Source organism: Umezawaea endophytica, from assembly GCF_025061645.1.
Taxonomy (GTDB): Bacteria; Actinomycetota; Actinomycetes; order Mycobacteriales; family Pseudonocardiaceae; genus Umezawaea; species Umezawaea endophytica.
The window spans coordinates 1-89,487 of record NZ_JANYMP010000026.1; the positions used below are offsets into that span (position 1 = coordinate 1).

Below are 89,487 nucleotides of genomic sequence, written 5' to 3' on the forward strand. Positions count from 1 at the left end.
GTTCGTGAGGACCCCCCGATTCATAACCTACTCGAGGGGTCCGACAGTTTTTGAAGGCTGTCTGTCAGGTCAGGTGAGTGGCCAGGGTTTTGCCGAGTGTGGTGCCGGAGAGCCAGGCGGTTTCGACGCGGGGGTTGCCCCAGGCGTCGCCTGCGATGCCGATGTGGTCCTGGCCCAGGTAGAACGATTCCCGGCCTGGTTTGGTGGGGCGGGCGTAGGTCCAGCGGTGTACGTGGGTGGTGCTGGCGTGCGTGGTCAGGCCCAGGACGGTGCGGACGGCGGTTTCTACCTCGTTGGCCGCGGCTGAGGGGTCGGCGACGTAGTGCTCGGTGAAGTCGGCTGTGGTGTGGGCTACCAGTACCGGGGCGTTGTCGCCGCGGCGTTCGCCGTCGTCGAACACGGTTTGCAGGATCGGGTGGTCGTTGACGAAAGCGCCGTGGAAGTCTGACCAGTCGCGCGTGGGGTAGACGAGGGTGACTGCCAGGGACGGCAGCCAGTGCTGGTCCTCCACCGCGGCGCGGGCGTTGGTCAGGTCCGGGTGCAGGATGCGGAGAGCCTGGGGGCCAGGCATGGCCAGGACTACCGCTTCCGCGTCCACTCCGTCGATGCGGAGGCCCGGTTCGACCCACTCGACCGCGTGGTCGGTGGTGACGTCCAAGCCGTTCGCCAGGTCCTCCGCCAGTGAGCGGAGGCCGTTCGGGGCGGCCCAGCGCATCGGGCCGGTGGTCTTGTGGTCGCCGTCGGGGTCGAGCACGGACAGGGTGTCCGTCCACTCGCGGACCAATCCCGTGTCGCGCCAGCGGGAAACCAGCGCGGTGAAGTCGTCGTCCTGCGCGGTGAAGTAGGCGGCGCCGATGTCGGTGCGCCTGTCGTCGTAGCGCTTCGTCGCCAACCGGCCGCCCACGACGCGGCCGCGTTCCAGCACCCGCACGGCCACACCCGCCTCGGTCAACGACCTGGCGCAGGCAAGCCCCGCGATTCCCGCTCCCACCACTACTACGGCCACGTCCACCAGCCTATGAGTGGCGCTCAGTCACGGCTGACCGGGCCGGTGAGGCCGACCGGGCAACGAGTCTGCTGCGAGCGGGTGAAGTCCGGGAGCAGGGCGGCCCGCGCTGCCTAACGTGATCACCATGAACGTCGACCTGGAGGTCCCGGTGCGGTGGCGCGGTGTGCGGAAACACGTGATGCGCAAAAGAAAACGGGGCAGGCACGCTCGGGAGAGGGCACCTGCCCCGCCTACCTGGGCGGCGGCGTTCTTCGGGATCGTGCTGCTCGTGGCACTGATCCTGCTGCTGCTCACCTACGTCTAGATCAGCGCGACTGGAGCGCGTCCACGGCGACGGCCTGCGCGATGACGACCCGGCGGTCGACGTACGGGTCCTGGATCTCCAGGAGGTAGTGGTCCCGCAGCCAGGTCTTCTTGTCCACGCTGAACACCGGGGCTCCACCGCGGGCGAAGTCGAAGTGGTAGCGCATCGGGAACGGGAAGTTGTTGAGGAACGGGATGAAGTTCCACAGCCTGCGGAACACCGCCACGCCCTGGCTGCGCTCCTTGCCGGTCGCGGTGGCCGCGCCGGGCTGGTCCAGGTGCCACGTGGAGTTCAGCAGCGACTTGCCGAAGTCCTTGCGGAAGAAACCGATCGGCTGGTTGTTGCCGTCGATGACGTCGTACCCGCTCGCCAGGTCGATGACCTTGCGGGCGCGGAAGTTCGCCAGCACCGTGGACTTCGACGAGTCCGTGTAGACGGTGACGTGCTCTTTGAAGGCCATGCGCTTCTGCTCGACGAACGCGACGACGGCCCCCGGCTCGCCGTTGCCGTCATCCGCGAAGATCTCGTAGCGGTTCACCATCAGGGTGACCTTCTGGTGCATGTGGAGTCTGTTCATCGCCTGCGGGTTCAAGTTCTCCCCCTGAGATGGGCCGTGTGAGTGACAGAGCATGTCACTCGACCGGGCGAAGGTCTCCGGTGGGGAACCTCTTCTCGTTGCGTTCGATCTTCGCGAACGCCGCTTCCACCAGGTCGACGTCCAACTTGTCGGCCAACCGGACCAGGTAGTGCACCACGTCGGCCAGCTCATCGCGGACGTTCCAGGCGAGTTCCGGATCCGACATCGCCGCCGCGGCCTCCTCGGGCGTCAGCCACTGAAACAGGTCGGTCAGCTCGCCCACCTCGCCGGACAAGGCCATGACCAGGTTCTTCGGCGTGTGGTAGGTGTCCCAGTCGCGGGCGGCGGCGAACCGGCGCAGGGCGTCCCGCAGGTCTTCCAAGGTGTTCATGGTCCGCAGAGCTACCACACCGCCCGTGGACGACCGCGCACGCGGTCGGCTCCTCGCCGAGGCCGCGAGCGTTTGCGGGCCGTGGGAAACCGGCTGCCCCCGCCGGCGTTGGGGGATACCTTCAGCGGCGAGCGGCAGCCGCCGCACCCCACGTGGAGGACGCACCAGTGACCGACAACCGCACCGATCCCGACCCGGTGGCCGACGAGCGCACCACCCTCGCGGGGTTTCTCGACTACCACCGCGAGACCCTCGCGCTGAAGTGCGAGGGCCTCACCGACGAGCAACTGCGGCTCCGCGCCGTGCCGCCGTCGGGGATGTCGCTGCTGGGCCTCGTGCGGCACCTGACCGAGGTCGAGCGCGGCTGGTTCGGCCGCCGCGTCGGTGGTCGTGACCTGCCGCCGCTCTACTTCAGCGAACCGGACAACCCCGACGGCGACTTCGACGACCTCGACTCGACCGACGTCGCCACGGTGTTCGCGACCTGGCGGGCCGCGTGCGCGGAGTCGCGGGACATCGTCGCCGCCTCCTCGCTGGACGCCACCGCCCAGCGCCGGGACGGGACCGACGCGAGCGTGCGCTGGATCATGCTGCACATGCTGGAGGAGTACGCCCGGCACAACGGGCACGCCGACTTCCTGCGTGAACGCATCGACGGCGCGACGGGCGAATAGTCAACACGTTGGTGTTGGACTAGCACCCGTTCGAGATCCACTATCTTGTCGCCGTGGCGCGCACCTGGTTGTCGATACGCGTGGAACTGGTCGAAGGTCGTGGAGAGCTGTTCTGGCCGCGGCCAGGCCGTGATTTCGTTGTGGCCCGGACTCACTCGTTCGGTCAGTTGGCGCGAGCGATCGACATCGCGTTCGCCCGGTGGGACCTGGCCCACATGCACATGTTCACGCTGTTCGGCGGGGCGTGCATCAGCGCGTTGAACCACTGGGACGGGGACGAGCCCGAAGGCACGATGGACAGCGCCAAGACCAAGTTCGGCAAGCTGAAGCCCGGCGACCAGTTCGCCTACGTCTTCGACTTCGGCGACGAGTGGGCGCACGTGTGCACGGTCGGCGCGGAGCGCGTCGACCCGTTGGAGCTGCTCGGCTACATCCCGGACGGGCCGACGCCGTACTGGGGGTGGGGCACGCTGCCCGACCAGTACGGGCGCGGGTGGGACGACGACGGCGACGTGGCCCCGAAACCGCCGAAACCGGTGCTGGGCGACCTGCCGCCCATCCTGCCGCTGTGGGGGAAGCGGCGCCGGGCCGCTAGAGGACGAGCGTGAGCCTGCCCCGCCGGGTCGTGGCCTGACTCTCGCCGGGGAGCGCGGTGACGACCAGACCGAACAGGAGCGTGTTCAGTTCGGCGGGGTCGAGCAGCAGTTCGCGGGCGACCTGCTGGGGGCTGGTGCCGCGGTCGCGGAGGGTGCGGAAGACCTTGCTCAGCAGCAGCGAGCCCTCGCGGGCCGTCAACCCGTCGGGTTCGGCCAGCCGGTAGCCGCGGCGGCTGAGGTCGGCGCAGACGACGCCGTACTGGTCGGCCGTGAGCAGACCGAGGTCGCGCAGGCGGTAGGTGAGGGCCAGCGCCGACACCCGCCAGTGCGTGCGGTGGGTGAGCACCTGCTCCGTGACCGGGCCGCGCGGCACCGACGCGAGAACACCCGCGCGGGGCATGAGGAACGCCCCGGCGAACGTGTTCGCCTGGCGTTCCGCGTCCTCCGGCCGGATGTTCGCGTGCAGGACGAGGTGGCCCAGTTCGTGGGCGGCGTCGAACCGGCCGCGTTCGGCGGACGTCGTCGGGTTGAGGAACACGAACGGCGTGCCCGCGTGCCAGAAGGAGAACGCGTCCACGTCGGCGCAGTCGACCGGCAGCGAGAACACCCGCACCCCGTGCGCCTCCAGCAGGTGCACCATGGTCGGCGCCGGACCGGAACCCAGCCCCCAACGGCCGCGCACCATCGTCGCGGCGGTCTCCGGGTCGGGGTGCTCCACCGTCGGCACGTCCGGCACCGGCAGCGTGAACGTCCGCTCCAGCCACCGGTTGAACCCGATCGCCAGCCTGCCCGCCGCCACCGCCGCGTCCCGTCGCGGCACGGGAACCCTGGCGGCCGCCCGGAACGCGACGGCCTCGCACGGCAGCTCCGCCTCGTCCGGCGCTTCCAGGAACTCCACCGGGAACCCCAGCGCCTCGGCCAGCGCCGCGGTCTTCCCCGCCGCGGGCCGCCGCCTGCCGTGCTCGTAGTCGCCGATGCTGCTCGCGCTCACCCCGACGGCCCGCGCCACCTCGGCCGCGGTCAGCCCACGCCGCTTGCGCGCCAGGACGAGCCGGGAAGGTGTGAGCATGGTGGCGCCATTCTGGTACCTCCTCCCAACCCGCCGCCAGACGGGGTCAGCGCAGCGACACGGTGAAGTCGATCTCCGCCGGTCCGTCGGGCGTGATGTCCGCGACGGGCCCGAAGTCGTAGGGTGGCAACGTGATCCGGTGCGACCAGTGGTCGATCACCTGCCCCTGCGGCGTCGGCTCCGGCTGCGACACCTCCCGCAGCACCACCAACCGCCCGTTCCGCACCGTCGGGAACGTCACGAGGAACCACAGCTTCAACCCGCCGTGCCGCTCGAAATCGGCGAACAGGCTGAACTGGTCGTGGTCGTTGTCCCGCGTCATCGCCGTGATCGCGGGCCCCTTCGTGTAGTCGCTGCGCAGCTTCGCGCCGGGATCACCGGTATGCCTGTTCCCCTGCAACGCGCCGAGCACGACCGGCTTGCTCGGGTGCCGCACCAACCCGGCGTTCCACTTGTCGTACCGACTCCACCCCTGCTCGACCAACACCTCCCTCAACCGCCCCACGCGATGAATCCAGTCGAGCAACCCGGCCCCGTTGGTGGGCCCGAGCGGAGGAGCGGACGTCCGCGCGTTCAACCCCGCCCAGATCGCCTGGTCCAGGTACTCGACCTTCAGATCGAGCTCGGCCAGGCGGGCGTCAGGACCCGGCATCGGCGTCGCCGGGTGGAACAGGATCTCGGTCATGGCTTCACGGTAGCGAGGGGGTACGACAGTTTTCGGCGGTCGCGGCGGAGGGCCACCGGCTCAGCACGGCGAATCGGGTCGGCCCCACCAGGACACGCGTGGCCTCGCCGGCGACTACTTCAGCAGGTTTTGCACGACGGCCTCGGCGACCACCCGTGCTCCGTCGCACGGCTTGGGGAACTTGTCGGCGAAACCCTCGCTGACCTCGAAGCCCGTGTAGAGGTACTGGCCGTCGGCGACGTCGACGGCGATGTTGCAGAGCACCTGGTCGGTCGGCAAGGTGACCGTGATGGCGGGGAAACCGGCCACTGGTGTGATGGCGGCAGGCTGACCCTCGCGCTTTCCGCTGGTCCACGCGTCGATGCCCTCGGTCACGACCGTGGTGACGCGCCAGAACGCTCCGTCGGCGTTGAAGCTGCAATTGGGTGACTTGAACGTGTCGGTGGTGCCTGGACGAGGTGCTGTCGTCGGTGCGATGGCGGCCAGTTGCTCAGCGGTCATCAAGTCGCACGGATTCTTGCCGTCGAGGTTGATCTCGCGCGGCCTGGAGCTCGGCGAGGTCGCCTTCGACGCGGATGTCGTCGCCGAGGTGGTCGCTTCCGTGGTGGACGATCGAGGTGCCGCGGCCCCGCCTTCGGTGCTGGTGCAGGCGGTGAGCAGGGCCAGGCAGAGCGCGGGAGCCAGGTAGCGGCGCATGGGTGTCAGTGGTCCTTGGTGAGCTGCTGCATGGTGGTGGCGTGGGTCTCGTCGACCAGGTGGTAGGTCTTGGCCGCGTCTTTCAGGCCGTTGATGGTCTTGGTCAGCTCTCCGGCGAACTTCCTCGCCGCGTCGATGGCGGCACTCGCGTTCGCCTTGAAGTCCTCGGCCGCGTCCTTCGACACGTCGTCCTCGGCCAACGGCTTGCCGCGCAGCGCGTCCGCGTTGTCCTGGACGAAACCGGTCACGCTGTCCCGCACCGCTTCCAGCTTGATCATGAGGTGCACGACCTCCTTGGGCAGCACCGTCATCTTCACGGCCGGACCGCTCTGTCCCGTTGGCACCGACATGTCACTCCTGGGTGGTCTCGGCCAGCAGTTCGTTCACCGCTGTCGTCAGGCGGGCGTGGTCGGCCGGGGCGAGGGTCGCCCAGCCTCGGCGGCGGGTGAACTGCCAGCGGCCGTCCGGGGTGTCGTAGAACGACACGACGTACGGGCCTCGGCGGCGGGGGCCGGGGTGGCCGTGGCGGAGTGGGCGGTGGGCCGCGCCGAACTGGCCCATCGCGACCACGCCGCCCAGTACCGAGACGACCTGGCGGGCGTCCTGCGAGGTGAGTCCGCCCTCGCGCAGGACGGTTTCGAACCTGGTCGGTGACTCGTCCGCCGCCGTGGCCGCGCGGTCCAGGACGTCGGCGGGCAAGGTGATCGACCGGGACCGCGGGGCGGGTGCGGGCGGGAGGAGACCGACCACGGCCGTGGCCAGCCCGTCGGGATCCGCGGCGTCCAGGATCAGGTGCTCCGCGGTGAGCGTCGCGACGACGGCGTGCCGGTGGACCACCGCGCCCAGCGCCTTCGAGCGCGGGCCGGTCGGGTCGAGGCGGAGTCGTGCGTCCACTTCGACCTCCGGTCGGGCCAGGGCGCGCAGGTGGGCGACCAGATCCGGGTGGAGTTCGGTGCGGTCCACCAAACCCTGGTGGGACATGGACTTCCAGGTGTGGTGGAACAGTTCCCGGCGTTCGTCCACCGTCGCGCCGTGGGCCGCGACGGTGAGCGCCGTGGGGTGTTCGCCCAAGCGCAGGTGTTCCCAGCACAGGTCGTACTCCAGGCGGGACAGGACGAAGCGGGTCACCGGCGGTCGTCCCCGATCACCGGGGGAGCGACGAGGACGTCGTTGTCGCCCCACACGTCGTCGAGTCCTCGCAGGTATTCGGCGGACGTGTGCTCGATGTCGTCCTCGCCCTGCCCGCGTTGAGGAGCGCCGCCCGCCGCGCCAACGCCGCCCCCGGCCGCGCTTTGACGGCCGGTCAGGTGCGCGTCATCGGTGCTGGATGACGGGCCGCGGTTGACCTGGCCGCCGGGTTGGTGGCCGAGAAGTGGCGATCCGCCTGCCCTGGGGGTGCCGACGCCGGTGTGCCCGCCGCCGGCGGCGGACCTGCCGCCGCCAGTGGGGATCGCGCCGGGAACACCACGACCGCTCGAGCCGCCGCGGGACCCCGGCACGGAGAACGCGGTACCGGGTGGGACCTGGGACGGGCCGGGCGGCACGGGGGACGAGTTCGGGTTGGTGGTGGAGGAGTCGGGTCGCAGCACCGGTGGTGTGACCGCGTCGGACAGGTGCGTCGTGCCCTGGTCGCCCGAGTGCACGAGGGGAGGCGGTGTCACGGCGTTCGGGGTCGGCGGCGGGGACGGCGAGGCGCCCGTACCTCCTGTGCCTCCCGCGTCACCCTTGCCTCCCGTGTCGGTGACGCGGGAACGGCCGTTGAAGCCGCCTCCGTGCCGTGGCGGGACAGGAGGTCGCACCACCTCGGGAGGTGGGACCTCGAGGGTGACGATCGGCGGTGGGATGAACGTGCCGACGGTGGACACTGCCGCGCCCGCGTTGCCCTGGTAGCCGGTCATCATCCGCACGGCTTCGCGCTTGGCCTCGTTGGCCCGCCGCTCCTGGACGTCCTGGTCGGTCTGGCCGCCGACGAGGTGCGTGAACCCGGCGGGAATGCCCAGGAAGTCGTCGTTCGCGGTCGACGTCACCGCGACCGGTCGGGGCATCCGGCCCTTGGTGTCGCCGTAGTACGACTGCTGGGCCTGGAACGCGTTGTGGCTGGCCACCCCCGCCACGCGGGCGTTCTCGGCCCACTGCACGAGCGGCGCCATGCCACCGCTGAACGACTCGTTCGCCGCCCCGGTCCACACGGCCTTCGCGTCCCGGACGGCCCACTCGACGTCCGACTTGGCGTTGCCCATGACGGCGCGGAACGACAACCACGCGCTGTTGGTCGCGTCCACCCAACCGGCACCGGCGCTCTGGTGGATCTTGTCGTAGAGCTGCTGGTGCGACTGCGCGTCGAAGTTGTGGTTCCCCACCGGCATGTCGAAACCCCCTTGTTCCTCGTGCACCCTCTGCGATTGCTTCGTCGCTCGGAGTGCACCACTCCCGGTCGGGACAATAGCGGAGGGGTGATGGAGCGGCGACGCTATTAGGCAATTGCCAGAGCCGTGGTGGCGGTTATCACGAGTGGTGGCGTAGGGGATCGGTGATTAATCCGCAAAGATCGTGGGCACTGTCGTGAATTTGAATAGTAGGGGTCACTCTTTCGAGTGAGATCATCCCTTTGTTGAGAACATTTCACCTCCCGTCGGGCAGCGCGGTCAGCAGGCTGTCGGTCACCGTCGACGTTTCGGTGTGCCAGCCGCGCAACTCCTCCACGGTCGGGGCCTGGGCGTAGTCGGTGTGGTTGGCGACGACGCTCAAGGTGCCCCAGAGGCGGGCGGTGTGGTTGGCGAGGGGTTGGTCTACGTAGAGGGGGAGGGTGAGCAGGTCCGTTCGCATGCTGATGCTGGGTTCGCGGTGGGCGTGGTGGAGGGCTGCCACCGAGCGTTCCAGTGAGGTGCGCAGGAGCCAGGCGCAGCACTTCGGCCAGATTCCGGTGGTCAGCCTGCCGGTGGTGAGCAGGCCGTGCGCGAAGCGGAGTCGTTCGGCGATCTCGTGCTGGATCGTCGTCGTGGTGGTGGCTGTTCGAGTCGCCAAGGTCACCGTCTCCTCCGGTTGGCGCCAATGTCGAAAAACGTAGAGCGCAAATAGACCTACTGAAGAGTTGTCACACCATCGGGTGTAATTCCTCGCGTGATGAACGGCTGGGTGCGATACCGCGTGTGGCCGAACACCTCTGTCGGGTTAACCCGATTTTGGCGGACACCCAGAACCCCCCGGTCGGGCGTGACACGGGGCTGTGCCGGATCTGACACGGCCGGTGAGCAGGGTGATTCCCGTTCGACACGAAAATCGGAGGGGGAACGTCGATGGTGTGGGCTTTCGAGGCCGAGGGCCTGGTCAAGCGCTACGGGAAGACGACGGCGCTGGCGGGGATCGACCTGCGGGCCGAGCGGGGCGCGGTGCTGGGGGTGCTGGGGCCCAACGGGGCGGGGAAGACGACCGCGGTGAGGATCCTGGCGACCCTGCTGAGACCGGACGCGGGACGGGCGGCCGTCGGTGGGCTGGACGTGGTGAAGGACGCCGCCAAGGTGCGGCGGCTGATCGGGCTGACGGGGCAGTACGCGTCGGTCGACGAGGACCTGACGGGAACGCAGAACCTGGTGCTCATCGGGCAGTTGCTGGACCTGCGGACGTCCGACGCGAAGGCGCGTGCGGCCGAGCTGCTGGCCGGGTTCGGGTTGTCCGAGGCCGCGGGCAAGCAGGTGAAGACCTACTCGGGCGGGATGCGGCGGCGGTTGGACCTGGCCGCGAGCCTGGTCGGACGGCCGGACGTCATCTACCTGGACGAGCCGACGACCGGGCTCGACCCGGCGAAGCGCGAGGACGTCTGGACGATGGTCCGGGCACTGGCGAACGACGGCGTGACGGTGCTGCTGACCACGCAGTACCTGGAGGAGGCCGACGCGCTGGCCGACACCATCTCGGTGATCGACCACGGCAAGGTCATCGCGAACGGGTCGCCGGGGGAGCTCAAGCGGGTCGTGGGCGGGCAGACGGTGCTGGTTCGGCCGTCCGACCCCGCGCACCTCGACGCGGCGGGGGCGATCGTCGCCGCGGTCGCGGGCCGCAAGGTGGAGTCGCCCGCGCGAGGGGTGCTGACGGTTCCGGTCGACGGCGACGCGGCGTTCACCGAGATCGTCCAACGCCTGGCGCGCGACCGGATCCCGGTCACCGAGCTGTCGCTGCGGCTGCCGAGCCTCGACGAGGTCTTCTTCACGCTCACCGGTCACCACACCAAGGAGGACGCGGCATGACCGCACTGGCGGAAACGGGATCCGAGCCGGTGCTGACCGCGCCCGCGCGCATCGCGCCGCGACCCTTCGGGCTCGTCCGGCACAGCCTCGCGCTGGCGAAGCGCAGCGTGCTCAAGACGCTCCGCACCCCGGAGCAGCTACTCGACGTGACGCTCCAGCCGATCGTCTTCGTGCTGGTGTACGTGTACCTGCTCGGCGGCGCGATCTCCGGCAGCACCGAGGAGTACCTCCAGTTCCTGCTGCCCGCGATCATGGTGCAGACGGTCATGTTCGCCGGGATGGCGACCGGGGTGAACCTCAACACCGACATCGGCAAGGGCGTGTTCGACCGGTTCCGCAGCCTGCCGATCGGCCGGTCCGCGCCGCTGATCGGGTCGGTGGCGGGTGACCTGATCCGCTACGTCGTGGCCATCGCGTCGCTGCTGGCGTTCGGGGCGGTCATGGGGTTCCGGTTCCACACCGGCGCGGTCGAGGTCCTGGCGGCGTGCCTGCTCACGGTGTTCTTCGCGTTCTGCCTGAGCTGGGCGTTCGTCCTGATCGGGATGCTGATGCGGTCACCGGGCGCCGTGCAGGGGACGGCGTTCCTGATCCTGTTCCCGCTGACGTTCGGCACGAGCATGATCGCGCCGAAGGAGACCATGCCCGGCTGGCTCCAGTCCTGGGTGGACGTGAACCCGGTGGCGCAGCTCATGGACGCCTCGCGCGCCCTGATGCTCGGCGGTCAGCTCGGGAACGACGTCCTGTGGGTGCTGGTGTGGTCGGTCGGGTTCCTCGTGGTGTTCGCGCCGCTCGCGGTGGGCGCCTACCGCCGCCGGACCTGATCGATCGCGGCCGCGCGGTCCAGCGCGAAGCCTTCGGCGTGGGCGGCGTCGTACGCGGCGCCGCCCAGCGCCTCGCGCAGCGACGTCGTCAGCCGGACGACGTCGTGGTTCAGCGGGTCCGGGGCGCCGCGCAGCCGTTCGGCCACGCCGAGCACGAGCGCCGCCCCGGCCAGGTCGCCGCGGTGTTCCCGGACGGCCGCGACGGCCACGCCGACCTTCGCCAGCACCGGCATGTCCTTCGCGCTCAGCGCGTGGTCGGTGGCCTTCTCCAGCGACTCGCACGCGGTCGCCAGGTCGGCCTTCAGCACCGCGAGGAACACCGACGAGGCGAGCACCAGCGCCCGCAGTTGCGGCGCCATGATCGCCCACCCGTCGAGCGCCTCCGCGCTGGTGGCGTAGTGCCGTTCCGCTCCGGCGAGGTCGCCGGACAGCCGGTCCAGGTCGCCCAGCGCGAGGTGCGCGAACGCCATGCCGTGCTCCGACAGCACCCCCTTGCGCGACCTGGCGACGTCCTCGTACTCGGCCCGCGCGCCTTCCGGGTCGCCGTTGTGCGACCGGGCCCCGGCGAGCACCAGCCGGTCGTGCGAGACGTCGTCGTCGGCCTGGAGCTCCAGGCGCAGGGCTATCGCCTCCTCCAGCGCGGTGATCGCCCGCTCGTGGTCGCCGAACACCAGGTGCGCCTCGGCCAGCGACGACAGCGACTGCGACAGCCCGAAGCGGTCACCGATCGCGCGGAAACCGTCGACGGCGTTGGTCATGTCGTCCCGCGTGCCCGCCATGTCGCCGTCGTTCTCCCGCAGCATCCCGCGCACCATCCACAGCGCCGCCCTGGTCCACGGGTCCGGGTGGTCGAGCCGGGCGTCCACCACCGCGAGCCCGAGTTCGACGTCGTCGGAGAAGACCGCGAACATCGGCTCGAACAGCGCGAGCACCGGGTGTCCTCTGTGGACGTTCACGGCGGAGACGGCGTCACGGAACTCGGCCAGGAACCCCGTCCAGTCGGCGCTGCCGTTCCACAGGGCGCTGTTGATCAGGTACATCGCGGTGGCGATGGCCTTCGCGGGTTGGGGGGCCTCGCCCGGAACGTCCAGCGCGCGCCGCAGCCAGGCGTCCGCGTCGACGGTGGTGCCGAGGATCCAGCCGAACATGCCGAGCGACGCGCCCAGCCGGACGGCCGTGTCCGCGTCACCGGTGTCCGCGGCGAAGTGCAGCGCTGCGACGAGGTTGTCGCGCTCCAGGAGCAGCCGGGGCACCCAGGTGATCTGGGCGGGGCCGCGCAGGTGTGGTTCGGCGGACTCGGCGAGGTCGCGGAAGTAGGCCGCGTGCGCCTTCCGCGCCTCCGCGACGCCACCGCGCTCCGCCAGCCGTTCGAGGGCGAACTCCTTGATGGTCTCCAACATCCGGAAGTACGGCTCCGGGGCTTCGACCACCTGGAGCAGCGACTTGTCCGCCAGCGCCGTGAGCAGGTCGAGGGCCGTGCCGGGGCTCAGGTGCTCGGCGGCCTCCAGGCTGATCGCGCCGGGGAACACCGAGAGCCGCTCCACGAACGTCCGCTCCCGCTCGTCGAGCAGGTCCCAGCTCCACGCCACGACCGAGCGCAACGTCTGGTGCCGCGGCAGCGCGGTGCGGCTGCCGCCGGTGAGCAGCCGGAACCGGTCGTCGAGCCGGGCGGCCACCTGCTGCGGGGACAGCGACCGCAGCCGGGCCGCGGCCAGTTCGATCGCCAGCGGCATCCCGTCGAGCCTGCGGCAGATCTCGCCCACGGCGGCCACGTTCGCCTCGTCCACCCGGAAACCCGGTCGCACGGCGGCGGCGCGGTCGACGAGCAGCCGCACGGCCGCGCTCCCGTTCGCCCGCGCCACGGTCGCCGCGGCGTCCGGCACGGCCAGCGGCGGCACCGGGCACAGCGCTTCTCCCAGCACGCCGAGGGGTTCCCGGCTCGTGGCCAGGATCCGCAGCCTCGGGCACCGGCCCAGCAGCTCGTCGGCGAGCCGGGCCGCGGCGTCCACGACGTGCTCGCAGTTGTCCAGCACGACCAGGGAATCGCCGCGAGACAACAGGTCCACCAGTCGGCCGGTCACGTCCTGCGGGGGCGGGTCGCCGTCCTGCAGGCGCTTGTTCCGCGTCCCCAACGATCCGAGCACCGCGGCGGGCACGTCCGCCGGGTCGGTCACCGACGCCAGCTCGGCCAGCCACGCCCCGTTCGGCAACCGGCTCGCGGCCGTCGTCGCGAGCCGCGTCTTGCCCGCCCCGCCGGGGCCCACCAACGTGATCAGCCTGCTCTCGCCGAGCAGCGCCGCCACCCGCGCCACCTCGGTCTCGCGGCCGACGAAGCTCGTCAACGCGGTCCGCAGGTTCCCGCGCGGCCCACCAGAACGCAGCACGGACTGGTGGACCTCGCGCAGCTCCGGCCCCGGATCGGCGCCCAGTTCCTCGACCAGCCGCCGCCGCACGTCCTCGTAGGCGGCCAGCGCCTCGGCCTGCCTGCCCACCCCGTGCAACGCCCGCACCAGCAAGCCCTGGAGGCGTTCGCGCAACGGGTGCCGCGCCGCCAGCTCGGTCAGCTCCACGACCAGCCGCTCGTCCGCGCCCCGCGCCAGGTCGGCCTCGGCGCACGCCTCGACGGCCGTCAGCCGGGCCTCGTCCAGCCTGGCCGCGTACGCGGTGGCGAACTCCGCGTCCCGCACGTCCGCCAGCGCGGGTCCGCGCCACAGCGCCAACGCCTCCCGCGCGCCGTCGGGGGTCCGCGCCAGCCGTTCGAACTCGTAGGAGTCCACGGCCGACTCCGGCAGGTCGAGCCGGTAGCCCGCGGTCGCCGACCGCACCACGTCCGGGTTCGGCAGCACCCGCCGCAACCGCGCCACCAGCGACCGCACCGAGTTGCCCTGGTCGGCTGGCGCGTCACGGGGCCACAGCGCGTCCGCCAGCTCGTCCACGGTCACGACCCGGCCCACCCCGACCGCGAGCCGCACGACCAGCGTCCGCAGCCGCGTGCCGCCGATCGGCACCGGGACACCGTCCTCGGTCACCTCCAGCGGGCCCAGAATCCTCACCTGCACGACTCAACTGTGCCACGCGGTCCGGTCACTCCACCGGGATCGGGGTGAGTTCGCGCAGGGCGTCGCGGTCGCCGTCGAGGCGGGTGCGGGCCCAGGTGAGGACGGCGGACTCCTGGGCGAACAGGACGACCTGGCGGTGCGCGGACAGCGCGAGGAGGAGGTCGAGGATGGCGGTGGTGCGGTTGTCGTCGGCCTGGACGGTGATGTCGTCGAGCAGGAGCGGGCAGGTCTCGCCGGGGACGGTCAGGTGTTCGGCCAGTGCGAAGCGGAGCAGCAGGTAGACCTGTTCCGCGGTGCCCAGCGACAGGTTCGCGGCCGGGCGCCACTGGCCGGACGGGCCGCGGACGGTGACCTTCAGGGTGGTCGGGTCGACGGCGGCGTCGGTGTAGCGGCCGCCGGTGATCTCGCCGAGGTGGTCGCACAGGGTCGTGGCGAGGGTGGGGGCGATGTCCTGGTGGACGCTCTCCTGCGCGGCGGCGAGGAACTTCCGGGTGAGCGTGAGCGTCGTTGCCAGGCTCGTGACGTCGGCCAGCGCGGCCTGGGCGGTGGCCAGCGCTTCCTCGGCCTCCGGGACGCCGGGCAGTGCGCGGCCGCGTTCGGCGAGCGCGCCGCACAGCTCGTCGGCGGCGCTGGCCACCCGCTTGGCCTCGGTCCTGGCGGTGGCGACGACGGCCCGCGCCTCGGCGAGCAGCACCTCGACCTCCGCGGCGTCTGTGGTGAGCGGCTCGCGCCCGACGCCGTCGGCGAGTTCGTCGAGCCGGGCGGGCCTGGTGGTCGTGTCGCGCACGGCGACGGCGTCGCGATCGGCCAGCGCTGTGGCCGAGTCCCGCTCGTCCTGGTCGGCCTCCGCGACCAGCGCGGCGTGCTCCTCCCGAGCCGCGACCACGTCGGCGGCGAGGCCGTCGCGGGTGGTGTCGGTGAGCAGCGAGGTCAGCTCGGTCCAGGCGTCGCGCTCCTCGGCGACCACGCGGAGCTGGTCTTCCCAGCCGCGCTGCCACTCGTCGAGCGCGGCCAGCAGCTCGGGGGCCGTGGTCGCGGTGGAGTTCCGGTCGACCACGACCACGGCCTCGCGGATCAGGCCCAAAGCCTTGGCGCGCAGGCGTTCCACCTCGACGGTCGTCTCCTCCGCCCGCTCGCGCTCGGCGATGGCCCCCGTCAGCACGTCCTTCTGCGCGGCCATGGCGGCCTGCCTGGCCGCGACCGCGCAGGACCGCTCGTAGAGCGCCAGCAGCTCGCCCACGTCCAGCTCCGGCTCGGGATAACCCTTGGCCGCCAACGCGATCCGCAGCTCCTCCGTCTGCCGGGTCGCCTTCTCCGCGTACTGCCGCTGGTGCTCGTCCCAGACCGCGCGGGCGGAGCGCAGGCTGATCTGCCGCTCGGCCCTGGTGGCGAGTTCCTGGAGCACCAGCGGTTCCGCGGGCAGGGCCAGCGTGGCGCACCGGTCCGCGGCCTCCGCGGTGACGGGGCCCTCGCGGCGGTCGTGCTGGCCGGAGGCCGCGGACTCGGCCGTCGCGGACTCGACGAGCCGGAGGATCCCGACGAACAGCACCGGGGTCAGCAGGACCAGCCCCGGCAGCCAGCCGCCGATGAGGATCAGCAGCAGGCCCGCGACCGCCACGGCACCGGTCGCGAGGGTCAGGGCGTTGCGGCGCAGCGGTTTCGGTGGCACCGGGGGCGAGGTGTCCAGCGCGGCGGCCAGTTCCCGCACGGCGGCGGGGCCGACGGCGAGCGCCGCGGTGAGCCGGACGTCGCCGATCTGCTCGTCCACCATGGGCCGGTGGCCCTCGTGCGCCGCCACGACCGCGAGCGCGCGTTCACGGGCCAGCGCCAGCTCGCGGATCCGCGGCTTCACCTCGGTGTCACCGAGCGGCGGCTCCGGCACGGCGGCCAGTTCCTGCCGCAGTTCCGCGGCCGTCGACCCGGTCAGCTTGCGCGCCTTGGGCACCGCCCGCCACGCCGCGAGCGCCGCGTGCACGATCCGGGTCGCCTCCTCCTGCGCGACCAGACCGGCGGGCGCGACGCCGCCGAACCGCTCGTCCAGCTCGTGGACCCGCGCGAGCCGCTGCTCGGCCCTGGCGACCTCGGCGACCTGGTCGTCGGCCTTCTCCCGTGACCGCACGGCCTTGCGCACGGCGGCGGTGTGCGCACGGGTCGCGGTCAGCAGCCCGTCCAGCGCGGTGGCGGCGGCGTCCGCGCGCTCGGCGGCTTCGGCGGCCGTGTCCGCCGCGGCCCGGCGCTCCTCCGCCTCCACCACGAGGTCGAGGTACTTCTCGTGCGCGGTCACGGCGTGGGCGAGGTCCCGCTTGGCCTGCTTGAGCCGGTACTTGGCCACCTGGAGCGGTTTGGTGGAGTTCGCCAGCCCCGCCCCCACGTGGTCGCCCTGGAACGTCTCCAACCGCTCCAGCGCCGCCACGGCGGTCGCGTCGGCGCCCGCGGTGGCCGCCGCGCGCTGGAGGTGCTCCTGGAGGCCGTCGGCCGCGCCCAGCACCCCCAGCAACTCCGCCTGGTTCACGCACGCGGTGGCGGCGAACGACTTCCGGTCCAACCCGAGCCAGCGGCTCCCGTCCGGCGCGCCCTCGAACATCACCTCGGCGCTCACGTCCGCCCCCTGCCGGACGTCCACGGCGCGGCAGCCGCCCCGTCCGCCCAGGTCCTGGCACAGCTCGATCCGCCGCCCGTCGTCCAGCACCACGACGGCCGAGACCCGCCAGTCCTCGTCGTGCCACGGCTTGTGCTGCTCGGCGAACCGGCGCTCCGCCACGGTTGCCGCGCCCCGGCCGCGCCGCCGACCGCACAGCGCCGCGTGGATCGCGGCGTGCCACGAGGACTTCCCCGACTCGTTCGCCCCGGCGATCACGGTCAGGCCGGGCGCCAGCGCCAGCGTCCGTTCGGCCAGCGGACCGAACGCGTGCGCGGTCACGGACTCGATTCTCATCACTACCTCGTGGTCTTGGCTGTCTCAGTGCACGGCAAGGTCGGCGGTGCGCCCGTCCAGCGCGCGCAGGCCCGTGACCAGGACCCGCCGCCGGGTGCGGTCGTCCAGGCGCGGGTCGGCCCGCACGTCGCGGACGAAGCGGCCGCGCACCGTGGGCTCCTCGGCGAGCGCGGCGAAGTCGTAGGCCACGCCGAGGGTCCCGAACCGGGGCACCAGCGCGTCCAGGTGCTCCGCGGCGGGCACGAGGTCGGTGAGGCGCAGCTCCACGTCCGGGCCGACGTCCCCGCCGAGCGTGACCCTGGCGATCCCCGTCAGCCCGGCCACGGCGGCGGCGACCCGCTCGCGCGCCTCGTCGGCGTGCGCGACGCCCGCCAGGTCCACCGCGACGTCGTGCACCCGGCTGGTGGACACGTCGTGGCGGACCCGGTCCACCCGGCCGTCGTCGTGCACCGTGCAGAGCACCGCGCCCCTCGGACCGCGCTCGCCGAACGCCAGCGGGTCGGGGTTGCCGGGGTAGGTGTGCCGCTCGGCGTCGCACGGGGTGTGGAAGTGCCCGACGAACGCGTGGTCCAGGCCCGACGCCGCGACCTGCTCGGTGGCGAACGGCGCGTGCGGCGCCGTCCCGGACTCCTGGGTGGACAGCGCGGCGACCTCGGAACCGTGGAACAGGGCCAGGTTCACGCCACCGCGCCCGACCTCGAACCCGGTCAGGAAGCTCTCGCGGGTCGTGGGCGCGTGGTGCGCGGCCCCCCACAGCGTCACCCCGTCGGCGAGCACCTCGGGCACCAGGCGGTCCTCGGTGAACACGTGCACGTTCGACGACCACGCCACCTGCTGGTACGGGCTCCGCGGGCCGTACCGGTCGTGCTCGCCCGGCGCTAGGTGCACCGGCACGGCGGCGTCCTCGAACGCGTCGCGGAGGAACTCGGCCGTGCCGGGGGAGAACCGCTCGTGCTCGTACAGGTCGCCGCCGCACAGCAGCGCGTCCACCTCCTCCGACCGCGCGAGCGCGATGATCCGCTCCAGCGTGGTGCGCAGCGCGGCCCGGCGCTCGACGGCCACCCCCGCGGGGAGCGGTCCGGCGGCGAAGGACGCGTCCAGGTGGAGGTCGGCGAACAGCAGCAGCCTCACCCGTGCCTCCGAGAGGCGGACTCGACGCGCGGCAGCGGCAGCAGGGTGGGCTGCGCGGCGAGCAGGGCCCCGCTGAGCCACCGGGTGTCCTCGTGCCAGCCGCGCAGCTCGTCCACGGTCGGCGCGATCTCGTAGTCGTGGTGGTGCGCGGCCCGGCACAGCACGTGCCAGAGCTGTGTGGTGTCCGCCGCGACGTCGTCGCCCACGTGCTTGGGCAGGCGCAGCAGCAGCGCGTGCATGGACCTGGTGGCGTGCTCGTCGTCGGCGCACACCAGCGTCACGACCGCGCGCTCCAGCGTGGTGCGCAGCAGCCAGGCGCCGCACCGCACCCTCACCCCGTCGAGCCCGCGCGGGTCGGCGAGCATCCGGCCCACGTGGTCGAGGCGGTCGAGCACTTTCCGATCAGTCACGTCACTCATCTCGCAGCCAGTTCGTCAGTCGTTCGGTGTCCCGGATCAGGGTCAGCAGGTCGCCGTCGTACGGCGACGTCGTTCCCGCGCGGCACGCGTTCAGCACGTCGACGGCCCAGGCGCCGAGCGTGTTCGTCAAGTGGGTCAACAGGTTCCTGTTCTCGGACAGGTCGTCGAACACGGCGAGCGACATCCGCTGCCTGGTCGTCAACGCCTGTTCCAGCACCTGCTCCACCTCGGCGTGCGACTGGCCGCGGGCCAACCGGACCTGGCGGAACCTGGTGTCGCCCGCGGTCTCCAGCGCCGAGCGGCAGCACGAGGCGACCAGTTCGGCGCGGGCCTCCTCCGGCAGGTCGTCGGTGGTGCGCATGGCCCGCGCGTCGGACAGGTACCGGCCGACGGGGTCGTCGCACATCCGCACCTGCACCACGGAGTTCTCGCCCCGGCACACCTCCCACACGGTCGCCGTGAGCCGCAGCCTGCGCACCGCCTCGACGAGGCGCTCGTCGTGGGTGAAGACCACGACCTGGCGGGTGAGACCGACGTCGGCGAGCACCTGGGCGAGACCGTCGACCTTGGCCGGGTCCATCGCCTGCACCGGGTCGTCGATCACCACGAACCGGAACGGGCTCTCGTCGACCACGGCCCTCGGCAGGAACAGCGCGAGGGCCATCGCGTGCAGCTCGCCCTGGCTCATCACGGCGAGCGCCGAGTTCGGCTTCCCGTCAACGGAGACGTCCAGCTCCACCCGCCGGTTGTCCTGGCCGGTGCTCTCCAGGTGCACAGTGCCGAGGTCGATGTTGCTCTGCTGGCGGAGCCGCTGCCAGATCCGCTGCGACTCCTTGGCGAACGGCGCGATCCGCTCCGAGCGGAGCCGCGCCGCGGTTCTTCGGATCCAGCTCTCGGCCTCGGTCACGTCGGCGAGCACCTGCTGGTCGGCCAGCGCCCGCTCGGCCTGGGAGTGCCACTCGAACAGCGCGAGCGCCATCGGCCGCCACACCAGGTCGCGCTTGTCGATCTGCTCCTGCGCCGCGGCCTTGAGCGTGTCGACGGCCGCCAGCACCGCCGCGTGCCGCACGGGCAGTTCGGTGCGCAGCTTGACCGGGTCCTCGCTGGTGGAGCACTGCGCCCACGCGGCCCACGCCGTGCGCGCCGCCTCGGTGTGCAGGAGGCCGTCGACCTCCTTGAGCAGGCCGGGGACCTGGCCGCACAGCGACCGCGCCGCGGCGGTGGCGGTGTCGAGCCGGGTGCCCGCGTCGTGCAGCGCCGCCGCTGCCGCCGCCAGGGTCTCCGCGCGCTTCCTCGTCGCGGTGAACCAGCGCTGGTCCAGCACGCCGATGCCGCACACCGGGCAGGACTTGTTGCCCTTCGCCTCGTGCAGTTCCAGCGCCACGCGCAGGACCTCGCTGGTGCGCAAGCACATCTGCGCGCCGTCGGTCGCGACGGCGGTCACGCCCGAGAGCGCCGCGTCCAGCTCCTCCAGGCAGCGCGCCAGGTCCGCGGCCGACGGCAGCGGCAGCTCGATCACCTGGAGCAGCAGCGGTGTCCCGCCGCCGCCGACGTCCGTGCCCAGCGCCAGGTCCGCCAGCGCGTCCAGGTCCGGGTGGTCCTGCCCCAGCAGCTCGGCCGCGCGCTGCGCCCGGCCGTCGGGCGAGGCCGCCAGCTCCTCGCGCACCTTCGCCCGCCGGTCGTACGGCTTCGCGACCACGTCGGCCAACCGCTTGCGGTGCTCGGCGAGCCGGTTCTGCGCGTCGGTGATGGCCTCCAGCCCCAGCAGGCTGTGCACCGCGTCGTGCAGCTCGCTCGGCTTGCCCTCCAACGACTTCCCGAGTTCGCTGTAGGGCAGGAACGGCCGGTAGGTCTCCAGCGCCGACCGCCACTTGGCCTGGTCGAACACCGCCGGTTCCTGCCCGCTCCGCTGCTCGGTCCACGTGCCGCGGGTGAAGTCGTCGCCCGCCGTCCACGCCCGCCGGATGGTGGTCGCGCCCGCGGTGCCCGCGCGGACCAGCGTGATCGAGACCGAGACGTCGTCGGGGGCGTGCAGGTTCCGCCAGCCCTGCCGCCACACCTCGTTGAGCGACTTGGTCCAGCGGGTGTTGTTGCCGGTCAGCGCGAACTCGGCGGCTTCGGCGAAGCTCGACTTGCCCGACCCGTTGCGCCCGGTCACGACGGTCAGGCCCGGTCCGCTCACCAGCGGCAGATCGACCTCGGGGCCGATGCCCCGGAAGCCCCGCACCCGCACGCCAGACAGGTAGATCCCACCGCCCACCGCCTGCTGGGGGTGCGCGGTGGGCTCGTCCTCGGCGGGCACGCCGTCCAGCACCCGGTTCAAGGCCGACTCGCCACGGCAGGCCGCGATCACCAGTTCCGCCGCGCGGGGGGTCAACTCCCGATCACGTTCCACCCGGCTGAGCATCAAACCGTGCAACCCGGACTCGGCCACCGTCACCGTTGTGTCTCCTCTTCGTGCTGACGCAGCACGGCTAGGCGGGAAACGTAGGCGGAACGACGGACTTTCTTGAAGGGTGTTCACACGATCGTGTGGTCATTTCCGGGGGACGCCGATTTCGGAGAGTTACCGCTGTGACAAGGAATTCCCGTGGTCACGTACCCGGTGACCGCTCGAACCCGCCGAATTCCCCGCGAGTAATTCGATGTCCTGGGGAATCGCGTTCTGGGAGGGTTTCGCGAGTGGACGTCGAGGAGATCACCGCACGCCTGACCCGTCGATTCGGACCGTCCGTCACGGCCTGGTGCGCGGACGCGCCCGCCCGTGCGGACCGGGCCGCCGCCGAGTGGGGACTGGTGCTGGGCGACCTGATCCCGGACGGCGCCTCGTCGGTCGCGGTGCGCTGCGCGTGGCCGGACGGCACGCCCGCCGTGCTCAAGCTCAGCCCGGAGGAGCCGTTCCTGGCCGAGCAGGTCGCGATGCTGCGCCGGTTCGCCCCGTCCGGCCGGGTGCCCGCCGTGCTCGCCGCCCGCGCGGACGCCGTGGTGCTGGAGGAGGTCCGGCCGGGCACGGCCGCCGACGAGTTCGACCGGCACCCCTCGCCGGAGTCGTGGGCCGGGCTGATGACCGCGCTGCACGCCGTGGAGCCGCCCGCCGACCCGCCGCGCGACCTGCGCGACCGGTCCGGCGAGTTCTTCACCCGCGTCGGCAAGCGCTTGGCGGAACCGGCGATCGGCGCGCGGATCAGCGAACGAACCTGGGCACTGGCGATCGAGCGGTGCGCGGCGCTGCTGGACACCGAGTCGACGCGGGTGATGCTGCACGGCGACCTGCACCTGGGCAACGTGCTCGACGGCGGCCCGCGCGGGCTGGTCGCCATCGACCCGAAGGTCTGCGTCGGCGACCCGTGCTTCGACGCCTTCGACTACGTGCTGGCGGGCGCGGGCCTGGACGGGGTGGAGAACCGGTGCGCGCTGCTTGCGGACGCGGCCGGGCTCGACGGCGACCGCCTGCTGGAGTGGGCCCGCGTCGGGGCGCCGCTGCTCGCCATCGCGCTCATCCCGGCGGGTGACGCCGAGGAGGCCGTGGCCGAACTGCTCGCCCTCAGCGCTCCCACACCTGGATAGCGCGCACCACGAAAGGGGCGTCCGGCACATAGGTGCCCTTGCCCGGATAGGTGGTGAACTCGGCCTCCGTCGAGCACGTCTCGCCCTGGAAGACGCTCGCGTCCCTGGTCAGCCGGTTCACGAACGACCGCGCCACCAGCCCGCCGGGCAGCGGGATGCACTCGCCGGGGTTCGCCGACTCCAGGTCGAGCCGCTTCGCCGGACCGGTGTAGTCGACGCCGCCCCACAGGCAGAACTCACCGCGGTCGCACACCGCCTCCGCGGACTCCTGGGCGGAGGCGCTACCGCTCGCGACGAGTGCTCCCGCCGTGATGGCCAGTGCCGTCATCAGGCTTCGGGACATGGGGAACCTCCGTCGCTCGCGCACCGGTCCAGACTCGGCCGTTCGGCCCAATTCCGCGTCGGAGATGCCCGCCGTTCACCCGATTGTGTGGGCGACACGCCGAGGCGGCTACTCGACCTTTCGGATCAGGGCCATCGCGTCGCGCGGAGCCATGACCTTCACGTCGTTGTCGAAGTAGACGAACACGTCCCCTCGCGCGGCCCAGGCGCGCACCTTCGCGGCCCACTCGTCGAGCCCCTCGTCGGTGTAGCCGCTGACGTACAACTCGTCGGCGCCGTGCAGCCGGACGTAGACGAAGTCGGCGGTCACGTCCTCCAGGTGCGGGAACCTGCCCGCCGAGTCGGCGACGACCAGCGCGATCCCGTGCTCGCGCAGCAGGTCCGGGAAGCGCGGGTCGGTGAAGCTCGGGTGGCGGACCTCCAGGGCGTGCCGCAGCGGCCGGTCGGCGTCGGTCGTCGTCCACGCCGGGTCGACGCGCTCGTCGTGCCGGGTCGCCAACGCGGCTGCCGCCGTGGTCGTGCGGGGCAGGTTGCCGAAGAACTCGACCAGCAGGTCGGGCTCGAACCGGAGCGTCGGCGGGAGCTGCCAGAGGATCGGCCCGAGCTTGGGGCCGAGCGCGAGCACGCCGGAGGCGAAGAAGTTCGCGAGCGTGTCCCCGCTGTCGCGCAAGCGCTTGAGGTGCGTGATGAACCGGCCGCCCTTGACCGCGAAGACGAAGTCGTCCGGCGTCTGCCCGGCCCACCTCAGGTAGCTCGACGGCCGTTGCAGCGAGTAGAACGAGCCGTTGACCTCCACCGAGGTCACCTGCCTGGACAGGTGGTCCAGCTCCCGCTTCCGCGCGAGGCCCTGGGGGTAGAAGACGCCGCGCCACGGCGGGTACACCCAGCCCGACGTGCCGACCCTGATCTCGCCCATCGGGCCATGCTCCCCCGGAGCCCGCGCCTGCGGAACTTGACCTTGAACGGTCCGCCCCGGATGCTCGAACGGGTGATGGGACGAACGCACGCGCTCACCGGGTGGTGTGCGGGACTGGGGATCGCCCCGCTGCTGGGCCACGGCGACCTGGGCGGCGCGCTGCTCGTCGGACTGGTGACGGCGGGGTTCGCCCTGCTGCCCGACTTCGACCACCGGCACTCGACCGCGTCGCGCTACCTCGGCCCGTTGACCGGGGCCGTGTCGTTCATCCTGCGCAAGTCGTCGAGGTACATCTACGCGATCACGAAGGGACCGCGCGACGAACCGGTGACCGGCGAGCACCGGCACCTGTCGCACACCGTCCTGTTCGCCGTGCTGCTCGGCTACCTCACCGCGGGCGTCACGGAGCTGGGCGGCAAGTGGGCCGTGCTCGGCGTCGCCGTCTTCGCGGTGCTGCTGGCCGAAGCGGCGCTGGGGGACTGGGTCGCGATCGTGTTCGTCGGCGCCGCCGGGTGGTGGCTCGTCCGGTTCGGCTTCGACGCGGCCCTGGTCCAGTTGGACGACCTGTCCGGTGTGCTCGGCATCGCCGTGGCCGTCGGCTGCTTCGTGCACTGCCTCGGCGACGCCGTGACCATCTCCGGCTGCCCGTTCCTGTTCCCGCTGCCCATCGCGGGCGAGACCTGGTACGAGCTGCGCCCACCCAAGTGGCTGCGCTTCCGCACCGGCGGCCCGGTCGAGTCGATGGTCATGTTCCCCGCCGTCACCGTCGCCGCGCTGCTGCTCATCCCCGGCGCGTGGGCCGTGGTGACGTCCATCCTCCCGGCGCTGGAGAAGCTGACCCAGCCGGGTACGAGCTAGCCGCACGGGAAATCGCCTGGCGTTCGCGGTGCCGGTGGGTGACGCTCACGGCATGAAGCCGGAAGTGGTGGACGCGTACCTCGCCCGCATCGGTGCCACCCGGACGACGGCGTTGGCCGACCTCCAGGAACTGCACCTGCGCGCGATCCCGTTCGAGAACCTGAGCGTCCACCTCGGCGAGCGGATCGTGCTCGACGAGGACGCGCTGGTCGCGAAGATCGTGGAGCGGCGGCGCGGCGGGTTCTGCTACGAGCTCAACGGCGCGCTGGCGGCGCTGCTGCGCGCGCTCGGCCACGAGGTCGACCTGCTGGGCGCCAGGGTGTTCCTGGGCGAACGCCTCAGCGCACCGCTCGAACACGTCGCCCTGCGGGTCGGGTCCACGCTCGTGGACGTCGGCTTCGGCGACTTCAGCCTCCGCCCGCTGCGCCTGGACGTCCGCGACGACCAGCACGACCCCGAAGGCGTCTTCCGCGTGGTCGAGGCACCGGACGGCGACCTGGACCTGCTCCAGGACGGCGAACCCCAGTACCGCCTCGACCCCCGCCCCCGCACCCTCGCCGACTTCGGCCCCACGTGCTGGTACCAGCAGACCTCACCGGACTCGCACTTCACCAGGAAACCGCTGGCGTCGATGCCGACGGCGAAGGGGCGGGTCACGATCAGCGGGTCGACGCTGATCACCACCGAGGCGGGACGGCGGACCGAGCGGCAGCTCACCGACGCGGAAGCGCTGGACGCCTACCGCGGCCTGTTCGGCATCGGGCTGGACGCCGTGCCGTCGAAGGCTCCTCAGGTGACCTCAGACTGACCGAACAGCGCTTCGGCGAGCCGTGGGACACCATCCGCCGGGTGCTGGTCCACGGCTGTGCCGACCACGTCGATGTGAGCGAGGGGCGACAGGCGAAATTCGACGCGCTGCCGCTGGTTCACCGGAACACCACACGTCGGATGCACGATCACGGCCCGTGGAATGCCAGGGGCTCGATAGGCGGAGGCGTAGGCCAGCAACTGGTAGATGTCGTCCCGGTGCACCGCGTGCCGGTCGAACCGCTTGTACTTGGCGTCAACGGCCAACAAGCCGGATCTCGACCGCACCAGGACGTCGGGCATGAGCGTCGAAGACGAGTGGCCGGGCCGGTGCACACGGGTGGCGTTGGCGCCGGTGCCCGCGACGACGGTCGCACCCGCGAGTCGGGCCGCGTCGACGACCATGCGGCGCACCACGGCCTCCCACAGCCGGTTCATGTCCAGCAGCAGCGAGCCCGCGGTCAGGGAGCCCGCTGCCAGCAGGTCGGACACGCCTCCCGCGTTCAGCAGGATGCCCGCCCACGCGTGCGCGGGCTGGTACCTGTGGTTCATCCGGTGGTGCCGGGCTCGAGCCAGTGCCGCCCGCGCGGCCGTCGTGGTGCAGGTGGGGAACTGCGTGGCGAGGTCAGCGGCGTCGCGACTCAGCACGGTCGAGCCCGCCAACCGCGCCGCGCGAAGAAGCGCCGCTCCGCACACCTGGTTCTCCCACACGTCGATCTGGCGGTCGAACGCCGTGACGTGCAGCTTGTCCAGCACACCGAACCGCCGGGTCGCCTGCTTGGCGAAGTCCAGCCTGCCGCGCAACACCACGTCGACGGTTTCTCGTCGCCGGTAGTCCTTGCGCAACTGGCCGCGCAGCAGCGTCCGGCACTCGTGGAGGAAGGCGGTGATGATCAGGTCGACCAGACCCGACGCTCCTGGTGACCAGGTGCGCCGCCGATCGACCTCCCGGCTGTGAGGTGTGGTGGCGTAGTTCAGCCAGGAGAGCAGCATCTCACCGCTGACGTCGAACTTCGGCCTGATCGCGAGGGTGACCCGGTCGAGCACGAGGACTCCCGCCACGCCCTTGACCCGCAGGCTCCAGCCCTCACGTGTCCTGCTCATCGAGAACAGGTCCTTGGCCGCCTTGCCGGTCAACAATTCGAGGTCCGCGTCCGACACCTCCTCCTGGCCGAGCGCGAAGTCCTGTTGCTCGACCAGGTCATGACGTCGCCGCATCGCGGTCCACCTCGGTCTTGAACTCCTTGGTGAGGGCCCGAACGAGGTCGTCAGGGGACATCTCCTCCTGGAAGACGCCGTCACCGAGGATCTCGCGGAGCAGGCCGTGGTCGTCGATCACGTAGTCGACGAGCAGCGGTACGACGTCGTGGAAGAACATCGAGTGCAGCTCGGTCTCGTTGTCGACGGGCTTGTCGTCGTTCATGAAGAACGCGTGCCCGATCTCGTGCGCAACGCCCAAGTGCTTGCGCACCCGCTCGTTGAGCGCGGTGAGGAACGCGCCGAGGTCGAGCGCGCTGACGACGCCGTCCAACGCGTCGGGATCAGGCCGCACCTCCAGAAACCCGAACCGGCGGCGAATGGCCGCGTCGATGTGCGCGACGCTTCGGTCAGCGGTGTTCATCGTGCCGATCACGTACACGTTCTTCGGGATCCGGAACTCGCGTCCGCTGGTCGACAGGAATACCGGGGTTCCGCGCTTGTCCTTTTCCAGCAAAGTCACCAGCTCACCGAGCACCCGCGCCAGATCGGCCCGGTTGATCTCGTCGATCACCAGGACGTGCTTGCGGTCGGGGGATTCCACGGCTTCCTTGCAGAGCCGTACGAACACGCCGTCGGTCAACTTCAGGACGAGCCCCTGCTGAGTTGCCTCCACGGGCTTGTAGCCCTCGACGAAGTCCTCGTAGCCGTAGGACGGGTGGAACGTCGTCAACCGCACTGTCTTGGCGCCGAGCGCGCGTGCGGCGGCCATCGCCAAGCGCGTCTTCCCGGTACCGGGTGGACCGTGCAGCACGACCTGCAACTTGCGTTCGAGGAGGTCGTGAACCCGTTGGACGTCCTCGGTCACGGTCTCCACCGCTGTCTGAGGCGTGGTGGTGTTCCGGAGCTCGTCCCACAGCGCCGCTTTCACCGGGGAGAAGGTCTGCGTCCACCCTCCGACCGCCTTGTCGAGGTGCTGCTGGTAGGAGGTGTCCCAGTCGACCGACACCGTGTGGCGGTAGGCCTCTTGCGCCTCGTCGAAGCGGTAGCCCTCGTCCGTGACCGTGCCGACCGCGAGCACGGTCGACGTTCCCTGGTTCGCGACGACCTTGTCGCCGGGCACGAGGTCGCGGAAGTACTTGATCAGTTTCTTGGCGGTCGTTCGCTGGGACTGTGCGCCCTTGTCCGGGTAGTGCCGCGCCATCGCCGTGCTGAGTTCGTCGACGTCCGCGTACTGGCTGAGGTCACCCAGGTCGTCCCACCCGACACGGATGACACCGGCTGACAAGCACTCCTGCCAGTACTGCGCGTTCCGACCGGGCGCGATCTTCACGATCATCTCCGACCGCTGCCGCGGGTCGAGGTGGGTGTAGAGGAACCTCGCCACCTCCAGCGGCAGCCACGAGCCGACCACGGGGTGCGCCGACACCAAATCCTTGAGCTGGCGGTTGAGCTGCCAGGACAGCGCGCCGGGCTGGGGGTCTCCGCCGAACAGCACGATGAACTTCCGCAGGTGGTGGGCGGAGTAGATCGGCAGCAGAGCGTCCGGCACATAAGTCGCGATCGACTTGCTCACCAGGCTCTGACCGTGGTGCAGCGCGGTCAGCTCGTCGAGGTCGTCCAGTCGATCTTCCCCCGCCGCTTGGAAGGCATCGACGAACTGGCTCCGCAGCCGACTCCACGCCTCGCCGATCTCAAGGTCCGCCAATGCTCCCGCGCGGTACCACTCACCATCGCTGCGACGCTGGTAGATGATGTGCTTGCTCGCACTCCCGCCCTTGATGCTGCCCAGGTACGGCGTCGAGTACTCGATCAGCCGGCAGTACGCGTCCGTGGTCGAGGTACCGAGCGCGTAGCGGTCGAGAGTCAGGTCCGGCCAGTCCTCCAGCGGGAACCTCGAGAGCACGGCTTGCCGCTCGGCCTCCGCCTGTTCCAGTCGCTTGCGCACATCGGGCTTGTCATAGGTGTCGAGCGTGCTGTTCAGCTCGTCGAGTCCCGGCACTGTGCTCCCTCGGCAACGGGTCCTGGTCCTGTCGAGGGCTCATCGGTGGGAACCCCTCGGACGTTGCGGATCGGCCGGAATCCGATCCGTGCCGAGGCGCTCCGCGAGCGAGACCGCGTTGTAGGGCGCGGCGCCGCTCAGGGTGTTGTCGAAGTACACGAACACGTCGCCGTCCTCCGCCCACGCGCGGACCCTGGTCGCCCAGGCGTCCAGTTCGGTTGGGCCGTAGGCGCTGACGTAGAGCTCCTCCGCGCCGTGCAGGCGGGCGTAGACGAAGTCGGTGGTGGCGTCTTCGACGGCCGGGAAGCGGCCCGCCGTGTCGGCGACGACGGCGGCGATCCCGCGGTCGCGCAGGAGGTCCAGGAACTCGGGGGAGTCGAAGCTCGGGTGGCGGACCTCGACCGCGTGGCGCAGGTCTTTGGGGAGCGCGTCGAGGAACGTGGTCACGCGGTCGGGCTTGAAGGGCAGGAACGGCGGGAGCTGCCAGAGGACGGGACCGAGCTTGGTGTCCAGTTCATGGACGCCGGAGGCGAAGAACTCCGCCAGGTCGGCGTCGACGTCGCGCAGGCGCTTGTCGTGGGTGATGACCTTGGGGGCCTTGACGGACAGCACGAAGTCGTCGGGGGTGCGGGCGGCCCACGAGCGGTAGTGGTTCGGCTGCCGCAGGCCGTAGAAGGTGCTGTTCAGCTCGACCGAGTTGACCCGCGCCGCCAGGTGCTCCAATTCGCGGTCGCGCGGCAAACCCCTGGGGTAGAAGGAACCGCGCCACTCGGGGTAGGTCCAGCCGGAGGTGCCGATCCTGATGTCGCCCACACCCGCGTTGATTCCCGGTTCGGCCGTGATCGAAACAACAGTGGCAGGCGGGGGGAACGCGGGTAGTACGGAAGGAGCAACCCGTGCGGCGAAAGCGAGATCCACGATGACCAGCACCCTCACCCACCGCTCCACCCTCGACGACGACCGCGCCGCGCTGGTCGAGTCGGTCGGGTCGCTGCTGGCCGTCAAGCCGGACCTGCTGGCCGCGAACGGGACCGTGGCGGTGCTGCGCGGGTTCGACCGGGCCAGCCGGGAGGCGCGGGACGCGGTCACGGCGGTCGTGCGGGCGCACGGCGGGCACGTGCTGGACCTGACCGTGGCGTCGTGCGCGGGCGGGGTGGCGGACTGGCCCGTGGTGGACCTCGTGGTGGCGGTGAGCCGGTCGACGGTGGAGACGGCGGAGCGGGTCGCGAAGACGTGGGACGCGCCGCTGCTGGCCGTAGCACCTCTGTAGCGCAATCTGCTCCGAAAGCGCTACGCTGGGGGCATGAAGACGGCCATCGGGCAGCGGGAGCTGCGCAACGACAACGCCGAGATCATGCGGCGCGTCGAAGCGGGGGAGGCGTTCGTGGTGACACGCAACGGGCGACCGGTCGCGGACCTCGTGCCGCACACCGCCGAGGAGGGCAAGCACCGGCGGACCCTCGGCGAGCTGCAAGCCGAGTTCCGGAAGCTGCCGCCCGTGGACGTGGCGCGCTGGGACGCCGACCGGCTGGCCGACGACCGGATCTTCGGCGCCGACGACCCGCTGGAAGACGCGTGGCGCCGGTGACAGACCGGATCCTGCTCGACACCTGCGTGGTCATCAGGCTGGAGGAGATCGACTTCGGCGACCTCGTGGACGCCGAACCCGCGATCAGCGCCGTCACGGTCGCCGAACTGGCCTACGGCCTGGACATCGACGACCCGGTCGAGCGCTTCGCCCGCACCGAGCGCTACTACGCGGCACTGGAGATGTTCGAGGTGCTGCCGTTCGACACGGCGGCGGCGAAGATCTACGGCACGTTGGCCGCGCTCGTGCGCCGCAGCGGCCGGAGCGCCCGACCGAGGCGGATGGACCTCCAGATCGCCGCCACGGCCGCCGCGAACGGCATGCCCGTGCTCACGCAGAACTTCAAGGACTTCATCGGGCTGGAACGCGCGGTGAAGGTCGTCGCGGTCTGAGCGCCGCACGGGTGGGGCCGTCACAACCCCGCTCGGTCCAGGGCGCTGCCGATGACGTGCCGCACGGTCGCGTCGCTCGGATCTGCGGCCAGCGCGACGGCGCACGGGCACGTGCCCAGGTCGCGGCCCGCCTCGGCGCACAGGAAGACGCCGAGCACCCGCAGGTTGCGGGCCGTGTGCCGCAGCCGCACCACCCCCTTGAACGGCACCCGGCAGTGCACGGCCTTGGCGATGTCGAACGTGACGTCCGGCCGCGGCTCCACGGTGACCTGCGTGTCCAGCTCCTCCGCCAGTTCGGCGACCCGGTGGCACGAGGTGCGTTCGACCAGTCTCGGGTCGATGCGGGAGACCAGCCTGACGCGCACCTCGTCGCGCCAGCCGGTGTCCGCGTCGAGGAACTCGGCGAACTCGTCCATGCGCACCGGGTCGGGTTTCCGGGAGCTTCGTCGGCGGACTCTGCGGCGATGTGTGTCCATCTGTCGAGAATCGGACAGTCCTGACCGGTTCTCGACAACCTCACCCGGCTGCGTGCCCCTGTGACTCGGCCGTACCAACCGCCGTCACCCGCCGGTCCGGAACGGTCCACGTAGCTCCCCCGGACGTGCGTCGTCACGCTCGGTTGGCGTCCCTTGACCGGGCGAAGCCGAGGTAACGGCGAATCATTCGCCGTCGATAATGGGTTCATGACAGACGGCTTCACGTTGGCTGATCGGATCGTGGCCCTGCTGGGCCACTTCCCCAACGGGCTCACCGACGCGCAGATCGCGTCGCAGCTACGGGTCGTCCACGACCAGGTCAACTCGCGCTGCCGCACCCTGGCGGACGCGGGCATCCTGCACCGCGACGACTTCGGCCGCCCGGTGATGAACAGCCTGGTGACCGAGTTGCCGCGCGCCGCCATCAAGCGCAGCGCCGCGCACGAGTGGCACTGGGAGGGCAACGTCCTCGCGGAACTGGTCCGCTACTTCGAGATGGACGGCTGGGTGTTCCTGCGCGGCGACCGCGTCATGGCGCAACGCGGCGGCAGGCTCCTGCACGTGGAATCCCGCGGCTTCCCGACGAAGAAGTCCACATCGGACTCCAAACCGCCGCACCCCATGGAGCAGGCCGAGAGCTGGTACGCCGACGCCCTGCTGAAGGTGCTGCGGCTGCGGCAGGACTGCCCCGACGACATCGTCGGCATCGGCCTGCCGGACTTCGTCTGCTACCGCGAACTGCTCGCCGACACCGCGGACGCCTTGCGCGCCATGCGCATCGACGTGTACCTGGTCCGCGCGGGCGGCTGCGTGGACGCGTTGTCGATCCACTAGGAATCGCGAAACGGCGCCTGGCCCCCCTCGTGGGGACCAGGCGCCGTTTTCGCGTGCGACGACCTTACGCGGGCAGGGAAGCGACGCCCGGTTCGAGGAAGCGCTTGCCGGTGACCTTCTCCGAGATGCCCTCGCGGTCGAGGTACGGCGTGATGCCGCCCAGCCAGAACGGCCAGCCCGCGCCGAGGATCATGCAGAGGTCGATGTCCTTCGCCTCGGCGACGACGCCCTCGTCCAGCATGAGCCGGATCTCCTCGGCCAGGCCCTCCAACGCGCGCGCCTTGACCTGGTCGGCGGTCAGCGGCTGGTCGCCGAACTCCCAGAGCGCGGCGACCTCGGGGTCGACGGTCTGGTTGCCCTGGGCGTCCCACTGCCACACCGCGGTCTTGCCCGCGGCGACGAACCTCTTCATGTTGGGGCTGACGCTGAAGCGGTCCGGGAACGCGTCGTGCATCGTCTCGGACACGTGCAGCGCCACGGCGGAACCGACGAGCTGCAACAGGATCAGCGGCGACATCGGCAGGCCGAGCGGCTCGGTCGCCTTGTCGGCCACCTCGAACGGCGTGCCCTCGTCGATGGACTTCACGACCTCGCCCATGAAGCGGGTGAGGAGGCGGTTCACGACGAACGACGGGGCGTCCTTCACCAGCACGCAGGACTTCTTGAGCTGCTTGCCGACCGAGAACGCGGTGGCGAGCGTGGCGTCGTCGGTCTGCTCGGCGCGCACGATCTCCACCAGCGGCATGACCGCGACCGGGTTGAAGAAGTGGAAGCCCACGACCCGCTCCGGGTGCGCCAGCTTCGACGCCATGTCCGTGATGGACAGCGACGAGGTGTTGGTCGCGAGGATCGCCTCCGGCGACACGTGCTCCTCGACCTCGGCGAACACCTGCTGCTTCACCGCGAGGTCCTCGAACACGGCCTCGATGACGAAGTCGGCGTCGGAGAACGACGCCTTGTCCAGCGAGCCGGACACGAGCGCCTTGAGGCGGTTCGCCTCGTCGGGCGACACGCGCTTCTTGCCGAGCAGCTTGTCCACTTCGGAGTGGACGTAGCCGACGCCCTTGTCCACCCGCGCCTGGTCGATGTCGGTCAGCACGACCGGCACGTGCAGGCGGCGGGCGAACAGCAGCGCCATCTGCGACGCCATCAGACCGGCGCCCACGACGCCGACCTTGGTGATCTTGCGCGCGAGTTCCTTGTCCGGCGCGCCGGCGGGCTTCTTGGCCCGCTTCTGCACCAGGCCGAACGAGTACAGGCTGGACCGCAGCGTGTCGGTCATCAGCACGTCGGTCATGAACCTGGTCTCGGCCTCGTAGCCGCGGTCCAGGTCGTTCTCGCGCGCCAGCTCCAGCAGCTCCAGCGCCTTGAGCGCGCCGGGCGACGCGCCCTTGGTCTTGCCGTGCACGATCGCCTTCGCGCGCGCCACGGCGGCGTCCCAGCCCTCGCCGCGGTCGATCTCCTTGCGCGGCGGGGTGATCTCGCCCGCGAGCACCTTCGACAGCCAGGCGAACGACTGCTCCAGGTAGTCGGCGGAGTCGAAGACGGCGTCCACGATGCCCATCGTCCCGGCCTGCGCGGGCTTGAGCATCTTGTTCTGGTTCAACGCGTTCTCGAAGATCACGGTGACCGCGTCGTTCGCGCCGATCAGGTTCGGCAGTAGCTGCGTGCCGCCCCAGCCGGGGAACAGGCCGAGGAACAGCTCGGGCAGCGCCACGGCCGCCGCGTTGGACGCCAGCGTCCGGTAGTGGCAGGACAGCGCCAGCTCCAGGCCGCCGCCCATGACCGCGCCGTTGACGAACGCGAAGGTGGGGACCTCCGAGTCGGTGAACCTGCGGAACACCGCGTGGCCGATCTCGCCAATCAGGTCGGCTTCCGCGCGCTGGTCGCCGCTCACGGCGCCCAGGTCGGCGCCCACGGCGAAGATCAGCGGCTTGCCGGTGACGACGATCGCGGCGGGCTCGGCCGCCGCGGCCTCGTCGAACGCGGCGCCGAGGCTGAGGAGCCCCCGCACGCCGAACGTCGACGGGCGGGTGTGGTCCAGGCCGTTGTCGATGGTGATGACGGCGACCTTGCCCCGGACACCGGGCACGTCGACCAAGCGGGCGACGGCGCTCGTCACGACCTCGTCGGGGTACCGCGTCGCGGCCTCGTCAAGGGAAAGCGTGCTCACTTGGTCTCTCCCGTCCAGAGGGGGTTCTCCCAGATCACGGTGCCGCCCATGCCGATGCCGATGCACATGGAGGTGAGGCCGTAGCGCACGTCGGGGCGCTCGGCGAACTGCCGGGAAAGCTGCGTCATGAGGCGCACGCCCGACGAGGCCAGCGGGTGGCCGGTCGCGATGGCGCCGCCCCACTGGTTCACGCGGGGGTCGTCGTCCTTGATGCCGAAGTGGTCGAGGAACGCCAGCACCTGCACGGCGAACGCCTCGTTGATCTCGAACAGGCCGATGTCGTCGATGGTCAGGCCCGCGCGCTTGAGGGCCTTCTCCGTCGCGGGCACCGGGCCGATGCCCATGACCTCGGGCTCGACGCCCAGGAACGAGTAGCCGACCATCCGCATGCCGACGGGGAGGCCCAGTTCGCGGGCGGTCTCCTCCTCGGCCAGGATGCAGCCGGTCGCGCCGTCGTTCAGACCGGCCGCGTTGCCCGCGGTGATCCGGCCGTGCGGGCGGAACGGGGTCTTGAGCTTGGCCAGGTCGTCCAGCGAGGTGCCGGGGCGCGGCGGCTCGTCGGCCGAGGCGAGGCCCCAGCCCTTCTCCGCGGAGCGGGTGGCCACCGGCACGAGCTCGGGGCCGATCTTGCCCGCCGCGACCGCGTCGGCGTACTTGGCCTGCGAGGCCACGGCGTACGCGTCGGTGCGGTCCTTGGTGATGTCCGGGAACCGGTCGTGCAGGTTCTCCGCGGTCTGGCCCATGACCAGCGCGGAGGTGTCCACGATCCGGTCCGCGATGAAGCGCGGGTTCGGGTCGACGCCCTCGCCCATCGGGTGGCGGCCCATGTGCTCGACGCCGCCCGCGATGACCACGTCGTAGGCGCCGAACGCGATGCCGCTCGCGGCGGTCGTCACGGCCGTCATGGCGCCCGCGCACATGCGGTCCACGGAGTAGCCGGGCACGGACTTGGGCAGCCCCGCCAGCAGCGCCGCGGTGCGGCCCAGGGTGAGGCCCTGGTCGCCGATCTGCGTCGTGGCCGCGATGGCGACCTCGTCGACGCGCTCGGGCGGCAGTTCGGGGTGGCGCCGCAGCAGTTCGCGGATCACCTTGACCACCAAGTCGTCGGCGCGGGTCTCCGCGAAGATCCCCTTGGGTCCGGCCTTGCCGAACGGCGTGCGGACGCCCTCGACGAAGACCACGTTCCGAACGCCACGAGCCACGTCGTGTCCGCTCGGTGCCGGCGCTGCTGGTGCGGCCACGGCGTCTCCTCCACGTTGAGCTGACTGGAAAGTTCGTCCGGCGGTCGCGGCGGCGGAACGCACGCCGCTACCAGCCGGTAACACTGACTTTAGACCTCGTTACTGGTCAGTAACCACTGTGGTGGCACTGTCGATCGCGTCACACCTACGGTGACACCGTAGGTGCGGGCTCCTCCCGGCGCGCCCAGAGCGCGCGAACGGGCAGGAACAGGAGCAGTCCGATGGGTGACGCGAGGATGGTGACGAGCAGGATCGGCGCCATCACCAGCGGGTGGATGTCCAGCTCACGGCTCTGCCGGTACATCCAGCGGCCGACGAACAGGTCCCACGCGATGAAGTGCGCCCAGCCCAGCGCGGTGCCCTCGGGTGTGCCGAGGAACTCCGCCAGCGGGCCGAGCGCGGGCGCCGACACGGCCGCCCACAGCTCGGGGAGGTTCGCGATGGCCAGCACGAGGTAGATGAGCGCGGGCGGCACGACGACCAGCGGCGACGCGATGACCTTCGCGGTCGTACCCCACTTCGGTGCGAGGATCATCAGCGCCCAGAACGGCACGGCGACCAGGAAGGTGATCGAGAAGAGGAACTGGGTCATGCCTGCACCGCCGCGGTAGTGGGCTTGAGCGCTCGCACGACGCCGAGGCCGGTCACGGCCAGCAGGGCGGCGAGCGCGATGAGGGTGGGCGCGTCGGGGCTCGTGACGGCCTGTCCGCGCAGGGACTGCCAGAGCGTGAGCGCGAACAGCCCGGCGTACAGCCCGGCCGCGAGTCGGACGAGCTGCGCACGGGTGCGCTCGTCGGCGAGCCTGGGGGAGCGGACGAACCCGAGCGCCGCGGCGAACAGGGGGAGCGCCTGGAGGGCGTGCATGCCGAAGAAGTGCGGGACGCGCAGGTCGCCGCCGGTGGTGTTCCAGCCCGTCGCCGCCATCGACGGACCGCCGTCCGGCACGCCGACGCTGTGCCCGCCGATGACGCCGTTGACGCCCTTGGAGATGTCCTGGATCTGGTCCGGCGTGGGGACCAGCATCAGGAAGCCGACGGACAGGCCCGCGACCGAGATCAGCAGGCCGTACCGCAGCGCGGTGCCCGCGACCTTGTCGACGAACTTGCTGAACGCGACGAGCATCGCGATCACCGCGGTCGACGTCCACAGGAACATGACGCTCAGGCCCATCGCGATGAACAGCGCGCGGTCGAAGGCCGTGCTGACGTTGAAGTGGCTGTGCTGCCCGCGGGCCGCCTGCCCGACGATGATCACCATCTCGATGGTGCTGGTGACCGCGATGATCGTGCCGAGCGGCTTGCCGACCTTCCGCGCCTTGGTGGGGAGGCTGAGCGCCCAGGAGAGCGTCACGCCGTAGAGGGCGAACGAGACGGCGAACTTGAACGGCTTGAACCAGATCGGCGCGCCGTCGAGGGTGCGGTCGTCCACGAGCATCGCGAGACCGGTGATCGGGACGAGGGCGACCATGACGAGCGTGAAGAGCATCAGCGGCGTGTGCCAGCCCAAGGCTTTGCGCAGCATCGGCGGCTCCCATTCTGGATAGTGACACTTTCTACTATCAGGAAGGTAGACTATCCATGTTGGGCCGGCTACGCGAGAGGGGTGTCCGTGCGGATCTCGGAGTTGAGCAGGAGCAGCGGCGTCCCCGTGCCGACGATCAAGTACTACCTGCGCGAGGGGCTGCTGCCCTCCGGCGAGCGGACCGGCCGCAACCAGGCGGCCTACGGCGGCGAGCACCTGCGGAGGCTGAAGCTCGTGCGCGCGCTCGTGGACGTCGGGGGACTGTCGATCGCCGCGGTCGGCGACGTCATCGACGTGCTGGAGGCCTCCGACGTGGTCACCCACCAGGTGCTGGGGGTCGTGCAGCGCAGCATGGGCTCCGACGACCCTCCCGAGGCCGACCGGGCGGCCCAGGACGAGGTGCGCGACTTCCTCGCCCGCCGCGGCTGGGAGACCATGGCGGACGACCCGGCCGCGCGCTCGCTCGCGGGAGTGGTGGCGACGGCCCGCAAGCTCGGCCACCACCGCTTCGCCGCGCAGCTCGACGCCTACGCCGAGGCGTCCGTCGGCATCGCGCGCCAGGACCTCGACTACGTGCTGCTGCACTCCGAGGTGGACGACGTCCTCGAGAGCATGGTGATCGCGACCGTCCTGGGTGACGCCGCGCTCGTCGCGTTGCGCAAGCTCGCCCAGCGCGACGCGTCGGCCCGACTCCTCGGCGAGGAGTGAGCCCAGGAGATCAGGCCGCACGGAAGGAACGGGTGCCGCGAGCCCGCGCCCTGGCCGTGACGGGAGGGCGTTCGGGCTGGACCACGAGGTGGTGCGCACGGGCGAGGACCGCCGCGACGGCGGGTTCGGCGCGCGTGGGGAGATCGGTGGCGGGCACGACACCCGCGGCGGCGAGCGAGACCAGGACTGGCATCAGCGGCGGGTGCCACCGGACGATCTTGCGGAACATTCCGACCTCGCAGTGCCGAGTTGGCCGACGATCGCCAAGTGAATCGGCACCGCACCGCTTCCACTACCCCTGACCTGCGCGTTGGTCCACTCAGGTCAGGGATAGGGGTAGTGGGTCACTCAGTAGGGGGTGGCGGCGGCTGAAGCGCCTCCGCGAGGGCGTCGGCGGTCAGGTCGACCTGCCAACGCCGGGCGCCGCCGTCCAGCAGCGCCCGTTCCACCCCGGCCGGGGTGAGGTCCTCCGGGGGCTGCCAGCAGGTGCGGCGCACCAGGTCCGGCAGCAGGAGGTTCTCCACGGGCAGGGTGTTCGCCTCGGCGATGGCCGTCAGCGCCGCCCGGACAGCGGCCAACCGCAACGCCGCCGCCGGGTCCTTGTCGGACCAGCGGTTGGCGGGCGGAGGACCGTCGTGGTGGGGTGATGGCTCCGGCAACTCGGTGCGCGGCAGCGCGGCCGCGCGCTGCAAGGCGCCCAGCCACGTGCCCACCATGCGCCGTTGCGCCCGCCCGCGGAACACGGGGAGCGCAAGAAGCGCCGCTTCGTCCACGGGATTGCGGACGGCGGCGTCGACGAGCGCGGCGTCGGGCAGCACTCGACCGGGCGCGATGTCCCGTTCCCTGGCGACCGAATCCCTGGTCTCCCACAACGCGCGCACCGCGGCCAACTGCCGCGGGTTGCGGATGCGGTGGATACCGGAGGTCCGGCGCCACGGCTCGGCACGAGGACGACTCAGCGGCGCGTTGCGCGCCGCCTCGAACTCCTCGTGCGCCCATTCGAGCTTGCCCTGTCGTTTGAGCTCCTGCTCGAGCACGTCGCGCAGCTCGATCAGGAGTTCGACGTCGAGCGCCGCGTAGTTCAGCCAGTCGGCGGGAAGGGGGCGGCGCGACCAGTCGGCCGCGCCGTGCCCCTTCTCCAGCCTGTAGCCGAGCAAGCGCTCGACGAGTGTGCCCAGAGCGACCCGTTCGAAACCGGCTAGCCTGCCCGCCAGCTCGGTGTCGAACAGGACGCTCGGATGGAGGTCGAGTTCGGCGAGGCACGGCAGGTCTTGCGACGCCGCGTGCAGCACCCACTCGGTTCCTTCCAGCGCTTCGACCAGCGGGTCGAGCCGACCACCTAGGGCGATCGGATCGACCAGCACGGTTCCAGCGCCTTCCCGGCGCAGTTGCACCAGGTAGGCACGTTGCGAGTAGCGGTAGCCCGAGGCTCGCTCGGTGTCCACCGCGACCGGACCCTTCGCCCCGGCGAGAGCCGTAGCTGCTCGCCGGAGCGCTGACAGGTCGGACACCACTGGCGGAACCCCCTCTGCGGGTTCCGTCAGCGGCACCGGATCTGCTCCGGTTGGTTCGGTTGGCTCGTCGGCGGGTACGTCCACGACGGATGACCCTATGACGAACGTCCCGCTCGCGGGTGTATCAGGCCGGTTCAGTGCGTCGACCAGCTCAGCGGATCACGCCGGCACGCATGGCCAGCGCCACCATCTGAGCCCGGTCACCGGTGCCCAGCTTGCGCCCGATCCTGCTCAGGTGAGACTTCACCGTGAGCGCGGAAAGGCTGAGCGCTTCGCCGATCTCCTTGTTGCTCTGGCCATCGGCGACCAACTGGAGGACCTCGACCTCACGCGCGGAAAGCTCCCGCGGAGTGTTGTCGGTGCCCGGAACCCTGGTGCCCGCTGCGAGCACCGGAGCCACACTCGGATCCGCGTAGACCCCGCCGTCGAGAACCCTGCGCACCCCGTCGGTGACCACCATGGGCGAAGCCGACTTCAGGAGGTACGCCTGAGCGCCCGCCTGGAAAGCCGACCGAACCGCATAGGGGTCGTCGGAGGATGCGAGGACCACGATTCGCGGCCAGCCCTGAGCACGGAGTTCCGTGACCAGGTCGATACCGGTGCCATCCGGTAGGCCCAAGTCGAGGATCGCGAGGTCGCAAGGTCCGGTTGCCAGAGCCCGCGCCCGAGCCTCTGCAACCGATGCGGCCTCATGCACTGTCCCGGCTCCCATTTGGGTGAGCCGAGCGGATATCGCCTCCCTCAGCAGTGGGTGGTCGTCGACCACCAGCACTGAGAACAACTCTTCCCGCGGGTGCGGGACCATGTTCGCCGGCAACGAGCCGGCTGGCGTGGTACGAACGGCCTGACCTAAGCCGACGGCAGCCACGTCACTACCTCCCTGGAGTCGGTCGTGCCCCCCGACCGGCACCGGGACTTTCGGCCAATCAGCCGCGCCACTGATCGACCGAAAGTGGTGTCGTCTGGGGCAGCGTAGCCGCCCGAGCGGGTCTACGGGACGATCAATCGGGTATCTATCCCTATCGAGTTGTGACTGGTGACCCCTTCTGTCACACGATCGGCTGACAACTGGATGGGGCCGTAACGCGAGTCTCACTCACAACGACATCTAGGAGTTTCCTGTGGCGAGCAGCACAAGCCGGGACCGTGCGCAGGCACTTCTCGAACGGATCCAGCTCGCCGACGGGCACAACGACCTGCCTTGGGCCCTCCGGGAGTTCTTCGAAAGGGACCCAAACAGTGAAAAGTCAACGGACGGTCCCGGCGACGACGTGTTCGCCACGGCGGCGAAGGTCGACCTGTCCATCCGGCAGCCCGCGCTCCAGACCGACCTCGTCCGACTGCGCGAGGGCCGGGTGGGGTTGCAGTTCTGGTCCGTCTGGATCCCCTGCAAGCTGACGGGTGACGGAGCCGTGACCGCCGTGCTGGAGCAGGTCGAACTGGTCCACGAGATGGCAGCCCGCTACCCGTCGGACCTCGCCATCGCCACCACGGCCGCCGAGGCCGAAGCCGCGTTCGCCTCCGGGCGGATCGCGTCGCTGCTCGGAGCCGAGGGCGGGCACAGCATCAACTCGTCGCTGGGCGTGCTGCGGGCGCTGCGGCGGCTCGGCGTCCGGTACATGACGCTCACCCACAACGAGAACACCCCGTGGGCGGACTCGGCGACGGACGAGCCGGTGCACGGCGGGCTGACGCCGTTCGGGCGGGACGTCGTGCGGGAGATGAACCGGATCGGGATGCTGGTCGACCTGTCGCACGTGGCGCCCACCACGATGCACGACGCGCTGTCGGTGACGTCGAAGCCGGTGATCTTCAGCCACTCGTCGTGCCGGGCCGTCGCCGACCACCCCCGGAACGTGCCGGACGACGTGCTCGGGAAGCTCGGGGACAACGGCGGGGTGTGCATGGTGACGTTCGTGCCGCACTTCGTGTCCCAGGCGTACGCGGAGTGGGACGCGCGGTTGAAGGACGCGATGGACGCTGTTGGGGCTAAGCACAACGACCTGGAGGAGAGGGGGGTCTTCGTGGCTGGGTGGTCTGGGGGTGGGGAGCCTCCGCACGTGACTCTTCAGGATGTGGTGGCTCATGTGGAGCATGCTCGGGAGGTCGCTGGGGTTGATCACATCGGGCTTGGGGGGGACTACGACGGGGTGAAGGCGCTGCCTGAGGGGTTGGAGGACGTGTCTTGTTATCCGAACCTGTTCGGGGAGTTGTTGGAGCGGAAGTGGAGTGAGGGGGAGTTGGCGAAGTTGGCTGGGGGGAATGTGTTGCGGGTGTTGAGGGAGGCGGATTGAGGGGTGGGTTGAGGGGGATGGTGATCTTGGGGTGGGTGTGCGGATGGGTGTGCGGGTGATCTTGCGGATGCACGTGCATTAATACTGTGCAAAGTGAGGGCTTTGAGGGGGATGTGGGGGGTGGGTGGGGTCGGTCGGCACCCCGCTCGCCAAGTGTCTCGATGCCCGCTTTCGTTTGTCAAGGCGGGAAAGATGCCTTGACAAACGAAAGCGGGCACGAGGGCGCTTTGGATCGGGGTGCAGGCCTGGGTCTGGCTGCCTTCTCTGGTTGCGTGCTTGCGCTCGGGGGCGTTGAGGGTCCGGGAGGGCGAAGCAGGGAAAGATGCAAGACAGAAGAAGGCAGGGCAGGTCAGGGGTGGGTCGGGATGGGTGCGGCCGGTCAGGCCGGGGGGCAAAGTGGTTAGTGGCCTGTTCGTTGGCCGAACATGGTTACGCCTACGGGGGGTAGGCCTACCGCTGTGGCCATCAGGTCGAAGAAGGCTGTGCCGTGGGCTGCCAGTTCTGCGTCTTGGGCTGTCCAGGAGGCGCGTAGTTCCAGGTCGTCTGTTCTGGCTGGGCCGGAGATGTCGCCGAACCTGGCTGAGGACGTTTGGGTGACTGTGCCGCCCAGGGCGGTGAAGGGGGCGCCGGAGACTTCCAGGGCTTCCGAGAGCCAGGACCAGCCGACTTCCGGTAGCAAGGGGTCTGCTGCCAGTTCTGGGTCGAGTTCTACGCGTACGTAGGCGACCAGGCGGAACTTGCCGTCCCAGGCTTCCACGCCGTCCGGGTCGTGCAGGAGGACCAGCCTGCCCGTCGACAGTTCGTCCGACGGGCCGGTTATTTCGGCGGTCAATGCGTAGGCCCAAGGTGCTAGGCGTTGCGGCGGGCGCACTTCGGTGAGTTCCAGCTCTGGTCGGGTTTGCACCGACTTGAGCGTCGCCACCGCCCGCCGGAACAGCTCGGGCTCCGCCGCGATTCCGGTCACGGCACCGACTGTATGCCCAAAACGTTCGCCGTTCGCCTGCGGCACGCCGAGTGGGTGACACCGCGCCGAAGCGCTTTCCCGTGGCGTGGGACGATTGGGGGGATGACGAACTCCCTCCTCTCCGAAGCCCCGCTGCTGGTCGCCGCGCGCGGTGGCACGCCTTCTCGCACGCCGGTGTGGTTCATGCGCCAGGCGGGCCGTTCACTGCCGGAGTACCGCAAGCTGCGCGAGGGCACCGCGATGCTCGACGCGTGCATGGACCCGGAGATGGTCTGCGAGATCACGATGCAGCCGGTCCGCAGGCACGACGTGGACGCGGCGATCCTGTTCAGCGACATCGTGGTGCCGCTGAAGGCCGCGGGCGTCGACCTGGACATCGTGCCGGGTGTCGGGCCCGTGGTCGCGAACCCGGTGCGGACCGCCGCTGACGTGGCCGCTCTCCCCGTGCTGCGGGTCGAGCAGGTGCAGCCGGTGCTGGACGCGATCGGGCTGCTGCTCAAGGAACTGGGCGGCGTGCCGCTGATCGGGTTCGCGGGCGCGCCGTTCACGCTGGCGTCGTACCTCGTGGAAGGCGGTCCGAGCCGCAACCACGAGAAGACCAAGGCGCTCATGCACGGCGACCCCGAGCTGTGGCACGCGCTGCTCGGGCGGATCGCCGACCTGACCGCGGAGTTCCTGCGCGCCCAGGTCGAAGCCGGTGTGTCGGCCGTGCAGCTCTTCGACTCGTGGGCGGGCGCGCTGTCCGAGCGCGACTACCGCGAGTTCGTGCTGCCGCACTCGACCCGCGTGCTCTCCTCGATCTCCGGCGTGCCGCGCATCCACTTCGGCGTCGGCACGGGCGAGCTGCTGCCCGCGATGCGCGAAGCGGGCGCGGACGTCGTCGGCGTCGACTGGCGCATCCCGCTGGACGAGGCGGTGCGCCGCCTCCGCGAAGCCGCTCCGGAGCTGCCGGTGCCGGTCGTGCAGGGCAACCTGGACCCGGCGCTGCTGTTCGCGGGGGTGCCCGCGCTGGAGCGCGAGGTCGAGCGGATCGTCGGTGAGGGCAAGGCCGCCGCCGGGCACATCTTCAACCTCGGGCACGGCGTGCTGCCGGACACCGATCCGGAGATGATCACCAAGGCGGTCGAGCTGGTGCACGCCGCCGGATGAGACCACTCCACGTCGCGGTGATCGGGGGCGGTGTCTCCGGTCTCGCCGCGGCGCACCGGCTCCGCAAGCTGCTCGGACCGAGCGCCACGATCACGCTGGTCGAGCAGTCGGACCGGCTCGGCGGCAAGCTGAGCACGGTCGAGCTGGCCGGGCACGCCTACGACGTCGGCACCGAGGCGTTCCTGGTGCGCAGGCCCGAAGCGGCCGAGCTGATCCTGGAACTGGGCATCTCGGCGTCCGTGGTGCACCCGACGGGCGTGCCCGCGACCATCCGCGCGGGCGGTCGCACCAAGCCGATCCCGGCGCACACGCTCATGGGCGTGCCCGCGTCCGCGGAGGCCGTGCGGTCGGTGCTGTCCGACGACGGGTTCCGCCGGGTCGAGGCCGAGCCCGCGCTGCCGCCCATTCGCCTCGACGGCGCCGACGTGGCCGTCGGCACGCTGCTGCACGAGCGGTTCGGGCCCGAGGTCGGTGCCCGACTGGTCGGTCCGCTGCTCGGCGGCGTCTACGCGGGCAGCCCGAAGTCGTTGGGGCTGCGGGCGACCATGCCGCAGCTCGCCACGGCGCTGGACTCCGGGATCGGGTCGCTGCTCGCGGCCGCCGCCACGACGATGCCCGCCCCACCGCAGGCCCGCGCGAAGCGCCCACCGGTGTTCGGCACGCTGGCGGGCGGACTGTCCGGGCTGATCGACGCGCTGGAGCGCGCCTCGGCGGCGCAGGTCCGCCTCGGGCTGCCGGTGCGGGCGTTGAGCTGGCGCGACGTCGGCTGGCGGCTGGAGATCGGGTCGGCGTCGTCGCCGGAGTACCTCGACGTGGACGGGATCGTCCTCGCCGTGCCCGCGCCGTCGGCGCGCAAGCTGCTCGGCGACGTGGCGCCCGCCGCGGCGAAGCGGTACGCGGAGATCGACGTCGCGTCGATGGCCGTGGTCGCCATGGCCCTCCCGCCGGGCACGGAACTGCCGGAGCGGTCCGGTGTGCTGATCGCCGAGGGCGAGCGCCACCGGGACACGACCCCGTTCACCGCCAAGGCCTTCACGTTCTCCAGCCGGAAGTGGGCGCACCTCGACGACGGCCCGCTGCTGGTGCGCGGGTCGGTCGGGCGCTTCGGCCAGACCGCGCTGCTCCAGCGCTCCGACGCGGATCTGGTGAAGGTCGTGCGCGCGGACCTCGCCGAGCTGACGGGCGTCACCGCCGCGCCCATCGACACCGTCGTCACCCGGTGGGGTGGCGGCCTGCCGCAGTACGGCGTCGGCCACCTCGACCTGGTGTCCGGCATCGAGCACGCCGTGGCGGAACTGCCGGGCGTCGCCGTGGCCGGCGCCTCGCTGCACGGCGTGGGCGTGCCCGCGTGCATCGCGACGGCGGACGCCGCCGCCGCACGGGTCGCCGCCCACCTCCTCGGCCGCGTCCAGCGGTGAGCGGGCCCGTGGCGCGCGAACGCCACGGGCCCACCACTGCTAGCCCGCGATCTTGTAGGCGCGGATCACGGTGTTCTCGACGGTGTTGCCCTTGCTGTCGGTGGCCTTGGCCCGCAGTGAGGCGAAGCTGCCGGCAGGTCCGTTGTGGACCAGTGCTGACCTGCCGATGACGGGTGCGTGGCGCCAGGTCTTGCCGTCGTCGAAGGAGACGTCGACAGTGATCCGGTTGACGCGGCCGTTGTCGGCGCCGGGGTTCTGCTGGACGACGAGGGGCACCGGGAACGTGCGATTGGCGGGGGCGGTGTTCCGCCGGTCCAGGTCGGGGCGGAAGCGGATGATCGACATCGGGAGGGGGGTGTACCGCGGTCCCACCTCCTCCGAGCGGAACGTCCACGCGGCGGTGACCTTCGTGCTGAACTCGGACACCCCGCTGCGTGTCGCCTCCGTCTCCACCCGGTAGGACGCCGAGAGCGAGGACATGTCGCCCCGGAGGTTGCCCGGTTCGGTGCTCTCGCCGATCTTCACGCCGTCGCGGAAGAGGGTCGTCCTGGCGCTGTCGAACGCCGAGTAGCCCGTCCCGCCCGTGCTGTCGCCGAACACCGGCACCGTGACGCGGAGGGTCGAGCCGGTCCTCCCCAGCGCGTAGGCGAACCCGTCCAGCGCCGGGCCGAACACCGCGTAGCCGGGCAGGTTGGCGTAGCGCTTGCCTGCTCGGAACTCCCGCGGCGGCGTGTTCTGCTCCGCCTCGATGGTGTTCTCGAAGATCTGCTCGTGCGTCGAGGTCCACGTGACGCCGTCACCGGCGACGTAGTCGGTCGCGGTGCCGGACGCGCCGACGGGTGCCCGCCAGGCGAACGTGCCGCCGCCGAGGGAGTCGGCCGGGCTCAGCGTCAGGAAGTGGTCGCGGCCATCAGGACTTGGCCCGACGGTGGTCTTGACCTCGGCGAAGTCGCTCTTGCCCAGGTCGCGGACCACCCCGGTGGGCATCTCGCCCTTCCACGCCGAGGCGAACCGGTAGTTGATCGGCATGTCGCCCACGGGCGTGCCCTGCCACTGGACGCCGACTCGCGAGGCCATCCGGTCCGGCGCGGCGTCCTCGCCGATCTGGCCCGTCGACGGTTCGTAGGTGTCGGGCAGCGCCTTGCCGTGGATGACGGTGCCCGTCGCCGTCGGCCAGGTCGCGCCGACGTCGCTGATCCGGATCACGGCGGTCGGCTCCGGGACGGACACCTTGACGGGCTTGGTGATCCGCGCGTCGGCGTCGACGACGGTGTCCTCGTCCACGGTCAGCCTGGGGGCCGCCAGGAACGCGAACCTCTTCCCCGTCACGATGGTGCTCCACGCGTAGTAGTCGCCCTTCGGCACGCGGATCTGGGCGCTCCCGTCGTCCTCGGACAGGTAGTACGTCTGCGAACCGCCGATCTCCCCGAGGTAGGTCTCGCCTGGTGCGCGGGTGCCGTCGAGGTCGGTGTGGTTCACGGTCACGGTGTAGCTCTCGACCTCGCGGGCGACCGAGACCGGGCTGCGCACCGCCCCGGTGCTCGACGTGGCGATGACGGTGCCGGTGAAGGCGCCGTCGAGCGTGCCGATCCGGGTGTCGCCGGTGACGGTGACCTTCGCTTCGCCGCCCGCGGGGACGGTGACGTTCGCGGGGGCGACGGTCAGCAGGCCCGCGGGGGCGGGTTTGCCGTCGGGTCCCTTGGCGTCGACGGTCAGGTCGAGGGTGACGGTGTCGGTGCCGGAGTTGCGGTAGACGACGTCCTTGGTGACCGGCACGTCGTCGGCGTGCGGCCACTGCTGGAGGCCGAGGCTGAGGTTGGCGGGTTCGGCGGTCACGGTCTGGGTGATGGCCCTGGTGAGGTCGATCCGGCCGGTGCCCTGGTCGAACGCGGTCAGCGCCGGGTTCGGCTTGGCGGAGGCGACCAAGGCGGCTTTGATCCGTGATCCCGTCCAGTCGGGGTGCTGCTGCTTGAGCAGTGCCGCGGCGCCCGCGACGTGCGGGGTGGCCATCGACGTGCCCGACATGGACACGTAGCCGTCGCCGACGGGTGTGCCGATCGAACCGGTGGAGGACCTCGCGGCCACGATGTCCACGCCTGGTGCGGTGACGTCGGGTTTGACGGCGCCGTCGCCGACCCTGGGGCCACGGCTGGAGAACGCCGCGATGTCGTCGTTCCGGTCGACCGCGCCGACGGTCAGTGCGGCGTCCGCGCTGCCGGGGGAGCCGATGGTCTCGGCGTCGCTGCCCGAGTTGCCCGCGGCGATGACGAAGAGCGTGCCGTGCTGGGCGGAGAGCGTGTTCACCGCTTCTTCGAGCGGGTCGATCTCCGGGCTGTCGCCGCCGCCGAGGCTGAGGTTGACGACGTCGGCGCCCTGCTCGACGGCCCAGGCCATGCCGCCGAGGATCCAGGACTCGGCGCACCCGAACCGGACGCAGACCTTGCCGTCCAGGATCTTGGCGTCCGGGGCCACACCGCGGTACTTGGCCCCGGCGCTGGCGACCGTGGCCGCGACGTGCGTGCCGTGGCCGCTCAGGTCCGCGTCCGACTCGTAGGTGAAGTTCTTCGCGGCCAGTTCTTTGCCCTTGAGGTCGGGGTGCTCGGCGTCGACGCCGGTGTCGAGCACGGCGACCTTCACGCCGGTTCCGGTGTAACCCGCCTGCCACGCCGCGGGCGCGCCGATCTGCGCCACGCTGCGGTCCAGGGTCGGCTGCCGCAGGCCGTCGAGCCTGATCTTCGTGTACGAGCTGTCACCGACGAGGGTCCGCCAGGTGTCCGCGGCCTTTGCCTTCGAGGTGTTGGCCGAGAAGGACTTCACGACGGGCAGGTCGTAGGTGACGGTGGTGCCCGCGAGGGCGTCGGCCGCCCGGACCCCGCCATCGGTGGTCAGGATCAGCGGCACGGAGTCGCGGTGGGCGTCGTCGTAGCGCGACTCGACGAGTTCCGTGACGTCGAACAGCCGCCTGTCCACCCGGCCGCTCGCCACGGCTTTGCGGGCGTCGTCGGGCACGACGAACAGGTGCCCCTGTTCGGTGGACGTCGAGTAGGCGATGTCGTCACGGCCGGTGCCGGGGACGACCGAACCCCCTCCGGCCCCGTCGAGCACGACCCGGTCGCCGGTGATCAGCGTGACGGAGCCCGCCGCTCCCGGCGCGGTGAACCTCGGCGGTGCGGAGCCCTCGGCCGCCGACTCGCCCGCGGACCCGACCACGAGTCCGAGCGTGAGCGCGGTGACCCCCATTAAAGCGCTGTGTCGTCGTGGTGATCGCAACAGCCACCTCCTGGTGTGGTGAACCTGGTGCGGGACGCCTGGAAGCGCTCCCGCACTTCCGGCCACGACCACTGGCCGTGCGTGGTTGCACGAGCACGTGGCGTGAGAGCGCCATGTTTTCGCCACCTCCGCCCGCACGGGATCTGGTAGGCGTGGATCACGGTGTTGCGCGTACCACCGGTCGTTCCCGGCCGTGTCCGGCGGTGAGAGGATGGAGCCATGGCCCGCCTGGACTACACCGAGCTCAACGACACCATCCGCTACACCATGTGGTCGGTCTTCCGCGTCGAACCCGGCCGCCTCCCCGACGACCGCGGCTCCGCGGCCACCGAGGCGCAGAACTACCTGGACGCCCTGGAAGGCAAGGGCGTCGTGGTGCGCGGCGTGTACGACGTCGCGGGCCTGCGGGCCGACGCGGACTACATGATCTGGTGGCACGCCGAGGAGATCGAACAGGTCCAGGCCGCCTACCAGGGCTTCCGCCGCACCGCCGTGGGCCGCGTGTCCACCCCGGTCTGGAGCCAGGTCGCGCTGCACCGGCCCGCCGAGTTCAACCGCAGCCACATCCCGGCGTTCCTCGCCGGTGAAGAGGCCCGCAAGTACGTGTGCGTGTACCCGTTCGTGCGCTCCTACGAGTGGTACCTGCTGCCCGAGGCCGACCGGCGCAAGATGCTCGCCGACCACGGCAAGGAAGCGCGGGACTACCCGGACGTGCGCGCCAACACGGTGTCCTCGTTCGCGCTCGGCGACTACGAGTGGATGCTGGCGTTCGAGGCGGACGAGCTGCACCGCATCGTCGACCTCATGCGGCACCTGCGCGGCACCGAGGCCCGCCTGCACGTCCGCGAGGAGGTCCCGTTCTACACCGGGACCCGCGTGCCCGCCTCCGAGCTGGTCATCAACCTGCCGTGACCGCGAGCGGGCCCGTGGCGCTGGCCGCCGCGGGCCCGCTCCCGGCTACTTCCCGGTGATCTTGTAGGCGCGGATCACCGTCGTCTCGGCCGTGTTCCCCTTGCTGTCGGTGGCCTTCGCCCGCAGCGACGCGAAGCCGGCCTTGCCGTTCAGCACGAGGGCCGAGTCGCCGACGACCGGGACCCGGCGCCAGGTCGCGCCGTCGTCGAACGACGCCTCGACCGCGATCCGCCGGACCTTCCCGTTGTCCGCACCGGCGTTCTGCCTCACCACGAGCGGCACCCGCAGGAGCCGTCCGGCGGGCGCGGCGTTGACCGCGTCCAGTTCGGGTTGGAAGCGGAGCACGGACAGCGGCAGCTTCCGCTCCTCGTCGCCCTCGTGCGCCGAGCGGAACGTCCACGCGGCGGAGACCTTCGTGCTCACGTCCGAGACCACGCTCCGCGTCGCCTCGGCCTCCACCCGGTACGACCCCGCCGCGGCGGGCACCTCGAACTCCCCGTAGGCCGCGCCCGGCGACTCGCCGACCCGCACGCCGTCGCGGAACAGCGTCGTGCGGGCCGTGGTGGTCATCGAGCCGCCGGGGTTGCCGACGCCGTCGCCGAACAGCGGCACGCTCACGGTGAGGGTGTCGCCGCGCCGGTGGAGCGCGGAGTACGACGTCGTGGTGGGACCGAAGACGGCGGTGTTCATGGTTTCGCGGTAGGCCCCGCCGGGCCGGTACGCGCGGGCCGTCCCGCTCAGCGTCGCCTCGAAGTCCAGGCCCGTCCCCGTGCGCCGGGTCTGGACGAACGTCGACCTCCACCGGATGTTCTCGCCCGCGAGGTAGCCGATCGCGGTACCCGGTGCCGGGACCTCGACCAGCCAGGCCCCGCCGCTCCCGTTCCCGTCGACGCCCATCATGCCGTGCAGGTTCTGGCGGCCGTCGGGAGTCGGCCCGAACCGGGTCCGGACCTCGGCGAAGTCCCGCTTGGCAGGCGAGCGGACGTACCCGGTGGGCAGCGATCCGGTGAACCCGGAGGTGTACCGGTAGGTGACCGGCGTGGTCCCGACGGGCGCCGCCCGCCACTCCGCGCCGAGGGTCGCGCTGAGGTCGGCGCCGACGTCCGGACCGAGCTGGGCGATCGTCACGCCGTCGAACGCGCCGAGGAACAGCCCGATGGTGGTGACCCCGGTCTCGCCGTGGCGGAGGGAGAGGTTGATCATGCTGCCGATGGCCTCGGCCTTCGGGTCCGGCACCGTCAGCGTGATCGGTTTGGCGAGCCGGGCGTCGACCGCCACGGTGGTGTTCGCGGTCAGGTTCAGCCTGGGGTACGGCAGGGACGCGTACCGGTCGTCACCGGTCAGCACGGAGCTGCCCGCGAAGTAGTTGCCCACGGGCAGCTTGAGCGACGCCTGCCCGTCCTCCTCGGACAGGAAGAACGCCTGGCCGGAGTCGAGGCCCACCAGGAACGTGGAGTTCTGGGTCGCGGGAGCCCCGTCGGCGTCGGTGTAGTCGAGCGTGAGGGTGTGGGTCTCGCCCTCGCGGAGGACGGCGACCGGCGTGCGGACCGAGGTCGCGCCGGAACTCGCGACGACCGAACCGGCGTAGCCGCCGTCGAGCGCCACGAGCTTGGTGTCACCCGTGACGGAGACCTTCGCCTCACCGCCCGCGGGCACGGTCACCTTGGCCGGCGCGACGGTGAACAGGCCCGCGGGCTTCCCGTCCGGCCCGGTCGCGTCGACCGCCACGTCCAGCGCCACGGGCGTCGGGCCCGTGTTGCGGTAGGTGATGTCCTTGGTGACGGGCTCGTCGTCCTCGTGCGGCCATTCCTGGACGCCGAGGGCGACGCTGACGGGCTCGGCCGTCACGGACTGGGTGATCGCCCTGGTCAGGTCGACCCGCCCGGCTCCCTGGTCGTACGCGCCCACGCCCGGCGTGGGCTTGGCCGCCGCGACGAGCGCCGCCTTGAGCCGCGCGCCGGTCCAGTCGGGGTGCTGCTGCTTGAGCAGCGCCGCGGCGCCCGCGACGTGCGGGGTGGCCATCGACGTGCCGGACAGCGCCACGTGGGAGTCGCCGACGGGCGTGCCGATGGAGCCGGTGGACGACTTCGCGGCCACGATGTCCACGCCGGGCGCGGTGATGTCGGGTTTGACGGCGCCGTCGCCGACCCTGGGGCCGCGGCTGGAGAACGGCGCGACCCTGTCCTCGCGGTCGACGGCGCCGACGGTGAGCGCGGCGTCCGCGCTACCGGGGGAGCCGACCGTGCCGGGACGCCCGGAGTTGCCCGCCGCGATGACGAACAGCGTGCCGTACTGCGCGGACAGCGCGTTCACGGCCGCTTCGAGCGGGTCGACCTCGGGGCTGTCGTCCCCGCCGAGGCTGAGGTTGACGACGTCGGCGCCCTGCTCGGCCGCCCACGCCATGCCGTCGAGGATCCAGGACTCGGCGCACCCGCCGTTCACGCACACCTTGCCGTCGAGGATCTGCGAGTCCGGTGCCACGCCGCGGTACTTCGCCCCGGCGCTGGCGATGGTGGCCGCCACGTGCGTGCCGTGGCCGACCAGGTCCTGGTTGTCCGGGTCCTGGGTGAAGTTCTTCTCGGCCAGTTCCCGGCCCACGAGGTCCGGGTGGGCGGCGTCGACGCCCGTGTCCAGGACGGCGACCTTCACGCCGGTCCCGGTGTAGCCCGCCCGCCACGCGTCCGGCGCGCCGATCTGGGCGGTGCTGCGGTCCAGCGTGGGCTGGCGGAGGCCGTCCAGCCAGATCTTGCGGTAGCCGTCCGGCGCGGCGGCCAGCGCGCGCCAGGAGTCCGCCGCCGTCGCCTTGGCCGCTCGGGCCGCGAACGAGCCCACGACGGGCAGGTCCGCGGTCTTGGCGAGGCCAGCGACGGACCCACCCGGCGCGGGCGTGACGATCAGCGGCACGGAGTCGCGGTGCGCGTCGTCGTAGCGCGCCGCGAGCAGCCCGGTGACGTCGAACAGCCGCTGGTCCAGCTTGCCCGCCGCGAGCAGCGGCTTGGCGTCCTCCGGCACCACGTACTGGTGTCCGGCGGCGGTGAACTTCGAGAACGGGATCCCCGCGCGGTCGCGGCCGGGGACGATCGAGCCGACCTGGTCACCGATCACCACCACCTGGTCGCCGGTGATCAGCGTGACCGAACCGGCGGAACCCGGCCCGGCCCGGTCGACGGGCCCCGGAGCGGCCGATGCCGACTGGGCGGAGCCGACCACCAGGCCGAGCGCGAGCAGGGACGCGCTCCAACGGGCACCGCGCCTTCGTGTCCTTCGCAACTGGCTACCTCCCCCTGAGGTGTGCGCGCCCGCCGTGGGCGCGCTTCCGGGGGGCGCCGATCGGACGGCGGCAGCGGTGAACCGAACGTGACGAAATCCCCCCGGAGGCCTCGAACCTATCGGCGGTGGAAGTGGTTGGATTCCGCTCAACGAGCGAAGTACCGGACCGGCGTCCGATCACCCCGCGTAGTTGCCGGGGTCAGGCGCGTTCGGTGACGACGCCCGCCGCGGAGACCACGAGACCCGCCTGCGCGCCGCCCCCGCCGCAGTCCGGGCCGTTCGGGTAGGTCTGCTTCGGCGTCACGGTCAGGTCCTCGTCGAGCACGACGGCGCCCGCCGAGTCCGCCAGCGTCAGGGTCACGGTGACGGGCTCGGAGGGCAGGCCCACGACCTCCGCGAAGCCGATCATCCCGCCCGTCGGCACGACCGACACCCCGCAGGTGTCGGTGGGGGCGGTGCCGGTGCACGTCTCCCGCCCGTTCGTGGTCGCGGGCGTCAGCGTCACGGCCGGTTTCGTGCACTTGCCACCCCAGCAGACCTCCAGCGTCGCGGACTTCACGCCGGGCAGGTCGACGTCCAGGCCGATGCCGACCCGTGTGCCGATGAGCGTGCAGGCCTTGGGTTCCGCGGCGCACCCGCAGAGGGCGAGCAGCGACGCGATGACGGCGATGATCCTCATGTGCTCCAGACGGAAGCGACGGCCGATCGGGTTGCTCCGCGTCGGGTGAGCGGGCCCGTGGCGCGAGAACGCCACGGGCCCGCCACTGCTAGCCCGCGATCTTGTAAGCGCGGATCACGGTGTTCTCGACGGAGTTCCCCTTGCTGTCGGTGGCCTTGGCCCGCAGTGAGGCGAAGCTGCCGGCGGGTCCGTTGTGGACGATCGCCGACCTGCCGATGACGGGTGCGTGGCGCCAGGTCTTGCCGTCGTCGAAGGAGACGTCGACGGTGATCCGGTTGACGCGGCCGTTGTCGGCACCGGGGTTCTGCTGCACGAGCAGCGGAACCGCGATCAGCCGTCCGGCGGGTGCGGAGTTCTTCTTGTCCAGCTTCGGCAGGAAGCGGACGACCGACAGCGGCAGCGACTTGGACTGCTGCCCGTCCACGTGCGCCGAGCGGAACGTCCACGCGGCGCTGACCCTGGTGCTGAACTCGGACACGCCGCTGCGGGTCGCCTCGGACTCCAGGCGGTAGGCCCCCGCCTCGGCTGGCACGGTGAAGTCGCCGTACGTGGTGGTGGTCTCACCGACCTTCGTGCCGTTGCGGAAGAGCGTTGTCCTGGCCGAGTCGACCAGCGAGTAGCCCTCACCGCCCCTGTTGTCGCTGAAGAGCGGCACCGAGGCGCGGATGGAGTCGCCGCTCCGGCCCAACGCCCGCAGGTAGCCGTCCAAGCCGGGGCTGAAGACGGCGTAGTTGGGCGCGAGCTCGTAGCTCTTGCCCGGCTTGTACTTCTTCGGGGGCGTGACCTGCTCCGTCTCCAGCGAGTTGCCCGACACCTGGTCGTACAGGGCACCCCACGTGGTGTTGTCACCGGCGACGAGGTCGACCATCGTGCCGGACTCGCCCATGGGCGCGATCCACGACCAGCCGCCACCGCCGTCGGGGTCCGTCCCGAGCAGCGCGTGCGCGTGGGTCCGGCCTTCCGGGGTCGGGCCGACCGTGGTCCTGACCTCGGCGAAGTCCTTCTTGGCCAGGTCGCGGACGTGCCCGGTGGGCGCCTTCCCCAACCACGCCGAGCCGAACCGGTAGTTGATCGGCGTGTCACCGTCCGGGGTGCCGCGCCACTGGACGCCCATCCGCGCCGTCAGGTCACCCGGCGCGACGTCCGGGCCGAGCTGGGCCGTCGTCAGGGTGTCGCCGAAGTCGCTGAGGTAGATCAGGCCGTAGCCGGTGCTCTTCTGCCCCGACCGCCTGGTCACGGAGTACTCGCCCAGCACGCCCTCGGCCGCGGGCTCGGGGACGGACACCTTGACGGGCTTGGCGACCCGCGCGTCGATGTCGACGACGGTGTCCCCGCTGACCGTGAGCTTCGGCCGCGTGAGCACCGCCCAGTCGGACCCGGTCACGATGTAGGTCGTGCCGAAGTAGTCGCCCTTCGGCACGCGGACGCTGCTGCTCCCGTCCTCCTCGTAGAAGCCGTAGGCCTTCATCGTGTCGAGCGCCACGAGCGCCGTGGAGCTGTCCGGGGCGGGCTTGCCGTCCGGCCCGGTGTGGTTGACGGTCACGGTGTAGCTCTCGACCTCGCGCACGATGGAGAGCGGGCTGCGCACCGCTCCGCTCGCCGTGGTGGCGACGACGGTGCCGGTGTAGGCGCCGTCGACCGAGCCGATCCGGGTGTCGCCGGTGACGACCACCTTCGCCTCGCCGCCCGCGGGCACGGTCACCTTCGCCGGGGAGGCCGTGAGCAGGCCCGCGGGAGCGGGCTTGCCGTCGGGACCCTTGACGTCGACGGCCACGTCCAGCGCGACCGCGTCGGTACCGGAGTTGCGGTAGACGACCTCCTTGGAGACCGGCACGTCGTCGGCGTGCGGCCACTCGTGCAGGCCGAGGCTGAGGCTCGCGGGCTCGGCCGTCACGGTCTGGGTGATGGCCTTGGTCAGGTCGATCCGCCCGGTGCCCTGGTCGAACGCGGTCAGCGCCGGGTTCGGCTTCGCCGAGGCGACCAGCGCCGCCTTGATCCGCGATCCCGTCCAATCGGGGTGCTGCTGCTTGAGCAGCGCCGCCGCGCCCGCGACGTGCGGGGTGGCCATCGACGTGCCGGACATGGACACGTAGCCGTCACCCGCGGGGGTGCCGATCACGCCGGTGGACGACTTCGCCGCCACGATGCCCACACCCGGTGCGGTGACGTCGGGCTTCACGGCGCCGTCGCCGACCCTGGGGCCGCGGCTGGAGAACGGGGCGATGCCGTCGTTGCGGTCCACGGCACCGACGGTGAGCGCGGCGTCCGCGCTGCCGGGGGAGCCGATGGTCTCGGCGCCGCCCGAGTTGCCCGCCGCGATGACGAAGAGCGTGCCGTACTGGGCGGACAGCGTGTTCACCGCTTCTTCGAGCGGGTCGATCTCCGGGCTGTCACCGCCACCCAGGCTGAGGTTCACGACGTCGGCGCCCTGCTCGGCCGCCCACGCCATGCCGTCGAGGATCCACGACTCGGCGCACCCGTTGAGGACGCAGACCTTGCCGTCCATGATCTTCGCGTCCGGTGCCACGCCGCGGTACTTGGCCCCGGCGCTGGCGATCGTGGCCGCCACGTGCGTGCCGTGGCCGACGAGGTCCTGGTTGTCGGCGTCCTCGGTGAAGTTCTGCTCCACCAGTTCCCGGCCCTTGAGGTCGGGGTGCTCGGCATCGACGCCGGTGTCGAGCACGGCGACCTTCACGCCGGTCCCGGTGTAGCCGGCCTGCCACGCCGCGGGAGCGCCGATCTGCGCCACGCTGCGGTCCAGGGTCGGCTGCCGCAGGCCGTCGAGCCTGATCTTCGTGTAGGCGCTGTCGGCGAGGAGGGCGCTCCACGCGCTCGCGGCCTGCGCCTTGGCCGTGCGGGCCGCGAACGACCGCACGGTCGGCAGTGCACCGGTGACCGCTGTCCCGACGGGGGAGCCCGCCGCGCGGAGGTCCTTGCCGGTCGTGAGGATCAGTGGAACGGAGTCGCGGTGGGCGTCGTCGTAGCGCGACTCGATGAGTTCGGTGACGTCGAACAGCCGCCTGTCCACCCGGCCCGAGGCCACCGCCCGCCGCGCGTCGGCGGGGACGACGAAGACGTGCCCCTGCTCGGTGGACGTGGTGAAGACAACGTTGTCGCGACCGGCGGCCTTGACGACCGAGCCACCTCCGGTCCCGTCGAGCACAACGCGGTCACCCGTGATCAGCGTGACGGAACCCGCCTTGCCCGCGGCGGGGAACCTCGTCGGCGCGGACTCCGCGGCCGTCGACTCCCCCGCCGATCCGACCACGAGTCCGAACGCGAGCGCGGCCACTCCCAGTAGAGCGCCGTGTCGTCGTGTTGATCGCAACAGCCACCTCCCGGTTTGGTGAATCCGTGCGGGAACGCACGACCGGGGCGTCGATCGAACGGTGGCGGCGGTGTACCGAAAGTGACGAAAGACCCCGGCACTTTCGAACATATCGACGTTTGAGAAGCGTGCCTTCCACTTGACGGGCGAAGTTCCGGCCGACCTTCTGCCACGCTCCGTGACGGAAAACGGCGTGAGCAGGGGCGTGGCAGAGATGTGCCACGGTCGTCCCGTATCAGTTCGCGGCGCTCTCGCGTCAGGACGCGGTCCGGCGCCACCAGCGCTTCGGTTTCACCGGCGGCAGGGCCCCGCGGTCCCGCGCCCAGGCCGTGAAGGCCGCGGCGTCCTCCCGAGCCCGGCTGCCCGCCACCCGCGGGTGGGCCAGGGCGTACTCGTCGAACAGCGGGCGGAAGCGGTCCGCCAGCGCGTCGACGGCCTCCGGCGCGAGCATCGCCACGATGCCGCGCCGCTTCGCCAGCAGCGACCGTGCCTCCACGCGCAGCAGGCGCTCGTCGAACCCGCCGGGGGAGGGGCCGCCCGCCAGCAGCGCGGTCAGCAGCTCCGCCTGGGCCCTGGCCAGCCGTTCCCGCGCCCCGTCGGTCATCCGCGCCCCGCCAGCACCGCGCGGATCGCCGCCATCTCGCCCGCCAGCTCGGTGTCGGACGGGTAGTTGTCGTCGCGCTCCAGCAGCACACCGGGCGGGTCCACGCGGGACCTCAGCTCGCCCAGCAGGTCCAGCACCTCCGGCAGCACCGCGTGGGCGTGGGTGTCGTGGTAGACGCCGTCGTTCTCCACGCCACCCGCCACGTGCACGTAGGCCAGGCGCTCCAACGGGATCTCGTCCAGGAACCGGTTCGGGTCCGTGCCGAGGTTGCGGGCGTTCGCGTGCAGGTTCGCCACGTCGATCAGCAGGAAGCAGTCCGTGCGCTCCACCAGGTCCGCCAGGAACTGGCCCTCGGTCAGCTCGCCGTCCGGCCACTCCAGCAGCGCGGCGATGTTCTCCAGCGCCAGCGGCACCGGCAGGTTCGCCTGCGCCGTCCTCACGTTGGCCACCAGCACGTCCAGCGCGTCCCGCGTGCGCGGCACCGGCATCAGGTGCCCGGAGTCGAGCCCGCCCGCGCGGACGAAGCACACGTGGTCGCTCACCAGCGGCGCGCCCAGCGCCTCCGCCACCGAGCCGAGGTGCTCGACCCGGTGCGCGTCGACGGGGTCCGCGCTGCCCAGCGAGAGCGACACCGCGTGCGGCAGCACCGGCACACCCCGTTCGCGCAGCAGCAGGATCGACTCCGGCAGGTGCTCCACGTGCAGGTTCTCCGCGACCACCTCGACGAAGTCGACGTCGGGCAGCCGTTCCACGGTCAGGTCGATCTCCGCGCGCCAGCCGATGCCGACGCCGAGCCTGTCGATGGCACCCATCAGTCCCCACCTCCTCCGCCACCGCACGACGAGCCGCAGGACGATCCGCTGCTGCACGACGACGAGCTGTCACTGCTGGAACCGCAGCCGCTGTTCGAGCCGCAGCCACTGGAACAGCTATTGCAACTGCTCCCGTACATGGTGCCGCCGTCCGAGCCGTTCCTGTTCCGGGCGTGCTTGCCCCGGCGCAGCGTCGCGCCCGCGCTCGGCACGATCCCGAGCATCTCCCACACGTAGTACATGTTCGGGAAATTCCCAATGCGTCCCGTCAGGCCGTGCTGGGCCACGATGCCGACCCGGTCGTTCGACATGACCACGACCTTCCGCTCCTCGCGGCGGCCCGCCCGGCGCACCGGACGGCGCATCCGGCCCGCGACCCAGCGGACGGCCAGCGCGAGCACGACCACCAGGATCGCGATCCCGGCGTTCAGGTCCACCAGGCCGACGGCGGCGATGGCGCCGACCGCGGCGACGACGCAGAGGAACCGGACGAAGCCCCACGCCTTGCGCCTGCCGGGCGAGATCAGCAGACCCCGGTCGACCAGGTGCTGCTTCAGCGCGTCCAGCGCGCCGCTGCCCGCCGTGGACTTGATCAGCTCGCCCAGCATCCGGCCGGTGCGGGCCGCGCCCAGCGCGTACGCCTCCAACGGTGTCGCCGCGCCCTGCGAGGTCGCGGACACCGCGCTCACCACCCCCTCACGGGAGATCCGCAGGAGTCCCGCCTCCAGCAGCCGGACGACCGCCACCTCCGCGGCGCGGCCAGGCCCGCCGGACAGGTAGCCGAATTCCTCGACCGAGATGCCTGTTCTGCCCGAAATATCCGTCCCGGAAGCCATTGACCGCCGCCTTTCCCACAAGCCGATGGCCATCCGACTCCGCGGCGGGCCCATTCGTTCCGCGCTGTGAGGCCGAGGCCACCACGGCGACGTCAAGTCGTCCGCGATGGCCTCGGCACCCCCTCACCGGCTAGCTGCCACCCCCGCCGCAGCCGCCGCCCCCACCACAACTGCTTCCTCCGCCACTGCTGCAACTGCTCCCGCCGGTGCTGCAACCGGTCCCGGACGAGACGTAACCGCCGCCGCTGCTCGTGCTCGCGGCCGTGTACATCAGCGACGTGCGCAGGGCCAGGTCGGGGTGCGCGGACAACCCGCCGAGGGCGACCAGCCCCGCCACACCGCCCGCGCTCGCCGCCGCCCTGCTGCCCGACCGGGCGCCCTCCAGGGCGCGGTCACCCGCGGCCGTGCGCCTGATCGAGCCGGACCGGGTCAGCAGCACGACCAGCACGGCGGTGAGGATCAACTGGAGCGTCAGCCAGCCGACGGGAGCGCCGATCGCGATCCCGTTGACCCAGCGGACCACCCCGATGGCGAACAGCACCACCATCGGCAGCGCGCCCACCCGCAGTTCCCGCTTGGCCGTGGAGGGCTCGATGAGCATCCCCGCCCCGCTGAGCCGGGTCCCGACCGCCTTCACCGCGTCCGCCTGCACCACGGAGGCCATGAGCAGGTTCAGCGTGCGGTTGCTGTAGCGGCCCGCGTCCGCCAGCACGGCGCGGTCCACGGCGTTGGTCGCCTTCGGCTTGCCGATCAGCCCCACCGTGCCGCGTCGGGTCGACCGGAGCGCCTCGGCCTCGATCAGCCTGGCCAGGGAGGCCTCGACCACCCGTCGAGGCCCGCCCGCGAGGTACGCCAACTCGTCGACGTCCACGCTCCCCGCGGGCGCGCCCACCCGGCTCGCCCGCATCCGGATCCGCACACCGATCGCGAACAGCACCGAGATGCCCAGCGCGATCCAGTAGATGTTCAGGAATTCCGGGCCCGAAAGCCCCCAAGGTTGCTCCACGGTCCACCCCCTGCCGCTCTTGGCGGAACTCGTCCGCCAATCGAGAGGCAAGCGTGTGCTCTGGAACACATCCCGACAAGGGGCTTGAGCGAAATTTAGGCTGCTGTTGGGTATTGCTTAGGAGGACGACGACCCGTCGACTCCGCTGGACCCCTCGCCATCAGTTCCTTTGAGCAAGAACATGCTTCCTCCCAGGTCGGAGACCGGTCCGGATGACGTCACCCAAGGACGTCATCCGGGGCAACCACACCAGTCTGCTTCACGGAGACCCGATTGTCGCCTGTTGCGCTGCGTGCTCGAACGACTCCGGAGAGACGCATTCCGCATTAGGGCGCGGATTCGTCCACCAATCGCAAGCTGATGCTGTTGATGCAGTAACGCTGATCCGTAGGAGTGTCGTAACCCTCGCCCTCGAAAACGTGCCCGAGGTGGCTGTGGCAGTTCCCGCACAGCACTTCCGTGCGGACCATGCCCATGGCGCGGTCCTCGCGCAGGATCACCCGGTCCGCCGCCAGCGGCGAGAAGAACGAGGGCCAGCCGCAGTGCGAGTCGAACTTGGTCTCGCTGCGGAACAGTTCGGTGCCGCACGCGCGGCACTCGTAGACACCGACCTTCTTGGTGTCCGTGTACTCACCGACCCACGCGGGCTCGGTGCCGCCCTGGCGCAGGACGCGGTACTCGCTGGGGGTCAGGCTCTCCCGCCACTCCTGCTCCGAGCGGACGACCTTCGGCGTGGCGCCGACAACAGGTTCCATGCCTCCACGCTAATGCGATTCGGGCGCCGGGGTGGGTTGCGGGTGTCTTACGGAACAGCGATGGGCGCCCGTCGACCGGGCGCCGACGTCACCCGAACAGGACCCCGATGATCTCGCCGAGGCCGAACCACACGCTGATCAGCACGCCGAGCAGGATCAGCGTCACCACCAGCACCGCGAGGAAGCGCTGCTCCCCGCTGGCGCGGTTCGCCGAGTCGGCGAAGTCCGCCACGCCGTCGAGGTAGCCCTCGACCGTGTAGCCCGGCCGTTCCCGCTCCATCCGGTCCAGGTGCTCCGCGAAGGCCTTCGCCTCGGGATCCGCCGGATCGAGCCCGATGAGGTCGTCGGAGAACCGCTTCGCCGGTCCTTCGTCTGGTCTTTCCGCGCCTGGAAAGGTGGCCATGCTCCCGAGAATAGAGGGTCCTCAGCCCGCCAAGGCCAGAGCGGGCCTCACCGCGCCGACGGGCAGCCCGTGGCCCAGCACCGGGACGGTCGCCAACGACGTGAGCGCGCCCACGTCCACCCCGAGCATCCGCAGCGCTTCGACGACGACCACGGCCCGCGCCCGGCTGGACCCGTCCGCGATCTTCAGCGCCACCGCGGACCCGTCCGGCAGGCCGATCGCGTAGACGCCCTCGGCGCCGTCCTTGGCCAGCGCACCCGGCAGGGCCCGCATCAGCTCGGTGACGTCGCGGCCGGTGCCGCCGACCCACTCGGGGTGGCGGTTCATCGCGGCGGCGATCCGGTGCTCCGGGGTGCCCTCCGGCGCGCTGGCGATCGTGCCGAACGCCCGCGCCAGCCCGTTCAGGCTGATCCCGAACAGCGGCGCGCCGCACCCGTCGACCCCGACCGCGCCGACGAGTTCCCCCGACAGTTCTTCGAGGGTCGTCCGCATCGCGACCTGGAGCGGGTGGTCGGGCGAGAGGTAGTCGTCGGTCGACCAGCCGTTGCGCACGCAGGTCAGCAGCATCGCGGCGTGCTTGCCCGAGCAGTTCATGTACTCCGGGGCCCGGCCCCGGCCCGCGGCCAGGTGGGCGGCCAGCGCGGCCTCGCCGATCGGCAGGTCCGGGGTGCACTGGAGGGCGGTGAGGTCCAGGCCCGCCAGCGCCAGGATCCGGCGGGCGCCCTCGACGTGGAAGTCCTCGCCGGAGTGGCTGGCGCAGGCCAGCGCCAGCAGTTCGCCGTCGAGGTCGAGGCCGTTGCGGAGCATCGCCAGGCCCTGCACCGGCTTGTTGGAGGAACGGGGGAGCGTCACCCGTTCGGGGTGGCCCTTGCGGAGGACTTCGGCACCGGACGCGTCGAACGCGACCACCGAACCGTGGTGCACGGATTCCAGGAACTCGCCACGCCAGACCTCGGCCACGACCTCGTGCACGACACGCCTCCTCTACACTGCCAACTGTCGACAGTTAACAGCCTGTTGGTCGGTTTTGCCAGGTTGGGAGATGTACGTGACACCGCCGCTGCACCTGAGCCTCGCCGGGCAGACCGTGGACGTGCTCCGGGAGCTGGTCCTGACCGGGGAGATCCCGCCGGGGGAGCGGGTGAACGAGGTCGAGCTGGCGCACCGGCTGGGGATCAGCCGGGGGCCGCTGCGGGAGGCGATCCGGCACCTGTCCAGCGAGGGGCTGCTGGTGCTGGTGCCCAACAAGGGGGCCCACGTGCCCAAGGCCGACGCCGACGAGGTGCAGGCGCTGTTCGAGCTGAGGTCCGCGCTGGAGTGCGCGGCCGCCGAGCTGGCCGCCAGTCGGCGGACGGACGCCGACGTGACCCGCCTGCGGGAGGTGTGCGAGCTGTCGCGCCGGGACTACCAGGCCGGGATGAGGTTCCCGTACCGCCTGGACCTGGCGTTCCACCAGGCGCTACTGGACGCCGCCCGGAGTCCGCGGATCGCGGAGCAGGTGCGGCTGGTGCAGCAGCGGGTGGTGCTGCTGCGCAGCGGGCTGAAGGACGACCCGCCGCACCAGCACGCGTCGCTGGACGACCACGACGCTCTCGTGGTGGCTGTCGCGGCGGGGGACAGCCACCAGGCGAACCGGATCATGCGCCGCCACCTGTCACGGGTGCGGGCTCAGATGCTGACCAGCCTGGACGGCTGATCGCCGCCCGGCGGTCAGTGCGTGGCCAGGTGCTCCAGCAGCAGCGCCGACGTGCGCTCCGCCGCTTCCTCCGGCACGAAGTGCCCGACGCCGTTCAGCACCTCGAACCGGTACGGCCCGTGCGCCCAGTCGCTGGTGCTCTGCGCGGCCTCGGGGCCGACGGCGTCGTCCTCGGAGCCCCACAGGTACAGCGTCGGCACGGTGACGGGCGCGTACTGCCCGTCGAAGGTGTTCGCCCGGTACCAGTTGAGCGCGGCGGTCAGCGCCCCCGGCTCGGAGAGCTGCCGCACGTACTGCTCGACCCGCTGGCGCGGGATCACCGGGGGCCACCCCTGCCGCAGCCGGGCCGCGCCGTTGGCGAGCATCTCGCGTTCGGGCACCTCGGGCCTGCGCAGGTAGTCGAGGAGCGCTCCGCGGGCGCGCTGGTCGGGGTCGGTGCGCAGCGCCTCGGCGAACGCGCCGGGGTGCGGGGCGGACACGGAGGTGAGGGTGCGGACGCGCAGGGGGTTGCGGGCCGCGGCGAGCCAGCCGACCACGCCGCCCCAGTCGTGGCCGACCAGGTCGAAGCGGCGCCAGCCGAGCTGGTCGGCGATGGCGGTGACGTCGTCGACGGCGTGGTCGACGGAGTAGTCCTCCACGCGCTTCGGGCGGACGCCGGGCGAGTAGCCGCGCTGGTTGGGGGCGACCGCCCGGTAGCCGTCAGCGGCCAGCGCGCGGAGCTGGTGGCGCCACTCGATGCCGCACTGCGGGACCCCGTGCAGCAGCAGGACCTTGCGGCCGTCCAACGGGCCCGCCGCGACCGCGTCGAACGTGCCCGCGTCGGTCGGGATCCGCAGCCTCGTGAGCGCGGTGGCGTCGGTCGCGGTGCTGAGCTGGAAGACGTCACGTCGTGATCGCATGACTACAGCCTGGAACATCTGCTGGTCGTGATCGATGGTGTGGGCACCCAACTAGGAACGGGGGGTAGCCCTACCGTCGTCGATCACCGTCGTGTGGTTGACGGACGTGCGGAACCGGACCTCTCCCGCCTCGTGCCAGGCGCTGACCAGCAGTTCGTCGCCGGGGAACACCGGGTTGGCGAAGCGGGCGCCCACGGCGAGGACGTCCAACCGCTCGGCCAGCAGGCGTGCGGTGATGCCGTAGGTGGCCAGCCCGTGCAGGATCGGGCGGGGGAAGCCGCCGCGTTCGGCGAACGCCCGGTCCCAGTGCAGCGGGTTCTCGTCGCCGGTGAGGCGGTAGAGGTCGGCCTGGTCCGGGGTGGTGCGGAAGCGCAGCTCCACGTCCGGCGCGCGGTCGGGCACCGGCAGGCGGGCCGTGGTCCCGCGCGGACCGCCGAAGCCACCCGCGCCGCGGACGAACAGCGACGCGCGGGTGGTGAAGTCGGCGTCGCCGGTCGCGCGCCACTCGCGCACGACCAGCGCGCCGGAGCCCTTGTCGAACACGTCGACGACCCTGCGGGTCACCTCGATCGTGCCGGACGGCGGCAGTTCACCCGACAGCGCCAGCGACTGCTCGGCGTGCAGGACCCGCGTCATGTCGGCGTCCAGTTCCACCTGCGGGCCGCCGAACTGCGCGACCGCGATGGCGAAACCGGGCTGCATGCCCGTTCCGCCGACCGCGGCCGCGTAGCGCTCGACGTCGTCCTCGGTCCAGGACCGGACGACGGTGCTCACCCCAGGGAACCGCTGACCTTGGCGTGGCCCTTGAGGAGGTTGCGGGCGATCGTCCGGCGCTGGATCTCGTCGGTGCCCTCGTAGATGCGCAGCAGCCGCAGCTCGCGGTACCAGCGCTCGATCGGCAGCTCACGGGTGTAGCCCATGCCGCCGTGGATCTGGAGCACGCGGTCGACGATCTCGTTCGCCTTCACGCCGCCGTACAGCTTCGCCATCGACTGCGCCTGGCGCGAGTCCTTGCCCTCGTCGACGAGCCACGCGGCGTGCAGCACGAGCCAGCGCAGCGCCTCGATCTCGACCGCGGAGTCGGCGATCATCCACTGGATGGCCTGGTACTCGGCGATCGGCTGGCCGAACGTGACGCGGGTGTTCGCCTGCTCGATGGCCATCTCCACCAGGCGCTCCACCGAGCCGATGGCCCGCGCGGGCAGCATGTACCGGCCCGCGCCGATCCACTGCATGGCCAGGGTGAAGCCGTGGCCGATCTCGCCGAGGACGTTCTCCTCGGGCACGCGCACGTTGTCGAACACGAGCGCCGCCGGACCCCACTGGCCCATGGTCGGGATGGGCTCGGACTTCCAGCCCATGTCGCGGTCGACGAGGAAGCACGTGACGCCGCCGTTGGCGCCCTTCTCCTTGTCCGTCACGGCGAAGACCATCACGAAGTCGGCCTCGTTGCCGCCGGTGATGAACGTCTTCTCACCGTTGATCACCCACTCGTTCCCCTCCTTGCGCGCGGAGGTGCGGATGGCCTTGGCGTCGGACCCGGCGCCGGGCTCGGTGATCGCGAAGCACGACTTGCGCTCGCCGGAGATCGTCGGGAGCAGGTAGCGCTCCTTCTGCTCGGCGTTGCCGTGGTAGAGGATGTTGTCCGCGTAACCGCCGAAGCGGAACTGCACGAACGACCGGCCCAGCTCGGCCTCGATCAGGGCGGTCATCACCGCGCCCAACCCCATGCCGCCGTACTCCGTCGGCGTCTGCACGCCCCAGAAGCCCGCCGTCTTCGCCTTCTGCTGCAACGCTTCCAGCTCTTCGTACGTCAGGCCGGGCTGGTTGGCGCGCTCGCGGCGGAGCACCTCCGGCTCCAGCGGGATGATCTCCTTGCGCACGAAGGTCCGCACCCAGTCGCGGATCTCCCGCTGCTCCTCGTCGAGCGTGAAGTCCATGCTGTTCCCCGTTTCAGAAGGCGTTGACGCCGGTCAGCGCGCGGCCGATGAGCAGTTTCTGGATCTGGCTGGTGCCCTCGTAGAGGGTGGTCACCCTGGTGTCCCGCAGGAACTTCCCGACCGGGTACTCGTCGATGTACCCGTACCCGCCGAAGACCTGGATGGCGTTGTTCGCGACCCGCACGGCCGCCTCGCTGGCGTACAGCTTCGCCATCGACGCCTCGGTGCGGAACGGCTCGCCGCGGTCGGCGAGGTCCGCGACCCGCCACGTGAGCAGGCGGGCGGCGTCCGTCTCGACGGCCATGTCCGCGAGGAGTTCCTGCACGAGCTGGAACCCGGCGATGGGCTTGCCGAACTGCTCGCGCTCGGCCGCGTACTTGAGGCTCGCCTCCAACGCCCCCCGCGCGGCGCCGACGCAGCCCGCCGCGACGGACATCCGGCCCCGGTCGAGCGCCGCCATCGCGAGCTTGAAGCCCGCGCCCTCGTCGCCGAGCCTGGCGCTGTCCGGGACGCGCACGCGGTCCAGCACGAGTTCCGCCGTGGCCTGGCCGCGCATGCCGAGCTTGCCGTGGATCTCATTGGCCCGGAAGCCGTCGGAGTCGGTGGGCACGAGGAACGCGGTGATGCCCCTCGGGCCGGGTCCGCCGGTGCGGGCGAAGACCAGCGCGACGTCGGCCCAGGTCCCGTTGGTGATGAAGATCTTGGTGCCGGTGAGCAGCCAGTCGTCGCCGTCGCGCTCGGCCCTGGTCGCGAGCGACCCCGCGTCCGACCCGGTGCCCGGTTCGGTGAGGCCGAAGCAGCCCAGCCGCGTGCCCGCGCACAGGCCGGGCAGCCACTGCTCCTTCTGCTCGGCGGTGCCGTGCTTGAAGATCGTCTTGCCGACCAGGCCTAGCGACACCGAGATGATGCCGCGCACGGCCGAGTCGCCGCGCGCGATCTCCTCCAGGACCAGGCAGTACGCCAGGTTGTCGCCGCCGGACCCGCCGTGCTCCTCGTCGATGCCCAGCCCGAGGAACCCCACCTCGCCCAGTCGGGGCACGAGCGCGCGGTCGATGGCCTCGTCGCGGTCCCACTGCTGGGCGAACGGGACGATCCGCTCCTCCGTGAAGCGGTGGGCCAGTTCTTTGAGCTGCTGGTGCTCGTCGGACAGGCGTAGATCCACGCCAAGACCTCCTAAACCGAACGGCGTTAGGTATAACGTAGGCGCGTCGGAGAACCCAGTGCAAGGGGGTCGATGTGCCTCGACCGAGCGTCCCCATCCTCAGCGGCGCCCGCATCCGCGAGGTCGCTCTCGACATCATCGACCGGGACGGGCTGGACGGCCTGTCGATGCGCAAGCTCGCGGCCGAGCTGGGCGTGCGCGCGCCGTCGCTGTACGGGCACGTGGCGACCAAGGACGACCTGCTGCACGAGGTCGCCAGCGAGGTGCTGGAACAGGTGGACGTGTCCGGTTTCGAGGCGGGCGACTGGCGGCGCGGCCTGGTCGAGAGCGCGCGCTCCTACCGGGCCGCGCTGTCGCGGCACCCGAACGTCGTGCCGTTCCTCGCCTACGGCCCCGCCGGGCGGGGCGCGTCGCTGCGGCGGCTCGACGTGATGCACGGCGCGCTGGTCGACGCGGGCTGGCCGCGCAGGCACGCGACGATGATCGCGGCGTCGCTGATGTACCTGGTGTTCGGCGCCGCGCTGAGCACGTTCTCCAGCGGTTTCTCCACAGACGCGTCGGTGTACCAGGGGCGCTACCCGCACCTGGACAAGGCCCACCTGCTGCCGTCGGTCGCGGAGGAACTGGACCGGGACAGCTTCGAACTGGCCCTCAGCGCGTTCGTGGAGGGCCTGGAGCTACTTCGCGCGTCCGCGGACCTCCAGGTGCGCGAGTAGTTCCTCGGTCGCCTTCGCGATGACGTCGACGGCGCGGTCGAACGCCTCGGCGTTGTGCGCGGCGGGCGTCCGGAACCCGGACACCTTCCGCACGTACTGGAGCGCGGCGGCGCGCATGTCGCCCTCCGTGACGTCGTCCTCGAACGGCGGGCGGAGCGTCTTGATGCTTCGGCACATGCCGCCATTGTCGTTTACGCTGCCCGTCGTGGCCCAGAAGGCGTTGGAACTGATCGTTCCCGGACCCCACGGCGACCGGGCCGTGCGGCTGTCCAACCCGGACAAGGTGTATTTCCCCGAGCGCGGCATCACCAAGCGCCAGGTCGTCGAGTACTACCTCTCCGTGGCCGAGCCGTTGCTGGGCGTGCTGCGCGACCGCCCGACCACGTTGAAGCGGTACGTGGACGGCGTCACCGGCGAGGCGTTCTACCAGAAGCGGCTGCCGAAGAACGCGCCCGACTTCGTCGAGACCGCCACCATCAAGTTCCCCTCCGGCCGTCCGGCCGACGAGGTCTGCCCGACCGAGCCCGCCGTCATCGCGTGGGCCGCCAACCTCGGCACGTTCGACTTCCACCCGTGGCCCGTCCGCAGACCGCTGGTCGACCACCCGGACGAACTCCGCGTCGACCTCGACCCCCAGCCCGGCACCGACTTCCGCGACGCCGCACGGGTCGCCCTCGTCCTGCGCGAGGTCCTGTCCGAACTCGGCATCACCGGCTACCCCAAGACGTCCGGCGGCCGCGGCGTCCACGTGGCCGTCCGCATCAGGCCGGAGTGGGACTTCATCGAGGTCCGCCACGCCGTCATCGCCCTGGCCCGCGAGGTCGAACGCCGCATGCCGTCGGAGGCCACCACGTCGTGGTGGAAGGAGGAACGCGGCGAGAAGGTCTTCCTCGACTTCAACCAGGCCGCCAGGGACCGCACCATCGCCTCGGCTTGGTCGGTCCGCGGCACCCCGCGCGCCACCGTGTCCACACCGGTCACCTGGGACCAGTTGTCCACAGTGGACCCGGACGACTTCGACGTCCTCACCGTGCCGGGCTACTACGCCGAGCACGGCGACCCGCACGCGTCGCTCGACTCGGAGGCGTTCGGGCTGGAGACGCTGCTGGAGTGGTACGAGAAGGACGACCGCGGCGAGATGCCGTACCCACCGGACTACCCGAAGATGCCGGGCGAACCGATGCGCGTGCAGCCGTCGAAGGCCCGCAAACCCGATTAGGCCCCCGCCCAGTCCCGGAACGCCCGCACGACCGCCTGCCCGTCCGTGCCCGGACTGCCGAGCCGGAACAGCACCCGCGCGTCGTCCTTCTGCACCGCGCCGGGCAGCGTGAGCGCGAACGCGGTCTGCCGCTTGCTCGCGCTCACCACCGTGGAAGCACCGACCCACAGCGTCACCGCGCGCCGGTCCATCACCGTCAACCGGATCGGCGCCCGCGCCGCCAACGGCCCCACCTGGAACCCCAGCCGCCGCACCATGAAGTCCACCAGCGCGGGCGCCTCCGACCCCGGCTCCCGCCCCAGGTACTCCCTCAACCGCCGCGCCACGTCATCCCGCAACACCGGCCCGTCAGCCGTGTCGACCCCGAACCGCACCACCGTCTCCGACCCGTCCTCGGCCCGGACGAGCGTGACCTCGGTGCAGCCAGCGGGGAGTTCAACTCGGTAGGACGCCATGAGGGACGGTACTTCGAACGCCTGAACTCCCGCAGGTTGCGCAAACCGGTTGGTCTGCCCGCGTACCCTCGACCTCGTGCCGAGGAACGAGAGCATGTCCGGCCGGATGATGATGTCGTCCGGTCTCCTCCGCACGTCCTGACCCGCCAACGAGGAGGCCCCTGTGGCCGTCCTCGTGCAGCAGGGGCTGGGAAGGTAGCGATGAGCCGCTACTCCGTGACCACGTCGATCCCGTACGTCAACGGGAAACCCCACATCGGGCACGCGCTGGAGCTCGTCCAGGTCGACGTGCTGGCTCGACATCGGCGGCAGCGGGGTGACGAGGTGCGGGCGCAGAGCGGGACCGATGACAACGCGCTGAAGAACGTGCACAGCGCCGAAGCCGAAGGGATCGGGCCCGCCGAGTACGTCGCGAAGGTGGCGGAGCGGTTCGTGGGGCTCGGGCGGGCGTTGGAGGTGCGGTTCGACGACTTCGTGCGCACCAGTTCCGACCCGCGGCACGCGCCGGGCGTGGCCAAGTTGTGGGAGGCGTGCGCCGCGGACTTCTACCGGCGCAGCTACACCGGGCTGTACTGCGTGGGCTGCGAGGTGTTCTACCGCGCCGACGAGCTGGTGGAGGGCCGGTGCCCCGAGCACGGGACGGTGCCGGAGGAGGTGACCGAGGACAACTGGTTCTTCCGGCTGAGCCGCTACCAGGACGCGCTGGAGGAGCTGGTCGCGGACGACGTGGTGAAGGTGGAACCGCTGTCGCGCAAGCGGGAGGTGCTGTCGTTCATCCGGTCCGGGCTGGAGGACTTCAGCGTCAGCCGGAGCACGGACCGCGCCCGCGGCTGGGGGATCCCGGTGCCCGGTGATCCCGGCCAGGTCGTGTACGTCTGGTTCGACGCGCTCGCAAACTACCTCACCGGACCCGGTTACGGCACCGACGACGCCGCGTTCCGGCACTGGTGGGAGGACTGCCCCGAACGCGTGCACGTGATCGGCAAGGGCATCATCCGGTTCCACGCGGTGTACTGGCTCGCGATGCTGCTGTCCGCGGGGATCGCGCCGCCGACCACGATCTTCGTCCACGAGTACCTGACGGCGGGCGGGCGCAAGATCAGCAAGTCCGAGGGCGGCGCCGAGGACCCGGTGGACGTCGCGGGCAGGCACGGCTCGGACGCGGTGCGGTGGTGGCTGCTCAGCGAGGTGGCGCGGGCGGGCGACACGGACTTCACCGAGGAACGCCTGGTGGCCCGCGCGAACGAGGACCTGGCGAACAACATCGGCAACCTGGTCAACCGCACGGTGTCCATGATCGCCAAGTTCGGTCCCGCGCACGGCGACGACCCCGGCGCCACGGCGTTGCGGCAGGCCCGCACGGACGCGGCGGGCACCATCGACCGGGCGTTGGCGGGCTTCGACTTCCGGCGCGCGGTGGAGGCCGTGACGCGCGTCGGCGACGAGGCCAACCGCTACGTCCAGGCCGCGAAACCGTGGGTGCTCGCCAAGCAGGGGAGCCCGGAGCTGCCCGCGGTGCTGGGCGAGCTGCTCGTGACGTGCCGCGAGCTCGCCGAGCACCTCGCGCCGTTCCTGCCGTCGGCCGCGGCCCGGATCGTCGCGCAGTGCGACGGCGCCCCGATCAGTCCGGTGTTCCCCCGGCTGATCGGGGCCGAGGACGTCAGAACGTGATGACGACCTTGCCGCGCTTGTGGGAGGTGAAGAAGTCCTTCGCCGCCCGCGCGGACTCGTCGAACGGGGCGGTGCCGCCCACGGTCACGGCCAGCTTGCCCGCCTCGACGGCGTCGACGAGTTCGCGCAGCACCTCGGCGCTGCCCGAGTTGCCCGCGTACTCGGCGGTCACGCCGCGGTCGAACGTGGTCTCGTCCCAACCGCCCAGCGGCGACACGACGCGCCCACCGTCGCGCAGCACGGCGGAGGGGATGCCCGCGCCGAAGTTGACCAGGTCGATCACCACGTCGAGGCCTTCCACGGCGAGGGCGCCGGACGTGTAGTCGACGGCGTGCCGCGCCCCGAGGCCGAGCACGAACTCGCTCTCCTCGGGGCGCGCGGTCGCCCACACCTCGGCGCCGAGCTGGGCCGCGAGCTGCACGGCGTACGCGCCGACGCCCCCGGTCGCGCCGACGACGAGCACGCGGTCGCCGGACTTCAGGTCGGCCGTCTCGACGAGCTGCGCCGCGGTCAGCCCCGCCACCGGCAGCGCCGCCGCGCGCACGGCGTCGAGCCCGTGCACCACGGCCGAAGCGGCGTCCACCACCGCGTACTCGGCGATGGTGCCGTTCGCGGCGGCGACGACCGTGTCACCGACCGCCAGGCCGCTCGTCCCCTCGCCCAGCGCCTCGACCGTGCCGGTGACGTCGAACCCCAGGGTGAAGGGGTGCTCGACCGGCATCATCTCGCGCATCGCACCGGTCACCAGCTTGCCGTCCAGCGGGTTCAGCGACGCCGCCTGGACGCGGACCAGCACCTGGCCGGGCCCGGCGAAGGGCGTGGGGACCTCGGCGACCTCGATCTGGTCGACGGGGCCGTACGAGTGGGAAACCAGTGCGCGCATGGTGCGGTCCTCACCGAGTAGGTATCTGACTAGTCAACGGTAGCACTACGCTACAGTCTAACGCTGATACCATCGTCACATGAGCGTCCGCCCGCCCTCGCTGCTCGCCCTGCCCTCCTACGTCGGCGACCAGGTGGCGAAGTACGGGCGCAGGCACCTGAAGGAGGTCCTCGCGGCCGACGACCTCCTCCTGCCCCAGTACGGCATGCTCGTGGCGCTCGCGGACTTCGGCCCGATCTCCCAGCAGCGCCTCGCCGAATCCCTCGACATGGACAAGAGCCACCTCGTCGGCAAGATCGACAAGCTCGCGGACCGCGGCCTGCTGGCCCGCGAACCGGACCCGGTGGACCGTCGGCGGCACCGGATCGTCCTGACCCCGAAGGGGGAGGCGCTGGTCGACCGGGTCCGGCCGATCGCGGAGGAGTCGCAGCGGCAGGCACTGGCCGTGCTGTCGGAAGAGGAGCGGGCGGTGCTCGAATCGCTGCTGCTGCGGGTGCTGGAGGCGCACGACGGGGAACGGGTGGGGGAGTAGCGCCACCGGGGTTCGCGGCGAACACCCGCCGCCCGTGACCACCACCGCGCAATCCGCTCGACGCGCCGCGTGATCGGCCCTAGGTTCCCGGCGTGGCCTTCCCTCTCGCCGACACCGAAGCCCTGTTCGACGCCGTCACGGAGGTCGTGCTCCGGCCCGCCGTCCTGGCCCTCTGCGACCACCTCGGCCTCCCCACGGCCGACGTCCGGCGCTTCCCCGACGGCTCCCTCCCGGTCTACGCCGTGGGTGACGGGCAGGTGCTCAAGCTCTTCCCGCAGGTCTACCTGAACGAGATGCCGGTCGAACGGGACGTGCTCGCCGCCGTCGACGGTCGCCTGCCGATCCCCACCCCCGGCGTCCTGGCGAGCGGCGAGTTCGGCGGCTGGGGTTACGTGCTGATGCGCCGCCTCCACGGCGAGAGCCTCGCGGCGGTGTGGCCGCGACTGGACCGGGAACAGCGGTGCGGAGTGGCAACGCGGGTCGGGGAGGCGCTGGCCGTGCTGCACGGGGTTCCGTCACCGGAACTGGGGCCCGACGACTGGCAGGCCTTCATCACCCGGCAAAAGGCCGGTTGTGCGTCCAGGCAGGCCGCCAGGGGGTTGCACGCGGATTGGTTGAACCAAATTCCCGGTTTTCTGGCCTCGGTGGACCTGGGCGCGCCGAAACCGGTCTTCCTGCACACCGAGGTGATGGGTGCCCATTTGCTCGTCACGCCGGATCTGGAACTCTCGGGCCTCTTCGACTTCGAGCCCGCGATGCGGGGTGCCGCGGAGTACGAATTCGTCGCCACGGGCGTGTTCCTGACGCGCGGCGACCGCGCGGCGCACGGTGCCCTGCTGCGCGGCTACGGGTACCGGGAGGTCGACCGGGAACGGCCGCGCAGGCTGCTCGCGTACGCGCTGCTGCACGTCTACAGCAACCTGCCGTGGTACCTCCGCGAAATTCCACCCGGCGGGGCTAAAACGCTCGACAGCCTTGCTGACCTGTGGTTCGGCACGTCCGAGGAGTGAGCCAACCGGCTGGAAACGGTCGCGTACGGCCGCCAAGACAGGTTCGTCCTCGTACGATGGTGCGGACGGTGGAGTGGTGGAACGGGAGGTCGCGATGACTCATGCCTATGTAGTGCGTTTCGTCGGCGGGCCTCTGGACGGCCGGGTGGATTCGCACGCCGAGCCGCAGGCCGAGCCGAAGCCGACCTTGACGCACGTCCACCTGCACGGTGGGCCGAAAATCGTGCACCACTACGACCTCCAGTACGCGGTCGAGTACGGGTGCGAGTACCGGTTGCGGGACTCCGAGGACGAGACCGGGGAGTAGTCCCCGGTTTTCCAGCAAGACGCACAAACGAAACAAATCGTAGACAGCCGGACACTTCGGGTTTACCGTATCGATAATGTGAGAGCGCTCTCACAGTGTGAGTCCCTGTTGCTCCGCTGGAGGTTCCCTGTGCGTTCGACCCGACCACGCCTGGCGGCGTTCGCCGCCGCACTGGCCGCGGCCACCGCGATCACCCTGATACTCCCTCCGGCCGCCAACGCGGTCGCGGTCGGAGCAGGCAGCTACGCCACCGAGCGGCCCGCCGGTGCCGCCGGACCGTCCAACTCCGACGGCGCCCCCGTGACCCCGAAGGTCACGTCGCGCATGGCGGGCCAGCCGGTGCCCACCAACGAGTGGTGGTCGTCGCTGGTGTGGCAGCGCTACGCGGGCAACCCGTACGGCGAGAACCTGTACGCCCACCCGATGTCGTTCCACGCCGCGGCCCAGGGCCTCGGCGTCGGCTACCCCAACACCGCGGCGATCGTCTCCAACGGCACCGCCTACGAGATGCTGCACCGCGACGACCTCTTCGTCGGCGTCGCCGGGCTCAACGCGCCCGGCGTCGCGGTCGACGGCTGGTCGGACTGGACCGTCAGTCCGCTGTGGACCGCCGGTGGCCGCACCCTGCGCACCACCATCGGCCACGGCCAGCCCTACGTCTTCGCGGAGGTGACCGGCGGCAACGCCCGCGTCGGGTTCAACGCCACCGCCACGGTGTGGAGCAACAACCCCGGCGTGCTCGGGGTGACGATCAACGGCCACGAGTACGCCCTGTTCTCGCCGTCGAACTGGACCGTGTCGGGCTCCGAGGCGACCTCGGCCGCGGCGTTCTTCTCCGTGGCGCTGCTGCCGTCCCGCGACGCGCTGTCCCTGTTCCAGAAGTACGCCTTCTCGTTCGTCACCGACACCAAGGTGTCGTGGTCGTACAACGCGGGCTCGGCGCAGTCGTCGGCGACCTACGCGGCGACCACGGTCGCCAGGCAGGGCACGCAGACCGGCACGCTCCAGGCGCTCTACCGCCACCAGTGGCTGAACTCCACCGACGCCGTCACCGCCCACCGCTACACCTCGCCGCGCGGCGAGATGCGGCTGCGCGAGGGCGGGTCGTTCACCACGCGCCAGGCGTTCAGCGGTGTCCTGCCCGCGCTGCCCCTGTCGAGCCAGGCCGACACCACCAGGCTGCGCAACGAGATCGACGCCGAACTGAACGCCGCCGACCCGTGGAAGGGCGCGACGGACACCTACTGGACCGGCAAGGCGCTCAACCGGCTGTCGAACCTGGCCCGCATCGCGAACCAGATCGGCTACACGGCGGGCCGCGACCGGCTCATCGCGATGGTCCGCGACCGGCTCACCGACTGGCTCACCGCGACCCCCGGCGAGTCGGGCAGGCACTTCGCCTACGACTCGACGTGGGACACGCTGATCGGCTACCCGGCGTCGTTCGGGTCCGACCAGGAGCTGAACGACCACCACTTCCACTACGGCTACTACATCCTGGCCGCGGCGATCGTGGCGCAGCACGACCCGACGTGGGCGTCGGACGCCCGCTACGGCGGCATGATCAAGATGCTCGTCAAGGACGCCAACAACTACGACCGCTCCGAGAGCCGCTTCCCGTTCCTGCGCACGTTCGACGCGTACGCGGGGCAGAACTGGGCGTCGGGCCACGCGGGCTTCGCGCACGGCAACAACGAGGAGTCCTCCTCGGAGTCGATGATGTTCGCCACCGCCGCCGTGCTGTTCGGCCAGGCGACCGGTGACAACAGCCTGCGCGACGCGGGCATCTACCTCTACACGACGCAGCAGGCCGCCATCGGCCAGTACTGGTTCAACAAGGACAACGCGGTCTTCCCGTCCGGGTTCAACCACGGCACGGTCGGCATCGTCTGGGGTGCCGGTGGCACCTACGGCACGTGGTGGACGGCGAACCCGGAGGAGATCCACGGCATCAACATGCTGCCGATCACCGGCGGCTCGCTGTACCACGGTGCGTGGAAGGCCGACATCCTCCAGAACATCGCGGAGATGCGCCAGGCCAACGGCGGCACGGAGGTGGAGTGGAAGGACGTCATCACCGAGTTCCTCGCCATCGCCGACCCGGCGCAGGCCCTCGCCAACTACGGCGGCGGCCTCGAACCGGAGGCCGGTGACTCCAGGGCGCACGCCTACCACTGGATCACGTCGCTGAACACCTACGGAACGCCCGACCACTCGGTCACCGCCAGCGTCCCGACGTACGCGGTGCTGAACAAGAACGGCGCGAAGACCTACACGGCCTACAACCCCGGCACCACCGCGGCCACGGTGAGCTTCTCCGACGGTCAGACGCTGTCCGTCCCGGCGGCCTCGACCGCGTGGCGCGGCCCGGCGGGCAGCGGCGTCGACTCCGGCAGCGGCGGCGTCCCGCCGACCACCACGACCACCACCACTACGACGACCACGACGACCACGACCACTCCGCCGTCGGGCAGCCGCAACGCGTTCTCGAACATCCAGGCCGAGTCGTTCGACGGCCAGAGCGGCGTGCTCACCGAGACCACGACCGACACCGGCGCCGGGCAGAACATCGCCGGGCTCGGCAACGGCAACTGGGCGCTGTTCCGGGGAGTCGACTTCGGCTCCGCCACCGGGCGGCAGTTCAGCGCACGGGTCGCCAGCGGCGCCGCGGACGGCGTCAGCGGCCTGGTGGAGGTCCGCGTGGGCAGTCCGACCGGCACCGTGCTCGGCTCGTTCGCCATCGCCAACACCGGCGGCTGGCAGAGCTGGCGCACCGTCCCGGCGAACATGTCGCCGCTGACCGGCAAGCAGGACGTCTACCTGACCTTCACGAGCGGGCAACCGGCCGACTTCGTCAACGTCAACTGGTTCTCGTTCGGGCAGTAATCCGCCGCCGCCTCGTGAAGTCGAGGAGGAGCACGACATGCGCAGGAGGTTACGAGGACTGATCGGGGTCACGGCCACGACGATCGCCATCGCGGCGATCGGAGTGGTCGTGACCTACCAGCCCGCGGGAGCGGGACCGAACCACGGCAGCCACCCCGGTGCCGTCGACCAGCAGCAGGCGCGGGCCATCGAGGGCCAGATCGGGATCGCGGGTGTCTCGGAGTTCCGGGTCACCTGCGGCAGCAGCCACCGGGCGGGCAACGACCCGATCGTCTTCCCCGGCCAGACCGGCGCCTCGCACGTCCACGAGTTCTTCGGCAACAGGTCGACGAACGCGAACTCCACCACCACGTCGCTGAAGGCGGCGACGACCAACTGCAACCCGGCAGCCGACCTGTCGGCGTACTGGGTGCCCACGGTGTACAAGAACGGCCAGCCGGTCGCGCCCGAGAGCGTGACCGTGTACTACCAGGGCATCCACGACATGGCTCAGGCCAAGGCCCCGCCGCAGGGGCTGAGGTACGTGGTCGGCAACAGCAAGGCGACCAGTCCCGCGGACAACCCGTCCGCGCGGTGGTCGTGCACCACGCAGAGCCCGTCGAGCGGCGACTTCATGAACTGCCCGTCGGGCACCAAACTGGAGACCTACCTGGACTTCCCGACCTGCTGGGACGGCCGGAACCTGGACTCCGCCAACCACCGCGACCACGTGGTGTTCTGGGCGGGTAGCTGCCCGAGCACCCACCCGGTCGTGCTGCCCCGGCTCGAACTGCTGATCACCTACCCGGTGAACGGCGGTGGCCTCTCGCTCGGCGGGACGGTCAACGGGGTCAACACGACGACGGCGCCCGGCTACACGTTCCACGGCGACTTCATGAACGCCTGGGACCCGAACGAGCTCCAGCGCCGGATGACCAACTGCATCAACCCCGGCCGCAAGTGCGGCAACGACGGGAACCCCGCGTAGCGGGAGTGGACACGGCCGGTGGATGTGCGCTCATCCACCGGCCGTTCCCGTGCCGAGGCCGTCACGACCTCGCCGCGACGCGGGCGACGACGGGCAGGTGGTCGGACGCCCCGGTGGCGGGCACCCGCACGTCCACCACGCGCAGGCGGCAGTCCGCGGCCACGTAGTCGAGCCGCTGGGCAGGCGCCTCGGCCGGGAAAGTCGCGGTGCCACCGGCGTCCACCAGCCGCTCCCACAGCGGGGCCAGCTCCGGCGCGCCGGGTTCCGCGTTGAAGTCGCCCAGCAGGACCTGCCGGTGTCCCCGCATGATCGCCAGCATCTCCCGCACCTGCGTCGCCCGGACGGCCGGGTCCGGCCGGAAGTCCAGGTGCGTCACGAACACGTCGACCGGCCCGCCGGGCGCGTCCACCACGGCCTCCGCGAACCCCGGCGCGAGCGCCGGAACCGCCGCCGGATCCTGTGTGGACAGTCTGGTGATGGAGTGGTTGCGGGCCCGCAGGATCGGGTACCGGCTCAGCACCGCCACGCCGAACTGCCGCCGCGGCTCACCCGGCAGGTCGTAGATCGGCGCGAAGAAGACCTCCATGCCGAGCGACCGGCCCAGCTCCGCGGCCTCGTCGACGAACCCGCTGCGCTCGGACCAGCGCACGTCCACCTCTTGCAGGCCGACCACGTCCGGCCGCTGCTCCCGGATCGCGTCGGCCACCCTGGGCAGGTCGAACACCCCGTCCGACCCGATGCCCGCGTGGACGTTGAAGGTCATCGCGACCAGGTCGGTTCGCGGCGCGGGCGGCGAGCAGACGGTCGCGGCCAGCAGGACGATCGGCACCAGCGCGGTGAGTCCCATGGCCCTGATGCTGCCAGTGCGGGCAGGATCCCCGCATGGAACGCGAACCGATCGCCCAGGTGGGTCTCGTCGTGGCGGCCGTCGCCGTGTCGGCCATCGGCCCCAAGAGCTACGGCACGTGGGCGCTGGAGGTCGCCCCGATCTTCATCGCGCTGCCGATCCTGGTGTTCACCCACCGCCGGTTCCCGCTGACCAGGCTCACGCGCTGGCTCATCGTCGGCCACGCGCTGGTGCTCGCGCTCGGCGGCCACTACACCTACGCCGAGGTCCCGATCGGCTTCCGCGTCCGCGACCTCTTCGACCTCCAGCGGAACCCCTACGACCGCTTCGCCCACGTCGTCCAGGGCTTCGTGCCCGCGATCGTCGTCCGCGAACTGCTGCTGCGCCGAACACCGCTCCGCCCCGGCCGCTGGCTGTTCGCCCTCGTCACCGCGACCTGCCTCGGCGTGAGCGCCGCGTACGAGCTGATCGAGTGGGCGGGAGCCGTCATCGGCGGCGAATCCGCGGAGGACTTCCTTGGCACGCAAGGGGATGTGTGGGACAGCCAGTGGGACATGCTCCTTGCCCTCCTGGGGGCGCTCGGCGCACAGTTGGCGCTCGGGCGCGTGCACGACCGCCAGGTCTCGCGGATGCCGATGACGAAACTGTCGGTGCCATAAGGCAGTCTGCACCCGGATGGAAATTTCAAGATCGTTTTTGGAGGGGCAGATGGCACAGAGCTCGTTGTCACCGCAGGATCTCGACCACCTGCGCGCGGAGCTCGCCGAGGGGCGCCAGCCCCCTGTCTGGTTCACCTCGGCCGCGGTCGGGGTGGAGGCCGGGCGTTCGGCGAAGGTGATCGCGTTCACCGACCCCGAGGAGGGCGACTTCATCCAGGTCCGCCCGACGGGGGAGCGCGACGAGATCTCCTTCTCCCCGGCGGAGCTGACCACCGAGAAGCCTCCGCGCAAGAAGGCACCCGCACCGAAGCCGCCGGTCAAGGAACCGGAACCGCCGAAGCCGGTGGAAATCGGCCACGTCTACACCCCGGCCCCGCCGGTCCAGGTGGAGAAGCCGAAACCGGCACAGGCACCAGCCGCACCGACCCGCGCCTCCTCACCCGCCCGCAAGCAGGCGAAACCGGCCGAGGTCACCATCACGCTCACGTCGACGGTGGACGGCGAGTGGGCGGCCGAGGTCCTGGTCGGCGTCAAGCGCACGCTAAGGCAAGCGGCCCTCTCCCCGAGCGCCGTGGCACAAGCCGCAAAACTCCTCCACCCGGAGGTCGCCTCAGCGGTGGACGCGGTCCTGAACGCAGCCCGCGAAACCCACTTGGCCCGCGTAGAGCAACTGCGCACCGAACTGGAAGCAGCCCAGCGAGCACTGGACGAACTGTCCGGCTGAGCACTCCCGATCCGGTGAACCCCAACTGCGACGTACCAGTGATTAACCAGCCGCGATCGGGTGAGAGCCCTTCCCCAACGCGCAGGTAGAGCGGGACGGTGAGGTCGAAATACCTTCGCTGCTGGAGGTCCGCGAGATCACGGGGAGGCCATGATGGCGGTAGAAACCACGACGGCGGAACAGGCCCAGCTCGGCGGCTGCAACTGCTGCGGCGGCTGCACAGGCCCAGGTTGCGGGTGTTGTTCAAGCTGTTAACGCAATAAAACCAGCGGCCCCGGTCCAAGACCGGGGCCGCTGTTGCACGTCAAGACAAGAAAACGAGGCCAGAAAGAGGGAACCAGCACAGCCAGCACAAACCGCCGACCCACCACAGAACCGGCACAAACTGGCGACCCACCACCCACCAGCACAATCCTGGCGACCCACCACAGAACCGGCGCAACCTGCCGACCCACTACGAAACCGGCACCCACCGCCCTAGAACCGTGGCCGATTTTACTTGGGGGATTCGACCCTTAAACTTTCGCCGGGCGGCAGCTTCACCCTCCGCCCTTAGTGCCCGGCGAAGGGTCGAATCTAGGGGCCCCAAGTCAAATCGGCCACACCACGCCGGAACCGCAGCGATCCACCCGCCGACCACGCTGGAACGCGACCCGCACCCACCGACCCCGCTGGGACTCGAACCAACCCCACCTCACGGCGGACAAACAGTCCCATTAGCCGGCACCTTGGCCTCAACCAAAAACCCCACAGCAGCCGAAGTAGCACAAGACGACTGCCCCAAAGCCCCGTGCCCCCCACCCTGCCACCCCACCAACACCCCAGCGGGCAACGCCCCAACCGCCCTCTCCGTCCCCTGCTGAGGCGTAACAGGATCATCAGCCGTGCTCAACACCAGAATCGGCGGCGACCCCACCAAAGCGGGCACCTTCACCGGCGGCGGCACCGGGAACGACGCGCACAACAACAACCTATGCGCGTACAAAGCCCCGAACATCGGGTGCTTCTCCCGCCAATCCGCCGTCAACACCGTCACCCGATCCGGCGGAATCCGCGTAGCACTGTCGTTGCACCCAGTCACCAACGCCGCGTCCAACCGTGGCGGATTCTCATCCACGTCCGCCACCAACGGCTCCACCAGCCGCGTCAACCCCGCACTGTCCCCACCCTTGGCCGCCACGATCGCTTCAGCCAACGCGGGCCACCGGGACCGATCCGCCAACCCGACCAACACGGCCTGCAACGCCGTCCCCGGAGTCAACGAAATCCCCAACGACCGCCCAGGACTACTCCGCAACTGCTCCAACAAAGCCAGGAACGACGCCTTCGCGTCAGCCCCCAACGGACACCCACGAACAGCACAATCCTTCGCGAACGCGTCAAAAGTCGCCTCAGCGGCAACGGACTCGGCCTCGGAAGCCCCGATGACGTCCAGCGTCGGATCCGGAGCCCCGTCGAACACCATCCGCCCGATCCGCGTCGGGAACCGGCTCGCGTACAACGTCAGGACCCGAGACCCGTCCCCGATCCCGATCGCGTTCAGCGTGTTCACCCCGAGCACGTCGCGCAACTTCTCCAGATCGGCCGCGGCCCGCCACGAATCCATCGCCGTCAACCGGTTCTCCAGGTCCAGCACGCACTCCTGGCTGGCCGTCGTCACGGCGGACCGCAACTCCGCGTGGTCCGTCTTCGCCGGGTCGAACTCCACGATGTCCAGCCGGGCCGCCGACGGCACGCACTGCACCCCGTCCGACTTCCCGGTCCCGCGCCGGTCGACCCCGATGAGGGTGAACGTGCTCAACACCTCGGGGGGCAGTGACGCGCCCAGCCGAGCGGCCTTGAGCGTGCCGGGCTCGCCGTCGGCGTCGGCCACCACCAGCAGCGGGACCTTCCCGGTGCCCACCCGCAGCACGGCGATGCTGATGCTGCCGCGGCCGGGACGGCTGGGGGCGTCGAGCACGGACGGCATCCGCGCGCACTGGTAGGTGTTCGACGTCTGCGGCGCCGTCCCGCCCAGCCGCAGGACGGTCGAGTCGGTGCACTCCTGCCAGTTGAGGGAGCTGCCCTTGCCCTCCTCCAACTCCGGCACGGGCTGCTGGCCGGACGGAGCGCTCGCGCTCGCCGGACCGCTCTCGCCGAGCACGGCGATCACCGGGCGGATCGAGGGGCCCGCGCTGCACGCGCTCAGTGCGGTCATCACCACGAGCGGAAGCAAAAGGGCGGCGTGGCGCCGACGCGGCACTGTGGTTCCTCGCTCTCGGCAGGCGGCGGTCAAGGCCCGGACAGGCCAGAAGGGTCGCACGGGCCAGGTGAGACTTCGGTGAGCGCAGCACTCCCAACCAGTGGATACCCGTGCGCGGCGATCCTCTTCGGACAGGCAGGATGGTCGTCGTGGTGATGGCACAGGCAGGACCGACACCGGGGCAACCGCTGGGGGGCTCCGGTCCGTTCTCGGCAGCGGCCCGCGCGCTGGGGGCGGTGCCGCCGCCCGCGCTGGTGATGCTGTCGATCATCAGCGTGCAGGTCGGCGCCGCCATCGCCAAGCAGCTCTTCACCCTCGCGGGCTCGTCGGGAACGGTGACGCTGCGGCTGGTGTTCGCCGCCGCCGTGCTGGTGCTGATCTGGCGGCCGTCGCTGCGCGTCACCCGGCGGATGCTCGTGACCGTCGTCGCCTACGGCGTCGTGCTCGGCGGGATGAACCTGGCCTTCTACCTCGCGATCGAACGCATCCCGCTCGGCGCGGCCGTGACCATCGAGTTCCTCGGCCCGCTCGCGGTCGCGGTGATCGGGTCGCGGCGCTGGGTCGACGGCCTGTGGGCGCTGCTGGCGGCGGGCGGTGTGCTGCTGCTGACCCGCGCCGACGGCGGTCTCGAACTGACCGGCGTGCTGTTCGCGCTGCTGGCGGGCGTGTGCTGGGGCGCGTACATCCTGCTGGCCGCGGCGCTGGGCAGCCAGTCGTCCGACGGGCAGGGGCTCGCGCTGGCGATGGTGTGCGGCGGCTTGGTCGTGCTGCCGTTCGGGCTCGCCGACGCGGGCACGTCGCTGTTCCACCCGCTCGTGCTGATCTCCGGCCTGGGGGTGGCGCTGCTGTCGTCGGTGGTGCCGTACTCGCTGGAGCTGGAGGCGCTGCGCACGATCCCGCCGAGCGTCTTCGGCATCCTGATGAGCCTGGAACCCGCGATGGCCGCCCTCACCGGGCTGGTCGTGCTCGGCGAGGAACTTCACCCGATCCAGTGGACGGCCGTGTGCTGCGTGGTGCTCGCCTCCGTCGGCGCCACCCGCACTAGGCGGGCTTGACCTCGCCGCGCAGCACCGACTCGACGTCGTACCGCGCGGGCTGGTCGAGCTGGTCGTAGCGGCACGAGTCGGGCTCGCGGTCCGGCCGCCAGCGGGTGAACTGGCCGTTGTGCCGCAGTCGCGCCGGGTGCGCGCCCTCGGTCTGCGTGTAGGAGATCTCCAGCACGCGCTCGGGCCGCAGCGCGATCCACGAGGCGTGCTGGCCGCGCCACCGGTTGATCGCGCCGGGCAGCCTGCGGCCGTCCTCGGCGTCGGGCCCGAGCCACGGGTGGTCGTCGGCCTCGGTGATCAGGTCGCGCAGCTCGTCGGCCAGTTCCCGGCGGCGGTCGGCCTTGAACGACCCGACGACGCCGACGTGGTGCAGCACGCCCCGGTCGTCGTGCAGGCCGAGCAGCAGCGACCCGACGGCCGTGCCGGGGTCGGTGTCCTTGTGCCAGCGCAGCCCGGCCACGACGCAGTCGGCCGACCTGGCGTGCTTGACCTTGATCATCGACCGCTTGCCCGGCGTGTACTCCGAGTTCGAGGGCTTGCCGATCACGCCGTCCAGCCCGGCGCCCTCGAACAGCTCGAACCACTGCGCCGCCAGCTCCACGTCGGTGGTCGCGGGCGTCAGGTAGAGCCCGTCACCCGGCTTGACCAGCGCCGACAGCGCCTCCCGCCGTTCAACGCACGGCCGTTCCAGCAGCACGTCGTCGCCGTGCGCCAGCAGGTCGAACGCCACGAACGCGGCGGGCATCGACTCGGACAGCAGCGCGACCCGGCTGGCCGCCGGGTGGATGCGCTCGGCGAGCGCGTCGAAGTCGAGCCGGTCGTCCTTCGCGACCACCAGCTCGCCGTCGAGCACGACCCGTTCGGGCAACGTGCGCTTCAGCGCCTCGACGACCTCGGGGAAGTACCTGTTCAGGGGCTTCCCGCTGCGCGACTGGAGGGTCACCTCGTCGCCGTCGCGGAACACCAGGCAGCGGAAACCGTCCCACTTCGGCTCGAACAGCAGGTCCTTGCCCGTGGGGATCTCGTCCACCGCGGTCGCGAGCATCGGCTGCAACGGCGGGGTCAGCGGTAGCGGCACCGGCCCATCCTGCCTCTTCGAGCTGGTCAGCGCACGCGGCGGTACCGCAGCAGCAGCGCGGACTCGTAGTGCAGCGCCGAGACGAGCGCCATGTCACGGGGTGGCGTCACCGGTCCGTGCGCGATCCGGCTCGACCCGCCCGCGACGAGCTTGGGCGCGATCGTCACGCACAACTCGTCCACCAGGTCGGCGGCGATCAGCGAGCCGAACAGCGCGGGCCCGCCCTCGCAGTCGACCCGGCGCAGCCCTCGCTCGTCCAGCGCGGCCAACGCCGCCACCAGGTCCACCTCGGCCTCCCCGGTCACGACGACGTCCGCGCCCGCCGCGGCGAGGGCGGCCCGGCGCTCGGCGGGCGCGGACGCCGTGGTCAGGACGATCGGCGGCACCGAGGTGTCGGTGAGCAGGGGAGAGGCGGGGTCGATCGACGCGCGGGCCGTGACGACCGCGATCGGCGGGACCGGTGCCCGCCCGAGCCTGGCCCGGCGCTCCGCCCGCACCTCGCCCGCCTTGATGCCGTGGTAGCCCTCGGCCTTGGCGGTGCCCGCGCCGACGAGCACCACGTCGGCCAGGTCGCGGCCGAGCATGAACACCTTCTTGTCGGCGGCGTTGCCGAGCCCCGCGGACTGGCCGTCCACCGCGACCGCGCCGTCCACGCTGGACACGAAGTTCACCTGCACCCACGGGCGGTCCAGGCCCGCCGGGTAGTCGTAGACCCGTTCCAGCTCGGCGTCGGTGATCTCGCCGTCGCGCGGCGGCAGGAGGATCTGCATGGAGTTCATCCCAACACACACCGAGGTCACGGGGTCCGCCCGCCGATACCCTTGCCCCCATGTCCGCTCCGCGCCTGGCCGACCGAGATCCCCGGATCGAAGCGGACGAACTGGTGAACTCCCTGGTCCCGCCGCCCCGGTTCGACGACGTGCGCTTCGACACGTACGTGCCCAACCCCGACGAGCCCAGCCAGGCCGCCGCCGTGACGGCGTGCGCCGCGTTCGCGAAGCGCGTCGGCGGTGACTCCGGCGGTGGGTGGCTCGGGTCGCTGTTCGGCCGGAAGTCGGTTCCGGAGGGCAAGCTCGGGCTGTACCTCGACGGCGGGTTCGGCGTCGGCAAGACCCACCTGCTCGCCTCGATCTGGCACGCCGTGCCGGGACCGAAGGCGTACGGCACGTTCGTGGAGCTGACCAACCTGGCGGGCGTGCTCGGGTTCGGCGAGGCCGTGCGGCGGCTGTCCGAGCACCGGCTGCTGGCGATCGACGAGTTCGAACTGGACGACCCCGGCGACACGACGCTGGTCAGCAGGATGATCAAGGAGCTGACCGGCGCGGGCGTGTTCGTCGCGGCCACCTCCAACACGCTGCCGGACAAGCTCGGCGAGGGCCGGTTCGCCGCGCAGGACTTCCTGCGCGAGATCCAGGCCATGTCCGCGCGGTTCGACGTCGTGCGCGTCGACGGGCCGGACTACCGGCACCGCGGCCTGCCCGACGCGCCCGAGCCGATGACCGACGACGAGTTGGCCGCCAGCGCGGCGGCGACCCCCGGTTCGACGCTGGACGACTTCGACGCGCTGTGCGCGCGGCTGGCCAGGATCCACCCGTCCCGCTACGGCAGGCTGGTCGACGGCGTCGCCGCCGTGCACCTGCGCGGGGTGCGCCCGGCGTCCGACCAGTCCGTGGCGTTGCGCCTGGTCGCGCTGGGCGACCGGCTCTACGACCGGGACGTCCCGGTCGCGGTGTCGGGTCGGCCGCTGTCGGAGCTGTTCACCGACGAGATGCTGCGCGGCGGCTACCGGAAGAAGTACCTGCGGGCCGTCTCCAGGCTCGTCGCGCTTTCCCGCCGACAAAGCGGTTGAGAACGCGGGATCGGGGTATTCCCACCGTGCCTGGAGCATGTGGAGGAGTCCCGATGCTGAGTGAATCCGAGCGGCGGTCACTGGCCGAGATCGAGCACCAGTTCCGCCTCGAAGAGCCCCTGCTGGACAACAGACTGAAGATCGGTCGAGCCGCTCCGAGGCCGAGCACCGTGCTCGCGATCCTCTTCGGGGCCATCGGCACGTTCCTCCTGGCGATGGGCGTGATCGGCGCCGCGCTCGGCTGCTTCGGGATGGTCTCGGTCGTGCTCCTCCTCCGCGGCACGACCTGGCGGTGACGCCTCCCGCCGCTACGGGACCAGCGTGACCTTCGCCGTCACCGTGCTCCGGCACACGATGGTGTCGACGTTCTCCCACCGCGTCACCACCCCGGCTCTGGGCGGCCACGGGTCGTTGACCTGCAACGCGGCGAAGCTCGCGCCGATCAGCAGCAGCGAACTCGTGCGCGTGTAGCCCGCCACGACCCGGCTGTGCCCCGGCACGAAGCTGATCACCGGCCGGTTCGCCCGGATCTCCGAGCGGTACTCGGCGAACGTCGGCGTGGTCGACAGCGCCGCCGACAGCGACTTGCCGGTCAGGTTCTCCAGCGCCACCACGACGTCGAACTCCCGGCTAGGCGGCAGCCCGACGGGGTTCTCCTCCGTGCCCAGCCCCAGCTCGTCCGCGAGCCGCTCCTGGTCGTACCGGTAGCGGTAGAAGTCCAGGATCATCTGCGCGCTCGCCGCCGTGCTCCACCGGTTCGTCTCCTGCCCGACCAGGCCGAGGCAGCTCGACTGGTCGGCGAAGTTGTGCGAGTAGTGCAGCTCCAGCGCGTCCACGCGGGGGCGCAGCACCTGCTCGACGATCTTGCGGTCGAACCGGCGCACGACGGGCTCGTCCACGTGCAGCACGTTCGCCAGGTGGGTCAGCGCCTCGATCCGCTGCTGGTAGCGCTCCTCGCGCAGCCGCCGGGTCTCGGCGCTCTGCTCGTCGAGGAACGACCAGCGCTCGAACTCGCCCGGCGGTTCGCCCAGGTCCTCCCGCACCTCGGGCACCTGCTCCCACGTGTGCAGCTCGCGCAGCGCGACCTCGACGCCGCCGAGCAGGAACCGGACGGCCAGCTTGGGGAAGCTGTAGGCAACGAACTGGAGCTCGTCGTGCTCGACGTCGAGGCTGCGGGCCTCGCCGAGCAGCATCTCCGGCTCCCACACGGCCTCCGGCGCGACGGCCACCAGCGGCGCGCCGAGCCGAGGGTGGGCGGCGACGTCCACGTACCCGCGACCGCAGCTCGACCCGATGCGCCACAGCAGCAGTTCGCCGTTGACGTCGTGCACCGGTGTCGGCGCGCGGTCCAGCCGCGGCCCGTCCGGCAGGTCGGGCAACGCGCCGAGCGTCACCAGCACACCGAGCTGCGCCGCCACCAGCCGAGCCGACTCGATGCGGGTCATCGAGCTCCCTCCCCTAGATGCGCCTCTCTGTTCAGAGACACGACGGGCCACGGTGATACACCAAATGATTTGGTCTTGTGGCCCCCATCAGACGACGATGACCCACTGTGGGTTTCCTCGATGCGAATGGTCTTGCCTTCCGTCTGGCTGACGGACGCGAGCTGTTTCGCGATGTGTCGTTCAAGGTCGGTAGCGGGTCGGTGGTCGCGCTGGTCGGCGCCAACGGGGTCGGCAAGACCACGTTGCTGCGGATCCTGTCGGGTGAGCTGACCCCGGCGACGGGCAGCGTGCGGGTGCAGGGCGGGCTCGGGGTGATGCCCCAGTTCGTCGGTTCGGTGCGGGACGACAGCAGCGTCCGCGACCTGCTGCTCGCCGTCGCCCCACCGGGCCTGCGCAAGGCCGCCGCCGACCTCGACCGCGCCGAGCTGGCGCTGATGGAGACCGACGACGAGCCGACCCAGATGAAGTACGCCGACGCGATCACCGCGTGGGGCGAGCACGGCGGCTACGACGTCGAGGTCCTGTGGGACACGGTCACGGTGGCCGCGCTGGGCATCCCGTACGACCGGGCCCGGTTCCGGGACGTGAAGACGCTGTCCGGCGGCGAGCAGAAGCGGCTGGTGCTGGAGGCGCTGCTGCGCGGCCAGGAGCAGGTGCTGCTGCTGGACGAGCCGGACAACTACCTCGACGTGCCCGGCAAGCGGTGGCTGGAGCAGCGGCTGTCCGAGACGGACAAGGGCGTGCTGCTCGTCAGCCACGACCGGGAGCTGCTGTCGATCGCCGCGACCCAGGTCGTGACGGTCGAGGCGCACAGCGCGTGGACGCACGCGGGCTCGTTCGGCACCTGGCACGAGGCCCGGACCGCCCGGATCGACCGCCTCAAGGAGCTGCACAAGCGCTGGAACGAGGAGCACGACCGGCTCAAGGAGCTGGTGCGGACCCTCCAGATCCAGGCGACCATCTCCGAGGTCATGGCGGCCAAGTACCGGGTGATGTCGGCGAAGCTGAAGAAGTACGAGGAGGCGGGGCCCCCGCCCGAGCTGCCGACCGACGAGAAGGTGACGCCGCGGCTGCGCGGCGGCCGGACGGCCGTGCGCGCGGTGACGTGCGAGAAGCTCGAACTCACCGGGTTGATGAAGCCGTTCGACGCGGAGATCTTCTTCGGCGACCGGGTGGCGGTGCTCGGGTCGAACGGGTCCGGCAAGAGCCACTTCCTGCGGTTGCTCGGTGGCGGCGACGTCGCCCACACCGGCGTCTGCAAGACCGGGTCGCGGGTGCTGCCGGGGCTGTTCGCGCAGACCCACCAGCACCCGGAGTGGGTCGGCAAGACCCTCGTCGACATCCTCTGGCACGGCGAGGGCTCGCGGACCGGCAAGGACCGCGGCGCGGCCATGGCGATCCTGACCCGCTACGGGCTCGGGCAGAGCGGCGACCAGCGGTTCGAGTCGCTGTCCGGTGGACAGCAGGCCCGGTTCCAGGTGCTGCTGCTGGAGCTGGCCGGGTCGACGCTGCTGCTGCTCGACGAGCCGACGGACAACCTGGACCTGAACTCGGCCGAGGCGTTGCAGCGGGCGCTGGAGGAGTTCACCGGGACCGTGGTCGCGGTGACGCACGACCGGTGGTTCGCGCGGTCGTTCGACCGGTTCCTGCTGTTCCGGTCGGACGGCGTGGTGTCCGAGGTGGCCGAGCCGGTGTGGGACGAGGCGCGGGTGCAGCGGGCCCGCTGATCAGGCGAGGAGCGTCCTGGTCCACGAGTCGGTGAGCCACTCCCGGAACTGCTCGGGGGTCCACCCGCGCTCGTGGACCAGCAGCACCCAGTACTCGACGGCGTTGGTGCTCCAGACGACGTCCGCGACCTGCCGGTCGGTCAGGTCGTCGCGGAGGTCGCCGGTCGCGCGCAGGTCCGCGGCGAAGTCGAGCATGTTGCGCGCCCGCCGTTCGGCGATCTCGCGCCACAGGGCGGCGCAGTCCCGGTCGCTCACGGCCGCGTCGCGCAGCGCCAGGAACACCGGGGCGAGCCTGCGGTGGATGCTCGTGATGGCCTCCGCGTAGAGGTCGATCTTCTCCGCCGCCGTGGGGGCCGCGCGGACCCGGACGACGTAGTCGCGCTCCGCCGCGGGGACCGCCCGGTCCTGACCGGACAGCGAGGTCTCCACCAGTTCCCGCAGCAGCACCGGTTTGCGGCCAACCGAGCTGTAGACCGTGTCGACCGAGACCCCGGCGAGCGCGGCGATGTCGCTGACGGCCGTCTTCGGGTAGCCGCGCGCCACGAACAGCTCCCGCGCGGCGGCCAGCACCGCGCTCCGGGTGGCCGCCGCGCGCTCAGCCCTTCGGGGTGCTTCGTACCGGCGCTTGACGTTCTCGCTCATCGGGGTCAACCTTACCCATATTCACCCGAATCAGTGTCGGACGAATATGGAGCGGGAACATGGTCTACGCCTTCATCCAGGACGTGCCCATCGGCGACGACCTGTACCGCAGGATCATCGACGAGTTGGGGCCCGAGCCCGTCGCCGGATCGCTGCTGCACCTGTGCGTGCGGCGGCCCGACGGCGGGCTGCGGTACGTGGAGGTGTGGGAGTCGGAGGCCGCGTGCGCGCGGGCGTTCGACGAGCGGATCCACCCGGCCGTGGACGCGGCCTTCGGCGGGACCCGGCCCGAGGCGGAGCCGACCGTGCAGCACCTGGAGGTCCTGCACGTCACGGGGTCGCTGCTCGGCGAACCCGCGAGCTAGGCGTTCGAGGCCGCCCGCGCCGGGGCGGCCGCGAACGGCGGGGCCGTCGAGGACCGCGGTGGCCGCGACCCCCC

Annotated in this window: 86 protein-coding genes; 33 read left to right on the plus strand and 53 right to left on the minus strand. The window is 71.1% G+C overall.

Annotated elements, in window-relative coordinates; translation table 11 throughout:
• Positions 1 to 64: 64 nt before the first annotated feature.
• Positions 65 to 1,006, minus strand: a complete 942-nt coding sequence (locus tag NZH93_RS38175) for an NAD(P)/FAD-dependent oxidoreductase (RefSeq protein ID WP_259628174.1) — start codon at positions 1,004 to 1,006, stop codon at positions 65 to 67.
• A gap of 127 nt (positions 1,007 to 1,133) precedes the next feature.
• Between NZH93_RS38175 and NZH93_RS38180 the strand changes: the two genes are divergently transcribed.
• Positions 1,134 to 1,313: a hypothetical protein gene (locus NZH93_RS38180; protein ID WP_259628175.1), complete on the plus strand. Its 180-nt coding sequence runs from the start codon at positions 1,134 to 1,136 to the stop codon at positions 1,311 to 1,313.
• A 1-nt stretch (position 1,314) separates the two neighbouring features.
• Here NZH93_RS38180 and NZH93_RS38185 read toward each other — a convergent pair whose 3' ends face one another.
• Together NZH93_RS38185 and NZH93_RS38190 are read right to left on the minus strand one after the other, a co-directional pair.
• On the minus strand, positions 1,315 to 1,890 hold the full coding sequence (locus NZH93_RS38185; RefSeq protein ID WP_259628176.1) for an LURP-one-related family protein: 576 nt from the start codon (positions 1,888 to 1,890) through the stop codon (positions 1,315 to 1,317).
• 55 nt (positions 1,891 to 1,945) lie between these two features.
• Positions 1,946 to 2,281 carry a nucleotide pyrophosphohydrolase gene (locus NZH93_RS38190; protein WP_259628177.1) on the minus strand — a complete coding sequence of 112 codons (336 nt, stop codon included), beginning with the start codon at positions 2,279 to 2,281 and terminating at the stop codon, positions 1,946 to 1,948.
• A 167-nt stretch (positions 2,282 to 2,448) separates the two neighbouring features.
• On the opposite strand from NZH93_RS38190, the gene NZH93_RS38195 reads away from it, so the two are divergent.
• Both NZH93_RS38195 and NZH93_RS38200 read left to right on the plus strand, forming a co-directional pair.
• On the plus strand, positions 2,449 to 2,955 hold the full coding sequence (locus tag NZH93_RS38195) for a DinB family protein (protein WP_259628178.1): 507 nt from the start codon (positions 2,449 to 2,451) through the stop codon (positions 2,953 to 2,955).
• A gap of 140 nt (positions 2,956 to 3,095) precedes the next feature.
• A complete protein-coding gene (locus NZH93_RS38200; protein WP_259628179.1) occupies positions 3,096 to 3,563 on the plus strand; it encodes an IS1096 element passenger TnpR family protein in 468 nt (155 codons plus the stop codon).
• On the opposite strand, the gene NZH93_RS38205 is transcribed toward NZH93_RS38200, so the two are convergent.
• From NZH93_RS38205 to NZH93_RS38235, 7 genes are all read right to left on the minus strand, one after another.
• On the minus strand, positions 3,547 to 4,620 hold the full coding sequence (locus NZH93_RS38205) for an XRE family transcriptional regulator (RefSeq protein WP_259628180.1): 1,074 nt from the start codon (positions 4,618 to 4,620) through the stop codon (positions 3,547 to 3,549). The two genes, NZH93_RS38200 and NZH93_RS38205, sit on opposite strands and share 17 nt — an antisense overlap.
• A gap of 46 nt (positions 4,621 to 4,666) precedes the next feature.
• Complete coding sequence (locus NZH93_RS38210) at positions 4,667 to 5,305, minus strand: hypothetical protein (protein WP_259628181.1); 639 nt, start codon at positions 5,303 to 5,305, stop codon at positions 4,667 to 4,669.
• Positions 5,306 to 5,419: 114 nt separating this feature from the next.
• Positions 5,420 to 6,001 carry a DUF3558 domain-containing protein gene (locus tag NZH93_RS38215; protein WP_259628182.1) on the minus strand — a complete coding sequence of 194 codons (582 nt, stop codon included), beginning with the start codon at positions 5,999 to 6,001 and terminating at the stop codon, positions 5,420 to 5,422.
• Between the two features lie 5 nt (positions 6,002 to 6,006).
• Entirely contained in the window at positions 6,007 to 6,351 is a 345-nt protein-coding gene (locus NZH93_RS38220) for a PE domain-containing protein (RefSeq protein WP_259628183.1), read from the minus strand.
• Between the two features lies 1 nt (position 6,352).
• Positions 6,353 to 7,129, minus strand: a complete 777-nt coding sequence (locus tag NZH93_RS38225; RefSeq protein WP_259628184.1) for an ESX secretion-associated protein EspG — start codon at positions 7,127 to 7,129, stop codon at positions 6,353 to 6,355.
• Complete coding sequence (locus NZH93_RS38230; protein WP_259628185.1) at positions 7,126 to 8,367, minus strand: hypothetical protein; 1,242 nt, start codon at positions 8,365 to 8,367, stop codon at positions 7,126 to 7,128. The genes NZH93_RS38225 and NZH93_RS38230 overlap by 4 nt, the downstream gene beginning before the upstream one ends.
• 256 nt (positions 8,368 to 8,623) lie before the next feature.
• Positions 8,624 to 9,025 carry a hypothetical protein gene (locus NZH93_RS38235; RefSeq protein ID WP_259628186.1) on the minus strand — a complete coding sequence of 134 codons (402 nt, stop codon included), beginning with the start codon at positions 9,023 to 9,025 and terminating at the stop codon, positions 8,624 to 8,626.
• 272 nt (positions 9,026 to 9,297) lie between these two features.
• Here NZH93_RS38235 and NZH93_RS38240 point away from each other — a divergent pair, with 272 nt between their 5' ends.
• Both NZH93_RS38240 and NZH93_RS38245 read left to right on the plus strand, forming a co-directional pair.
• A complete protein-coding gene (locus tag NZH93_RS38240) occupies positions 9,298 to 10,245 on the plus strand; it encodes an ATP-binding cassette domain-containing protein (protein WP_259628187.1) in 948 nt (315 codons plus the stop codon).
• Positions 10,242 to 11,066: an ABC transporter permease gene (locus NZH93_RS38245; RefSeq protein WP_259628188.1), complete on the plus strand. Its 825-nt coding sequence runs from the start codon at positions 10,242 to 10,244 to the stop codon at positions 11,064 to 11,066. The genes NZH93_RS38240 and NZH93_RS38245 overlap by 4 nt, the downstream gene beginning before the upstream one ends.
• Here the strand turns inward: NZH93_RS38245 and NZH93_RS38250 are convergent.
• Genes NZH93_RS38250 through NZH93_RS38270 form a run of 5 tightly spaced genes read right to left on the minus strand, consistent with a single transcriptional unit; the run spans position 11,048 to position 21,050 of the window.
• The gene (locus tag NZH93_RS38250; RefSeq protein ID WP_259628189.1) at positions 11,048 to 14,125 is read right to left on the minus strand and encodes an ATP-binding protein; all 3,078 of its coding nucleotides are present in this window, start codon (positions 14,123 to 14,125) and stop codon (positions 11,048 to 11,050) included. The two genes, NZH93_RS38245 and NZH93_RS38250, sit on opposite strands and share 19 nt — an antisense overlap.
• Before the next feature lie 25 nt (positions 14,126 to 14,150).
• Positions 14,151 to 17,060 (minus strand): AAA family ATPase, encoded by a 2,910-nt coding sequence (locus NZH93_RS50260; protein WP_276024854.1) that lies wholly within the window; start codon positions 17,058 to 17,060, stop codon positions 14,151 to 14,153.
• Positions 17,061 to 17,084: 24 nt separating this feature from the next.
• The gene (locus NZH93_RS38260; protein WP_259628190.1) at positions 17,085 to 18,191 is read right to left on the minus strand and encodes a metallophosphoesterase family protein; all 1,107 of its coding nucleotides are present in this window, start codon (positions 18,189 to 18,191) and stop codon (positions 17,085 to 17,087) included.
• A complete protein-coding gene (locus NZH93_RS38265) occupies positions 18,188 to 18,601 on the minus strand; it encodes a hypothetical protein (protein ID WP_259628191.1) in 414 nt (137 codons plus the stop codon). Before NZH93_RS38265 ends, NZH93_RS38260 begins: the two co-directional genes overlap by 4 nt.
• 1 nt (position 18,602) lies before the next feature.
• Positions 18,603 to 21,050, minus strand: a complete 2,448-nt coding sequence (locus NZH93_RS38270; protein ID WP_259628192.1) for an AAA family ATPase — start codon at positions 21,048 to 21,050, stop codon at positions 18,603 to 18,605.
• A 242-nt stretch (positions 21,051 to 21,292) separates the two neighbouring features.
• Here NZH93_RS38270 and NZH93_RS38275 point away from each other — a divergent pair, with 242 nt between their 5' ends.
• Complete coding sequence (locus NZH93_RS38275; protein WP_259628193.1) at positions 21,293 to 22,177, plus strand: aminoglycoside phosphotransferase family protein; 885 nt, start codon at positions 21,293 to 21,295, stop codon at positions 22,175 to 22,177.
• Here NZH93_RS38275 and NZH93_RS38280 read toward each other — a convergent pair.
• Together NZH93_RS38280 and NZH93_RS38285 are read right to left on the minus strand one after the other, a co-directional pair.
• Entirely contained in the window at positions 22,155 to 22,520 is a 366-nt protein-coding gene (locus tag NZH93_RS38280; protein WP_259628194.1) for a peptidase inhibitor family I36 protein, read from the minus strand. The genes NZH93_RS38275 and NZH93_RS38280 overlap by 23 nt on opposite strands.
• A 108-nt stretch (positions 22,521 to 22,628) precedes the next feature.
• Complete coding sequence (locus NZH93_RS38285) at positions 22,629 to 23,435, minus strand: DUF72 domain-containing protein (RefSeq protein ID WP_259628195.1); 807 nt, start codon at positions 23,433 to 23,435, stop codon at positions 22,629 to 22,631.
• 72 nt (positions 23,436 to 23,507) lie between these two features.
• Between NZH93_RS38285 and NZH93_RS38290 the strand changes: the two genes are divergently transcribed.
• Positions 23,508 to 24,293 (plus strand): metal-dependent hydrolase, encoded by a 786-nt coding sequence (locus NZH93_RS38290; RefSeq protein ID WP_259628314.1) that lies wholly within the window; start codon positions 23,508 to 23,510, stop codon positions 24,291 to 24,293.
• A 52-nt stretch (positions 24,294 to 24,345) separates the two neighbouring features.
• Positions 24,346 to 25,101, plus strand: coding sequence for an arylamine N-acetyltransferase family protein (locus NZH93_RS38295; RefSeq protein WP_259628196.1), 756 nt, complete (start codon positions 24,346 to 24,348; stop codon positions 25,099 to 25,101).
• On the opposite strand, the gene NZH93_RS38300 is transcribed toward NZH93_RS38295, so the two are convergent.
• The 3 genes from NZH93_RS38300 to NZH93_RS38310 are packed head-to-tail and all read right to left on the minus strand — an operon-like array spanning position 25,083 to position 29,112.
• The gene (locus tag NZH93_RS38300) at positions 25,083 to 26,318 is read right to left on the minus strand and encodes an McrC family protein (RefSeq protein ID WP_259628197.1); all 1,236 of its coding nucleotides are present in this window, start codon (positions 26,316 to 26,318) and stop codon (positions 25,083 to 25,085) included. The two genes, NZH93_RS38295 and NZH93_RS38300, sit on opposite strands and share 19 nt — an antisense overlap.
• Positions 26,302 to 28,299 (minus strand): AAA family ATPase, encoded by a 1,998-nt coding sequence (locus tag NZH93_RS51005; protein ID WP_259628198.1) that lies wholly within the window; start codon positions 28,297 to 28,299, stop codon positions 26,302 to 26,304. Before NZH93_RS51005 ends, NZH93_RS38300 begins: the two co-directional genes overlap by 17 nt.
• Positions 28,300 to 28,338: 39 nt before the next feature.
• Entirely contained in the window at positions 28,339 to 29,112 is a 774-nt protein-coding gene (locus NZH93_RS38310) for a DUF72 domain-containing protein (protein ID WP_259628199.1), read from the minus strand.
• A gap of 106 nt (positions 29,113 to 29,218) precedes the next feature.
• Here NZH93_RS38310 and NZH93_RS38315 point away from each other — a divergent pair, with 106 nt between their 5' ends.
• The 3 genes from NZH93_RS38315 to NZH93_RS38325 are packed head-to-tail and all read left to right on the plus strand — an operon-like array spanning position 29,219 to position 30,279.
• Positions 29,219 to 29,569 carry a hypothetical protein gene (locus NZH93_RS38315; RefSeq protein WP_259628200.1) on the plus strand — a complete coding sequence of 117 codons (351 nt, stop codon included), beginning with the start codon at positions 29,219 to 29,221 and terminating at the stop codon, positions 29,567 to 29,569.
• A gap of 33 nt (positions 29,570 to 29,602) precedes the next feature.
• Positions 29,603 to 29,887: a type II toxin-antitoxin system Phd/YefM family antitoxin gene (locus tag NZH93_RS38320; RefSeq protein WP_259628201.1), complete on the plus strand. Its 285-nt coding sequence runs from the start codon at positions 29,603 to 29,605 to the stop codon at positions 29,885 to 29,887.
• Positions 29,875 to 30,279 (plus strand): type II toxin-antitoxin system VapC family toxin, encoded by a 405-nt coding sequence (locus tag NZH93_RS38325; RefSeq protein WP_259628202.1) that lies wholly within the window; start codon positions 29,875 to 29,877, stop codon positions 30,277 to 30,279. Before NZH93_RS38320 ends, NZH93_RS38325 begins: the two co-directional genes overlap by 13 nt.
• A gap of 20 nt (positions 30,280 to 30,299) precedes the next feature.
• Here the strand turns inward: NZH93_RS38325 and NZH93_RS38330 are convergent, their stop codons facing one another.
• Positions 30,300 to 30,695: a hypothetical protein gene (locus tag NZH93_RS38330; protein ID WP_259628203.1), complete on the minus strand. Its 396-nt coding sequence runs from the start codon at positions 30,693 to 30,695 to the stop codon at positions 30,300 to 30,302.
• Positions 30,696 to 30,962: 267 nt separating this feature from the next.
• Between NZH93_RS38330 and NZH93_RS38335 the strand changes: the two genes are divergently transcribed.
• A complete protein-coding gene (locus tag NZH93_RS38335; RefSeq protein ID WP_259628204.1) occupies positions 30,963 to 31,589 on the plus strand; it encodes a hypothetical protein in 627 nt (208 codons plus the stop codon).
• 64 nt (positions 31,590 to 31,653) lie between these two features.
• Here NZH93_RS38335 and NZH93_RS38340 read toward each other — a convergent pair whose 3' ends face one another.
• From NZH93_RS38340 to NZH93_RS38355, 4 genes are all read right to left on the minus strand, one after another.
• Positions 31,654 to 33,762 carry a 3-hydroxyacyl-CoA dehydrogenase NAD-binding domain-containing protein gene (locus tag NZH93_RS38340; RefSeq protein ID WP_259628205.1) on the minus strand — a complete coding sequence of 703 codons (2,109 nt, stop codon included), beginning with the start codon at positions 33,760 to 33,762 and terminating at the stop codon, positions 31,654 to 31,656.
• Positions 33,759 to 35,003, minus strand: a complete 1,245-nt coding sequence (locus tag NZH93_RS38345) for a thiolase family protein (RefSeq protein WP_259628206.1) — start codon at positions 35,001 to 35,003, stop codon at positions 33,759 to 33,761. The genes NZH93_RS38340 and NZH93_RS38345 overlap by 4 nt, the downstream gene beginning before the upstream one ends.
• Positions 35,004 to 35,148: 145 nt before the next feature.
• Positions 35,149 to 35,595, minus strand: a complete 447-nt coding sequence (locus NZH93_RS38350; protein WP_259628207.1) for an ABA4-like family protein — start codon at positions 35,593 to 35,595, stop codon at positions 35,149 to 35,151.
• Complete coding sequence (locus NZH93_RS38355; protein ID WP_259628208.1) at positions 35,592 to 36,524, minus strand: hypothetical protein; 933 nt, start codon at positions 36,522 to 36,524, stop codon at positions 35,592 to 35,594. The genes NZH93_RS38350 and NZH93_RS38355 overlap by 4 nt, the downstream gene beginning before the upstream one ends.
• An 87-nt stretch (positions 36,525 to 36,611) precedes the next feature.
• On the opposite strand from NZH93_RS38355, the gene NZH93_RS38360 reads away from it, so the two are divergent.
• Entirely contained in the window at positions 36,612 to 37,232 is a 621-nt protein-coding gene (locus NZH93_RS38360; protein WP_259628209.1) for a MerR family transcriptional regulator, read from the plus strand.
• Positions 37,233 to 37,242: 10 nt separating this feature from the next.
• On the opposite strand, the gene NZH93_RS38365 is transcribed toward NZH93_RS38360, so the two are convergent.
• From NZH93_RS38365 to NZH93_RS38375, 3 genes are all read right to left on the minus strand, one after another.
• Positions 37,243 to 37,461, minus strand: a complete 219-nt coding sequence (locus NZH93_RS38365) for a hypothetical protein (protein ID WP_259628210.1) — start codon at positions 37,459 to 37,461, stop codon at positions 37,243 to 37,245.
• Between the two features lie 115 nt (positions 37,462 to 37,576).
• The gene (locus tag NZH93_RS38370) at positions 37,577 to 38,830 is read right to left on the minus strand and encodes an HRDC domain-containing protein (RefSeq protein ID WP_259628211.1); all 1,254 of its coding nucleotides are present in this window, start codon (positions 38,828 to 38,830) and stop codon (positions 37,577 to 37,579) included.
• A gap of 67 nt (positions 38,831 to 38,897) precedes the next feature.
• Complete coding sequence (locus tag NZH93_RS38375) at positions 38,898 to 39,614, minus strand: response regulator (protein WP_015099292.1); 717 nt, start codon at positions 39,612 to 39,614, stop codon at positions 38,898 to 38,900.
• Between the two features lie 253 nt (positions 39,615 to 39,867).
• Here NZH93_RS38375 and NZH93_RS38380 point away from each other — a divergent pair, with 253 nt between their 5' ends.
• The gene (locus NZH93_RS38380; RefSeq protein ID WP_259628212.1) at positions 39,868 to 41,040 is read left to right on the plus strand and encodes a dipeptidase; all 1,173 of its coding nucleotides are present in this window, start codon (positions 39,868 to 39,870) and stop codon (positions 41,038 to 41,040) included.
• A 400-nt stretch (positions 41,041 to 41,440) separates the two neighbouring features.
• Here NZH93_RS38380 and NZH93_RS38385 read toward each other — a convergent pair whose 3' ends face one another.
• Positions 41,441 to 42,004 carry a DUF3000 domain-containing protein gene (locus NZH93_RS38385; protein WP_259628213.1) on the minus strand — a complete coding sequence of 188 codons (564 nt, stop codon included), beginning with the start codon at positions 42,002 to 42,004 and terminating at the stop codon, positions 41,441 to 41,443.
• 102 nt (positions 42,005 to 42,106) lie between these two features.
• On the opposite strand from NZH93_RS38385, the gene hemE reads away from it, so the two are divergent.
• Positions 42,107 to 43,153, plus strand: a complete 1,047-nt coding sequence (hemE, locus tag NZH93_RS38390) for a uroporphyrinogen decarboxylase (RefSeq protein WP_259628214.1) — start codon at positions 42,107 to 42,109, stop codon at positions 43,151 to 43,153.
• Positions 43,150 to 44,571: a protoporphyrinogen oxidase gene (gene hemG / locus NZH93_RS38395; RefSeq protein ID WP_259628215.1), complete on the plus strand. Its 1,422-nt coding sequence runs from the start codon at positions 43,150 to 43,152 to the stop codon at positions 44,569 to 44,571. The genes hemE and hemG overlap by 4 nt, the downstream gene beginning before the upstream one ends.
• A 39-nt stretch (positions 44,572 to 44,610) precedes the next feature.
• On the opposite strand, the gene NZH93_RS38400 is transcribed toward hemG, so the two are convergent.
• A complete protein-coding gene (locus tag NZH93_RS38400; protein WP_259628216.1) occupies positions 44,611 to 47,811 on the minus strand; it encodes a S8 family serine peptidase in 3,201 nt (1,066 codons plus the stop codon).
• A gap of 249 nt (positions 47,812 to 48,060) precedes the next feature.
• Here NZH93_RS38400 and hemQ point away from each other — a divergent pair, with 249 nt between their 5' ends.
• Positions 48,061 to 48,753 carry a hydrogen peroxide-dependent heme synthase gene (gene hemQ / locus NZH93_RS38405; RefSeq protein WP_259628217.1) on the plus strand — a complete coding sequence of 231 codons (693 nt, stop codon included), beginning with the start codon at positions 48,061 to 48,063 and terminating at the stop codon, positions 48,751 to 48,753.
• Between the two features lie 45 nt (positions 48,754 to 48,798).
• On the opposite strand, the gene NZH93_RS38410 is transcribed toward hemQ, so the two are convergent.
• From NZH93_RS38410 to NZH93_RS38455, 10 genes are all read right to left on the minus strand, one after another.
• Positions 48,799 to 52,023 carry a S8 family serine peptidase gene (locus NZH93_RS38410; protein ID WP_259628218.1) on the minus strand — a complete coding sequence of 1,075 codons (3,225 nt, stop codon included), beginning with the start codon at positions 52,021 to 52,023 and terminating at the stop codon, positions 48,799 to 48,801.
• Between the two features lie 199 nt (positions 52,024 to 52,222).
• On the minus strand, positions 52,223 to 52,702 hold the full coding sequence (locus tag NZH93_RS38415; RefSeq protein ID WP_259628219.1) for a hypothetical protein: 480 nt from the start codon (positions 52,700 to 52,702) through the stop codon (positions 52,223 to 52,225).
• Between the two features lie 88 nt (positions 52,703 to 52,790).
• Positions 52,791 to 56,030, minus strand: a complete 3,240-nt coding sequence (locus NZH93_RS38420) for a S8 family serine peptidase (protein WP_259628220.1) — start codon at positions 56,028 to 56,030, stop codon at positions 52,791 to 52,793.
• Between the two features lie 256 nt (positions 56,031 to 56,286).
• Positions 56,287 to 56,634 carry an SCO6045 C-terminal-like domain-containing protein gene (locus NZH93_RS38425; protein ID WP_259628221.1) on the minus strand — a complete coding sequence of 116 codons (348 nt, stop codon included), beginning with the start codon at positions 56,632 to 56,634 and terminating at the stop codon, positions 56,287 to 56,289.
• Positions 56,631 to 57,446 carry an MbnB/TglH/ChrH family RiPP precursor modification enzyme gene (locus NZH93_RS38430; protein ID WP_259628222.1) on the minus strand — a complete coding sequence of 272 codons (816 nt, stop codon included), beginning with the start codon at positions 57,444 to 57,446 and terminating at the stop codon, positions 56,631 to 56,633. Before NZH93_RS38430 ends, NZH93_RS38425 begins: the two co-directional genes overlap by 4 nt.
• Positions 57,446 to 58,336, minus strand: coding sequence for a TIGR04222 domain-containing membrane protein (locus tag NZH93_RS38435; RefSeq protein ID WP_308214291.1), 891 nt, complete (start codon positions 58,334 to 58,336; stop codon positions 57,446 to 57,448). Before NZH93_RS38435 ends, NZH93_RS38430 begins: the two co-directional genes overlap by 1 nt.
• 76 nt (positions 58,337 to 58,412) lie before the next feature.
• Positions 58,413 to 59,288 carry a TIGR04222 domain-containing membrane protein gene (locus NZH93_RS38440; protein WP_259628224.1) on the minus strand — a complete coding sequence of 292 codons (876 nt, stop codon included), beginning with the start codon at positions 59,286 to 59,288 and terminating at the stop codon, positions 58,413 to 58,415.
• Positions 59,289 to 59,614: 326 nt separating this feature from the next.
• Positions 59,615 to 60,043: a peptide-methionine (R)-S-oxide reductase MsrB gene (msrB, locus tag NZH93_RS38445; protein WP_259628225.1), complete on the minus strand. Its 429-nt coding sequence runs from the start codon at positions 60,041 to 60,043 to the stop codon at positions 59,615 to 59,617.
• A gap of 88 nt (positions 60,044 to 60,131) precedes the next feature.
• Positions 60,132 to 60,446, minus strand: coding sequence for a hypothetical protein (locus NZH93_RS38450; protein ID WP_259628226.1), 315 nt, complete (start codon positions 60,444 to 60,446; stop codon positions 60,132 to 60,134).
• 21 nt (positions 60,447 to 60,467) lie between these two features.
• Positions 60,468 to 61,418, minus strand: a complete 951-nt coding sequence (locus tag NZH93_RS38455) for an asparaginase (RefSeq protein WP_259628227.1) — start codon at positions 61,416 to 61,418, stop codon at positions 60,468 to 60,470.
• Positions 61,419 to 61,488: 70 nt separating this feature from the next.
• Here NZH93_RS38455 and NZH93_RS38460 point away from each other — a divergent pair, with 70 nt between their 5' ends.
• Positions 61,489 to 62,142 (plus strand): GntR family transcriptional regulator, encoded by a 654-nt coding sequence (locus tag NZH93_RS38460; protein WP_259628228.1) that lies wholly within the window; start codon positions 61,489 to 61,491, stop codon positions 62,140 to 62,142.
• Between the two features lie 14 nt (positions 62,143 to 62,156).
• Here the strand turns inward: NZH93_RS38460 and NZH93_RS38465 are convergent, their stop codons facing one another.
• The 4 genes from NZH93_RS38465 to NZH93_RS38480 are packed head-to-tail and all read right to left on the minus strand — an operon-like array spanning position 62,157 to position 66,143.
• On the minus strand, positions 62,157 to 63,041 hold the full coding sequence (locus NZH93_RS38465) for an alpha/beta fold hydrolase (protein WP_259628229.1): 885 nt from the start codon (positions 63,039 to 63,041) through the stop codon (positions 62,157 to 62,159).
• Positions 63,042 to 63,092: 51 nt separating this feature from the next.
• Positions 63,093 to 63,815 carry a MaoC/PaaZ C-terminal domain-containing protein gene (locus NZH93_RS38470; RefSeq protein WP_259628230.1) on the minus strand — a complete coding sequence of 241 codons (723 nt, stop codon included), beginning with the start codon at positions 63,813 to 63,815 and terminating at the stop codon, positions 63,093 to 63,095.
• Positions 63,812 to 64,981: an acyl-CoA dehydrogenase family protein gene (locus NZH93_RS38475; protein ID WP_259628231.1), complete on the minus strand. Its 1,170-nt coding sequence runs from the start codon at positions 64,979 to 64,981 to the stop codon at positions 63,812 to 63,814. Before NZH93_RS38475 ends, NZH93_RS38470 begins: the two co-directional genes overlap by 4 nt.
• Before the next feature lie 13 nt (positions 64,982 to 64,994).
• Positions 64,995 to 66,143 (minus strand): acyl-CoA dehydrogenase family protein, encoded by a 1,149-nt coding sequence (locus NZH93_RS38480; protein ID WP_259628232.1) that lies wholly within the window; start codon positions 66,141 to 66,143, stop codon positions 64,995 to 64,997.
• Positions 66,144 to 66,217: 74 nt separating this feature from the next.
• Here NZH93_RS38480 and NZH93_RS38485 point away from each other — a divergent pair, with 74 nt between their 5' ends.
• Entirely contained in the window at positions 66,218 to 66,859 is a 642-nt protein-coding gene (locus NZH93_RS38485) for a TetR/AcrR family transcriptional regulator (RefSeq protein WP_259628233.1), read from the plus strand.
• On the opposite strand, the gene NZH93_RS38490 is transcribed toward NZH93_RS38485, so the two are convergent.
• Positions 66,821 to 67,036 (minus strand): DUF2277 domain-containing protein, encoded by a 216-nt coding sequence (locus NZH93_RS38490; RefSeq protein ID WP_259628234.1) that lies wholly within the window; start codon positions 67,034 to 67,036, stop codon positions 66,821 to 66,823. The two genes, NZH93_RS38485 and NZH93_RS38490, sit on opposite strands and share 39 nt — an antisense overlap.
• On the opposite strand from NZH93_RS38490, the gene ligD reads away from it, so the two are divergent.
• Entirely contained in the window at positions 67,035 to 68,078 is a 1,044-nt protein-coding gene (gene ligD, locus NZH93_RS38495; protein ID WP_276024856.1) for a non-homologous end-joining DNA ligase, read from the plus strand. The two genes, NZH93_RS38490 and ligD, sit on opposite strands and share 2 nt — an antisense overlap.
• Here the strand turns inward: ligD and NZH93_RS38500 are convergent.
• The gene (locus NZH93_RS38500) at positions 68,075 to 68,533 is read right to left on the minus strand and encodes a hypothetical protein (protein WP_259628236.1); all 459 of its coding nucleotides are present in this window, start codon (positions 68,531 to 68,533) and stop codon (positions 68,075 to 68,077) included. The two genes, ligD and NZH93_RS38500, sit on opposite strands and share 4 nt — an antisense overlap.
• Positions 68,534 to 68,734: 201 nt before the next feature.
• Between NZH93_RS38500 and NZH93_RS38505 the strand changes: the two genes are divergently transcribed.
• Positions 68,735 to 70,204 carry a methionine--tRNA ligase gene (locus NZH93_RS38505; RefSeq protein ID WP_259628237.1) on the plus strand — a complete coding sequence of 490 codons (1,470 nt, stop codon included), beginning with the start codon at positions 68,735 to 68,737 and terminating at the stop codon, positions 70,202 to 70,204.
• Here NZH93_RS38505 and NZH93_RS38510 read toward each other — a convergent pair.
• The gene (locus NZH93_RS38510) at positions 70,194 to 71,087 is read right to left on the minus strand and encodes an NADP-dependent oxidoreductase (protein ID WP_259628238.1); all 894 of its coding nucleotides are present in this window, start codon (positions 71,085 to 71,087) and stop codon (positions 70,194 to 70,196) included. The genes NZH93_RS38505 and NZH93_RS38510 overlap by 11 nt on opposite strands.
• 79 nt (positions 71,088 to 71,166) lie before the next feature.
• On the opposite strand from NZH93_RS38510, the gene NZH93_RS38515 reads away from it, so the two are divergent.
• The 5 genes from NZH93_RS38515 (at position 71,167) to NZH93_RS38535 (ending at position 76,789) form a co-directional block, all read left to right on the plus strand.
• Entirely contained in the window at positions 71,167 to 71,619 is a 453-nt protein-coding gene (locus NZH93_RS38515; protein ID WP_259628239.1) for a MarR family winged helix-turn-helix transcriptional regulator, read from the plus strand.
• A gap of 92 nt (positions 71,620 to 71,711) precedes the next feature.
• Positions 71,712 to 72,629: an aminoglycoside phosphotransferase family protein gene (locus tag NZH93_RS38520; RefSeq protein ID WP_259628240.1), complete on the plus strand. Its 918-nt coding sequence runs from the start codon at positions 71,712 to 71,714 to the stop codon at positions 72,627 to 72,629.
• A gap of 94 nt (positions 72,630 to 72,723) precedes the next feature.
• The gene (locus NZH93_RS38525) at positions 72,724 to 72,936 is read left to right on the plus strand and encodes a DUF8847 domain-containing protein (RefSeq protein WP_259628241.1); all 213 of its coding nucleotides are present in this window, start codon (positions 72,724 to 72,726) and stop codon (positions 72,934 to 72,936) included.
• Positions 72,937 to 73,065: 129 nt separating this feature from the next.
• The gene (locus NZH93_RS38530; protein WP_259628242.1) at positions 73,066 to 75,822 is read left to right on the plus strand and encodes a glycosyl hydrolase; all 2,757 of its coding nucleotides are present in this window, start codon (positions 73,066 to 73,068) and stop codon (positions 75,820 to 75,822) included.
• A gap of 37 nt (positions 75,823 to 75,859) precedes the next feature.
• Complete coding sequence (locus tag NZH93_RS38535; RefSeq protein WP_259628243.1) at positions 75,860 to 76,789, plus strand: DUF1996 domain-containing protein; 930 nt, start codon at positions 75,860 to 75,862, stop codon at positions 76,787 to 76,789.
• Between the two features lie 61 nt (positions 76,790 to 76,850).
• Here the strand turns inward: NZH93_RS38535 and NZH93_RS38540 are convergent, their stop codons facing one another.
• Positions 76,851 to 77,636 (minus strand): endonuclease/exonuclease/phosphatase family protein, encoded by a 786-nt coding sequence (locus NZH93_RS38540; protein WP_259628244.1) that lies wholly within the window; start codon positions 77,634 to 77,636, stop codon positions 76,851 to 76,853.
• Between the two features lie 35 nt (positions 77,637 to 77,671).
• Between NZH93_RS38540 and NZH93_RS38545 the strand changes: the two genes are divergently transcribed.
• Positions 77,672 to 78,295 carry a DUF2238 domain-containing protein gene (locus NZH93_RS38545; protein WP_259628245.1) on the plus strand — a complete coding sequence of 208 codons (624 nt, stop codon included), beginning with the start codon at positions 77,672 to 77,674 and terminating at the stop codon, positions 78,293 to 78,295.
• A 49-nt stretch (positions 78,296 to 78,344) separates the two neighbouring features.
• Positions 78,345 to 79,019, plus strand: a complete 675-nt coding sequence (locus NZH93_RS38550; protein ID WP_259628246.1) for a DUF6319 family protein — start codon at positions 78,345 to 78,347, stop codon at positions 79,017 to 79,019.
• Positions 79,020 to 79,713: 694 nt separating this feature from the next.
• Here NZH93_RS38550 and NZH93_RS38555 read toward each other — a convergent pair.
• Positions 79,714 to 81,216 (minus strand): alpha/beta hydrolase, encoded by a 1,503-nt coding sequence (locus NZH93_RS38555; RefSeq protein WP_259628247.1) that lies wholly within the window; start codon positions 81,214 to 81,216, stop codon positions 79,714 to 79,716.
• A 200-nt stretch (positions 81,217 to 81,416) separates the two neighbouring features.
• Here NZH93_RS38555 and NZH93_RS38560 point away from each other — a divergent pair, with 200 nt between their 5' ends.
• On the plus strand, positions 81,417 to 82,316 hold the full coding sequence (locus NZH93_RS38560; RefSeq protein WP_259628248.1) for an EamA family transporter: 900 nt from the start codon (positions 81,417 to 81,419) through the stop codon (positions 82,314 to 82,316).
• Here NZH93_RS38560 and NZH93_RS38565 read toward each other — a convergent pair.
• Positions 82,303 to 83,385 (minus strand): ATP-dependent DNA ligase, encoded by a 1,083-nt coding sequence (locus NZH93_RS38565; RefSeq protein WP_259628249.1) that lies wholly within the window; start codon positions 83,383 to 83,385, stop codon positions 82,303 to 82,305. The two genes, NZH93_RS38560 and NZH93_RS38565, sit on opposite strands and share 14 nt — an antisense overlap.
• Before the next feature lie 26 nt (positions 83,386 to 83,411).
• Positions 83,412 to 84,155: a pyrimidine reductase family protein gene (locus NZH93_RS38570; protein WP_259628250.1), complete on the minus strand. Its 744-nt coding sequence runs from the start codon at positions 84,153 to 84,155 to the stop codon at positions 83,412 to 83,414.
• 59 nt (positions 84,156 to 84,214) lie between these two features.
• On the opposite strand from NZH93_RS38570, the gene zapE reads away from it, so the two are divergent.
• Complete coding sequence (gene zapE, locus NZH93_RS38575; RefSeq protein WP_259628251.1) at positions 84,215 to 85,234, plus strand: cell division protein ZapE; 1,020 nt, start codon at positions 84,215 to 84,217, stop codon at positions 85,232 to 85,234.
• 53 nt (positions 85,235 to 85,287) lie between these two features.
• Positions 85,288 to 85,530, plus strand: a complete 243-nt coding sequence (locus NZH93_RS38580) for a DUF3040 domain-containing protein (protein WP_259628252.1) — start codon at positions 85,288 to 85,290, stop codon at positions 85,528 to 85,530.
• 12 nt (positions 85,531 to 85,542) lie between these two features.
• Here the strand turns inward: NZH93_RS38580 and NZH93_RS38585 are convergent, their stop codons facing one another.
• The gene (locus NZH93_RS38585) at positions 85,543 to 86,679 is read right to left on the minus strand and encodes a C39 family peptidase (RefSeq protein ID WP_259628253.1); all 1,137 of its coding nucleotides are present in this window, start codon (positions 86,677 to 86,679) and stop codon (positions 85,543 to 85,545) included.
• A gap of 107 nt (positions 86,680 to 86,786) precedes the next feature.
• Between NZH93_RS38585 and NZH93_RS38590 the strand changes: the two genes are divergently transcribed.
• On the plus strand, positions 86,787 to 88,406 hold the full coding sequence (locus NZH93_RS38590) for an ABC-F family ATP-binding cassette domain-containing protein (RefSeq protein ID WP_259628254.1): 1,620 nt from the start codon (positions 86,787 to 86,789) through the stop codon (positions 88,404 to 88,406).
• Here the strand turns inward: NZH93_RS38590 and NZH93_RS38595 are convergent, their stop codons facing one another.
• Positions 88,407 to 89,048 (minus strand): TetR/AcrR family transcriptional regulator, encoded by a 642-nt coding sequence (locus NZH93_RS38595; RefSeq protein ID WP_259628255.1) that lies wholly within the window; start codon positions 89,046 to 89,048, stop codon positions 88,407 to 88,409. It abuts the gene before it with no gap.
• Between the two features lie 59 nt (positions 89,049 to 89,107).
• On the opposite strand from NZH93_RS38595, the gene NZH93_RS38600 reads away from it, so the two are divergent.
• Positions 89,108 to 89,413 carry a hypothetical protein gene (locus NZH93_RS38600; RefSeq protein ID WP_259628256.1) on the plus strand — a complete coding sequence of 102 codons (306 nt, stop codon included), beginning with the start codon at positions 89,108 to 89,110 and terminating at the stop codon, positions 89,411 to 89,413.
• Positions 89,414 to 89,487 lie beyond the last annotated feature (74 nt).

Excerpts from the sequence above, each read along its gene's own strand:
- NZH93_RS38180 (WP_259628175.1), top strand. The coding sequence starts at position 1,134 with ATGAACGTCGACCTGGAGGTCCCGGTGCGGTGGCGCGGTGTGCGGAAA.
- NZH93_RS38185 (WP_259628176.1), bottom strand. The coding sequence starts at position 1,890 with ATGAACAGACTCCACATGCACCAGAAGGTCACCCTGATGGTGAACCGC.
- NZH93_RS38190 (WP_259628177.1), bottom strand. The coding sequence starts at position 2,281 with ATGAACACCTTGGAAGACCTGCGGGACGCCCTGCGCCGGTTCGCCGCC.
- NZH93_RS38205 (WP_259628180.1), bottom strand. The coding sequence starts at position 4,620 with ATGCTCACACCTTCCCGGCTCGTCCTGGCGCGCAAGCGGCGTGGGCTG.
- NZH93_RS38210 (WP_259628181.1), bottom strand. The coding sequence starts at position 5,305 with ATGACCGAGATCCTGTTCCACCCGGCGACGCCGATGCCGGGTCCTGAC.
- NZH93_RS38215 (WP_259628182.1), bottom strand. The coding sequence starts at position 6,001 with ATGCGCCGCTACCTGGCTCCCGCGCTCTGCCTGGCCCTGCTCACCGCC.
- NZH93_RS38220 (WP_259628183.1), bottom strand. The coding sequence starts at position 6,351 with ATGTCGGTGCCAACGGGACAGAGCGGTCCGGCCGTGAAGATGACGGTG.
- NZH93_RS38230 (WP_259628185.1), bottom strand. The coding sequence starts at position 8,367 with ATGCCGGTGGGGAACCACAACTTCGACGCGCAGTCGCACCAGCAGCTC.
- NZH93_RS38240 (WP_259628187.1), top strand. The coding sequence starts at position 9,298 with ATGGTGTGGGCTTTCGAGGCCGAGGGCCTGGTCAAGCGCTACGGGAAG.
- NZH93_RS38245 (WP_259628188.1), top strand. The coding sequence starts at position 10,242 with ATGACCGCACTGGCGGAAACGGGATCCGAGCCGGTGCTGACCGCGCCC.
- NZH93_RS50260 (WP_276024854.1), bottom strand. The coding sequence starts at position 17,060 with ATGAGAATCGAGTCCGTGACCGCGCACGCGTTCGGTCCGCTGGCCGAA.
- NZH93_RS38280 (WP_259628194.1), bottom strand. The coding sequence starts at position 22,520 with ATGTCCCGAAGCCTGATGACGGCACTGGCCATCACGGCGGGAGCACTC.
- NZH93_RS38285 (WP_259628195.1), bottom strand. The coding sequence starts at position 23,435 with ATGGGCGAGATCAGGGTCGGCACGTCGGGCTGGGTGTACCCGCCGTGG.
- NZH93_RS38295 (WP_259628196.1), top strand. The coding sequence starts at position 24,346 with ATGAAGCCGGAAGTGGTGGACGCGTACCTCGCCCGCATCGGTGCCACC.
- NZH93_RS38300 (WP_259628197.1), bottom strand. The coding sequence starts at position 26,318 with ATGCGGCGACGTCATGACCTGGTCGAGCAACAGGACTTCGCGCTCGGC.
- NZH93_RS38315 (WP_259628200.1), top strand. The coding sequence starts at position 29,219 with ATGACCAGCACCCTCACCCACCGCTCCACCCTCGACGACGACCGCGCC.
- NZH93_RS38320 (WP_259628201.1), top strand. The coding sequence starts at position 29,603 with ATGAAGACGGCCATCGGGCAGCGGGAGCTGCGCAACGACAACGCCGAG.
- NZH93_RS38330 (WP_259628203.1), bottom strand. The coding sequence starts at position 30,695 with ATGGACGAGTTCGCCGAGTTCCTCGACGCGGACACCGGCTGGCGCGAC.
- NZH93_RS38335 (WP_259628204.1), top strand. The coding sequence starts at position 30,963 with ATGACAGACGGCTTCACGTTGGCTGATCGGATCGTGGCCCTGCTGGGC.
- NZH93_RS38350 (WP_259628207.1), bottom strand. The coding sequence starts at position 35,595 with ATGACCCAGTTCCTCTTCTCGATCACCTTCCTGGTCGCCGTGCCGTTC.
- NZH93_RS38355 (WP_259628208.1), bottom strand. The coding sequence starts at position 36,524 with ATGCTGCGCAAAGCCTTGGGCTGGCACACGCCGCTGATGCTCTTCACG.
- NZH93_RS38365 (WP_259628210.1), bottom strand. The coding sequence starts at position 37,461 with ATGTTCCGCAAGATCGTCCGGTGGCACCCGCCGCTGATGCCAGTCCTG.
- hemE (WP_259628214.1), top strand. The coding sequence starts at position 42,107 with ATGACGAACTCCCTCCTCTCCGAAGCCCCGCTGCTGGTCGCCGCGCGC.
- hemG (WP_259628215.1), top strand. The coding sequence starts at position 43,150 with ATGAGACCACTCCACGTCGCGGTGATCGGGGGCGGTGTCTCCGGTCTC.
- NZH93_RS38400 (WP_259628216.1), bottom strand. The coding sequence starts at position 47,811 with ATGGGGGTCACCGCGCTCACGCTCGGACTCGTGGTCGGGTCCGCGGGC.
- hemQ (WP_259628217.1), top strand. The coding sequence starts at position 48,061 with ATGGCCCGCCTGGACTACACCGAGCTCAACGACACCATCCGCTACACC.
- NZH93_RS38415 (WP_259628219.1), bottom strand. The coding sequence starts at position 52,702 with ATGAGGATCATCGCCGTCATCGCGTCGCTGCTCGCCCTCTGCGGGTGC.
- NZH93_RS38425 (WP_259628221.1), bottom strand. The coding sequence starts at position 56,634 with ATGACCGACGGGGCGCGGGAACGGCTGGCCAGGGCCCAGGCGGAGCTG.
- NZH93_RS38430 (WP_259628222.1), bottom strand. The coding sequence starts at position 57,446 with ATGGGTGCCATCGACAGGCTCGGCGTCGGCATCGGCTGGCGCGCGGAG.
- NZH93_RS38435 (WP_308214291.1), bottom strand. The coding sequence starts at position 58,336 with ATGGGCCCGCCGCGGAGTCGGATGGCCATCGGCTTGTGGGAAAGGCGG.
- msrB (WP_259628225.1), bottom strand. The coding sequence starts at position 60,043 with ATGGAACCTGTTGTCGGCGCCACGCCGAAGGTCGTCCGCTCGGAGCAG.
- NZH93_RS38450 (WP_259628226.1), bottom strand. The coding sequence starts at position 60,446 with ATGGCCACCTTTCCAGGCGCGGAAAGACCAGACGAAGGACCGGCGAAG.
- NZH93_RS38460 (WP_259628228.1), top strand. The coding sequence starts at position 61,489 with ATGTACGTGACACCGCCGCTGCACCTGAGCCTCGCCGGGCAGACCGTG.
- NZH93_RS38465 (WP_259628229.1), bottom strand. The coding sequence starts at position 63,041 with ATGCGATCACGACGTGACGTCTTCCAGCTCAGCACCGCGACCGACGCC.
- NZH93_RS38475 (WP_259628231.1), bottom strand. The coding sequence starts at position 64,981 with ATGGACTTCACGCTCGACGAGGAGCAGCGGGAGATCCGCGACTGGGTG.
- ligD (WP_276024856.1), top strand. The coding sequence starts at position 67,035 with ATGCCGCCATTGTCGTTTACGCTGCCCGTCGTGGCCCAGAAGGCGTTG.
- NZH93_RS38490 (WP_259628234.1), bottom strand. The coding sequence starts at position 67,036 with ATGTGCCGAAGCATCAAGACGCTCCGCCCGCCGTTCGAGGACGACGTC.
- NZH93_RS38500 (WP_259628236.1), bottom strand. The coding sequence starts at position 68,533 with ATGGCGTCCTACCGAGTTGAACTCCCCGCTGGCTGCACCGAGGTCACG.
- NZH93_RS38505 (WP_259628237.1), top strand. The coding sequence starts at position 68,735 with ATGAGCCGCTACTCCGTGACCACGTCGATCCCGTACGTCAACGGGAAA.
- NZH93_RS38510 (WP_259628238.1), bottom strand. The coding sequence starts at position 71,087 with ATGCGCGCACTGGTTTCCCACTCGTACGGCCCCGTCGACCAGATCGAG.
- NZH93_RS38515 (WP_259628239.1), top strand. The coding sequence starts at position 71,167 with ATGAGCGTCCGCCCGCCCTCGCTGCTCGCCCTGCCCTCCTACGTCGGC.
- NZH93_RS38525 (WP_259628241.1), top strand. The coding sequence starts at position 72,724 with ATGACTCATGCCTATGTAGTGCGTTTCGTCGGCGGGCCTCTGGACGGC.
- NZH93_RS38535 (WP_259628243.1), top strand. The coding sequence starts at position 75,860 with ATGCGCAGGAGGTTACGAGGACTGATCGGGGTCACGGCCACGACGATC.
- NZH93_RS38540 (WP_259628244.1), bottom strand. The coding sequence starts at position 77,636 with ATGGGACTCACCGCGCTGGTGCCGATCGTCCTGCTGGCCGCGACCGTC.
- NZH93_RS38545 (WP_259628245.1), top strand. The coding sequence starts at position 77,672 with ATGGAACGCGAACCGATCGCCCAGGTGGGTCTCGTCGTGGCGGCCGTC.
- NZH93_RS38550 (WP_259628246.1), top strand. The coding sequence starts at position 78,345 with ATGGCACAGAGCTCGTTGTCACCGCAGGATCTCGACCACCTGCGCGCG.
- NZH93_RS38555 (WP_259628247.1), bottom strand. The coding sequence starts at position 81,216 with ATGACCGCACTGAGCGCGTGCAGCGCGGGCCCCTCGATCCGCCCGGTG.
- NZH93_RS38560 (WP_259628248.1), top strand. The coding sequence starts at position 81,417 with ATGGCACAGGCAGGACCGACACCGGGGCAACCGCTGGGGGGCTCCGGT.
- NZH93_RS38570 (WP_259628250.1), bottom strand. The coding sequence starts at position 84,155 with ATGCAGATCCTCCTGCCGCCGCGCGACGGCGAGATCACCGACGCCGAG.
- zapE (WP_259628251.1), top strand. The coding sequence starts at position 84,215 with ATGTCCGCTCCGCGCCTGGCCGACCGAGATCCCCGGATCGAAGCGGAC.
- NZH93_RS38580 (WP_259628252.1), top strand. The coding sequence starts at position 85,288 with ATGCTGAGTGAATCCGAGCGGCGGTCACTGGCCGAGATCGAGCACCAG.
- NZH93_RS38585 (WP_259628253.1), bottom strand. The coding sequence starts at position 86,679 with ATGACCCGCATCGAGTCGGCTCGGCTGGTGGCGGCGCAGCTCGGTGTG.
- NZH93_RS38595 (WP_259628255.1), bottom strand. The coding sequence starts at position 89,048 with ATGAGCGAGAACGTCAAGCGCCGGTACGAAGCACCCCGAAGGGCTGAG.
- NZH93_RS38600 (WP_259628256.1), top strand. The coding sequence starts at position 89,108 with ATGGTCTACGCCTTCATCCAGGACGTGCCCATCGGCGACGACCTGTAC.